Source organism: Salininema proteolyticum (assembly GCF_042685645.1).
Classification (GTDB): domain Bacteria; phylum Actinomycetota; class Actinomycetes; order Mycobacteriales; family Micromonosporaceae; genus Salininema; species Salininema proteolyticum.
Genome location: NZ_JBHUNX010000001.1, coordinates 286868 through 398693, shown reverse-complemented (window position 1 = coordinate 398693; position 111826 = coordinate 286868). Strand labels below are relative to the sequence as shown.

The 111826-nt window shown below is 68.8% G+C and carries 102 protein-coding genes, 1 tRNA gene and 1 pseudogene (2 of these 104 cut by a window edge); 37 read left to right on the top strand and 67 right to left on the bottom strand.

Annotation, left to right across the window (positions count from 1 at the left end; all coding sequences use genetic code 11):
• The 3 genes from arsB to ACFTE1_RS01795 form a co-directional block, all read right to left on the bottom strand.
• Positions 1-532, bottom strand: the 5' portion of a protein-coding gene (arsB, locus tag ACFTE1_RS01805) for an ACR3 family arsenite efflux transporter (protein ID WP_380620301.1). The gene continues 578 nt to the left of window position 1, outside the view; the window shows 532 of its 1110 coding nt (coding positions 1-532); it begins with the start codon at positions 530-532; the stop codon falls past the left edge of the window.
• Complete coding sequence (locus tag ACFTE1_RS01800; protein WP_380620299.1) at positions 529-894, bottom strand: ArsR/SmtB family transcription factor; 366 nt, start codon at positions 892-894, stop codon at positions 529-531. Before ACFTE1_RS01800 ends, arsB begins: the two co-directional genes overlap by 4 nt.
• Positions 895-967: 73 nt before the next feature.
• The gene (locus ACFTE1_RS01795) at positions 968-1303 is read right to left on the bottom strand and encodes an ArsR/SmtB family transcription factor (protein ID WP_380620297.1); all 336 of its coding nucleotides are present in this window, start codon (positions 1301-1303) and stop codon (positions 968-970) included.
• An 89-nt stretch (positions 1304-1392) separates the two neighbouring features.
• On the opposite strand from ACFTE1_RS01795, the gene ACFTE1_RS01790 reads away from it, so the two are divergent.
• Positions 1393-2850, top strand: a complete 1458-nt coding sequence (locus ACFTE1_RS01790) for an NAD(P)-binding domain-containing protein (RefSeq protein WP_380620295.1) — start codon at positions 1393-1395, stop codon at positions 2848-2850.
• A gap of 132 nt (positions 2851-2982) precedes the next feature.
• Here the strand turns inward: ACFTE1_RS01790 and ACFTE1_RS01785 are convergent, their stop codons facing one another.
• Complete coding sequence (locus ACFTE1_RS01785) at positions 2983-3450, bottom strand: hypothetical protein (protein WP_380762567.1); 468 nt, start codon at positions 3448-3450, stop codon at positions 2983-2985.
• A 61-nt stretch (positions 3451-3511) separates the two neighbouring features.
• The gene (locus tag ACFTE1_RS01780; RefSeq protein ID WP_380762564.1) at positions 3512-4156 is read right to left on the bottom strand and encodes a hypothetical protein; all 645 of its coding nucleotides are present in this window, start codon (positions 4154-4156) and stop codon (positions 3512-3514) included.
• A gap of 96 nt (positions 4157-4252) precedes the next feature.
• Here ACFTE1_RS01780 and ACFTE1_RS01775 point away from each other — a divergent pair, with 96 nt between their 5' ends.
• Both ACFTE1_RS01775 and ACFTE1_RS01770 read left to right on the top strand, forming a co-directional pair.
• Positions 4253-5053, top strand: a complete 801-nt coding sequence (locus ACFTE1_RS01775; RefSeq protein WP_380620290.1) for a hypothetical protein — start codon at positions 4253-4255, stop codon at positions 5051-5053.
• A 313-nt stretch (positions 5054-5366) separates the two neighbouring features.
• Positions 5367-6203: a hypothetical protein gene (locus ACFTE1_RS01770; RefSeq protein ID WP_380620287.1), complete on the top strand. Its 837-nt coding sequence runs from the start codon at positions 5367-5369 to the stop codon at positions 6201-6203.
• A 116-nt stretch (positions 6204-6319) separates the two neighbouring features.
• Here the strand turns inward: ACFTE1_RS01770 and ACFTE1_RS01765 are convergent, their stop codons facing one another.
• Entirely contained in the window at positions 6320-7717 is a 1398-nt protein-coding gene (locus ACFTE1_RS01765; protein WP_380620285.1) for a mycothione reductase, read from the bottom strand.
• A gap of 127 nt (positions 7718-7844) precedes the next feature.
• Positions 7845-8996, bottom strand: coding sequence for a right-handed parallel beta-helix repeat-containing protein (locus tag ACFTE1_RS01760; protein ID WP_380620284.1), 1152 nt, complete (start codon positions 8994-8996; stop codon positions 7845-7847).
• 280 nt (positions 8997-9276) lie between these two features.
• Between ACFTE1_RS01760 and ACFTE1_RS01755 the strand changes: the two genes are divergently transcribed.
• The 4 genes from ACFTE1_RS01755 (at position 9277) to ACFTE1_RS01740 (ending at position 13863) form a co-directional block, all read left to right on the top strand.
• Complete coding sequence (locus tag ACFTE1_RS01755) at positions 9277-11094, top strand: glycoside hydrolase family 15 protein (RefSeq protein WP_380620283.1); 1818 nt, start codon at positions 9277-9279, stop codon at positions 11092-11094.
• Positions 11095-11288: 194 nt separating this feature from the next.
• Complete coding sequence (locus ACFTE1_RS01750) at positions 11289-11789, top strand: DUF7144 family membrane protein (protein WP_380620281.1); 501 nt, start codon at positions 11289-11291, stop codon at positions 11787-11789.
• A gap of 198 nt (positions 11790-11987) precedes the next feature.
• Complete coding sequence (locus tag ACFTE1_RS01745; protein WP_380620278.1) at positions 11988-12485, top strand: DUF1269 domain-containing protein; 498 nt, start codon at positions 11988-11990, stop codon at positions 12483-12485.
• Between the two features lie 124 nt (positions 12486-12609).
• On the top strand, positions 12610-13863 hold the full coding sequence (locus ACFTE1_RS01740) for an ion channel protein (protein WP_380620276.1): 1254 nt from the start codon (positions 12610-12612) through the stop codon (positions 13861-13863).
• A 147-nt stretch (positions 13864-14010) separates the two neighbouring features.
• On the opposite strand, the gene ACFTE1_RS01735 is transcribed toward ACFTE1_RS01740, so the two are convergent.
• From ACFTE1_RS01735 to ACFTE1_RS01705, 7 genes are all read right to left on the bottom strand, one after another.
• On the bottom strand, positions 14011-15702 hold the full coding sequence (locus tag ACFTE1_RS01735) for a CocE/NonD family hydrolase (protein WP_380620274.1): 1692 nt from the start codon (positions 15700-15702) through the stop codon (positions 14011-14013).
• A gap of 155 nt (positions 15703-15857) precedes the next feature.
• Positions 15858-16442: a hypothetical protein gene (locus ACFTE1_RS01730; RefSeq protein WP_380620270.1), complete on the bottom strand. Its 585-nt coding sequence runs from the start codon at positions 16440-16442 to the stop codon at positions 15858-15860.
• A 44-nt stretch (positions 16443-16486) separates the two neighbouring features.
• On the bottom strand, positions 16487-18319 hold the full coding sequence (locus ACFTE1_RS01725) for a hypothetical protein (RefSeq protein WP_380620268.1): 1833 nt from the start codon (positions 18317-18319) through the stop codon (positions 16487-16489).
• Entirely contained in the window at positions 18316-19422 is a 1107-nt protein-coding gene (locus tag ACFTE1_RS01720) for a VWA domain-containing protein (RefSeq protein WP_380620265.1), read from the bottom strand. The genes ACFTE1_RS01725 and ACFTE1_RS01720 overlap by 4 nt, the downstream gene beginning before the upstream one ends.
• Positions 19419-21647, bottom strand: a complete 2229-nt coding sequence (locus ACFTE1_RS01715) for a DUF5682 family protein (protein ID WP_380620263.1) — start codon at positions 21645-21647, stop codon at positions 19419-19421. The genes ACFTE1_RS01720 and ACFTE1_RS01715 overlap by 4 nt, the downstream gene beginning before the upstream one ends.
• Positions 21648-21650: 3 nt before the next feature.
• Positions 21651-22727, bottom strand: a complete 1077-nt coding sequence (locus tag ACFTE1_RS01710; protein ID WP_380620260.1) for an ATP-binding protein — start codon at positions 22725-22727, stop codon at positions 21651-21653.
• The gene (locus tag ACFTE1_RS01705; protein WP_380620257.1) at positions 22724-26002 is read right to left on the bottom strand and encodes a DUF4132 domain-containing protein; all 3279 of its coding nucleotides are present in this window, start codon (positions 26000-26002) and stop codon (positions 22724-22726) included. Before ACFTE1_RS01705 ends, ACFTE1_RS01710 begins: the two co-directional genes overlap by 4 nt.
• Before the next feature lie 311 nt (positions 26003-26313).
• On the opposite strand from ACFTE1_RS01705, the gene ACFTE1_RS01700 reads away from it, so the two are divergent.
• From ACFTE1_RS01700 to ACFTE1_RS01685, 4 genes are all read left to right on the top strand, one after another.
• The gene (locus ACFTE1_RS01700) at positions 26314-27336 is read left to right on the top strand and encodes an SAM-dependent methyltransferase (RefSeq protein ID WP_380762560.1); all 1023 of its coding nucleotides are present in this window, start codon (positions 26314-26316) and stop codon (positions 27334-27336) included.
• A gap of 145 nt (positions 27337-27481) precedes the next feature.
• Positions 27482-27865: a hypothetical protein gene (locus ACFTE1_RS01695; RefSeq protein WP_380620253.1), complete on the top strand. Its 384-nt coding sequence runs from the start codon at positions 27482-27484 to the stop codon at positions 27863-27865.
• Between the two features lie 149 nt (positions 27866-28014).
• Positions 28015-28740 (top strand): glyoxalase, encoded by a 726-nt coding sequence (locus tag ACFTE1_RS01690; protein WP_380620251.1) that lies wholly within the window; start codon positions 28015-28017, stop codon positions 28738-28740.
• Positions 28741-29028: 288 nt separating this feature from the next.
• Entirely contained in the window at positions 29029-29832 is an 804-nt protein-coding gene (locus ACFTE1_RS01685) for a serine protease (protein WP_380620249.1), read from the top strand.
• 195 nt (positions 29833-30027) lie between these two features.
• Here the strand turns inward: ACFTE1_RS01685 and ACFTE1_RS01680 are convergent, their stop codons facing one another.
• The 11 genes from ACFTE1_RS01680 to ACFTE1_RS01630 all read right to left on the bottom strand — a co-directional run bounded on the left by ACFTE1_RS01680 (position 30028) and on the right by ACFTE1_RS01630 (position 41306).
• Positions 30028-30876 carry a polysaccharide deacetylase family protein gene (locus tag ACFTE1_RS01680; protein WP_380620247.1) on the bottom strand — a complete coding sequence of 283 codons (849 nt, stop codon included), beginning with the start codon at positions 30874-30876 and terminating at the stop codon, positions 30028-30030.
• A gap of 112 nt (positions 30877-30988) precedes the next feature.
• The gene (locus ACFTE1_RS01675; protein WP_380620244.1) at positions 30989-32053 is read right to left on the bottom strand and encodes an acyltransferase family protein; all 1065 of its coding nucleotides are present in this window, start codon (positions 32051-32053) and stop codon (positions 30989-30991) included.
• 492 nt (positions 32054-32545) lie between these two features.
• Complete coding sequence (locus ACFTE1_RS01670) at positions 32546-33712, bottom strand: hypothetical protein (protein WP_380620241.1); 1167 nt, start codon at positions 33710-33712, stop codon at positions 32546-32548.
• A 244-nt stretch (positions 33713-33956) separates the two neighbouring features.
• A complete protein-coding gene (locus tag ACFTE1_RS01665; protein WP_380620239.1) occupies positions 33957-34160 on the bottom strand; it encodes a cold-shock protein in 204 nt (67 codons plus the stop codon).
• A 423-nt stretch (positions 34161-34583) separates the two neighbouring features.
• On the bottom strand, positions 34584-35036 hold the full coding sequence (locus ACFTE1_RS01660) for a hypothetical protein (RefSeq protein WP_380620236.1): 453 nt from the start codon (positions 35034-35036) through the stop codon (positions 34584-34586).
• A gap of 208 nt (positions 35037-35244) precedes the next feature.
• A complete protein-coding gene (locus ACFTE1_RS01655; RefSeq protein ID WP_380620233.1) occupies positions 35245-36108 on the bottom strand; it encodes a peptidoglycan-binding protein in 864 nt (287 codons plus the stop codon).
• Between the two features lie 108 nt (positions 36109-36216).
• Positions 36217-37134, bottom strand: coding sequence for a peptidase inhibitor family I36 protein (locus ACFTE1_RS01650; protein WP_380620231.1), 918 nt, complete (start codon positions 37132-37134; stop codon positions 36217-36219).
• 514 nt (positions 37135-37648) lie between these two features.
• Positions 37649-38305 (bottom strand): response regulator, encoded by a 657-nt coding sequence (locus tag ACFTE1_RS01645; RefSeq protein ID WP_380620229.1) that lies wholly within the window; start codon positions 38303-38305, stop codon positions 37649-37651.
• Positions 38302-39459: a sensor histidine kinase gene (locus tag ACFTE1_RS01640; protein ID WP_380620226.1), complete on the bottom strand. Its 1158-nt coding sequence runs from the start codon at positions 39457-39459 to the stop codon at positions 38302-38304. The genes ACFTE1_RS01645 and ACFTE1_RS01640 overlap by 4 nt, the downstream gene beginning before the upstream one ends.
• Positions 39456-40289 carry a CPBP family intramembrane glutamic endopeptidase gene (locus tag ACFTE1_RS01635; RefSeq protein WP_380620224.1) on the bottom strand — a complete coding sequence of 278 codons (834 nt, stop codon included), beginning with the start codon at positions 40287-40289 and terminating at the stop codon, positions 39456-39458. The genes ACFTE1_RS01640 and ACFTE1_RS01635 overlap by 4 nt, the downstream gene beginning before the upstream one ends.
• Positions 40290-40679: 390 nt before the next feature.
• Positions 40680-41306: a TetR/AcrR family transcriptional regulator gene (locus ACFTE1_RS01630; RefSeq protein ID WP_380620222.1), complete on the bottom strand. Its 627-nt coding sequence runs from the start codon at positions 41304-41306 to the stop codon at positions 40680-40682.
• Positions 41307-41343: 37 nt separating this feature from the next.
• On the opposite strand from ACFTE1_RS01630, the gene ACFTE1_RS01625 reads away from it, so the two are divergent.
• Entirely contained in the window at positions 41344-42144 is an 801-nt protein-coding gene (locus ACFTE1_RS01625; RefSeq protein WP_380620219.1) for an alpha/beta fold hydrolase, read from the top strand.
• A 205-nt stretch (positions 42145-42349) separates the two neighbouring features.
• Here ACFTE1_RS01625 and ACFTE1_RS01620 read toward each other — a convergent pair whose 3' ends face one another.
• Positions 42350-43222 (bottom strand): oxidoreductase, encoded by an 873-nt coding sequence (locus tag ACFTE1_RS01620; protein ID WP_380620216.1) that lies wholly within the window; start codon positions 43220-43222, stop codon positions 42350-42352.
• A 132-nt stretch (positions 43223-43354) separates the two neighbouring features.
• On the opposite strand from ACFTE1_RS01620, the gene ACFTE1_RS01615 reads away from it, so the two are divergent.
• Positions 43355-43798: a winged helix-turn-helix transcriptional regulator gene (locus ACFTE1_RS01615; RefSeq protein ID WP_380620214.1), complete on the top strand. Its 444-nt coding sequence runs from the start codon at positions 43355-43357 to the stop codon at positions 43796-43798.
• A 370-nt stretch (positions 43799-44168) separates the two neighbouring features.
• On the opposite strand, the gene ACFTE1_RS01610 is transcribed toward ACFTE1_RS01615, so the two are convergent.
• The gene (locus ACFTE1_RS01610; protein WP_380620211.1) at positions 44169-45242 is read right to left on the bottom strand and encodes an alkene reductase; all 1074 of its coding nucleotides are present in this window, start codon (positions 45240-45242) and stop codon (positions 44169-44171) included.
• A gap of 120 nt (positions 45243-45362) precedes the next feature.
• On the opposite strand from ACFTE1_RS01610, the pseudogene ACFTE1_RS01605 reads away from it, so the two are divergent.
• Together ACFTE1_RS01605 and ACFTE1_RS01600 are read left to right on the top strand one after the other, a co-directional pair.
• Positions 45363-45725, top strand: a pseudogene (locus tag ACFTE1_RS01605) (MerR family transcriptional regulator); the annotation flags it as partial.
• 243 nt (positions 45726-45968) lie between these two features.
• Complete coding sequence (locus ACFTE1_RS01600; protein WP_380620209.1) at positions 45969-47144, top strand: hypothetical protein; 1176 nt, start codon at positions 45969-45971, stop codon at positions 47142-47144.
• 93 nt (positions 47145-47237) lie between these two features.
• On the opposite strand, the gene ACFTE1_RS01595 is transcribed toward ACFTE1_RS01600, so the two are convergent.
• Positions 47238-48653, bottom strand: coding sequence for an MFS transporter (locus tag ACFTE1_RS01595; RefSeq protein WP_380620207.1), 1416 nt, complete (start codon positions 48651-48653; stop codon positions 47238-47240).
• A gap of 365 nt (positions 48654-49018) precedes the next feature.
• Here ACFTE1_RS01595 and ACFTE1_RS01590 point away from each other — a divergent pair, with 365 nt between their 5' ends.
• Positions 49019-49396: a 4'-phosphopantetheinyl transferase superfamily protein gene (locus ACFTE1_RS01590; protein ID WP_380620205.1), complete on the top strand. Its 378-nt coding sequence runs from the start codon at positions 49019-49021 to the stop codon at positions 49394-49396.
• Positions 49397-49463: 67 nt separating this feature from the next.
• Here ACFTE1_RS01590 and ACFTE1_RS01585 read toward each other — a convergent pair whose 3' ends face one another.
• From ACFTE1_RS01585 to ACFTE1_RS01545, 9 genes are read right to left on the bottom strand one after another with little or no spacing between them, the layout of a single operon-like run.
• Entirely contained in the window at positions 49464-49718 is a 255-nt protein-coding gene (locus ACFTE1_RS01585; protein WP_380620195.1) for a response regulator transcription factor, read from the bottom strand.
• Positions 49715-50938 carry an MFS transporter gene (locus ACFTE1_RS01580; RefSeq protein ID WP_380620192.1) on the bottom strand — a complete coding sequence of 408 codons (1224 nt, stop codon included), beginning with the start codon at positions 50936-50938 and terminating at the stop codon, positions 49715-49717. The genes ACFTE1_RS01585 and ACFTE1_RS01580 overlap by 4 nt, the downstream gene beginning before the upstream one ends.
• Positions 50928-51278: a hypothetical protein gene (locus ACFTE1_RS01575; RefSeq protein WP_380620189.1), complete on the bottom strand. Its 351-nt coding sequence runs from the start codon at positions 51276-51278 to the stop codon at positions 50928-50930. Before ACFTE1_RS01575 ends, ACFTE1_RS01580 begins: the two co-directional genes overlap by 11 nt.
• Positions 51275-52000, bottom strand: a complete 726-nt coding sequence (locus ACFTE1_RS01570; RefSeq protein WP_380620187.1) for a cupin domain-containing protein — start codon at positions 51998-52000, stop codon at positions 51275-51277. The genes ACFTE1_RS01575 and ACFTE1_RS01570 overlap by 4 nt, the downstream gene beginning before the upstream one ends.
• Positions 51997-53136: a sedoheptulose 7-phosphate cyclase gene (locus ACFTE1_RS01565; RefSeq protein WP_380620184.1), complete on the bottom strand. Its 1140-nt coding sequence runs from the start codon at positions 53134-53136 to the stop codon at positions 51997-51999. The genes ACFTE1_RS01570 and ACFTE1_RS01565 overlap by 4 nt, the downstream gene beginning before the upstream one ends.
• The gene (locus tag ACFTE1_RS01560) at positions 53133-54302 is read right to left on the bottom strand and encodes an acyltransferase family protein (protein ID WP_380620182.1); all 1170 of its coding nucleotides are present in this window, start codon (positions 54300-54302) and stop codon (positions 53133-53135) included. Before ACFTE1_RS01560 ends, ACFTE1_RS01565 begins: the two co-directional genes overlap by 4 nt.
• Positions 54277-55872, bottom strand: coding sequence for an FAD-binding oxidoreductase (locus ACFTE1_RS01555; RefSeq protein ID WP_380620179.1), 1596 nt, complete (start codon positions 55870-55872; stop codon positions 54277-54279). Before ACFTE1_RS01555 ends, ACFTE1_RS01560 begins: the two co-directional genes overlap by 26 nt.
• Positions 55869-56720 carry a hypothetical protein gene (locus tag ACFTE1_RS01550; RefSeq protein ID WP_380620177.1) on the bottom strand — a complete coding sequence of 284 codons (852 nt, stop codon included), beginning with the start codon at positions 56718-56720 and terminating at the stop codon, positions 55869-55871. The genes ACFTE1_RS01555 and ACFTE1_RS01550 overlap by 4 nt, the downstream gene beginning before the upstream one ends.
• 51 nt (positions 56721-56771) lie before the next feature.
• Positions 56772-57554, bottom strand: a complete 783-nt coding sequence (locus ACFTE1_RS01545; RefSeq protein ID WP_380620175.1) for an SDR family oxidoreductase — start codon at positions 57552-57554, stop codon at positions 56772-56774.
• Positions 57555-57702: 148 nt separating this feature from the next.
• Here ACFTE1_RS01545 and ACFTE1_RS01540 point away from each other — a divergent pair, with 148 nt between their 5' ends.
• Entirely contained in the window at positions 57703-58278 is a 576-nt protein-coding gene (locus ACFTE1_RS01540; protein WP_380620173.1) for a TetR/AcrR family transcriptional regulator, read from the top strand.
• Positions 58279-59041: 763 nt separating this feature from the next.
• Here ACFTE1_RS01540 and ACFTE1_RS01535 read toward each other — a convergent pair.
• From ACFTE1_RS01535 to ACFTE1_RS01520, 4 genes are all read right to left on the bottom strand, one after another.
• On the bottom strand, positions 59042-59596 hold the full coding sequence (locus ACFTE1_RS01535) for a hypothetical protein (RefSeq protein ID WP_380620170.1): 555 nt from the start codon (positions 59594-59596) through the stop codon (positions 59042-59044).
• A gap of 105 nt (positions 59597-59701) precedes the next feature.
• Positions 59702-60268, bottom strand: a complete 567-nt coding sequence (locus ACFTE1_RS01530) for an SMI1/KNR4 family protein (protein WP_380620168.1) — start codon at positions 60266-60268, stop codon at positions 59702-59704.
• Between the two features lie 379 nt (positions 60269-60647).
• Positions 60648-60723: transfer RNA gene (locus ACFTE1_RS01525), tRNA-Trp, on the bottom strand.
• 182 nt (positions 60724-60905) lie between these two features.
• Positions 60906-61460 (bottom strand): hypothetical protein, encoded by a 555-nt coding sequence (locus ACFTE1_RS01520; RefSeq protein ID WP_380620165.1) that lies wholly within the window; start codon positions 61458-61460, stop codon positions 60906-60908.
• 120 nt (positions 61461-61580) lie between these two features.
• Here ACFTE1_RS01520 and ACFTE1_RS01515 point away from each other — a divergent pair, with 120 nt between their 5' ends.
• Entirely contained in the window at positions 61581-63389 is a 1809-nt protein-coding gene (locus tag ACFTE1_RS01515; protein WP_380620163.1) for a toll/interleukin-1 receptor domain-containing protein, read from the top strand.
• Between the two features lie 39 nt (positions 63390-63428).
• Here ACFTE1_RS01515 and ACFTE1_RS01510 read toward each other — a convergent pair whose 3' ends face one another.
• The 8 genes from ACFTE1_RS01510 to ACFTE1_RS01475 form a co-directional block, all read right to left on the bottom strand.
• The gene (locus tag ACFTE1_RS01510; RefSeq protein ID WP_380620161.1) at positions 63429-64277 is read right to left on the bottom strand and encodes a geranyl diphosphate 2-C-methyltransferase; all 849 of its coding nucleotides are present in this window, start codon (positions 64275-64277) and stop codon (positions 63429-63431) included.
• Between the two features lie 63 nt (positions 64278-64340).
• The gene (locus tag ACFTE1_RS01505) at positions 64341-65453 is read right to left on the bottom strand and encodes a family 2 encapsulin nanocompartment cargo protein terpene cyclase (protein ID WP_380620158.1); all 1113 of its coding nucleotides are present in this window, start codon (positions 65451-65453) and stop codon (positions 64341-64343) included.
• Positions 65454-65461: 8 nt separating this feature from the next.
• On the bottom strand, positions 65462-66802 hold the full coding sequence (locus tag ACFTE1_RS01500; protein WP_380620155.1) for a family 2B encapsulin nanocompartment shell protein: 1341 nt from the start codon (positions 66800-66802) through the stop codon (positions 65462-65464).
• Positions 66803-67012: 210 nt separating this feature from the next.
• A complete protein-coding gene (locus ACFTE1_RS01495) occupies positions 67013-67750 on the bottom strand; it encodes an amino acid ABC transporter ATP-binding protein (protein WP_380620153.1) in 738 nt (245 codons plus the stop codon).
• Positions 67750-68565, bottom strand: coding sequence for an amino acid ABC transporter permease (locus ACFTE1_RS01490; protein ID WP_380620150.1), 816 nt, complete (start codon positions 68563-68565; stop codon positions 67750-67752). Before ACFTE1_RS01490 ends, ACFTE1_RS01495 begins: the two co-directional genes overlap by 1 nt.
• Before the next feature lie 2 nt (positions 68566-68567).
• Positions 68568-69380 carry an ABC transporter substrate-binding protein gene (locus tag ACFTE1_RS01485; RefSeq protein WP_380620148.1) on the bottom strand — a complete coding sequence of 271 codons (813 nt, stop codon included), beginning with the start codon at positions 69378-69380 and terminating at the stop codon, positions 68568-68570.
• A gap of 144 nt (positions 69381-69524) precedes the next feature.
• Positions 69525-70361, bottom strand: a complete 837-nt coding sequence (locus tag ACFTE1_RS01480; protein ID WP_380620145.1) for an ABC transporter permease — start codon at positions 70359-70361, stop codon at positions 69525-69527.
• The gene (locus ACFTE1_RS01475) at positions 70358-71296 is read right to left on the bottom strand and encodes an ATP-binding cassette domain-containing protein (protein ID WP_380620143.1); all 939 of its coding nucleotides are present in this window, start codon (positions 71294-71296) and stop codon (positions 70358-70360) included. Before ACFTE1_RS01475 ends, ACFTE1_RS01480 begins: the two co-directional genes overlap by 4 nt.
• A 99-nt stretch (positions 71297-71395) precedes the next feature.
• On the opposite strand from ACFTE1_RS01475, the gene ACFTE1_RS01470 reads away from it, so the two are divergent.
• Complete coding sequence (locus ACFTE1_RS01470) at positions 71396-72160, top strand: TetR/AcrR family transcriptional regulator (protein ID WP_380620140.1); 765 nt, start codon at positions 71396-71398, stop codon at positions 72158-72160.
• Positions 72161-72355: 195 nt separating this feature from the next.
• Here the strand turns inward: ACFTE1_RS01470 and ACFTE1_RS01465 are convergent, their stop codons facing one another.
• The 3 genes from ACFTE1_RS01465 to ACFTE1_RS01455 all read right to left on the bottom strand — a co-directional run bounded on the left by ACFTE1_RS01465 (position 72356) and on the right by ACFTE1_RS01455 (position 74628).
• Positions 72356-73258, bottom strand: a complete 903-nt coding sequence (locus ACFTE1_RS01465; RefSeq protein WP_380620137.1) for a serine protein kinase RIO — start codon at positions 73256-73258, stop codon at positions 72356-72358.
• Between the two features lie 219 nt (positions 73259-73477).
• Positions 73478-73918, bottom strand: a complete 441-nt coding sequence (locus tag ACFTE1_RS01460; protein WP_380620135.1) for an RrF2 family transcriptional regulator — start codon at positions 73916-73918, stop codon at positions 73478-73480.
• A gap of 77 nt (positions 73919-73995) precedes the next feature.
• Positions 73996-74628 (bottom strand): GNAT family N-acetyltransferase, encoded by a 633-nt coding sequence (locus tag ACFTE1_RS01455; RefSeq protein ID WP_380620132.1) that lies wholly within the window; start codon positions 74626-74628, stop codon positions 73996-73998.
• Between the two features lie 163 nt (positions 74629-74791).
• On the opposite strand from ACFTE1_RS01455, the gene ACFTE1_RS01450 reads away from it, so the two are divergent.
• Positions 74792-75061: a hypothetical protein gene (locus ACFTE1_RS01450; protein ID WP_380620129.1), complete on the top strand. Its 270-nt coding sequence runs from the start codon at positions 74792-74794 to the stop codon at positions 75059-75061.
• 65 nt (positions 75062-75126) lie between these two features.
• Here ACFTE1_RS01450 and ACFTE1_RS01445 read toward each other — a convergent pair whose 3' ends face one another.
• A complete protein-coding gene (locus ACFTE1_RS01445; RefSeq protein WP_380620127.1) occupies positions 75127-76317 on the bottom strand; it encodes an aminotransferase class V-fold PLP-dependent enzyme in 1191 nt (396 codons plus the stop codon).
• Complete coding sequence (locus tag ACFTE1_RS01440) at positions 76314-77096, bottom strand: tryptophan 2,3-dioxygenase (protein WP_380620124.1); 783 nt, start codon at positions 77094-77096, stop codon at positions 76314-76316. Before ACFTE1_RS01440 ends, ACFTE1_RS01445 begins: the two co-directional genes overlap by 4 nt.
• Before the next feature lie 140 nt (positions 77097-77236).
• On the opposite strand from ACFTE1_RS01440, the gene ACFTE1_RS01435 reads away from it, so the two are divergent.
• The gene (locus tag ACFTE1_RS01435) at positions 77237-77470 is read left to right on the top strand and encodes an SCO4848 family membrane protein (protein ID WP_380620505.1); all 234 of its coding nucleotides are present in this window, start codon (positions 77237-77239) and stop codon (positions 77468-77470) included.
• Between the two features lie 229 nt (positions 77471-77699).
• Here the strand turns inward: ACFTE1_RS01435 and ACFTE1_RS01430 are convergent, their stop codons facing one another.
• Positions 77700-78986 (bottom strand): DUF4073 domain-containing protein, encoded by a 1287-nt coding sequence (locus ACFTE1_RS01430; protein ID WP_380620122.1) that lies wholly within the window; start codon positions 78984-78986, stop codon positions 77700-77702.
• A 122-nt stretch (positions 78987-79108) separates the two neighbouring features.
• Here ACFTE1_RS01430 and ACFTE1_RS01425 point away from each other — a divergent pair, with 122 nt between their 5' ends.
• On the top strand, positions 79109-79240 hold the full coding sequence (locus tag ACFTE1_RS01425; protein ID WP_380620119.1) for a hypothetical protein: 132 nt from the start codon (positions 79109-79111) through the stop codon (positions 79238-79240).
• 78 nt (positions 79241-79318) lie between these two features.
• Here ACFTE1_RS01425 and groL read toward each other — a convergent pair whose 3' ends face one another.
• Positions 79319-80932, bottom strand: a complete 1614-nt coding sequence (gene groL / locus ACFTE1_RS01420) for a chaperonin GroEL (protein ID WP_380620116.1) — start codon at positions 80930-80932, stop codon at positions 79319-79321.
• 90 nt (positions 80933-81022) lie between these two features.
• Positions 81023-81322, bottom strand: a complete 300-nt coding sequence (groES, locus tag ACFTE1_RS01415; protein ID WP_380620114.1) for a co-chaperone GroES — start codon at positions 81320-81322, stop codon at positions 81023-81025.
• Between the two features lie 230 nt (positions 81323-81552).
• Here groES and ACFTE1_RS01410 point away from each other — a divergent pair, with 230 nt between their 5' ends.
• The 6 genes from ACFTE1_RS01410 to ACFTE1_RS01385 all read left to right on the top strand — a co-directional run bounded on the left by ACFTE1_RS01410 (position 81553) and on the right by ACFTE1_RS01385 (position 88530).
• On the top strand, positions 81553-82722 hold the full coding sequence (locus ACFTE1_RS01410) for a THUMP-like domain-containing protein (protein WP_380620503.1): 1170 nt from the start codon (positions 81553-81555) through the stop codon (positions 82720-82722).
• 349 nt (positions 82723-83071) lie between these two features.
• The gene (locus ACFTE1_RS01405; RefSeq protein ID WP_380620112.1) at positions 83072-83788 is read left to right on the top strand and encodes an RNA polymerase sigma factor; all 717 of its coding nucleotides are present in this window, start codon (positions 83072-83074) and stop codon (positions 83786-83788) included.
• Complete coding sequence (locus ACFTE1_RS01400; protein ID WP_380620109.1) at positions 83785-84657, top strand: hypothetical protein; 873 nt, start codon at positions 83785-83787, stop codon at positions 84655-84657. Before ACFTE1_RS01405 ends, ACFTE1_RS01400 begins: the two co-directional genes overlap by 4 nt.
• A gap of 287 nt (positions 84658-84944) precedes the next feature.
• Positions 84945-86795 (top strand): 2-oxoacid:acceptor oxidoreductase subunit alpha, encoded by a 1851-nt coding sequence (locus tag ACFTE1_RS01395; RefSeq protein ID WP_380620106.1) that lies wholly within the window; start codon positions 84945-84947, stop codon positions 86793-86795.
• On the top strand, positions 86792-87820 hold the full coding sequence (locus ACFTE1_RS01390; protein WP_380620103.1) for a 2-oxoacid:ferredoxin oxidoreductase subunit beta: 1029 nt from the start codon (positions 86792-86794) through the stop codon (positions 87818-87820). Before ACFTE1_RS01395 ends, ACFTE1_RS01390 begins: the two co-directional genes overlap by 4 nt.
• 320 nt (positions 87821-88140) lie before the next feature.
• On the top strand, positions 88141-88530 hold the full coding sequence (locus ACFTE1_RS01385; protein WP_380620101.1) for a phage holin family protein: 390 nt from the start codon (positions 88141-88143) through the stop codon (positions 88528-88530).
• 272 nt (positions 88531-88802) lie between these two features.
• Here ACFTE1_RS01385 and ACFTE1_RS01380 read toward each other — a convergent pair whose 3' ends face one another.
• Positions 88803-89666 carry an IclR family transcriptional regulator gene (locus ACFTE1_RS01380; RefSeq protein ID WP_380620098.1) on the bottom strand — a complete coding sequence of 288 codons (864 nt, stop codon included), beginning with the start codon at positions 89664-89666 and terminating at the stop codon, positions 88803-88805.
• A gap of 563 nt (positions 89667-90229) precedes the next feature.
• Here ACFTE1_RS01380 and ACFTE1_RS01375 point away from each other — a divergent pair.
• The 5 genes from ACFTE1_RS01375 (at position 90230) to ACFTE1_RS01355 (ending at position 96458) form a co-directional block, all read left to right on the top strand.
• A complete protein-coding gene (locus ACFTE1_RS01375; RefSeq protein ID WP_380620096.1) occupies positions 90230-91192 on the top strand; it encodes a polyprenyl synthetase family protein in 963 nt (320 codons plus the stop codon).
• A 221-nt stretch (positions 91193-91413) separates the two neighbouring features.
• The gene (locus ACFTE1_RS01370; RefSeq protein WP_380620093.1) at positions 91414-92007 is read left to right on the top strand and encodes a hypothetical protein; all 594 of its coding nucleotides are present in this window, start codon (positions 91414-91416) and stop codon (positions 92005-92007) included.
• A 9-nt stretch (positions 92008-92016) separates the two neighbouring features.
• Complete coding sequence (locus ACFTE1_RS01365) at positions 92017-94944, top strand: hypothetical protein (protein ID WP_380620090.1); 2928 nt, start codon at positions 92017-92019, stop codon at positions 94942-94944.
• 522 nt (positions 94945-95466) lie between these two features.
• Positions 95467-96075, top strand: coding sequence for a ScbR family autoregulator-binding transcription factor (locus tag ACFTE1_RS01360; protein ID WP_380620088.1), 609 nt, complete (start codon positions 95467-95469; stop codon positions 96073-96075).
• Between the two features lie 8 nt (positions 96076-96083).
• Complete coding sequence (locus ACFTE1_RS01355; RefSeq protein ID WP_380620085.1) at positions 96084-96458, top strand: DoxX family protein; 375 nt, start codon at positions 96084-96086, stop codon at positions 96456-96458.
• Positions 96459-96505: 47 nt separating this feature from the next.
• On the opposite strand, the gene ACFTE1_RS01350 is transcribed toward ACFTE1_RS01355, so the two are convergent.
• Positions 96506-97888, bottom strand: a complete 1383-nt coding sequence (locus ACFTE1_RS01350; protein WP_380620083.1) for a glycoside hydrolase family 18 protein — start codon at positions 97886-97888, stop codon at positions 96506-96508.
• A gap of 195 nt (positions 97889-98083) precedes the next feature.
• Between ACFTE1_RS01350 and ACFTE1_RS01345 the strand changes: the two genes are divergently transcribed.
• On the top strand, positions 98084-98728 hold the full coding sequence (locus ACFTE1_RS01345) for an alpha-ketoglutarate-dependent dioxygenase AlkB (protein ID WP_380620080.1): 645 nt from the start codon (positions 98084-98086) through the stop codon (positions 98726-98728).
• Positions 98729-98787: 59 nt separating this feature from the next.
• Here ACFTE1_RS01345 and ACFTE1_RS01340 read toward each other — a convergent pair whose 3' ends face one another.
• A complete protein-coding gene (locus ACFTE1_RS01340) occupies positions 98788-99156 on the bottom strand; it encodes a VOC family protein (protein ID WP_380620078.1) in 369 nt (122 codons plus the stop codon).
• An 88-nt stretch (positions 99157-99244) separates the two neighbouring features.
• Between ACFTE1_RS01340 and ACFTE1_RS01335 the strand changes: the two genes are divergently transcribed.
• Positions 99245-100222, top strand: coding sequence for a helix-turn-helix transcriptional regulator (locus ACFTE1_RS01335; RefSeq protein ID WP_380620075.1), 978 nt, complete (start codon positions 99245-99247; stop codon positions 100220-100222).
• 169 nt (positions 100223-100391) lie between these two features.
• Here ACFTE1_RS01335 and ACFTE1_RS01330 read toward each other — a convergent pair whose 3' ends face one another.
• From ACFTE1_RS01330 to ACFTE1_RS01315, 4 genes are all read right to left on the bottom strand, one after another.
• The gene (locus ACFTE1_RS01330; protein WP_380620073.1) at positions 100392-100715 is read right to left on the bottom strand and encodes a nuclear transport factor 2 family protein; all 324 of its coding nucleotides are present in this window, start codon (positions 100713-100715) and stop codon (positions 100392-100394) included.
• Between the two features lie 198 nt (positions 100716-100913).
• Positions 100914-101378, bottom strand: a complete 465-nt coding sequence (locus tag ACFTE1_RS01325; RefSeq protein ID WP_380620071.1) for a hypothetical protein — start codon at positions 101376-101378, stop codon at positions 100914-100916.
• Positions 101379-101920: 542 nt separating this feature from the next.
• Complete coding sequence (locus ACFTE1_RS01320) at positions 101921-102475, bottom strand: TetR/AcrR family transcriptional regulator (protein ID WP_380620069.1); 555 nt, start codon at positions 102473-102475, stop codon at positions 101921-101923.
• 41 nt (positions 102476-102516) lie between these two features.
• Positions 102517-103728 (bottom strand): MFS transporter, encoded by a 1212-nt coding sequence (locus tag ACFTE1_RS01315; protein WP_380620067.1) that lies wholly within the window; start codon positions 103726-103728, stop codon positions 102517-102519.
• Between the two features lie 274 nt (positions 103729-104002).
• On the opposite strand from ACFTE1_RS01315, the gene ACFTE1_RS01310 reads away from it, so the two are divergent.
• Positions 104003-104272, top strand: coding sequence for a CD225/dispanin family protein (locus ACFTE1_RS01310; protein WP_380620064.1), 270 nt, complete (start codon positions 104003-104005; stop codon positions 104270-104272).
• 35 nt (positions 104273-104307) lie between these two features.
• On the opposite strand, the gene ACFTE1_RS01305 is transcribed toward ACFTE1_RS01310, so the two are convergent.
• Together ACFTE1_RS01305 and ACFTE1_RS01300 are read right to left on the bottom strand one after the other, a co-directional pair.
• Positions 104308-108219 carry an AMP-binding protein gene (locus tag ACFTE1_RS01305; protein WP_380620061.1) on the bottom strand — a complete coding sequence of 1304 codons (3912 nt, stop codon included), beginning with the start codon at positions 108217-108219 and terminating at the stop codon, positions 104308-104310.
• Positions 108220-108495: 276 nt separating this feature from the next.
• Positions 108496-109620, bottom strand: coding sequence for a sensor histidine kinase (locus ACFTE1_RS01300; protein ID WP_380620059.1), 1125 nt, complete (start codon positions 109618-109620; stop codon positions 108496-108498).
• 182 nt (positions 109621-109802) lie between these two features.
• Between ACFTE1_RS01300 and ACFTE1_RS01295 the strand changes: the two genes are divergently transcribed.
• Positions 109803-110165, top strand: a complete 363-nt coding sequence (locus ACFTE1_RS01295) for a DUF6223 family protein (RefSeq protein ID WP_380620057.1) — start codon at positions 109803-109805, stop codon at positions 110163-110165.
• 103 nt (positions 110166-110268) lie between these two features.
• Here ACFTE1_RS01295 and nuoN read toward each other — a convergent pair whose 3' ends face one another.
• On the bottom strand, positions 110269-111826 hold the 3' portion of the coding sequence (nuoN, locus tag ACFTE1_RS01290; RefSeq protein WP_380620055.1) for an NADH-quinone oxidoreductase subunit NuoN. 23 nt of this gene lie beyond the right edge of the window; the window shows 1558 of its 1581 coding nt (coding positions 24-1581); the start codon falls outside the window, past its right edge — the gene reads right to left on this strand; it ends in the stop codon at positions 110269-110271.

Below are 111826 nucleotides of genomic sequence, written 5' to 3'. Positions count from 1 at the left end.
CGGGCAGGGCCGAGAGGTAGAACCAGCCGAGGAATCCGAAGGCCACTACTTGGAAGACGGAGTTGAGGGCGATGAGGACGGTGGCGGCCTCGCGGTCGCCGCAGGCGAGGTCGTTCCAGATGATGACCATGGCGATGCAGCGGGCCAGGCCGACGATGATCAGCCCGGTGCGGAACTCGGGGAGGTCGGCCAGGAACGCCCAGGCGAGGGCGAACATGACGGCGGGGCCCACGAGCCAGTTGACGGCCAGCGAGGAGATCAGGAGCCTCTTGTCGCCGGTGACGGTGTCGAGCCGGTCGTAGCGGACCTTGGCCAGGACGGGGTACATCATGAGCAGGAGACCGGCGGCGATGGGCAGGGAGACCCCGCCGATCTCGACCGATTCGAGTGCCGCCTCGATGCCGGGGACCCAGCGTCCCAGGCCGAGCCCGGCGAGCATGGCCAGGCCGATCCAGACGGGCAGGTACTTGTCGAGGGTGGAGAGTTTTCCGCCGGTCTCGGTCGTCGGGGCGGCTTCGGCGGTCGCGCTCATGCGGCGGCCCCCTCGCGGACGGACAGGACGGTGGAGAGCAGGTCGAGGGTCTCGGCGGTGGCGGTGTAGTAGATCCAGGTGCCGCGCCGCTCGGAGGTGACCAGCCCGTGGTCCTTGAGGACTTTGAGGTGGTGGGAGATGGTCGGGGCCTTCAGGTCGAAGGAGCCGGTCAGGTCGCAGACGCAGACTCGGCCGCCTTCGTGGGAGGCGATGAGGGAGAGCAGTCGGAGCCGCACCGGATCGCCGAGGGCCTTGAAGGAGGGTGCCAGGCGTTCGGCCTGGGCGGGGTTCAGCGGTTCTCGCACCAGCGGGACCCGGCAGTCGGCCAGGTCCGCGGCGGCATCGGAGGCTTGATTAGACACCCGTCTAGTTTGGCGGGCCTCGAAGCGATCGACAAGGCAGGGTCATGCGACCTGGATCATGCGCGGAGGTGCCTCAGCACTCGCCGGGGGTGGCGATGCCGGCCAGGGTCTTGAGCGGGTCGGCGAATGGGGCGCAGCAGATGGAGTAGACGTTGGAGCGCCCTTGCGGCGTCACCTCGACCAGGCCCAGTTCGCGGAGGGGCTTGAGGTGGTGGCTGACGAGGGTCTGCGACAGGCCGGTCGCCTCGCTCAGCTCGCGGACCGTGCGGGATCTCTCGGTCAGCAGCAGGACGAGGCCGAGCCGGTTCTCGTCGGCCAGGGCCTTGAACTGCGGGGCGGTGTCCTTGGCTCGCTGGAGGATCGTCGCGTCGCTCGGAACCTCGGCCAGTGGGATCTCTCGGCGGGTCATGGCCCCATTATGACACAGGACTTGCTATCAACAGCATTTGCTGCTAATAATAGAGTTCATCAGATCAATCAGACCGCGAAGGAGCCCCCATGGGACACCTCACCACCAGCCCCGCCGCCTCGGCCGTCGTCATCGGCGCGGGCCCGGTCGGGCTTGCCGCCGCCTCCCACCTCGTCGAACGAGGCATCACCCCGATCGTGCTGGAGAAGGGCGACGGGCCCGCCGCGGCCGTCCGCGCCTGGGGCCACGTCCGCCTCTTCTCCCCCTGGAAGTTCGACATCGACACCGCCGCGCGCACCCTGCTCGACCGGCACGGCTGGAACGAGCCCGCACCCGACGCCCACCCCACCGGCGCCGAGCTCGCCGAGGAATACCTCGTGCCGCTGGCCGGACTGCCCGAAATCAAGGAACACCTCCACTACGGGGCCGAGGTCGTCGCGGTGACCCGCCAGGGCCTCGACAAGACCCGGACCCTCCGGCGCGAAAACGCCCCCTACCTGGTGCGGGCGCGCGTCGAGGGCCGCTACGAGGACTTCACCGCCGACGCAGTCATCGACGCCTCGGGAAACTGGGGGCACTCCAACCCACTGGGGACCGGAGGACTGGCCGTCCCCGGCGAAGAAACCGCCGCCGATCACCTGGTCGGCCCGCTGCCCGACGTGACGGGCGCCGACCGCGAGCGCTACGCCGGCAGGCACACCCTCGTCGTCGGCGCCGGACACTCGGCCGCCAACACGCTCCTCTCCCTGGTCGAACTCGCCCAGACCGCGCCCGGGACGGAGGTCTCCTGGGCCATCCGATCCTCCAACGCCGCGCGGGTGTACGGGGGCGGCGAGGACGACGCCCTGCCCGAGCGCGGGCGCCTCGGCACCCGCCTGAAGGAGGCCGTAGAGTCGGGGAAGGTCAAGCTGCACAAGAGGTTCCGCATCTCGACGCTCGCCGGGGACGACGGGGGCGTCCGCGTCGAAGCGACGTCCCTGGGCAAGCCTGTCGAGCTCCGCGTCGACTGGATCGCCGCGGCGACCGGGTTCCGGCCCGACCTGGACCTGCTTAGAGAGGTCCGCCTGAGCCTGGACCCGGCGGTAGAGGCGCCGGAGAAGCTGGGGCCGCTCATCGACCCGAACTTCCACTCCTGCGGAACCGTTCCGCCCCACGGCGAGCGCGAGCTGGCGCACCCCGACGAGAACCTCTACATCGCGGGGATGAAGTCCTACGGCCGGGCGCCCACGTTCCTCCTGGCCACGGGGTACGAGCAGGTCCGTTCCATCGCGGCGGCCCTGGCCGGCGACCGCGAGTCGGCCGACTCGGTGGAGTTGGAGCTGCCGGAGACCGGCGTCTGTTCTTCGGGGCTGCTGGAGGGGTCCGATGAAGGCGTGTCGGGCGACTGCGGCAGTTCCTGCGACACGAGCGGAGGCGAGTCGGCCACGCGTGAAGACGGGCCGGTCGCGCGCGGCCTCTCCACTGGTGTCCTGCACGGTCGCTCGGGCGATGATGTGCGCGAGCCGGTGGCCGTCATAGAGGAGAAGGGCGGCGGCTGCTGCGGTTGAGGCCGTAAAAAGTCAATGTCGCGGTGAATCGGGCAGAGTCCTTATGCGAGCTCCTCCCGATTCACCGTTCTGTCCCTCCTGGAGACTCGACCGGGCCGACTCACAAGCCGATCGGGGCGGTATGACGGGCCGTCACGACTCCTCGGGACGGCAGACGGTGGTTCCCGAAACGGAGCCCCGTTCGACCAAGTCGTCTTCGGACAGACGGAGGTCGTCTCCCTCCAGGGCGCTCAGCGGGATCGTGTACTTGCTGAAGTCCATGGTGCAGAGGAACTTCCAGCGCTCGCCCGACGGCGGCGAGGGCTTATGGGCCTTGTCGGTCCCGAAGCTGAATCGGACCTCTCCGGGGTCCGCGTTGGAGAGCAGGACGTTCTCCCCCACCACTTCGGTTCGCACCTCCGGGTAGCGGGCGACCTCCCATTCCGGGTCCGGCCAGCCGAAGAGGTCGTGCTCTCCGAATTCGGTGCCGCTGCCCAGTTCGATCGAGAACGGGCAAGTGGGGTCCTCCTCCGTCTTCCCGCTCATCTTCTCTTCGCAGGAATCGACCAGGTCCCGGACGACGGCGTCCACGGCGTCCAGCGCGGCCTTGCTCAAGTCCATATCGTCGGTACTCCAATCCACGTTGAAGGCACTGGTCTCCCCTGGATTCTCGGTCGCGCTGTCACGGTCTCCGATGAGCACCTCCTGCCCGTGCGGCTCTGCGGCGACGGGGAAACGGACGTCCTCCACCGTGAACTCTCCGGGAAAAAACGACCAATGTGGTGTCCGAGTCGGTGACGAACTCGCTCAACCGCACTCCATTGACCTCGACGGCTTGCGCCGCCTCGACGCTCACCGGCACCGGCTGCAGGAGTTCGGAGACCGTCCACTCTCCGCTCTCGGGATCGCTGGAGACGTCGAAGCCGATGGCGAACCCGACTCCGCTCTCGCCTTTCACTCGGGCCATGACACTGCCGGAGTAGGAGGTGCCGTCCTGAGTGTCGGTCTCGCTGGACCGGACGACGCCGACCCGCTCCACCTCCCACAGGCCGGCGGAGTGCTCGATGAAGTCGAGCGATCCCGACTCCAGATCGGTCGAGTCCCCCATGGCCTCCAGCGCCCTCTCGTGGTCGCCGTCGGCGACTGCGGCGAGGAGCTTCTCGGCGTAGGCTATGGCCTTGTCGTCGCTGTTCGGCGCGTAGAACTGCTTCCACAGATGGAATCCGGCGGCGGACACCAGGAGAAGCAGCGCCAGCGCTGCCGCGATCAAAGGCGTCGCGGACCTGGCTTCGCCGGTCAGGGGAGCCCCGCGAAACGGGTCGGGCATGTCAGTGTCCGAACGGGACAAAATCTACCTCCGGGGGATTGGGCGGCGGTGAGTATCGTGTACCCAGTTCGCATTCTAGACCGAGGTGTCCAACTCATGCTGTGGAGAAAGCTGCTCTCGATCCCCCGGGGCATCCTGATCCTGTCGACCATTCTGCTCGCGGCCGCGGCGCTGGCCGTGGCGGTGTTGCCGGTCCCCCAGACCTCTACTCTCAGCGCCGGAGGGGATTTCGTCGACTCCCCCGAGCCTTCGCCGGAGGAGTCGGAGGATCCGCCGCCCGACCCGAACGGCGAGGTCAGAATGGCCGAGTCGGGTCTGACAGAGGACGACATCGGGTACCGCACCGGAGTGATCCTGGAGAACACCGATCCCGACCAAGCGGCGATCGTCTCGGCGAGGGTCGTCTACCGGGATGCCGAGGGCGAGGAGGTCCTCTCCCACAACGGGGAGCAGTTCGCCGCCGACCATGTGACGATCGCGCCCGAGAGCAGGGCTGTCCTGCCCGGGCTCTGGAGCCGGGACACTTTTGAGGAGGGGAGGAGGGTCGCGTCGTTGGACGTCGAGTTCGAAGAGGTGACCTGGGATGCCGTTCCTTCAGCGCGCACGGTGGACGCGGCGGGCGGCGAGTATGAGGTGTCGGAGTGCATCCGTGCCGGCAAGCTGAGTGCGCAGTGCCGGATCGACGTGGACGGAACCACGATGGCGCACTCGTTCGCGGGGTCCCTGGTCTGGCGAGACGACGAGGGGACGATGCAAGGCGCCGCCGCAATCGACGTCCTGTCCCGCACCACGGTCGCCGCCGCTCCCGCCCATTTCTACACCGATGTCGAGACCAATGCCTTCGCCCCGCAGTTCCTCGATGCCGCGTCCTGGGAGTTCATTCCGTCCGTCCGTTGACGGGATCCCCGTGGACCGACCGCGAGCACAGGTCGATCGCAGCGGGCCGCCAGTTCTCTGTCCACATCGGATTCTCAGACGTATCCGTTGAGTGACACTGCGAGCGCGCTCTTCAGCAGCCTCCACCCGTTCCCCGACACCGCACACCTGACCATTCACGAGAATTCCTCCCGTTTCCCAGCCGTGGGCAAGCCTCTCTGGCGCGTCGGAATCCGGATAGTTCTTCTGCCGCAATCTTCCCTGACAGATCCCTCCACGGTGTCACGATGAAGCCGCAACACGCACGAGCCCTTCTGAGATAGAAAGATCCTTCGTGAAGCAGTCACTTCAACTCGCCTGGCGCGTCGCCGTCCCCGCCATCGCAACAATCGCCGCGGCCCTCACCCTGCCTCCGTCGGTCGCCCAGGCCGATGACGGTGAGAACTGCACGGTCAACGGCGAACCCGCCAAGGGCCCCGAGGATGTCATCGGCACCGACGGGCCGGACACCATCGTCTGTGAAAACCTGAAGTACCGGAAGATCGACGCCAAAGGCGGGAACGACTCGATCACCATCAAGGACGAACTGGTGATCATGCCGGCCGGTGAGCAGACCGGCATTCATGGAGGGAACGGGACCGACACCATCAAAGTGAAGAGCATGCTGTCGTTCTCAACGGCCGAACCCGCTGAAGATCCCTTCATCAGCGGCGGAGACGACTCTGACCGCATTCACGTCGATTCGATTCGCGAAGGAACTGTCGGCGGCGATGACGGCGACGACGAGATCACCATCGCCAGAGCATCGCGGTTCCGTGTCGTCGAGAGAGCTCCCCAGGTATACGGGCATTCCGGCTCCGACACCATTCGTGTCGACAAGTCCACGGCCGTTGGAATGCTCGTCTCCGGCGGCACGGGGTCGGACGATATCACCGTCGAAGACATGTCGTCCGGCGACAGGATTCAAGGCGATGAGGGGAACGACTCGTTCAAGGCGGATATCGTCTCATTCGGAGGACGGATCGATGGCGGAAGCGGCGACGACCATATCCACGGATTCTCCTTTGGAAAGGTGATCGTCGTGCCGCAAGGGGTCGTCGACGGCAACGAAGGCTCCGACACCTGTGAAACCCTCCACCTGGGTGGAGAGATCCACTCCTGCGAGAAGTAGTTCCACTGCTCTTGACGGGAGTCTGGACGACTCGGGAACCCGCGCCGGTCATAGGCGCCGAACGGCAAAGGCGAACCGCACCCGGACGGGAGCGGTTCGCCCGCCCAGGCAACGGCTCAGTCCTTGCAGACCTTGAGCAGGGCGTTCTCCACGACCTCCGCCAGCGCCGGGTGGATCCAGTACTGCCCCCGCGCCATGGTCGGCACATCCGTGCCCACCGCCATGGCCTGGATCAGCGGCTGAATCAGGTTCGAGGCCTGAGGCCCCATGATGTGCGCCCCGAGGATCTGGCGGGTCTGCCGGTGGGCCAGGATCTTGGCGAACCCGGTGGTGTCCTCCATCGCCCAGCCGTAGGCCACGTCCGCGTACTCGTGGACCGCGCTCACGTACTCCACTCCGTCGGCCTCGGCCCGCTGCTCGGTCATGCCGACTGAAGCGATCTGCGGATGGGAGAAGACCGCGTGGGGCACGGCCTCTCCCATGGTCTTGATGAGCGACTCGGGATTGAGCAGATTGTGCCGCACGACCCGGGCGTCGCCGTTGGCCACGTGCTTGAGCTGGTAGGGCGAGCTGACGTCGCCCAGCGCCCAGACGCCCTCGACGCTCGTGCGCTGGTACTCGTCGACCTCGATGAGCCCGTCGGCGTCGGTGGCCAGTCCTCCGGCCTCGGCGGATACGACGTCGGAGTTCGGCCGCCGCCCGGTGGCGACGAGCAGGAGGTCGGTCGCGATCTCCTCGGGCCCGTCCGGTCCTTCCGCCGACAGCGTGATCTCGCCGTTCCGCCGGGCGACCTTGCGGAGGGTCCGCTTCGGCCGGTAGTCCCAGCGCTCGGCGGCAAGCTCGGTGAAGCGGCGCGAGACGTCCCTGTCCTCGACGCGCAGCATCCGGTCCGATCGGCCGACGATGGTGACCTCGACTCCGAAGGCGGAGAAGACGTGCGCCATCTCGGCGGCGACGAATCCGGTCCCGAGGACGACCATGCGGCGGGGAAGTTCGTCGATGCGCATGACGGAGTCGGAGGTGTGGTAGGGGACGTCCTCCAGTCCGGGGACGGGCGGCAGGGTCGGACGCGATCCGGCGGCCACGACGATCTGCTCGGCGGTGATCTCCTCGCGGCCGTCCTGACCGTCCACTTCGATCACCTTGGGAGCGGTGAAGCGGCCCGTGCCGTCGTAGAGGGTGGCGTTGGAGCGCCCGTGGGCGCGGTACTCCTTGCCGCCGTCCGCGATCGGGTCGGTGCGGCCGAAGACGCGGTCGCGGACCGCCGGCCAGTCGACCCCGTTGAGGGCCAGGTCGACGCCGAGACGCTCGGCCTCGGCCGGGGTGACGGCGACGTCGGCGGCGTAGACGAGCATCTTGGTGGGGATGCACCCGACGTTGAGGCAGGTGCCCCCGTACTTGGACAGGGAGCCGACACCTCTGTCCACTATGGCTACATTCCAGTCGGCGAAGGACTTGTCCACTATGGTGTTCCCTGAACCGGAGCCTATGACGATGAGGTCGAAATGACGCATTCCCTCATCCTATCGGTGGAAACGCGACAGCGGTGTGTGAAAAACGCCCCCTCGACGAGGGCGGCCGTGGGGCCCGGAAGACGATCGCCCCCTGACTCCACGGCCGCCCCATGGTGCTCCGGCACAACTATCTGCCAGTCATGGGCGCGCCGATCTCGCTCGTCCCGGTCTTGAGGAACTCGACTTCGGGCAGGGATCCGTCCGCCCGGCGAGGCCGGTCCGCCTGGGACGCGTCCGTCGACCGGAACCCGGGCACCTCCACTCCCTCGTCCCATCCGTTGGCCGCCGACAGCGTCCGGTCGCCGAACTTGCCGACGCCGTCCGCGTTGTCCACGGCGAGGTTCCTCGCCAGCCGCGACGCCCCGTCGGCGAAGTAGAAGCCGTTCTTGTCGTTGGCGTAGGCGGTGTTGCGGAAGATCTGCATCCGCCCCTCATTGCCGTTCTCGGTGTAACCGTGCCCGGCGTTGCCCCAGGCGGCGTTGTCGACGACGGTGTGGGCCACGTTCTCGCCGTTGCCGCCCAGCTTGTATCCGTTGCCGTCGCCCTGCCAGTCCGGGTCGTCCCAGCGGTTGTGGCCGTTGCCGTGGGCCCAGGAGTTCTCGATTCGGATCGGCGACTCCCACGCCCAGAGGTCCAGGCCGTCGTCGGCGTTCTCGTAGAGCCGCGCGTTGCGGATGACGTTGCCGGTCCCCGAACCGTACTTGACGGCGATGCCGTCGGCGTTCTCCCCGTTGTTCGCCGCGTCGTAGTTGCGGAAGGAGTCGAGGTTCACCACGAGGTTGTCGTTGGTGCCCTCACCGCGCAGGGTGAAGCCCGAGTCCCCGTTGTGCGAGGTGGTGAGGTTGGAGAAGACCCCGCCGGTCGACGAGGTGACGACGAACCCGTGGGCGGGAGAGTTGGTGAAGGCCATGTCGCGGACGTGCCAGTGGCCGGCGTAGATGCCGAAGAGCCAGGATCCGTCGGGGAGGTCGGACCCGTCGACCACGACGGCCCCGTCTCCATAGGGCCGGAGCGCGATGGGGTCGGCGGCGGTTCCGCTCGTGCGAGCCTTGATCGTCTCGGTGGGGCGGTAGGTGCCGGCCTTGACGCTGATGGTCGTTCCGGCCGTGGCGTTCCGCACGGCCTCGGTGAGCTGCGCCGTGTCACCGACGACGACGGTCTCGTCGGCGGAGGCGGAGTCCATGGCCATCACGTACGCGGCGCCGACGGCCGCCGCGGCGGTGGCCGCCATGGCCATGAGGCGCAGGCTCCTGCGCCGTTGTCGAATCGGTTCGCTCATGGGTGGGAATACCCCTCTCAGAGATCTGGTCGCTCTGTTGATTCATGTTTGATACCAAGGGAATCGCGATGTCGCATTGGGGGTCAATCGCGAACATCAGGAAGTATACCCGAACATATATGTTCGATTCAGTTGGATTATGTTGTCGCGGAAGGTGATGCCGAAGCTGATCCCGCTGCGGCGAATGAGGTCGGCCCGGACCTCCGAAACGCCTACACTGAGAGGCGACTCCGACGCCCCGCGAGCGTCCGCCACCGGCCACCAGAGCGGAGGAAGGTCCTTGAGCGATCTCCCCATCGGCGACTACGCCGCCCTGTCCGACCGCCACAGCGTCGCGCTCGTCTCGCGGGACGGCTCCATCGACTGGTTCTGCCGGCCGGCCTTCGACTCGCCGTCGCTGTTCGGGCGGCTGCTCGACGCCGACGCCGGGCACTGGACCATAGCGCCGGACGGGCCCTACACCGTGGAACGCTCCTACATAGAGGACACCATGGCCCTGCGCACCGTCTTCACGTGCGAGAACGGCACGGTGGAGGTCCGCGACGCCCTTCTGCTGGGCGAGCACGGGGACCCGCGCGACATGGGCCGCGAGGCCCCGCGCGCCCTGGCCAGGATCGTGGAGTGCACCGCCGGAGAGGTCGACGTCCGGACGGTCTTCAAGGCGCGTCCCGAATACGGGATGGTCCACCCCATCCTGTCGGTCGTCCCCGGCGGAGTCACGGCGGTGGGCGGGCCCCTGCGCATGATGGTCACGTCGACGGCGGACATGGAGATCAGCCACGACGGCGCCATAGCGGCCGCGACGCTCGCCGAGGGGCAGCGCCTGCACTTCCTGTCGCAGGCGGTGACGCTGGCCGACCCCGAACCGCGCCCGTGGAGCGCCGAGCGCATCGAGTCGGCCTTCGCCGACACCATCGCCGCCTGGCGCAACTGGAGCGACCGCCACCGCCAGGACCTCGGGCGGCACACCGACATCGCGCACCGTTCCCGGCTCGTCCTGGAGTCGCTGCGCTACCAGCCCACCGGCGCGATCGTCGCCGCGCCGACGACCTCGCTGCCCGAGGAGATCGGCGGGGTGCGCAACTGGGACTACCGCTACGCGTGGGTGCGCGACGCGAGCTTCACCGTGCAGGCGCTGGCCGACAGCGGCTGCTACGCCGAGGCCGGCGAGTTCTTCCGCTACCTCTCCCAGACGGCCGCCCACTACCACGCGACCCACCCGCTCCAGATCATGTTCGGCATCCACGGCCACCACGACCTGACCGAGCGCGAACTGGACCACCTGTCGGGCTGGCGGAACTCGCGCCCGGTCCGCGTCGGCAACGCCGCCTGGCGGCAGTCCCAGTTGGACGTCTACGGCGAGCTGCTCGACGCCGCGTGGCGTGTGCGCGATGCCTTCACCGAACCCGCCCCGCCCATGCGGCGCTTCCTCATGCAGGTGGCACAGGCGGCCGCAGACCAGTGGGGCGACAAGGACAACGGGATCTGGGAGGCGCGCGGCGAACCGAGGCACTACACCTACTCGAAGGCCATGTGCTGGGTCGCGCTCGACCGGGCGGTCCGACTCGCACCGCAGCTCGGCCTCGAAGAGGAGGCGGTGGGGTGGGCCGAGCAGCGCGACCGGGTCCGCGCCGCGGTCGAGGACGAGGGGTGGAACCCGCGAGTCGGGGCCTTCACCGCGAGCTTCGGCTCCGAGGACCTGGACGCGTCGGTGCTGATGCTGCCGTTGGTCGGCTTCCTTCCCGGCACTGACGAGCGGATCCGATCGACGGTGGACCTCATAGCCGACAGGCTCGTCGACGATCGCGGGCTGGTGCGCCGCTACCTGACGTCGGGAGGGGACGGGCTGCCCGGGGGCGAGGGCTCGTTCCTGCTCTGCTCCTTCTGGCTGGTCCAGGCTCTCACCGCCGTCGAAGAGGCGGACCGGGCCGAGGACCTGTTCGACCGGGTGTGCTCGTACGCCAACGACGTCGGGCTGCTGTCCGAAGAGGTCGACGGGGCGACGGGCGAACTGCTGGGGAACTTCCCGCAGGCCTTCAGCCACATCGGCCTGATCAACGCGGCCAGCGCCCTGCACGGACACGGCCGCGCGGACTGAGCGGCGCCCCTCTGGACGCTACCTCCTCCCCGCGGCGGCCCGCGCATGTGACGATGGTCGGCTTCAGAGGCGTGCCGCGACGCGTACACGCCCTCACCGAGGGCCACGTGCGTGCGACGGTTCCGTCGTTCCGCTCCTTGCCAGGGCCGTGAGGTGCAAGAATGAGCGCACATCACTTCTACCGAGGAGGAGCCATGACGACCAGACGGGAGTCCGAGGGAGCGCGGGTCGGGGCGAACTTCGCCGGCGTGCTCATGATCGTGGCGGGGGTCTGGCAGGGGGTCATGGGCGTGTCCGCCATCGCCCGCGACGAGGTCTACCAGACCCTGCCCGAGTACCTCTTCGACTTCGACCTGGCGGTATGGGGGTGGACTCACCTGGCGATCGGAGTCGTGGCCTTCGCAACCGGTATCGGGCTCGTCCTTAAGACCGGCTGGGGCCGGGTGGCCGGCATCGTGGTCGCCTCTCTGGCCGCTGTCGCGAACTTCTTCTTCCTGCCCTACAACCCGGCGTGGTCTCTTCTGGTGATCGCGGTTTCGGTGTTCGTCATCTGGGCGCTGGTCCTCTGGCAGCCCTCCGCCTCCTACGGGCGCCACTCGGCCGACAATGCCGGAGGCGCCGAGGACGTCGCCGGAACGGAACCGCGTCCGCAACCCAGCGCCGGACGGCCTCCCTCCGAAGGCGGGAACGGGTGAACGCCGGAGCGGCTCTGTGCCTCCCCTGCGGACGGGATTCGGACCGGTGCCCGTGACCGACTAGCGACGTGCGGCGCGACCTGGGTGGAAACCCGCGCCCTTCCACCTAAGGGGGCCTATTCGCCGAATCGGGCCTGTGCCGACGCGCCCGGCCATAGGATGCGAGAAGAACACACCTATACCGGAAGGATCTCGCACATGAGCGACCTCTACGTCATCGCCTACGACGACGCCGCCACCGCGGAACAGGCCCGCGACACCCTCGTCAAGCTGCAGAAAGAGCAGCTCGTCTCCCTCGCCGACGTGGTCGTGGTGGAGAACGTCGACGGCAGGATCAAGCTCCGCCAGGCGGTCAACACGACCGGCACCGGGGCCGCCGGAGGCGCCCTGTGGGGCGGCCTGATCGGCCTCCTCTTCTTCATGCCCTTCATCGGCATGGCGGTGGGCGCGGGGACCGGGGCCCTCGCGGGGAAGATGACCGACGTGGGCATCGACGACAATATGATGAAGGAGCTGGGCGAACAGCTCCAGCCGGGCAAGGCCGCCGTCTTCGCCCTGGTCGACTCCATGACCGAGGACAAGGTCCTGCCGGAGATGACCAAGTACGACGGCAAGCTCGTCAAGTCCTCCCTCTCCGCCGAGGCCGAGCAGCACCTGCGCGAGGCGGCGCAGGCCGCCAAGGCCGCCCAGTCCTGATCGGACTCTCCAGGGCCGGGACCGCGCGGTCCCGGCCCTTCGTCCGTCCCCATTCCCCTGTTTCCCCCTCCTCGGCCCCGCCCGCGCCGCTACCGTGTAGGAGTTCCCGACGGAAAGGGAGGCCATGCGGCCCGGCAAAGACTCTCCGCACCTGGTCATCATCTCGCTCACCGCCATCGCGGTGGGCGTGTTCTGCGCCGCCGCCCTGGCCGCCTTCGACCTCGTCTCCGAGGAGATGACGGTCCTGCTGTGGGAGCGGTTGCCCGAGAGCCTCGGATTCGAGGCCTACACGTGGTGGTGGATCGCCCTCGTACTCCTCTCCGCCGGCGCCGTCGTCGGGCTCATCGTCTGGAAGTGGCCGTGGGGCGCCGGGCACGACCCGGCCGTCTCCGAGCTGATCGAACCGCCCATGCCGGTCGCACAAGTGCCCGGACTGCTGGTGTGCGGGGCGGTCACCCTGGCGGCGGGTGTCAGCCTCGGCCCGGAGAACCCCATCATGGCCGCGAACGTAGCCGTCGTAGCCGCGCTCGGAGGACGGATCTTCCCGCACGTCAAGGACGCCGGATGGGGGCTGACGGCCACCGCCGCGACGGTGTCGGCGCTGTTCGGGACGCCCGTCGCCGCAGCCCTGGCCCTCACCGAGATCCACACCTCGCGGCCCTCCGGCGAGCCGCTCTGGAACCGGCTGTTCACCCCGCTGCTCGCCGCCGGGACGGCATCGGTGGCCATGCACTATTTCGGGGCGTCCACCTGGACCCGCGACCTGCCCGCCTATGAGGAGTCCATCGGGGACATCGCGACCGCCCCGGCCGTCGCCGCCGGCGCCACGGTCGCCGCCGCGGGCACCGTCTGGCTCTTCCCCCGCGTGTACCGGTTGTTCCAGCGCCTTCCCAATCCGATGGTCCGGGCCGTGGCCGGCGCCGCGGTGCTGGCCGTGCTGGCCGTCGTCGGCGGGCCGCTGACCATGTTCAAGGGCGCGAACGAGTCGGTCGAGCTGCTGGGCGACGCCGCCTCCTACACGGCGGTCGCGATACTCGGGCTGCTGGTCGTCAAGATGCTCGCCATCGTCGTGGCGGGGACGACGGGCTTCCGCGGCGGTCGCATCTTCCCCATGATCTTCTGCGGAGTGGCCTTCGGAGTCATGGTCGCCGACCTGGTGCCCTTCGCCGATCCGGCGCTCTCCATCGCCTGCTCCGTGCTCGCCTTCTCCTTCGTCGCGACCGGTCAGGGGTGGCTGTCGCTGTTCCTGGCCGTCGGAGTGGTCGCCGACGCGACGGTGCTGCCCATCCTGTGCATCGCGGTGCTGCCGGTGTGGCTCATCGTCCACCGCGTGGGACCGATGCACGCCGAGCCCGAGAAGGCGAAGGCCCCCGCCTGAGGCGGGGGCCTGGCCGGTATGCGGTCGTAGTCGGCACCACCGTCCGAAGGCCCCCGCGTGAGGCAGGGGCCTTGAGGTGATCACCGACGCGTTCCAGAGTTCTGAGGAGACCCCGGAACGCGCGCCGGGACTTGCGCTGTTCGCGGACTAGTCGAGGCTGAGCTTGACCTTGCTGCCGTCGAGGTGGATCTTCAGGCCGTCGGACGCGGCGTCCTCGCTCACGTAGTCCGGGTAGTTGGCCACGATCGCGAGCACGAGGCGCTTGCCCTCGCCCACGACCGCGTCGCGGGGCTCCAGCTCGAACTCGGCGGAGTACTTCTCACCGGGGACCAGTTCCTCTCCCTCTCGCAGCGAGTCGTGGTTCTTCCCGTCCACGGCGCCCCGGGTGATGAACTCCGGGTTCGATCCGTCCTCGTCGGTGGAGAACAGGACGGCGCTCACCGGGGTGCTGTCGGAGCCCGACTCGAACTCCACCTCGACCTCGGCGATTCCGGAGAGGTGCCTCTCCTCCGTCAGGGGCTCGGTGGCGTAGGTGCGGCGGAAGTCCTTCTCCGACAGGGCGTCGCCCATGATGTACTCGGTGCCGTCGACGGTGCCGGGCTCGATCGGGTGGGAGGCCTCCGGGGACTTCTCCTCCCCCAGGGTGCCGCGCCCGTCGGCGTCCTCGCCGAAGTGGAACTCGGTCGCCTCGGAGGCCGGCCAGGAGTCGTACTCGTCGGTCGAGCCGTCCGTCCTGTCGACCCGCACCGGCGGGCCGTCCATGACGCCGTTGTCCTCGCCCTTGAGCCAGTGGTCGAACCAGTCCTCGAGGAACTTCCGGTTCTCCGGCGTCGCGCCGGTCGGGTCGGAGTGCGCTCCGGGGTGCAGCCACAGCTTCTGGTCGACGCCCTCCTCCGCGAGCGCCTCCCACCAGCGCCCGGCGTGGGTGGTCTTGACGTTGTAGTCGGCCTGGCCGTGGACGTGCAGCACGGAAGCCTCGACCTTGTCGGCGTCGGAGCGGTAGTCGCGCTCGTCCCAGAACTCGTTCAGGTCGGCCGTGGCGTCCTCAGCGTCGTGGGCGAGCTGTTCGAAGACGTCGCCGCAGACCTGCTTGGCCTTGCTGGAGGCCACGAACTCGGCGAGGTACTTGGGGTAGCCCCCGTCCCAGCCGGAGTAGCGGATGCCCTCAGCGCTGGTGTAGTCGTACCAGCTGGAGATGGCGGCGGTCGGGACGATCGTCTTGACCTCTTCGATCCCGGTGGCGGCCACCGCGTTGGGCAGGGTGCCGTTGTAGGAGGTGCCGATCATGCCCACCGACGGCTCGGCCCAGTCGGCCTCTACCTCGGCGCCGTCGGAGTCGTAGGCCTTGGCGCGCCCGGAGATCCAGTCGACGACCGCGGTGATGCTCGCCGTGTCCTCGGTGCCTCCGGTCGTCGGGCAGCCGTCGGAGCGGGCCGTGCCCTGCATCTCGGGCTCCAGGTAGGCGTAGCCGCGTTCCACGAAGTACTCGTCGAACCAGCCGCCGAAGTGGGCGGGGGTGCCCTGCGCCTGGATGGGGAGTTCCATTCCCCTGGCGCGCAGGGCCTGCAGGGCCGACAGCCCGTAGTACGGGCTGGGCTGGGCGATGACGGGGACCTTCTCCCCGTCCTCGGTCCCGGCCGGGCGGACCAGCTCGACCGCGATGCGGTCCGGGCTGCCGTCCGAGTCGCTGTCGATGTCCGACTCGACGTAGACCGTCTCCCTCACGGTCTCCCGGTCGGCCTCTTCCTGGGCCGTGGCTCCGGCGCCGGTCACACCGGCTCCCACGAGCGCGCCCGTGGTCAGGGCCGCTACGCTCCATCGGATGCGGCGGTTGGGCATGGGATCTCCTTCCTGCTCGGCGATCACCTCAAAGGCGTTCGTGCACAATCGATTCGGTCGTATATATGACGAATCGAACGCGATCGATCCTAACCTATTGAGTACATATGTGCCACAGGGAAATCCCTTGCCGTAACCCGAAAGCAAAGTCTTGTTCAGGTTTTCGCGGCCGAGTCCAGCGCCTTCGCGAAGTCCCCCTTGACCGACTCCCAGTCCTCGGCGTCCATGGCGGGCAGCAGCTTCAACCAGACCGCGAGGCTGACGCCCCGTCCCTGCACGAAGCCCTCCGGGCGGACGATCTGCCACATGTGGTGGTGCTCGGCGCCGTCGCCCCAGTAATGGGTGTGGACCCGGCCCGCGCCCTCCATCGCCAGCAGGGCACGCTCCATGAGAGCCAGGAGCCTCCCCTGCTCCTCGGCCATCGGGGTGGGCAGGTCGCTCATGTTCACATAGTGTTCGCGCGGAACGAGGTTGACGAAGAACACGCTGCGGGGCGAGTCGGCGGTGCTGATCCGCCAGCGGTCGTTGGCCCACACGAACTTCTCGTCGGGGTCGGAGCAGATCCCGCACTCGACTCCGCCCGCCCCGTGCCGCTCGGGCTCGGGGTACAGCAGTTCCACCGCGGGGGAGGTGACCTCCTCGGCGGTGAAGACTTCGGGGATGGCCAGGCCGGCCAGGGGGACGGTGTTCTCACCCGCGCCGACGAGGTGACGGGTGAAGCGGTTCTTCTCGGGGTTCACTCCGGATATTATGACGCATACTCATGTCATGGGCCCGTTCGGGCTCACAGCTCGTCGAGCGAGAACAGCACCCGCACCATCGCCGTGTGCCAGCCCTCGGCAGTAGCCCCCTTCCCCAGCGCCGCGATCTGCCGGGCGATCTCCGCGAACCCGTGCTCCTCCAGCAGGTCCGCCGCTTCCGCCAAGCGCCGCAGGTCGGAGGGCCGCAACCCGGACAGTCCGCGGTGAGCGCACGAGGCGAGCGCGCGGTGCGCCTCTTGGAGAACCCGCCGAAGCGGGTCGTCATCGGGCGGCGCGTCGCCCGCCGGAGCCTCACCCCCGTCCTCCACGGCCAGGTCGGGCACGGTGATGGCCCCGTCGACGACGGCCAGGGGGTCCAGGGTGAGACGTCCGCCCCGCAGAGAGACGAAACCCGAGACCTCTGCGGGAGAACCGGAGAGCGCCTCTTCCAGAATCCTCAGGCGCCCCGGGCTCGCCGCGCTGTACCCGGCGCGCAGGCGGATCGAGCCGTTGAGTGTCACGGTGAGCACCTGCGCGGCCGGATCGTAGTCGAGTCCTTCGATGGATTCGACGGGCACGACGACGAGGTCGCGGACGGCGACGCGGTCCCGGAGGAGGCCGGGGTCGCGCGACCGCACGGCGGCCAGCAGCTCGTCGGGGTCGTCGTAGCGCAGGGGCGGGCGGAACTCGCTCCAGCCGGACCCCAGCGGCAGGGTCTGGGTGCGGGCCAGCCTGCCCGTGCCCAGGGTGAGCACCCGCCCGGCGCTGCGCCCGGCGGCCTCGGTGATGACGGTGGACTGCGCAAGGTCCGCGATGCGGTGCCGCGCGTAGCGGCGGTGCAGGACGTCGCGGACGGTCAGCAGCTCTTCCCGGTGCGCGAAGGAACGCGTGATCACGTGGGTCATGCCGGTCTCCAGCTGCGCGTAGTACATCTCGACGTGGAGGTGGTCGTCGTCCGATGAGACCCGGGCGCCGAGGGGTGCGAGCCGGATGAGTTTCAGGGCGGCCGTGGAGGACTCCTCGAACCCGAGCAGGGCGGTGGTCGGTCGGCGCAGTGCCGCGTCGTGGCGGGCCCGGAACTCGGCCAGGAGGCCGGCGTAGGCGCTCTCGTCATAGGCGGTGGAGCGGGAGCGGTAGTGCTCGATCTGCCGGGCCGTGTCGGCGAGGACGTCGGCGGGCCAGTTGAGGCGCTTGCGGCGGAGCCGGTCGGCGTGCTGCCTCAGACGGGAGGTCTGGACTTCGTCGGCACCGGCGATCCCTGTGGCGAGCAGGCTTTCGACGGTGGGAAGGAGCTCCGTGCACGGGGAGGGGTCGACGCTCTCCGCCCCCAAGTGGACCGTACCGTCGGTTCCCTCCCGCAGGGCCTTCACCGCCAGCACGACGGCGACGGAGTGGTCGTCCCCCTTGACGTCGCTGTGGGCCAGTTCGAGGTTGGAGCCGCCGTGGAAGACCACGGCCGTCTCGGGCAGCTCGACGGTCATCCCGTCGACGTGGGCCCGGAGGCCGCGGTCGATCCGCGACTCGGCCCGGGCGAGGACTCCGGCCGGAAAGCGCGCGGCGAGTTCCTCGTCGGTGATCTCCGCCGGGTGGCCGGCGGCCTCCCGCCTGCCGTGCTCGGCCTGGTAGGCGAGCACGAGGACGAGCATGTGGCGGCACAGTCCCTTGGCCGCGCAGGTGCAGTCGGCCGACTCGAACCTGGCGGAGGCGGGCAGGACCGCGACCGTCCCGTCGGGGAACTCGGCGGTGACGTCCTCGCCCTCGGACAGTGTCGGCGGGCTCTTCTCCAGGTCCTTCCCGGCCCTCTTGACCAGTCCTCTGTTGGCCAGGGCCGCGAGCGCCTCGGTGTCCAGCGCCAGCAGGTCTTCTCGCATCCTCAACGCCCGATCTTCTCGGCGACGAACTCGGCGAGTCCGCCGGGGGTCATGGCGCCGATGTGGGCGCCTACTCTGGCCAGGGCTCCCGCCGTTTCGCGGTCGTAGTTCGGCGAGGCGTCCTCGTCGAGGGCCGCGAGGCCGAGGACGTGCGCGCCGTCCTGGCACATGCGGGCGACCGTGCCGGTCAGGTGCCGTACGGATCCGCCCTCGTAGAAGTCGGTGATGACGGCGACGATGGCCCGCTGCGGGTTCTCGATCAGGCTCGCCCCGTAGGAGACGGCGCCCGCGATGTCGGTGCCGCCGCCCAGCTGGACCTTCATGAGCGTCTCGACCGGGTCGTCGGTCTCGTCGGTGAGGTCGACGACCGAGCTGTCGAAGGCGATCAGGTGCGTCTTGAGGCCCGGCAGGGCGTGGAGGCAGGAGGCGGTGACGGCCGAGTGGATGACGGAGTCCAGCATGGACCCCGACTGGTCGACGAGGATGATCAGCTGCCACGGGCGCATGTGGCGCTCCTGGCGGGTGTGGAAGTAGGGCCGTTCGATGGCCACCCTCCGGTTCTCCGGCTGCCAGCGGTGGAGGTTGCGCCGCAGGGTGGTCCGCAGGTCGAAGTCGCGCGAGGCGCCGCGGCGGGAGGGCCGTTTCAGGCGGGTGCCGTGGAACGCGGTGCGCACCTCGACGCGGAGGCGCTCCACGAGCTCTTCGACGACTCGGCGCACGATGGCGCGCGCCGCCTCCAGCACCTCGGCGTTCATGAGGTGCTTGGACTTCAGGACGGCCTTGAGGAGGGCCCGGTTGGGCCGGGCTCGCTCCAGGACCTCCACATTGGTCACCATGTCGTCGATGCCGTAGTGCTCCGTGGCGTCGCTCTCGAGCCGTTCGACGGTCTCTTTCGGGAAGAGCCGGTGGATGTCGCCGAGCCAGTCGACGGTGGTCAGCCGGGACTCTTCGTTCCCCGCGCTGCGGACGCCGCGTTCGGCCCTCTCCTCGTCGCGTCCGTAGAGCCATTCGAGCGCCGCGTCGCGGGCCGCTCCGTCGGCGCTCATGGGGCCGAGGCCCTCGGCGGCCGGCCCCAGTATGAGCCGCCACCTCTCGTGGTCGGTGGTCATCGCAGCCCCGCCTCTCCCAGTTTCCGGTCCACTTCCTCTTCGATGGCGGCCGCCCGGGCCCGGACCACCGGGTCCACGGTGAGCCGCCGGGTGAGCGACCACGCGTCCCCCGGCCCGGCGAGCCGCTCGGCGATGGCGCCCCTCTCGCGCGGCGGGAAGTACTCGAACGCCTGCCGCAGAGAGGGGAGCGCGACGAGGAACTCCTCGCCGGTCAACTCGCTGACGTGGTCGTTGAGCACGTCGAGCAGGTCCGATTCGAGCAGTACCTCTCGCGCGCAGGCGAAAAGCCCGGCCAGCCAGTCGCCGGTCCGCTCCCACGGCGGGCCCGGCGCGGACGCGCGCCCGAGCGCCACGGCCAGCCCGGCGCACGATCCCCGGACGTCGGCGACGATCGCGCGGCTCGCCGCGATCCGTTCGGCCGCGGACAAGACCGTCTCCCGCCCCGCCGTCAACTCCTCGGCGTACAGGACCGCGTCGCGCAGGGCCGCGACCGCAGCGATGCGGCCGCGGTCCGCCGCCTCGTCCCCCAGCTGCCCCTCCAGGAGCCACAGGAGCCGGTCGGAGGACCGGGCGACGATGTCCGCGTGCAGGTCCGCGTCCTCGCTGCCCCACAGGTCGTCGCCGCGCCAGAGGGCGAGCGCCGTGGACAGGACGAGGCCGATCCCCGGCAGGTGCGAGCTCTGTCCCACGGCGGAGGCGATGGCGGTCGCGGCGCGTTCGCCGAGTTCGGTGCACCCGGCCGTGACGGCGTCGAAAAGCAGTCCGGCCATGGCGCCGAGGTCGTTGGGGCCCAGGGCGCTCAAGCGGTCGGCCAGGACGTCGGCCGCGGCTTCGGCCACGCTCGCTCCGTGCCCGGCGGCCTCGATGAGGTGCGGCAGGACGTCGGCCTCGGCCAGGGTCCAGGCCTCGGTCGACTCCCTGTCGCCCGCGCCCTCGGGCCCGGCGGTCTTCGTCGCTCCGGGAGCCCCGAGGAGCCGCAGGCGGTGCAGGAACCGCGAGCGTTCCCGGTCGGCCGGGTCGAACAGGTCCAGCCGTCTGCTGCCCGGCTCGGTGAGGCCCAGGTTCTCGCGTCGCGCGCGGTAGTCGGCCACGATGGGCGGCAGCGGCGTCTCCTCGGCCAGGGCGCCGACCCGGTCGCCGACGGCCGCATCGACCATCTCGACGATCACGGGGTGCGTTCCGGCGCGGAGTCCGTCGCGGCGGGTCCACGGCAGCGGCGCGTCCAGGCTGTCGGTGACGAGGGCCGAGGCGAGCGCGTCGAGGACGTCGGTCCGGGTGGGCACGGCGTTGCCGCGCATGCGGGCCATGCCCTGCATAAGGGTGCGCGCCCCTATGAGGTCGGCGGTCGTGGCCCGCTGTTTCCGCTCTCGCAGCCGGCGCACCGTCTTCGCCATGAGGCGCTCGCCCGACTCTTCCGGGCCGTGCTCCCACAGGTCCTGGTAGAAGCCCGGGGAGGGCATGCCGGACTGGTATCCGGCGAAGGAGGCCATGCGTTTGAAGGAGAACGGCACCAGGTAGGAGCCGGACTCGTCCTCTCCGCCTCCGGGCACGGGCGGGTAGGCCCCGTCCGATTTCCGTTCGGCCGCCAGCCGTCTGAGCGCGGGGGCGTGCCAGCCGCCGCAGACGGCGAGGACCGGCCGTCCCCTGTGGCGTTCGGCCGCGGCGGCGATCCACGACGCCATGTGCTCTTCGCGCTCCGCGTCGCCGGCTTCGGCCGCGAGGTCTCCCCGCAGCAGGTCGAAGTACCTGTCGAGCCGTTCGGGCAGCTCGTCCTCGGGCGAGTACTCGACCATGCGGTCCCACAGGGTGTCGGTGTTGTCGACGGCCAGCTCGCGGCAGACTCTGGCGACCACCTCGGTGTAGCGCCGTTCGGCGTCGCCGTAGCGGTTCTCGGTGCCGCCCAGGGCCTCGTGCCAGGCGGGGAGGTCCATGAAGCGGACCTCCGCGCCGGTCTCCCGCCCCGAGCGCAGGGCCGTCCACTCCGGCGAGTAGTCGCAGAAGGGGGCCCAGCTGCGCCGGACGCCCGTCGGGGTCCTGGCGTAGGAGTAGACGGCGAAGGGCATGCGGTGGCCCAGTTCGAGTTCGCCGAGTCGCTCGTTGAAGTCGCTCGGACCCTCGATGAGGACCGCCGCCGGACGCAGCTCGCGGACGGTCCTCTCCACGAGCCGCGCGCAGGCGGGAGAGTGGTGCCGCACGCCGAGGACGTGCAGGTGGTTGTCCGCCATGGCCTATCCGGGCAGTCCGTGGCGTGCGGCGTACAGGTCGGCCCAGTGCTCGCCCTTGCGTTTGGAGGCCTTCTGCTCCAGGTATCGCCGCAGCCTCGCGGTGTCGTCGGCGGAGTCCTTGGCGGCGGCTCCGGCGATGCAGTCGACGATGTCCCCGGCCGTGGCCCTCTCCTGCCGCGTGTACCAGGCCTTGACGCCCATGGAGTGGGCGACGGAGACCGCCTCGGCCGTCGAGAGGGCCGACTGGAGGCGGCCCGAGGTGCCGTCCCCTTCGCGCAGGTCGCGGAAGACCCGCACCAGGACGGCGAGCACGTCCTTCTCGGGAGCCTCGGGCACTCCGGACCGCTTCAGGATCCTGTCGGCCTCCCGCTGGACGAGGGCGAGCTCGGTGTCGAAGTCCGCGATGGGGAAGACCGTCTCGAAGTTGAAGCGCCGCTTGAGGGCCGCGCTCATGTCGTTGACGCCGCGGTCGCGCGTGTTGGCGGTCCCTATGATCGTGAAGCCCTCGCGGGCGAAGACCATCGACTGCTCGCCCTCCAGCTCCGCGATCGCGAGCGCGCGGTCGGACAGGGGCGAGAGCAGGCTGTCCTGGACTTCCAGGGGGCAGCGGGTGATCTCCTCGAAGCGGACGACCTTGCCCTCGCGCATGCCGTCCAACAGCGGGGCCGGGACGAGGGCCCTCTCGCTCGGGCCCTCGCTGACGAGCAGGGAGTAGTTCCAGGAGTAGGCGATCTGGTCCTCGGTGGTGGCCGCGCCGCCCTGGACGGTGAGGGTCGAGTCCCCGGAGACGGCCGCCGCCATCAGTTCGGAGAGCAGCGACTTGGCCGTGCCGGGGTCGCCGACGAGCATGAGGCCGCGGTTGGTCGCCAGGGTGACCAGGGAGCGTTCCACCAGCGACGGGTCGCCGACGAACTTGGGGGCCACCTCCAGGGCGGCGTTGCCCAGGATGAAGTCGCGGGCGGCCGTCAGGCTGAGCCTCCAGCCGGGCGGGCGCGGCGCGGCGTCGGCCTCGTCCAGGCGGGCCAGTTCCTTCTCGTGGAGCAGTTCGGCCGGGGGCCTCTGCAGTTTCTCTTTGCTCACTTGTCCTCCCGGTACGAGTCGACGAGGCGGGAAAGGGCGCCCAGGGCCTCGGACACCACCACGGGGTCGAGGTCGTCGGGAACCGGCCCGACGCGGTCATCGGGGTGCCACCAGCCGTAGGTGCCGGTCTGGAACTGGCAGTCGCTGATCTCGTGCTCGCGGCCGTGCCAGAAGGGGTCCCCCGCCGCGATGCCGGGGTTCAGGCCGACGCAGAGGTGGAGCCCTTCGCGGAAGGTGAAGTAGATGCCGGGTTCGACACCCCCGTCCTGGGGCGCGCCCCGGTCCCAGGCGCCGTTGGCCAGGCCGAGCACGTGGCCGATGTCGACCTTGCGCCCCTCGAAGCGGGTGAGCGCGCCGGTCTTCCGCTCCTCTTCGGTGAGCTCGTGGATCTCGCGGCCCAGCTGGTCGAACGGCTGCAGGATCTCGTAGTCGGCGAGCACTTCGGCCCACGCGGCGCGGTCCTCCCGGCCGAGGACCATCGGGTGGGCCAGGCGCACCGTCGCCTCCTCGGGCAGGTCGATCTCGTCGTCCTCCACGTCGGCCGGGGTCCGGTCCTCGGCCAGGCGGAAGGGGATCCGCTCCTCCCCCGCCTCCGCGACCCAGACCAGGCGTCGGGCCATGTGCCACATGAGGGGGTGGTCGACCAGGTGGCGCCGGAAGGAGTCCGTGTCCCAGGTCCGCTGCGTGACGAGGGCCTTCTCCAGGCGCGCGATCTGGGACGAGGCGGTCTTGCGCAGGTCCTTCTTCAGCGCGGAGAAGCGTTTGCGGTTGCGCTCGGCGACCTCGCCGTCGTCCTTCTTCCCCGGTTTGGGAAGGCTCTTGCGGACCTTGCCCTTCTCGTCGGTGATGAGCGGGACGAGGTTCTCGTCGAAGACGACGCGGAAGCTCCTGGGGCCGTAGTCGATCGTCATTCCTCCGTCCTCGTCCAGGCCGAAGGTCGACACCAGGCGGTCGGCCAGCTGGTCCCGCGTCAGGCCGAGGCCCTCGGCGATCCGTTCGATCTGGCGGGCGGCGCTCTCCTTGATGGCCTTGAACTTGGCGCTCTCGGCGATGCCCTGGATGGCCGCCAGGGCCCGTTCGGTTCCCATGGCGCCCAGGACTTCCAGTCCGGCGACGGCCCTCTGGTGGTAGGACTCGCCGGGCCAGCGGCGGATGATCGGCTCCAGCTTCGCCGCCGTGTCGTCGTCGCCGAAGTACGCCAGCTGCCGGAGCGGCCACGACTGCGGGGCCGACTGGTCCGCGGCCACCCAGGCCCGGAAGACCTCCCACGACCAGTCCCTCAGCGAGTCCTCGTCGAGGGCTTCCCGCACGGCGTCCAGGCTCGCGACCGGCAGGCCCGTTCCCGCCGAGGCGACCACCGCGACGAGGTTGTCCACCTGTTCCGGGCCGAGGCGTTCCTCGCGGCCCTCGACCAGCACGTCGGGGAGCGTGCCGGTGATGAGCCACTTGGGGCGCCGCACGATCTTCGCGGCTTCGGCCTGATCGGGGACGGTCTTCTCCAGATTCCCGACCAGCGCGCGGACCTCCTCGCCGTAGGTGTCGGCGGCGCGGAGGACCTCGTCTCTCAGCTGCGAACCGAGCAGCTTCCGCAAGGCGAGCTCGGCCGGCCGGCGGACCTTCTTCACCGTGCCCAGGCAGTCGGGGACGATGAGGGCGATGCCGTCGGCGCCGTGGCGCTCGAACCACCGCCACCCCAGTTCCACATTGGACTTGGACTGGCCGTACCAGCGGGCCGCCGCCCTGGCGGCCTCCAGGCTCCGAACCGGCACCAGAGCGGGACGGGCGTCCGGCTGGGACGCGGCGAGGCGTACGAGGGCCGGAGCGGCCCTCTCACCGAACCGCGCCAGCAGTTTCCGGGTCTCGTGCCGGTAGGTGTAGCCCCAGCTGCCGTCCCACGCCGCGAGGGCCTCCTCGGCCTCCTCCGGCTCCGCCATGAGCAGGGCGCGGACGACAGGGACCCACCTGGTGCTCCGTCCCGCCAGGATGTCGTCGATCCACGAAGGGCTGTAGTTGTAGCCGTGGGGCTCCGTGCCGAGCCACGCTTCGTACTCGCCGTCGGCCCAGCGCAGGACTGTCCCCGCGGAGGCCTTCAGGCCCTTGACGACCGGTCCGGCGGCCGTCTTCTTCCGCGGCCGCTTCCACGGCGGGTCGACCAGGAGCCCGGGCAGTCCGGACGTGTCGGCCTCCGGTCTGGCCGTCTCGTCCCTCTTCGCCCGCACCGCCTTCGCCGTCGCCTCGTCCACCGAGTCCTCCCAACCCGCGACGGCCTCCAGTAGGCCGGCGAGCTTCCGCCCGTCCCCGCGTCCGGCGAGGATCTCCTCGGCCAGGACGCCGACCGCGACGTCCTTCTCCTTCGCGGCGAGGTCGAGGGCGGCCGTCTGCGCGGTGGGCTCCTCCAGGACCGCGACGAGCTCCCGGAACGCCGCCTCGCCGCCGATCCGGGACAGCGTCCGCAGCATCTGGAGGCGCTCGGCGCGATCCCTGCTGAGCTTCATGCCCCGGCGCACCAGGACCACCGCCGCCGTTCCCCACTGCTCCGCCGTGTCCCCGAGAGAGGTGCCGTAGGAGTTGCGGCTGAGCCAGCTGCGCACGAAGGCGTCGGGCACGTGCGGCAGCATCTCGGCGGTGACCAGGTGGCGGGCGGCGAAGAAGTAGGCGTCCACGTCCGTCTCCGGCAGGTCCGCCAGCGCCTCCTCGGCCCAACGGCGGTTGTCCGGGGCGATGCAGGAAGCGACGTAGCGGCCCGCCTTGGTGTCCCTGAACCCGGAGGCCGTGTCCAGCGCCTCCGCCCGCTCCCGTTCGGAGGCCTCCTCCATCAGCTCGCGCACCGACTCGATGCCGATCCGCCGCTGCCTCACCCGGTTCAGGTCGTTGTCGCGAACGACACTCGTTATGCCCTTGCTCAGGTAGTAGGGGGCGTACCACGTGATGCCGAAAGCGCGGCACACCGCTTCGACGGCGAAGGAGACTCCGCCCTGGAGGGCCCAGAGCCTCGTCCACACCCCGAACCGGGCGAGCCCGGCGTAGGAGTCCGTCAGGGCCAGGTGCATCTGCAGCGCCGCCGCCCCCTCCGGGTCGAGCTCTCCGCTCAGGTAGCGGCGGATGGGCGCCGCCCACTCCGAATCGCCGTTCTCCGCGAAGTGCTCCTCCAGCGGTCCGGCGAAGGAGTTGAGGGCCGCGACGGCCTCGGCGAGGTCGACGGGCGGTCGGACGGCGGTCTCAACGGGTCCGGAGAAGAAGTCCTCTCGTACCCCGGCATCAGGAAAGATCTTCACGCCCCACAAGCTACCCGGCCCCTGCGACACCGCTTCTGCCCGCCACCGCACCGCACAGGACCACTGCGGACAGTGAGGATCGCGGCGGCAGCGCGGCGCGCCGGCCCGCTCCGTCCGGTTCCGCCCCTCCCGTTCCGACCGCCGCGTTCCGGGCCGGTCCGCTGGTAGAATCGCTAGCGTCCGCACGTCAGCGCCTCCTTGCCCGCTCACTCGGGACGGCCCGTGCGACCATGGCACTCGACGCGCACCGCTCCCGCCCGCGGGGCGGCGGGCGGGTGGACACTGACCCCGAACGGCACGGAAGAACGACTTTGTACTCATCACTGGTATCCATGGCGGCCGACTCCTTCTGGAGCATGAAGAAGGACCTCCACCGCTACGTGGACGACGTCGTCGACGTCCGCAGGGTCGGCGACGAGTCCGCGGTGGTCACGGCCGAGCACTCCACCGCCGCCGACCTGGCCGACATCGCCGCCTCGGAGCCCCTGCCGTTCCTCCGCCACGTCACCGAGGTGATCGCCGAGTACGACCCCGTCGAGGAGGGGTTCGACTCCGTCGCCGACCGCGTCGCCCGCTTCCTCCGCGACGAGACGGACCAGACCGCCGTCTCCCTGCAAACGTGGCTGGACGGCAAGGTCCCCTACCGCTTCAACCGGCACGAGGAGTGGGGCAGCGCCCGCGACCTGCTGAGCGACCGCGGATTCGACGTCTCCCGCGTGGGAGCCGAGTGGGTCGTCTCGATCTGCCACACGCCGGACACCGTCGTCGTCGGACTGAACCGCGCCGAGGACAGCCTGAGCACCTGGCCGGGCGGCCAAGTGCGCCTCGCCCGCACCCCGGACCAGGTCTCCCGGGCCGAGTTCAAGCTGGAGGAGCTCCTGCAGTACGTCTCGCTCCAGGCGTCGCCCGGCAGCCTCGCCCTCGACTACGGCGCCGCTCCCGGAGGCTGGTCGAGGATCCTCGCCGAGCGGGGCTTCGAGGTCACGGCCGTGGACCCCGGAGACCTGGACGAGCGCGTGCTGGACCTCCCGCTGGTCCGCCACGAGAGGACCACCGCCGGCAACTTCCTGCGCGACGCGAAGGACCGGTTCGACCTCATCGTGAACGACATGAAGATGAGCCCGGCACGGTCGAGCCGCCTCATGCTCGACAGCAGGAAGGTCCTGAAGCCCTCCGGGCGCTGCGTCGTCACCCTGAAGACCGGCAACCGGCACGTCCTGCCCCAGCTCCAGGAGTCCTTCGGGATCCTCCGCAAGGGCTTCACCGTCGAGTTCGCCCGGCAGTTGCGGCACAACCGCAACGAGATCACCGTGGTCCTGCGGAACAAGGGCTGACGCCGCTCCGCGAAGAGGGCCTCCTTTCGACGAGACCGACGGATTGCCGACAGGCCCGCGGGACTTCTCCGCGTTCGCCGGCCGGCGGGCACCGCTCGCGCCTAGCTTGTACGTGTCCCACGATCCTTCACCGAAAGGAGACACCATGTCGCACTCGCAGAAGCGCCACCGGATCGCCGCCGGAGTCGGCGGCCTCCTCATCGCCGCCTTCGGGCTCACCGCCTCGGCCACCGCCGTGCCCGCAGCCGTGCCGGCCGCGCCGCCGCCGGAGGCCTCGGCCGACCGGGTCCCGGAGGCCTCGGGACGCTGCGAACACGGCAAGGACAACTGGACCAAGTACGGCATCCGGCGCACCACGCGCCAGGGCGCGAAGCTCCGCTCCGGCTACTACGGGCGCGAGGACGTCGTCAAGGTCCTGAACCGCGACAAGGTCATCAAGTACTCCTACTACTGCACCAACAAGCACGGGAACCGGTGGTACAAGGTCTCCTGGAGGAACCAGTGGGTCGTCCAGGCCGGACTGAAGTAGGCCGCCCGCCCCGCCGGGACGCTCCGGCACGGCGTTGACCGGCGGCTCCCTCCGGGGAGCCGCCGGTGTCGGTGCCGGCGGCTAGACTGGGCACCTCCAGAACAAGGATCGCCGCACGCTGTCAATGCGCGGCCGAGAAGGAGCACCCCGTGCCGGATTCCGTTCGGGCGAACGAGACCGCCGTCCCCGTCCTCCCCTGCTCCGACCCCGAGGAGACCCTCGAGTTCTACCGGACGCTGGGGTTCACCGTCACCGCCGAGCAGACCAGACCCTACCTCTACCTGGCCCTCCGGTGGAGCGGTTTCGACGTCCACTTCCGCAATCCTCCCCAGGGCCACGACCCGGCCGCGGAGGACGGCGGCGTCTGCCTCATCATGGTGGACTCGGTGGCGCCCTACCACTCCGAGTTCACCGAGGCAATGCGCGCGGCCTACGGCAGGGTCCTCGCCAAGGGCCTCCCCCGGATCACGCGTTTCCGGCCCGGCCAGTCCCGGTTCACCCTCCTCGACCCGTCGGGCAACTCCCTCATCTTCATCCAGCGCGACGAACCGGCCGACCGCGACCACGGCGGTTCCCGGAGTCTGCGCGGACTCGCCAGGTCGCTCGAGAACGCCCGGAACTTCCGCGACTTCAAGACCGACGACGAGGCCGCCTACCGCGCGGTCAAGTCCGGATGGAAGCGGCACGGCTCGGAGGCCGATCCCATGGACCGGGCCTTGGCACTGGCCATGCTCGTCGAGCTCGGCACGGCCCTGGAAGAAGACGCCGATCGGGTCCGGGCCTGGTCGGACCAACTGAACCGGCTGGAACTCACCGACGCCCAGCGGCGGACGATCGCCGAGGAGCTGACGAGCACCGACATCCTGGACGCCTAACCGCGCCGCTCCCCTTGAGACACCGAATGCTCCGCCGCCCACCGGGCGCCGAGAGCACCGTGGACGCTCACTCCGTCAGATCGACAAGCATTGTGCCTCAATAAGTCTGCCCGACTATTCGGAAACAATACTGCACATGAGACAGATGTTCGACACATAGGGGGTGCGCAAGGGCATTCCCTATTCTCTCCTCCTGCCGCGAAATCTAGGATTGCGAATCGAAAGACCACATTTCTACATTTAGCGATATGTAGAATCCTCGTCGCATGACCAGTAGGAGATCCGTCCATGCACAAGCTGAAAAAGGTCATCGCCACCGCGGCGGCGTCGGCCGTCGGAGCACTCGCCCTCGCCTCCGGCGCGAGCGCCGGAGAAATCGGGGCCAAGGTCGTCGGCGGCGACCCCTCCCAACAGGACCAGTTCCCGTACCTGGTCTCCCTGTACCGCGTCGCGGAGGACTCGCACTGGTGCGGCGGCTCGCTCGTCGCCGACGACATCGTCCTCACCGCGTCGCACTGCACCGAGGGCGCCGACGTCGACACCTACACCGTGCGCCACGGCTCGGTGGAGCTCGACAGCCCGGACATGGCGGAGTACGAGGTCGTCGACATCTTCATGCCGGACAACTACGGCGACGAGACGCCCATCAGCAACGACTGGGCCCTGATGAAGCTCGCCGAGCCGGTACCCGACGCCCAGACCGTCGCCCTGCCGCAGGGCACCGAGGTCGACGAGGGTCCGACCTACGCCGTCGCCGGCTGGGGCCTGACCGAGGACAACGTCTACCCCAACGAGCAGCGCTGGGCCGAGGTCCCCTACGTCAACGACACCGACTGCGGCCGCTCCTATAAGCGCAGCTCGTGGTGGTACGCCGACTCGATGATCTGCGCCGGCTACCTCAAGCAGGGCGGCGTGGACGCGTGCTCCGCCGACTCCGGCGGCCCGCTCGTCGCCCGCGAGGGCGACCAGGACGTCCTCGCCGGGATCGTCAGCTGGGGCAACGGCTGCGGCAAGAAGCGCTACCCGGGCGTCTACGCCCAGGTCAGCTGGTTCCTCGACGACGTCAACGCCGCCATCGCGGCCATGTCCTGAGGGCCGGTTCCCACCGGGCCGGCCCTTGCCGAGCGGCGCCGCGGAAGCCTCGGCCCTGACACCTCACCGCAGTGTCACGCAGGCCTGAGTCCGGCCGCCGCGCCACGGTGCGGCCGTCGACCGTTCCCCGGTCGACGGCCGCATTTCCGTGTGCCGCGGACGTTCTGAACGCTCGGGCGAGGTCGGCGGCCGCGGTCAGTCCGCTAGGACTTCGGACAGTGTCCCGAAGCCCAGGCCCCGGTTCCGCAGCTCGTCGACGATCGACGGCAGGGCCAGGTGGGTCTGCGGGGCGTTGGGCCCGCCGATGTGCATGATGACCACCGAGCCGGCCTCCGCCCGGGACAGCACCGCGTCCACGATCGGCTGCGCCGCCTCGGCGAAGGGGTCCCCGCTGACGACGTCGCCGTCCACGACGGTCAGCCCCAGGGGCTGGAGGGCCTGGAGCGCGGCCTCGTCGTGGCAGAGGCCGGGGAACCGGAAGTAGCGGGTCTGGTTGCCGCCGAACTCCTCCATGACGTCGAAGGTGCTCTCCACGTCCTCGCGCATCGCCTCGGGTTCGTCCTCGTAGTCCAGGCCGTAGCAGTCGGAGGTGAACGCCTCGTGCTCGAAGGTGTGGTTGGCCAGTTCGAACCGGGGGTTGGCGGCGATGCGGGAGGTCTCGTCGGGGTACTGACGCATCCACATGCCGGTCATGAAGAAGGTCGCGGCCAGGTCCTCGGATTCCAGATAGGACAGCAGTTCCTCGTTGTGGTAGGTGTCGACCTCGCCGGACTCCAGTTGCGCGCGCATGTACTCGGTCAGGTCGGCGTCGAATGTCAGCGCCACCCTGCCGCTGCCGCCCGGGCCCCTGTCGACGACCGGCGTCGGGCGGGACGGATCGCTGGCGCCGGGTACGGCCTCCGGTTCGGGGGAAGGGCTCTGGCCTTCATCGGGCGGCGCGGAGGAGGCCTCCTCGCTGCCGCCGGGAGCGGACGGCTCCGAGCAGGCGGCCAGCATCGCGGCGGGCAGGGCCGCGGCCATTCCAAGGGTTCGACGTCTTCGCATTGCAGGGACTTTCTGTCGGGCCTCTGAATTCACCAAGGACCCCTATTGTCTTGCCCCCGCCGTCGCGGGAACGGGCGGGGGCTCCCCTCGGTCCGCGGACGCGCCGGGCCGGTCACCGTCCCGCGCGGGACGGTTCCCTGGCCGGCGCTTTGGGCAGGACGAGGAGCGGGTCGAAGAGGACCTTGAGTCCGCACCGCACCATCAGGCCGTGCACGGCCAGGCAGACCAGGATGACCAGTGCCGTCAGCAGGATCGGTTCGCTGACGGCCATCACCGGGTTGGCCAGGGCGCCGGCCGCGCCGTCCGATCGCAGGGCCCTGTCGATCAGGGCGAGGGGGATCATGTGGAGGACGTAGATCGGAAGAGTCTTCTGCCCGATCCAGCGGAGCGGCCTCGTCGCGCGGGGAAGGTACCGGTCCAGCATCGCGCAGCCGAGCAGCCCGAAGACGACCGACACCGCGCAGAGCAGGGGCCAGACCCCGAACCACTGGCGCGCGCCGAGCACTGACACGGCGACCAGCCCGACGCCGAACGCCGCTGCCGCCGACACCGTCGCCGTCAAGGTCGCCGCCCCTGCCATGCGCTTCGCCCGATCGCCGAGGCGCAGTCCCGCGAGGAAGAAGAACAGGTTCTGAACGACCTGCCAGAAGTTCCCCCAGTCGGGCAGCACCCCTGCCGCGGCGACGGCGGAGACGGCGAACGCCGCCGCCAGGACGACGGCGGTCGGCGCCTTCCTCGTGGCCCGGGCGATCAGGAGGTACACGCCGAGGGCGAGGAAGTACCAGAGGTTGGTGGGGCTGAACGTGAGCTGGGCCAGGAACTCCGCGAAGTCGCGGGCCCGGGCCGTCTCGAAGTCGGGGGCCGCGGCCAGAGCGAAGGTCTGGATCGTCAGCCAGAGCGCGTAGAGGCCGAACAGGCGCCCGACCCGTCGGGCCGCCGAGGAGCCGTCGGGGGCGAACACGGCACGGGCGGCGAACAGTCCGGATATGAAGAAGAACAGGGGCATCCGCAACGGCAGGAACTGCGCGCTCAACAGCGCCCACCACGCGGCGATCCCCTCGGAGTCGCCCCAGTCGACGTTCGCGGCGTGCTTCGCGACCACGTGCCAGAGGACGACGAGGACGATGCAGAGGCCTTTCGCGGTGTCGGCCCAGCCGTCTCGGGTGGAGGTGCTCACCGCTCGGCCTCCCGGCGGTCCGGAGAGGCCGGGAAGGACGTCCCGACGGCGTTCGCGCGAGCGGGAAGCGACTTCGTCCACCCGGTTGTTCGTCCAGTCATGGCGACAATGGTCGGGGCGGACGGTCACGAACGACCGAAGAGAACGTCACAGAAGCATATCGGTTATGCAGACATGTTCTCACTGTTCTATGTCACATGCAAAAGCCTTGTTACGCAACGGCTATCCCGTGCCGCGCATCACGATTCGACGGGGCGGATCCGCGGGACGCGTAATTCGCGGGCGCCCTAGAGGGAGATCGCCGGCCCCGAATCCGTGACGCGAGCCGAAGCACACCATATGGAACCTCATTCCAGAAAGGGCGGCCGATTATGGAGAGCCAAGCGCGGGAACGGATCAGAGCCCTCGACGACGGCACCCCGGAGAACCTCTGGATCACGCTGCCGGTCGCCATGGCGACCGGCTCCAGGTCCGGCAGATTCCACCGGGCCCCTACCCGTCCGGCCTCTCGTCCTCGAGGAATCGGCCGACGGAACGCCAGACGCCTTGGAGCACTTCGTCGGTCTCCGCGTCGACGGCCTCCTGGACTCGGTCCGCGTCGAGGTCGCCGACGACGGTGCCCACCATGTACTCGGTCGGCGAGTCGGACTTCCGGTGGATCCGCGCGGCGAATGACTGCAGCGGCGTCCGCAGGATGTCCACTGCCGCGCTACCGTCCGGCGGGAGACCCGGCCCGGGCGCGAACACCAGGAGACGGTTCAAGCTGTGGGCCAGGATGATCGAACGGACAGCGCCGGTGCGCCCTTCAAACAGGCGGTCCTCCAGCCCGACCTGGAGGTCGCCGACCGGTCCGGTGGCCATCGTGTCCCGCCGAAGGGCGGGCAGCAGGTCCCACTGGCCGCTGCGCGCCGCGTAGGCCCGCAGCGTGAGCCGGTCGGTCCCGTTCGCCGAGCGGTAGCGCTCGAGGAGGAGTTCCCGGGCGTTCGGAAGCGACCGGAAATCGCCGCCCTCGCCGATGCCCCAGGCGTCGAGGCAGAGCCTCGTCTCCGGCTCGAGGCCCCAGGGGGCTCGCCTGGAGAGCAGGACGCCCGTCTCCTCAAGCTCGTCCCACATCCCGTTCGAGTAGCTCACCCTGCGGTGGAACCAGAGCTCCAGATCCCCCTCCGATTCCGGGTAGAAGACGGCGGCGACGTCCTCCGCGGCTTCGCGGTAGCCGTCGTCCGGGGAGAACAGGCCCTCGTAGACGTCCTCGCCGGGGAACCGGAACCCCTTCCGTCCGGTCAGGTACCGGCGTTCCCGCTGAGACTCGAGCGTGCCGACGATGTCGGAGTACTCGAGGTATACGGGGTCGCCGAACCGGAACCGTTCCCACAGTGCCTGCCCGAAACCGGGTGGAGCGGGATCCGGGGACAGCCAGAGGTCGAAGGCCAAGAGCCACAGAGTGTCCACGGGCGCTCGCAATGCCGCCACGTGGAGGCCGGCGGGCAGGCCCCCGTCACGGACTCGGTTTCGCAGCTTCCACAGGTCGCCTCCGGTGTACGTTCGGTACCGGCGGACTACCTCGTCCGGATCGTCGGGGAGCGGGTGCTCTCGGCGCGGCTCGTGCGGCCGGAAGCGGCAGATGTCAATGGTCCGGTAGGCGTAGGGGCCCTCGATCACGGTGTGGTCCCTTCCGGCTCGGCGTCGCGGGGAGAGAAGGACTTCTAGAATATCCTTCTATGTCTCCGCCGGCCCCACCACGCCTGACCGCCGCCCCGATCCCAACGGCCGACCGGGACCCTCGGGCCCGACCGCGCCCCCTAGCTCGACGACCGCCACGGCCCTCTCGCCGGGAACGCCGCCCGGATACGAGAAAAGCCTGCCCGGGGCGTCAACCGCCGCGGACAGGCTCGAAGCCTGAAGCTTAGATAACAACGATGTTCTCAGCCTGGGCGCCCTTGGGGCCCCGGGTGACATCGAACTCGACCGCCTGGCCCTCTTCCAGCTCCCGAACCGACTGGTCGGCGACGTTGGAGACGTGAGCGAACACGTCGTCGCCTCCTCCGTCCTGAGCGATGAAGCCGAAGCCCTTGTTGCCGTTGAACCATTTAACGGTGCCAGTGGCCATACTTTTCTCCTTGTTGGGCGGTAAAAAAATCGAGGTCTTCGAATACAGACCCCATCGATACGCCGCTCCGACCGCCACGGAGCCGACTACTCATCCTACCCCGAGAATCGGGAAACGCCACACCGCCACCACCCCGTCGGGCGTTTTCGTCCTTCTCCCCCGGTCCCCGTACCGCTGCTCCCCTGATGATCCGGTCGAAAAGGAGACCCCGGTCTCCCCCTCTCGACCAGTGCCGGGGCGACGGCCCGATCCGCGGATCCCCGGCCGATCGGGGAGGCGATTCGGCGTGTCCGGCCTGGACTCGGCCGAACGCCGGGACGAGGCCTTTCGTCGAGGGCCGCCGCCGGACCAGGCGCCATGACCTCCTGATCCGACGGCGGTTCACGATCGACGCGATGGGCCTATGGGCCACCGGGGCGAGCGCTAGCCGCAGGCGACCTTCGGCATGTAGATCTCGAGCATGGGCTCGTCGTGGCCGAAGATCGACCCGTGGGCGTCGACGCACTTGCCGTCCATGTTGATGTTCTTGTCCGTGTAGGCGGGCCCGGCGTAGCTGTAGAACCAGCCGCTGTCCTTGCCTCCCGGATCGGCGACCGTTCCGCCGGTGGGGCGGATCAGGGTCCCCATGGGGCTCATGGAGTCGTTGTCGTTGGTCTTGTAGAAGACGGAGCAGTTCTGGTTGTAGGCGTCGGACCAGTAGACCTTCAGCGTCGCGGTGAGGCCGTTGGCGCTCTTGGACTCCGAGGCGACCTCCACGAACGAGCTGCCGCACGGGTTCGCGTTCGCGGCGGCGGCCTGCGAGGAGGCCGGTACTGCCGCCAGAGCGAGCCCCGCGACGCCGGCCAGAGAGATCAGTGTTTTGCGAAATTTGTTCATGTCGACATCATGGACCGGCGGAGTTGTGTATCCACTGCGGATATGTTGAATCCCCCCGACTTCCAGGAGGGGAACGGCAACGGCGCCCGACGGCGGCACCTCCCGTCCAGCGGGCGAACGACCCCCCTCCTTCTGGAGAAAGGACCGCGGTCCCGACCGCGCACAAGCGCCGCCGGGACCGCGGACATCGCCGGGACAGGTGCGGCCCTCAGCCGCGGCTGTACCTCTCCCACCAGGTGAAGGGCACCCGGTAGGCAGAGGGAGTGTTGTCGGCCGCGTGGCTCGCCAGGCCGTTCTTACCGAAGAAGTAGTCGTGCACCTGCGGCTGGGCCACACGCGACAGATCGGTGTCCGCCACCGCCACCGCGTGGACGTGGTACGGCCAGTTCCCCTGGGACGGAGTGCGCAGCCAGGCCGCGAAACCGACCTCGCGCAGCGCCTTCACCGTCCGCCACCGCTGAGACTCGGTCAGTCCGGTGACGCTGAGGTCGACCGCGCCGCCACCGTCGTGCGTTCCCGCCGAAGTCGGGTCCTCCGAGGTGTAGGAGCCCTGCGTCAACCGGAGGCCCCACGACAGCTTGGCATCGGCCGCGGCCAGCATGTCCTTGGTCCGCGTGTTCACCCGTTCGCCGCTGTAGGAGTCCCAGCGGGAACCGATGGAGACTATGCGGCCGACGGAGAAACCCGTGTCCTGGCCGAGCCTGGCCAGCGACGTGGGCCCCGGCAGTCCGTTGGCGTCGATCCCGCTGTAACCCAGGGCCCTCTGCCACGCGGAATAGGCCGAGACGGTCGACGAACCATAGTGTCCGTCCACATAGGCGTTATTGAGGTGGCCCTTGGAGGCCAGGCCGGCCTCCACCGACTCGACATGCGGTCCGGCGTCCAGGGTCGTTCCCTGCCCGGACTTGGGCGGATCGACCTGGGCCGCCACTATGACCAACTCCATGTCGACCGTCGGCCGCGCGCTCGCCGCCGCCGAGAACAGTGGGGACGCTGCCGCCGCTCCGGCGACGGTCAGGCCCGCGGTGAGCAGTCGGCGGCGGGAGATCGCCGGCCTCTTCTGATCGTTCATGATCTGCCTCCTCGTGAATCGTGCGAATCGTCTTCCGCTCCCAGCACAGGAGCGGCCCGCACCGCTCGCGGTTCAAGCGGTGCGGACCGTCCGGGTACTGGTCGGGAACTAGCTGTATCGGCAGCAGGCGTTGTAACCGCGGGCCGCCCAGAAGCCGGTCGGAATCGGGTTGGACAGGGTGTAGTCGTTGACGCTCTTGGCCGCGCCGGTCTGGTAGCCGGGACGCATCTCGAAGTGCGTGTGAGCGGCGCCGGACTTGCTCACACCGCGCCAGTCCTCGTACCCGATCTTGGAGCCCTTGGAGACGGTGGAGCCGACACTGAGCCCGTTGTACGGGTCCAGGTGCAGGTAGACGACGGTCTTGTTGAGGCTCGAGTTGTAAATCGCCAGGGTGGACAGGCCGCCGGAGCCCCTCGAGCCCTCGGTCTTGCGGATCACCTTTCCGGAGGTCAGCGAGTACACCGGGCTGCCGATGCTCTTGGCGATGTCGATGCCCTCGTGACGTCCCGGGGTGTTGACGTAGCCGTCGTAGTAGGCGTTGACGCGTGCCGACGACGAGTGGTACAGACCGTATTCCAGGTTGGCGCTCGCGCTGCCGCTCACGCCTACGCGGTGGCCGGCGTTGTCGTTCTTCAGGTAAGCGCGGAGGTTCGCCGCCGAGCCCGGGCTGAAGTTGTCGATCGTGCCCGCGTAGTTGCTCTTGTAGAAGACCGTGACGTACTTGCCCGTCAGGTTCTTGGCCGAGGCGGCGTTGTTCTTGACGCACTGGCCCTTGCCGGCTCCGGATCCCTTGTACTCGTAGCAGGTACTACCGGTGCCGTAGGTGGGAATCGACCCTTTGAAGTCGCTCACCGACCCCTGTTGGTCGCTGTTGTAGTAGAGACAGAACTCGCCCGTCTCGCAGATTCCGTTGCGCGCCGTCGCGGCCTGTGCCGGCGTGATCGCGGACAGACCGACCATGGTGCCCACCAAGGCCGCCACGATCACCGCGAGCACTCGCGGTCGCTTCGTTTTGATCCAACTCATGACTTCTCCTAGTAGAAAATTCGGAACGCGGGGACCTACAGCACCGATCCGGGCCGACGGCCCGTCGGTTCGATCGTCGACTCTGCTGCGCCTCCTCCCCGTCGCGGGCGACGGGTTCCGTGATCGTTGTGGAGGTGAGCTACGGCCTTTGCCCGAAAGAGCAGGGCCGGCATTCCGGCGGACCGTCTCCGGACCGCAGGGCGGACATTGGGCCGCCGCCCGAGCCGGAGAGATGAGGGTCCTCCGAAATTCGCTCACCGGGACATGGTGAGCCGCGACCGTTGTGGAAAGTATGTGGATATGTTGAATCCAGAAGCGGGCCTGTGGGAACGAGAAGGACGCCGGACCGGCTCGGCAGACGATCCCTTGCCGGGCCGGGAATACCGCCCCTGCCGAAGAACGCTCGACGCAGAAAGACGAGTCGGCCGACCACGCCCCGCCTCCCCAACGGTCGCGCCCCCGCCGCGAAACGACACTCCGGCCGAACCTCGGGCACGTTCGCGAGACTGAACCCTCAGGCCACGATCCCGTTGCGGTAGGCGTAGACGACCGCCTGGACTCGATCGCGGAGCGAGAGCTTGGCGAGGATGCGGGACACGAACGTCTTGACCGTCTCGGGGCTGATGACGAGAGCCCCGGCGATCTCGGAATTGGACAGCCCCTCGGCGATGAGCCGGAGGACTTCCAGTTCCCTGGGCGTCAACGGGACGTCCCGTTCGGCCTCGGCGGGGCGGATGCGAGAGGCGTACTTGCCGACCAGTTGCCGGGTCACCTCCGGGGCGAGCAGCGCGGTGCCGGAGGCGACGGTGCGAACGCCCTGCAAGAGCCGGTTCGGCGGGGCGTCCTTGAGCAGGAACCCGCTGGCCCCGGCGCGAAGGGCCTCGTAGACGTACTCGTCCAGATTGAACGTGGTCACCACCAGGACCTTGACCGGGTCGGGCACGCCCGCCCCGGCGAGCTCCCGAGTGGCGTCGATCCCGTCGAGGACCGGCATGCGCACGTCCATGACGACCACGTCGGGCCGCAGCCGGTGCGCCAGATCCACCGCGGCCCGGCCGTCACCGCATTCGCCCACGACGGCCATGTCGGACTGGGCGTCGATGATCGTGGTCAGTCCGGTGCGGACGAGGATCTGGTCATCGCACACCAGGACTCGGGTCGGTCCGGTCATGTCCGGCTCCCGGTGGGGATTCGCGCTCGCACGCCGAAACCGCCGTCGGGGCGGGGTCCGGCGCCGAACTCGCCGCCGAGGACGTCGACCCGTTCGCGTAGCCCGGCGAGCCCGCGTCCGCTTCCGTTTCCGGCCTCGGTCGGCGACTCGGGCCGTCCGGTGCCGACTTCCACCGTGATCGCGTTCGCGCCGTGGTGGACGCGAACCGACGTGGGACTGCCGTGAGCGTATTTGAGCGCGTTGGTCAGAGCCTCTTGGACGGTCCGGTAGGCCACGAAATCGGCGCTGCCGGCGGCGGCCGCCGAAGTGCCTTCCTCGGTGAACTCGATCGGCTGCCCGGCTCGGCGGGCCTGTTCGACGAGGGTGGAGAGGCGGCCGAGAGCGGAGGTCCGGTCCGGGCCTTGATCGTGGTCGGGGTCCAGCAGGTCGAGCAGGTGCCGCAAGTCCCCGATCGCACGCCTCCCGGTATCGGTCACGTCGGAGAGAGTTCGATCGAGCCTGTCCGGTGCGCCGGTGAGATATCGGGCGGCTTCCGTCTGGACGACCATGGCGGTCACATGGTGGGTGACGACGTCGTGGAGCTCGCGGGCGATGCGTGCGCGTTCGGCGGCGCGAGTGGTCTCGGCGACGCGCCGGCGCTGGGCGGCCTCAGCGGCGCGGGAGGAGCGCACCCACGATCCGATCGCCCAAACGGCCGCCAACATCAGGTAGAAGGCGATGTAGGCCGATATCGTCTCCGGGGAGTCCAATCGGTTCAGCGCCACGGCCAGCGCGATGTAGGCGGTGGTGAGGACGGCCGCGGCGGCACGCCGGTGCCGATCGAGGTGGATGCCGGCGCTCAGCAGGGCGAACGGTAGCGCGCTGCCGGCGACGAAGTGGTATCCGGTCAGGACGGAGACGGAGAAGGCGGCGGCGATGACGGCCAGACTCGTGGCCGGCAGGCGGCGGCGCGCGGCCAGCGGGAGGCACAGCGACGCGAGCAGGATGGCGGCGTAGGCGTCGAACGGACGCTGCGGGAGATCGCCGAGCTGTGTTTCCCTCCCCTCGAAGACCGGCCAGAAAGAGACGGCGATGAGGACGACGGCGAGGGGAAGGTCCCGGACGACGACGTCGAGGCGGCGCCATCGCTCCGAGATCCGCCGGAGGACGTTCACTGCGCCAGTGTAGCAACGGCTTCGGCTCGGTTCTTGCGGCGCATGGGAACCAGATTGCCGCGCCGCTTCGCGATCCAGAGGAGCACTGCGGTGATGATCAGCCCGGCCAGGGGCGTGTAGAGACTGGCCTCGGGGCCGAAGGCTCCTCCGGAGACCAGGGCGGGGCCGGACGTGGAGGCGTCGAGAAGCCCCTGCGGTGTGCCGTTGCCGGACACCTCGGTGCTGAACACGCCCCCGGCGGCGAAATTCCAGCCGAAGTGGATGCCGATGGGCACCCACAGGTTGCGGGTGGCAACGTAGGCGGCGCCCAGCATGAGGCCGGCGGACACGGCGATCGAGAGCGCGCCGACCACGGAGGCGCCGGGGTTGACGAGGTGCACGGCTCCGAACACGATGCCGGTGAGCGCCAGCGCGATCCCGGTGCCCGCCCAGCCTTCTACGAAGCGGAACAGGACGCCCCGGTACAGCAGTTCCTCGGTCACCGCAGCTGCGGCCATGAATCCCAGGAGTCCGGCCGCGCCGCCGGGATCGCCCATGCCGTCGACGCGGTAGAAACCGAGGAAAGCGATGTTGACTATGACGAACCCGAACATCGCCGTGCCGGTCAGGGTGCCCAGCCCCGTCTTGTAGGCCGCTCCCTCCCAGGCGAGTTCGGTGACGGCACGCCTCTCAGTCCGGCGCACCACCCACCGGTAGACGAAGAGGGCCAGGACGGCGGCTACCAGGCCGACGGGAAGCATCAACCAGGGTTCGTCCTCGACCGCGTACAGGGCTTGGCCGCCGACGAAGCTGACCACCGCGATGGCCAGCAGCTGCCAGAACAGTCTCATGCGAGTACTCCTTGAAGTGGATCGCGGCCGAGTGCCGCGGTTTCCCCTGAACGCTACTGATTCGGCGGCTCCGCGCCATCCCCGTTGAGAGCTCACCTCCGTGTAGCTCTCTTGGGGGACAGGCGAAGGAAGAAGTAGCCCTCGCACCGCTCAGTAGGACGACGGGGTTACGACGACCGCTCTCGCCCTCGGCACCAGACCACACGGAACGTCGCCTCCGACTCGCACCCTGTTGAGCCGGCGACCGCAACCGGCGGTCTGCCCCAGCGTCCCTCCACTACCAAGCTGGACCGACCGTTCGCTTCTCCAAAGAGGTTCACGACCCCCACTATGCGCTGCGGATCTCCGCCCAAAGGGCAGCTCCTCAAGATCCGCTACACATCCGAGAAGCTAGCTTTCCCGCTCCCGCGCATGAATCGTCCGTTCAATGAGTGCCAGTGCGAAGATGGCGACTTCGCGGAGATCGTCACGGGTGGCCCCGAATTCGGAACGGGACGACAGGCCCTCCCAGACCGTCTGCACGAGGTCGGTGAGCTTCGTCGGATCCACCGACGCCGAAAGCTCGCCCTCCCCCGCCGCACGGTCGATACGGGCGCGCAGCCGCTCCTCGTCCGATCGCTGCAGATCGGCGACGAAGCCGCGAACGTCCAGTGTCTCAGGAGTGTCCGCCATGGCCGCGCTGCTCCTCAAACACCCCGGGTGCCCCTCCTCGGATCTGCTGAACTCGTCCACCGAGTCGAGGAGGATCCGCTCGATTACGCGAACGATCGCGGGTTCCTCCACCGCACGCTCGTAAACGGCGCTGTATCGCAACGCATAGGTGCGAACCGCTTCCTCGAAGATGTCGGCCTTCGATCCGAACGCGGCGTACAGGCTGGAACTCGAGATGCCGAGGGAGGCGGTCAACATCCGCGTCGAAGTCCCCGAGAACCCGTGCTGCCAGAAAAGGTGAGCGGCTTTGCGCAGAGCGAGGTCGCGGTCGAAGGACCTCGGCCGTCCCGCGGAATGAGTCGCCATTCGGTCGATTCTAACACCACCGCAGTACAATCGAATTATGGAGCAAATGATTCAGAAACAAGTGACGGTGAACGGATCCTGGATCACCGTCGACGTCTACGGCGACGCGGACAAAGACGCGATCGTGCTTATCCCCGGCGCCATGTCGGACGCCACAGCATGGCGGCACGTGGCTCGCCACCTCGACGGACGGCAGACGGTCGCCGTCGTCAACCGTCGCGGCCGGCATCCCTCCGGACCGCTGACAGACGCCTACTCGCTCGCCACCGAGGTTAAGGACGCCGCGGCGGCCCTGAAGGAGTTCGCCGGCGTCCGCGCCCTGTTCGGATGGAGCTACGGCGGACTGATCGCACTGCACCTGGCGAACGAGGTCGCCGTGCCGCACCTGATCGCCTATGAACCGATCATGGCGCCGTTCGGAGCTCAGGCGCTGCCGGATCTGCGTCACGCCCATGAGGAAGCGGACCTTGACGGAACCGTCGAAGTCGCCCTCCGACGAGTCACCGGCATGAGCGAAGAGTCGGTCGAGGCGCTGCGTTCCGACGAGGCGGTCTGGAACGGGCTGTTGCGCCTCGCTTCGCCCGTCTATGCGGAAACGCTCGCCATCAACGAAGCGGGTCACCAGAACACGCTCGCCACGATGGCCGAGCGTATCGACTTGGTCGTAGGCGAGCTGAACCGAGGACGGGCGCCGTACGGGACCTCGTTCGATGACGTCGCCAGTCGGACGCCGACGGCGGTCGTGCACGAGCTGAGCGGTCAGGGCCACCTCGCCCATCTGGAAGCCCCCGAGCACCTCGCGGCTCTGGTGAACCGACTTCTGGACTCCACCGCTTGACCCGACCGCCATGACAGTGTGAAGCGGCTGCTTCGCCCTTCAGCGCGAGCCACTCGGGCTTTCGCCTTCTCCTCGGCGTACGGCCCCCAATGAATCGCGAACCTTCCCCGGGTGAGGACGGTGAACCGGTTCCGGCCCGGTCGCGCGACGGCGACCGGGCCGGAACGTCTGTCGTTGCCGGTGGACCGAGCGGGCCCCGGAGCGGTCAGCGGCCTATTTCTTCCAGGTCAGACAGGTCCTCATGGGAGAGGGAGAGGTTCGCGCCGGCGATGTTCTCGCGCAGGTGCGCCCTGGACGACGTGCCGGGAATGAGCAAGATGTTCGAGGACCGCCGCAGCAGCCAGGCCAGTGCGACCGACTTCGGCGTCGACTCCGATCGTGCGGCGACAGCCGAGAGCGCCGAGGACTCCAGCGGAGTGTAGCCCCCGAGCGGGAAGAAGGGGACGTAGGCGACGCCGTCGGCCGCGAGCCGGTCGATGAGCTCGTCATCGTGCCGGTGGGCGAGGTTGTACATGTTCTGCACGCTGACGATCGGCGCGATGCCCTGTGCCTCGGCGACCTGTTCTCCCGTGGCGTTGCTGACCCCCAGACGGCGGATCAGGCCCTGCTTCTGCAGCTCGACGAGTGTCCCGAACGCCTCGGCCAGTGAACCGGGCCGGGGGCCTTCGGCGTCGCCGAGTCGCAGGTAGACCAAGTCGAGTTCGTCGCGTCGGAGAGACTTGAGGTTGTCGTGAACCTGGCTGCGCAGGTCTTCCGGTCGCCGTGCGACAGGCCAACCGCCCTGCTCGTCACGGTTCGCGCCCACCTTGGTCGCGACGCACAGCGACTCGGGGTAGGGGTGGAGCGCCTCTCGGATCAGCTCGTTGACGACACGGGGCCCATAGGCCCCGCTCGTGTCGATGTGGGTGACGCCGAGATCGACCGCGTCGCGCAGAACCGCCAGGGCCTCATCGCGATCGGCCGGCGGCCCCAGCGCCCACGGGCCGGCCAGCTGCATGGCACCGTAGCCGAACCGCTCAAGGGTCAGGTCGCCCAGCGTCCAGGTTCCGCCGGGGAGTGAGGGAGTGGGTGTGTTCATCTCGCTGCCTTTCATCGTGCGTTGCGTCGATGGCGTTCATCGCCGTCCCGCATTACGTTAGGAGAGAGGCTCCTTATCCGGAAGTAGGCACTTTGAAGTGCGTAACCCACCCCTATGTGCGAGGTGATCTTCATGGCGACCATGAACGCGGCCGAGAGGCGAGCGCAGGCCAAGGCGGAGTACAACGCGTTTCTCGCGGAATGCCCCAGTCGGCAGCTGCTGGACCGCATCTCCGACAAGTGGGTCGTCCTGATCCTGTGCGCCCTGGGCGGCGACGGTCCCGCGCGGCCCGGTGAATCAGAAGCGGACGCGCCGAAGGCGATGCGGTACTCCGAGATCTCCCGTGTTCTGGCCGGGGCCAGCCAGAAGATGCTGACCCAGACGCTTCGGTCGCTGGAGCGCGACGGCCTCCTCACCCGGACCGTGACGCCGACAGTGCCCGTCACCGTCGCCTACGAACTGACCGACCTCGGCCTCTCGCTCCACCACATGACGCGCGGGATCAGGAGTTGGGCGCAGACCCACATGGACCGGGTCCTCACCCACCGCGAGGAATACGACTCCCGCGCCTCGTAACGCGTTCAGGCGCCGACGGCCGACGGACACCCCCTCCGCGGGACGCGTCGCGGCCACCGTTCGGCCGGAGGGACGGACCGGATCGTTCCGTCGGAACGACGGCACCGAGCGCTCTTTCACACGCCAGGAGTTCCCATGGCGTGACTGCGAGCGCATGTCCGAACGTGCAGAAGCGTTCATACCGGTCGTCTGCCTCCTCCTGGAGGACAACGCTCTCGGCGAATGTGCCGACGACGCCTTGGGCACGGATAGTCGGGCCTGTGGCGTTGCCGCCCTCTGCCGGACCTCTGCGTTCGAAGCCGGACCGCCGTGGGACCGCCCCGCCGACGTGCTCGTCAGCGAGGCGCCCCCGCACCGGCTCCGTGCGGTTTCACGCCGTGTACTGGTATGACGGGTAGGTCAGGTAACCCGCGTCCCCGCCCTGGTAGTACGTGGCTTCGTCGACCGGTGCGATCGGCATCCCGGTGCGCAGGCGTTCCACGAGGTCGGGGTTGGCGATGAACCCGCGGCCGAAGCTGATGAGGTCGGCCCCCAGCCTCAGCCATCGGTCGGCCTCCGCACGATCGGTCTGCTTGGGCCCCATGGGAACGGCCGGATTCATGATCAGGGTGCCGGGCCAGGCGCGGCGCAGTCCCGTCAGGACCTCGTCGTCAGTGGTGGCCTCCAGGTGAACGTACGCGAGGCCGAAGCGGGCGAGTTCGGTGAGCAGCGTGGTGTTGAGCTCAGCGGCGTCGGCCTCCTCGACGCCCCAGAATCCGCCGCCCGGGGACAGCCGGATGCCCGTCCTCGCCGCGCCGATGGCGTCCACAGTCGCCTCGACAACTTCGACGGCGAACCGGATCCGGTTCGCGATCGAGCCGCCGTACACGTCCGCGCGGAGGTTGGCGTTGGACGACAGGAACTGGGAGATCAGGTAACCGTTGGCGCCGTGCAGTTCGACCCCGTCGAACCCGGCGTCGATGGCGCGTCGGGCCGCGTCGGCGTAAGACCGGACGTGCTCCGGCACTTCAGCGGTCTCCATTGCGCGCGGTACCGGCGCCGGCTTCTGGCCGCCCGGGGTGAAGACGTTGCCGACGGCTGCGATCGCCGAGGGCCCGACGGGTTGGAGACCGTTGGTGTCCGGGTGCGAGACGCGTCCGCCATGCATGATCTGCGCGAAAATGCGACCGCCATTGGCGTGCACGGCGTCGGTCACGGGGCGCCAGGACTCCGCCTGCTCGTCGGTGTGCAGCCCGGGGGTTCCGGGGTTGGACTGGCCGATCAGGCTGGGCTGCACGCCTTCGGACACGATGAGGCCGGCGGTCGCGCGCTGCGCGTAGTACGTCGCCATCGAAGGTGTGGCCAGACCCCCGGCGGCGGCCCTGACCCTGGTCATGGGCGCCATCACGACGCGGTTGGGGAGATCCAGGTCGCCGGTCCGGTAGCCGGAGAAGAGTGTCGTCACGTTGCGCTCCTTGATGTTCGGTGATGGGTGGCGGTGCCTCGTTCTGAGGTGCAGGGCTATGCTAAGACCTGACATCAATGTCAGGGGCAAATGCTGTGACCGACACGACAGGAGGCAATGGTGCGGATCGGTGATCTCGCCGCGCGAGCGGGCGTCAGCGTGCGCTCGCTGCGGTACTACGAGGAGCAGGGCCTGCTCTCCAGCGCCCGCAGCCCGAGCGGACAGCGGCACTACACGGACGACAAAGTGGACCGGGTTCGGTTCATCCAGTGCCTGTACGCGGCAGGACTGTCAAGCCGAACGATCGCCGAGCTGCTACCGTGCGCGGACGCCCCCAGCGAAGAGAACTCGGACGCCGCTCTAGAGCGGATGACACAGCAGCGGGACCAGATCTCTGCGCGCATCGACGATCTCGTACAGACGCGTGCAACGTTGGACGGGCTGATAGCCAAGGCGCGCGCATACCGCGAGACGCAGCGTTCGGCCGTTCGGACCTTAGCTAGGACGCGCCGGGAGCAGGGGGGGCGATACCAGAGTCGTCATCTGCTCGCGGCAGGCCGGGGATCACGCCACTCCCTCTCTCCATCAACGCCATCGCCACGCGCCCCGACCGTGTTTCCCAATCCGTAACCTGCGTCACTTTCCCTTACATTCCGCCTCCCCGGTGCGACGCCCGCACCACCTCACGCGTCCTTTCTGTGAGCGTCGAACGAAAGGACTGACCGAATGGCATCGAAAAGTCGCATGAGGAAACTGCACCGGCTCGCCGCCACAGGAGCCACCGTCGGCCTCCTTGGACTGACCGGGTGCAGCGATACCGGTCCCGAGGAGGCACAGGCCGCCGATATCACCGGCGGCGAGGCCGACGCGGATCCCATCGCCATGCTCAATGAGACGGTGCGGCTTGAAACGGAGCTCGGCGCGCTCGAACGCCAGGCCGCCCGGAAGTGCATGGAGGACAAGGGGCACACCGTCCACGATGAGTCGCTGGTGGCGCCGTGGACGTTCGAGGAGCTCGACTCGATTCCCGACGACTACGGGCTGAAGTTCTTCCCGTCGACGGAGAGGGCCGGGAAGTTCGGCTTCGGCGGCTGGGCGTACACCGACATCGCCGCCTCCGGGCAGTGGGCGGGACTCGCCGAGGAGTACCAGAGCGCCAAGGGCGACGAGGACAACGAGGACGAGACCGGCGACCCGCTGGACAACTCGGCGTTCCACGAGCTGTCCCACGCCGACCAGTTCGCCTGGTACGCCGATTTCGTCGGCGGGGAGGCCGCCGAGTCCCGGTGGGGGCACCTGCTCGACGAGACCGGTCCCAGGCCCGAGACGTCGGAGGACCTGGTCCCGTACGGCTGCGCCGGCGAGGTGATAGAGGACGTCTACGGCGACGACGCCGACACCTCCGAGTTCTGGCGGGGGCACGAGATCGTATACGGGTTCGCCTTCCCCAAGCACGTGAGCGCCGATGCGCGGGCGGACCGGGGCAAGGCCGTGGTGAAAGCGGTCGAGAAGGCCGAGGGAGCGGAGTTCTTCCAGTGCCTTGGGGAGGCGGGCTATCCGGGATGGGAGTTCGACGACGAGGTCGCTCGCCTGTCGCCGGACGCCTACTGGGCTGAGGGGATCTACCCCGACTACACCGACGTCTTCGCCGGATTCGACGAGGAGACCGTCTACCCCGAAGCCCCGGACGACCTCCCGTCCGATGTCGACGAGCTGGTCCGCGCCGAGATCGCGATGGGGGCCGCCTGGGCCCGGTGCAATGACGAGACCGGCCTGGAGGACGCCATGCTCAAGGCCTTCCGGCAGTTCGACACCGAGTACTACCAGGGCCGGGCGGAGGAGTTCGGCGAATACCAGGAGCAGCTCGGCCGGGCCATGGCCGCTGCCGAGAAGCTCGACTGACCCGTAGTCGCCGCTCGAGCGGTTCCAGGTGTGCGCCATGAGTGAAAGGGCGCCCGGGCACGCGACCGAACGCCCTTTCGCGGTCCGAGCCGATCAGGACATGGAAGGCACCGCTTCGGAATCCTTCGCCTCCGCTTCGGAGACCTCGGCCCCGCGAAGCCGTGTCGTGGCGGCCAAGGCGATTCCCGCCACGGCGACGAGGGCGTTGAACCCGAACCCCCAGGCGAACCCGGCGGAACCCTGCACGGCGACGATGATGATCGTCAGCACCGCCGTGCCGAACGCGGCCGAGGAGTACTGCGACGCGGTGATGAGGGAGCCGGCGCTGCCGCTCAGCTCGGGCTTGACGTCGGTGTTGCCCAGCACGAACATCGATGTGTAAACCATGCCGTGGCCGAGTCCGCTGATGACGAAACCGGGCAGAAGCGCGATCCAGTAGCTCTCGATCGACAGGCTGAACGCCAAGAGCAGCAGGCCGGCGGCGGAGATCGCGAAGCCCAGTCCGAGGGTCCTCGCCACGGTGAGCCGCTTCAGGAGCCTGCCCGCGAAGATATTTCCGAGCGTCACGAACGCGGCGAGGGGCAGGAATGCGATCCCCGCGGCAACGGGCGAATAGTCGCGCTGGTCCTGCAGGTAGAGGGTGATGATGAAGAACTCGGTTCCCACGCTGGACATGTAGAGGGCGGCTCCCAGCGCGCCTCGCCGCAGCGTCGAGATCTTGCGTAGCGCGCGGTCGACGAGCGGGGTGCGGGACCGTCGTTCGTTGACGAGGAACGCAATGGTGACGATGATGGCGGCGGCGCCGGTGACGGCGATGGGAGCCGCGTCGGACGTCCCTTCTCCCACAAAGGTGAGCGCGAGGACGAGCAGAAGCACGGATGCGGTGCCGAGAGTGGTGCTGAGAATCGGCACACGGCTGTTCTCGTCACCGTGCTTCTCGGCGTCCGAGATCTTCAGGACGCCCGCGATGCAGACCAGCACCAGCGGAATGTTGATGATGAAGATCCACCGCCAGCTGATCTCGGTCAGCCCGCCGCCCAGGAGCACTCCGAACGCGAGCCCGGAGGCGCCGACGGCGCCCCAGATGGAGTAGGCCCGGGACCGGTTGGGGCCGTCCGGAAAGTTCACCGACAAAAGGGCCAGGATCGCGGGGGACAGCACCGCGGCGGCCAGTCCCTGGACAACGCGGGATCCGAGGAGCAGCCCGCCGTCCGTGGCGAGAGCGGCCATCACGCTGGCCGCGCCGAAGGCGACGTTGCCGAAGACAAAGGTCCGGACGGCGCCGTACCGGTCGACCAGGCGGCCGCCCAGCAGCATGAAACCGGCGAACGGCAGGCCGTAAGCCGTGATGATCCACTGCAGGCTGACTTCGCTCATCCCGAGGTCCGCCCCCATGCTCGGCATGGCGACATAGACGGACGAGTAGTCCACGGCGATGAACAACTGCGCGATGCCGATGGTGATGAGAGCCAGGCGCTGGACCGGACTCATCTTCCCGACGTCTTTCATTGGAGGTCTCCTTCTGCTACTGCCGGGAGGCAGGGTCGGTGGCCGGATCGAGTGCGCCGAGGAGCGCATCGGACAACTCATCGCGCGTAGCGACGATCTCGTGGGCTCCGGCTTCTTGAAGTTCTCGGGGCACGCCCACGCCCCAGGTGACGGGAACTCCGGAAAGACCAGATCTTCCGCTCCCTTGTCGGTGGCCTCGCGGGGGCCTCCCGGTGCCCCGCCTCTCCGTGTACATGGCGGGAATCGAGCCCGGTTCCTCCGACGCGCGCCCCTTGGTCCGGTACGCCCTCGGAGTTCCGGGCCTGGCCTACTACTCCAACTCGGCCTGACGGTACCCCCTGTCGTTCCGCGCCGACCACTTCTCGGTGGCGCACGCGGACCGGCTCGCGGTGGTCACCGTCTGCGAGGTCCGGGTGGGAGTCGACTGCGAACGCCGGATTCCCGCCACCGCTTTCGGCGACTTGAATTGGGCGTTGACGGAGGTCGAGGCCGAAGAGGTGCGTACCGGTTCCGAGGAGATCCTCACGGAGATCTGGACGGCCAAAGAGTCGGCTGGGAAGGCGGCCGGCGTCGGCCTCGCGACCGCGCCCCGCCGAATCCGGACTCGGGCGCTGCACCCGCGTCCGGCTCCCGAGATCTCCTTCCGCAAGAGCGAGATCGACCGCATGGAGTTCGCGACCAGAGGGTGGTGGCTGGACGACCACCACATAAGCGTTTCCTGGAGCGTCCGCGACCTCGGCTGAGGGGTCGCCTCGACCGCCCCGGTCCCTCCTTCGCAGCGGAAGGACCGGGGTGCGATCCGTGGAGCCTCTATGACCGGGCACGCCGGTCCCACAGCAGTCCGTGCCGTTCGGCCGCCATTCCCAGCTGGACCAGGTTCGAGGCGTTCAGCTTCGCCTTTATCGAGGCCACATTGCGTTCGAGCGTGCGGATGCTGATGAAGCACTCGCGCGCGATGGCCTGGTGCGACCGCCCGGCGGCCAGGAGCCGGACGATATCGGTTTGGGTCGGTGACAGGCCGGCCGAGGGTTCGGAGACGGTCGGTACGGTCGTCAGGGGTGTCATGCCTTTCTTCCTTTCGATGCCGGGACGCGCTCTGCCCAGGTCGGGGTGGAGGCCCCGCGGGTGAGACGTCCGGTTCCAACTGACTGATTCGACGGAGAAACGCCTCTGTCTGCTCGGGTGCGGGAGAATCCCGTGAACGCGAAGGCGAGCGCGGCGAGGCCCAGTAGGATTCCTCCCACCAGAGCAGGCGCCGTGCTCCCCGCCGGGTAGGCCAGACCGCCCCCGAAGGCGCCGCCGGCGATGCCCACGTTGAAGGCGACGACGGCCAGCGCCGATGCCACGGTCTCGGCGCCGCGAGCTCTCGTGAGCATTTCGGTCTGGACGATCGTGGGCAGGAGTCCGAAGCAAACGCCTGCCACGACGGCGCCGACCGCGACGGCGGGGACACCCTGGACCAAGGCGACGGCGGCGAGGACCAGTCCTTGGGTTCCCGCGATGAGAGCGGCGCGGGACGTTCGCCTCCCGTTCGCCAAGGCGCCCGAGGCCATCGTTCCGCCGATGACCGCGACGCCGTAGGCCCCCAGGATGATCGAGGGTACGGCGCCCTGCTGGGTCGCGAGTGGCGAAAGGTAGGTGTAGAAGGAGAAGTGCCCTGCCAAAGCCATCGTGAACACCAGCGCGGGAACCGCGACGGCGATCCATGGCAGCGCCCGGAGGGCCGGAGGTTCGGCAGTCGACACGTCGGCGCCTTTAGGCGCGGCGAGCGCCGCTACAGCGACCGCGGCGGCGGCCAGCCCGATCGGCACCTGCCATCCCCAACCGCTGAGAGCTTCGGACAACGGGACCCCGACGGCGAGCGCGCAAGCGTTCCCGAGCAGTACCCGTGCCACGGCGCGCCCGGGACGGTCCGGATCAGTGGCTGCCGCGAGAGCCAGGACGACGGGGAAGAAGGCGCCGTGCACCGCCCCGTTGACGGCCCGCAGAGCCAGGTAGGTCTCCAGGTTCGGAGCCGTGGCGGTGGCCAGTGCCGCGAGTGCGAACAGGACTCCCGTGGCGATCACTGTGCGCCGCAGATTCATTCGTCTGGTGAGGAGGGCGCAGGGAACGGCGACGACGGCGGTCGCGATGGCGTAGGCGGCCGAGCCGCCGGCGGCGGCCGGGACATCGGCGTGGAGGTCACGCGCGATGTGCCCGACCGCCCCGGCGGGGGCCATCTCCACTGTCACGGCGAAGAAGATCGCCATGGCCAGTGCCGTGCTGCCCTTGCGGTCAGAGCGCACGCTCGTTCTCCGGCAGTTCGGGGACTCGCGGGGGCAGGGCTTTGCTCGCCCTGGCCGCGTAGGTGCGCACGCTCAGGACCGTGCTCGGTTCCTCCGCGGTGAGGAGCCCGCCGGTCCGCTCTGCAGCGAAGGCGGCCGAGCCCGGCCCCATGGAACGTCCGTCCAGTGTGCATGCTCCGGTGAGCACTATCAATGTCTCGTCCACACCGAGTCCGGCGAGGTCGAGCGTTCGTCCGGCGGCGAGGTTCCAGTGTTCGACGGACTCGGTGTCGCTGTGCAGCATGCCCCGTCGGATCAGGCAGGTCCAGTCGTCGCCGCTGTCGGCTCGGGTGATGATCATCGTTGTGGCACTTCCAGTTCGACGGTGTACAGTTCGCTCTCCCCGGAGGCGGCGATTTCGGCCGTGCTCCCGGCGGGGATGAGGAAGGCGGTGGGCGCCTCGATCGTCCCGCTGTAGCCGGGGAAGGAGAGTTCGGCGGCGCCCTTGTTGAGGAAGCCGGCGGTTTCGCGCCCGCCGGAGTCCAGCACGGCCGTGTCTCCGTCGGCGAGGACGTGCCGTTGGACGGCGGCCAGCGGCCCGTCGAAGGTTCCGGCCGTGTCGACGCGCGGTGTGGCGGTCAGGTCTTCTATCCGTGCCGGCATGGGTTTCCTCCTGGGTGGTGCGGTGTCGGCGAGGATCGCCTGGGTGTCGGGGGAGAGAGTCTCGATGACCCACCAGTTGAGGGTCGAGCTGCCCGTGTTTCGCAGACCGTGGGTGTTGCCCACGGTGGTCATGGCGAGCGTCCCGGGGCGGACGGGGTGCGGTTCTCCGTTGAGGAAGAACTCGCCTTCGCCGTCGAGGATCAGGTAGATCTCCTCGGTGCGGGTGTGCCGGTGCTCGCCGCTGACGGCGCCGGGCGGCAGGGTGGCCCACTCGACGGCTTCCGTCGGCGATTCCAGGTGGCGGCGGGTGTAGAACGCCTTCCACCCGGTGCGTCCTTCGGCTCCGTGGACTCCGACGATGAGCGCGTGGTCGCGCGGGCTCCGCGGCCGGGGCGTGGGGCGGGTTGCGGTGGCGCTCATGCGGCCACCTTGGCGTTCTCGGGGGAGAGCGCCTTGATCGTCTCCAGCGCCTCGGCGATCTCGCTGGTGGTGACGTCGTTGGCGAACGTCGCGGAGCCGATGCCGTAGGGCAGGGGCAGCCTCTGGAGGCCGCCGCGGTGCCTTGTGGTGTCCTCCAAGGCGTTGGCCAGGGCACCGAGTTCCATGGCGGGGTGCTCGGTGGGCAGGCCGAGGGACTTCATGACGGCGAAGATTCGGCGGGCCTGCGAGGTCATCATGTGGCCGCGGTTGAGGCTGATGGCGGTGGTGAGGGCCATGTCCAGGCAGACCGCCTCACCGTGCAGGAGCTCGGGGAGCGCCCGCATCTCGATCGTCGGGCTGAAGGTGTGGCCGTAGTCGACGAGCCGCTCCAGTTTGTGCTCCCAGAGGTTCGGCTCCAGCTCCTCCAGCATGCCGGCGATGGCGTGGCCGATGATGGCCCGTTCCTGTGAGGTCTGCGCCTGGAACCGCGAGGCGAGTGCGGCCGCGCCGTGCCCGGCGAGCAGTTCGAACAGGACTGAGTCCTTGATCAGCGCGATCTTGAGGATCTCGGCGAGTCCGTTGGAGACGTGCCGGTCGTTGAGGCTGGCGAGGAAGGAGGTGTCCAGGAGGCTGCGGGAGGCGGCGAAGTAGGTTCCGATCTTGTTCTTCCCGGCGCGGAAGTTCACTCCGGTCTTGACTCCGACGCTCGCGTCGACTAGGCCGATGAGCGTGGTGGGGACGCGGATGAAGGGCGTGTTCCGGCGGTAGATGCTGCAGGCGAAGCCCACGATGTCGGTGAGCACGCCTCCGCCGACGGCGATGACCGGTTCGCGGCGGCGGTCGAGTTTGAAGGAGTCGATCGTTTCGAGGACGGTGTCGACGGAGTCCCAGCTCTTGTTGGTCTCCCCGTGGGGAAGGACCAGGAGGCGGTGTTCGGAGAGGTTGGCTTCGGCCCAGGCGCGGATGCGGTCGCCGTAGAGGTCGTCGATGACGGCGTCGGTGACGATGAGCCGGCGGGCGCCGGCCTCGCCGTCGACCAGGGCGAGGTTGTCGCGGTCGAAGACGCCGTCGACGATTTCGACGCGGTACTCGACGTGCTGTTGGGCGGAGACGGTCCAGTTGGAGAGGGAGTTCATTCGGTGTCCTTTCGGGGTTCGGTTTCCTTTGAGCGGGACGGCAGTGCTCGGAGTGCGCGGTTGGCGGGGACTTCGACCAGGTTCCACAGGAGCCAGGCGGCGCCCAGGCCGGCGGCGAGGACGCCGGCGCCGAGCAGGACCGCTCCGGGCCGGTCGACGGTCGAGTCCCCCAGCAGTGTCCGCGTCGCGGTGAGCACCACATCGTGCACCATGTAGAGGGCGAAGGACAGCTCGCCCAGGCGGACGGCTGCGGGGCCGGCGAGGGCGGCCGGCGGGTGAGGAGCCTGTGCTGCGGCGATGACCAGCAGTGCGACCGGGAGGACGAACACCGCGTCGAGTTGCCACAGCAGTGGGACGTACAGGCTCAGGCCATAGCCCGCGACGGTGAGGGCGATGGCGGCGCCGAGCGGGATGCGGGGCAGGACGCCTTCTTTGACGGCCCGCGCGGCGATCATCCCGACGGCGAACTCCAGGAAGCGGACCGGCGGCAGGGCGTAGACCGACCACACCTGGAAGATCGAGGATTCGAACAGTGGGGACTGAGCGTGCCGGCCCCCGAAGGCCTCCCCTCCGGGAAGGAGCGAGGCGGCCAGCGGGAGTGCGATGACGACCGCGACCAGTGCGAGACCCAGCGGAATCAGGCGGTTGGGCTTCACCTTCGCGATGACAGGCAGGGCGAAGGGGAACATCGCGTAGAAGAAGAGTTCGGCCGAGAGCGACCAGGACGGGTTGTTGACGCTGAAGAACGCGGTGTCGCTGGGGATCCAGGCGTGCAGCAGGAGCAGGTTCGCCCCCGCCTCCCACATCGCCGTGGCACCGAGGCCGGCGACGGCCAGTGCCACCGCGAACATGACCAGGTGGTTGGGGACGATCTTCGCCGTGCGACGCCACAGGAAGCGACCGGGCGTGTCGCCGGGGCGGGCCGACCAGGTGAGGACGAATCCGGAGAGGACGAAGAAGAACGTCACCCCGAACCATCCGCCGTTCTTCAATGCGAACTGGAGCGGTTCGACGGCCGGGTCGTCTCCCAGGAAGAACCGGTTGAGGCTCAGATGGAAGAGGACGACCACGAGTGCGGCGTAGAAGCGCAGGCCGGTCAGGGTGTCGAGGCGCCCGGCGGCCGGCGCCGAGGTCTCGGCTCTAGCCGAGGGGGAGGCTTTGAGCATGGCGGAAGATCTCCTTGGGGTCGTAAGCTGCTCGCGCTCGTTGGAGTCGGGGGAGGTTGCCCTTGTAGTAGAGGTCCAGAGAGGACAGTCCGGAGGTGTTCCAATCAGGGTCGTCGAGGTCGGTGTCGCAGTAGTTGACGAAGCAGCCGTCGGTGTCCTCGGACGGGGCGGGGACCCCTCCCGAGGAGGCGAACATCGCCGAGTACGTCGCGCGGGTCCACGCGGTGTTGGCCGCGTCGTCCCCGGGGTCATCCCAAATGGACACGACCTGGAACTTGATGATCGAGTCCCTTTGCGCCACCGCGGTCGCGTCGGAGTCCACGGTGTTGACGGCGCCTCCGTAGGAGGCGATCATCAGCAGCGCGCCGGGGTTGGACAGGGAGGTGTCGTTCAGGCCTTCCCAGGCTCCTCGAACCGCCTCTCGCGTCCAGGCGCGGCGGAGGTAGGCGGATTTGCCGTCGAAGCGGCGCGTGGAGTCCGGACCGGTGAACCCGTTCCAGCTCGTGGCCTGCATCCACGGCACCAGGCGGTTCTCCCTCTCGATCGGAGCTCCGACCCCTTCGGAGAGCGCTTCGACGTACCTCCGCAGGACGCCTTCGGCGTCGGGGACGCCGGCGTCGACGATGGTGTCCACCGTGATCGAGCCGTTCGAGCGGTGCCAGAGCTTCAACTGCGAGAACAGGCCCGCCTCCGGTGTCCCGGCCTCGCTGTTCTCCTCGTGCCACCGGCCGTGGTTGGCCAGCAGCCGTTCGAATGAGCTTTCGTCGATGCCGTCCCAGTCCCAAGCGACGCTGTTGACCAGCACCTTTTTCGGAGGGGCGGGAAGCGCCTCGCGCGGGGAGGCCCCGTCGGCGCCCGGAGAGCGCATCCAGTAGCGGGTGGCGACGCCGAAGTTCCCGCCGCCTCCGCCGGTGTAGGCCCACCACAGGTCGTGGTTCGGGTCGTCCGGGTCGCTGGTCCCGACCGAGACGGCCACGGTGCCGTCCTCTTTGACATGCACCGCCTCTACGGCGGCGAGGTGATCGACGACGAGTCCGTCGCGGCGGTTCATGCTGCCGTAGCCTCCGCCGGCGATGTGTCCTCCGGCCGCCACCGTCGGGCAGTTGCCCGCCGGCAGGTACACGCCCCACTGTTTGTACAGCAGTTGGTAGACCACGCCGAGCTGGGCGCCGGCGCCGACCTCGAAGGCCTTCATCTCCGGGTCCCAGCGGACCTGGTTCATGGCGGAGGTGTCGATGACGGCGGTGATCCCGCCGTGGGTCGTGAAATCCTCGTAGCAATGGCCCCCGGATCGCACGGCGGGGCGCAGTCCCCGGTCCAGGACGGTGCGGATCTCCGCGGCGACCTCGTCGGCGCCACGGGGGAAGGCCAGTCGCTCGGGGTTTCCCCTCCAGCGCAGGTTGGTGCCCTGCCGGAGGTCCTCGAACTGCTCCGAGGACCGGGTGACGACGCGGTAGTCACCGACTCCCGGTGCGGCCGAGGCCGACTGCGGAACTATCGAGGTCGCGGCGAAGGCGCCGAGGACGGCGCCTCCCATGCCGAGGAGGGAACGTCGGGTTGGGGTGGTCATTGCCTTTCTCCTATCGGGGTTCTGGTACGGAGGGCGTTCGTTTCATAGGGCATGTCGCCGTCGGGCATGTTGATGAGCTCCAGCTGCAGCCCGGTCGGGGAGGCGACGTAGATCCAGCGGTCGCCGACGATGGGGCCGTCGGTGATCGTCTCGGGCCTGCCGAGGGCGCGGTAGCCGTCGAGCGCGTCGAGGAGGTCGCACGAGGCGTCGACGTCGTCGGCGTGGAAGGCCACGTGGTGGCCTCCGAGATCGCTGTTGGCCGGACGGGCGGAGTCTCCTTCGGCGGTGAGGACGGCGAGCTCGGCGCCTTCGCGGGCGGCGAACACCGTGCCCTCAGCTCCGAACGCGGCGGCCGGTCGGAGCGGTTCCAGCCCGAAGAGCCGCTCAAAGTCCTCTTCCACTGCCGGGATTTCGGCTCGGCTGAGGAAGACTCCGCCGCACAGGCGGTTCCCCTCTCCGGGGCGCACCGCGAGGTGCACCCCGGAGGGCAGAGTCGTGTCGAAGCCTTCCGGACCGCCCGTGACTCCGAGCCGTCCGGCCACCACCGTGGGGTCGCCCGTGAGCAGCAGGAGAAAGAAGGACCCCGGGGTGCCCGGTTTCGGGGCGGGCTCACCCTCGGCCTTCTCGTACTCGAACAGCTCCAGGTTCGCGCCGAAGGCGTTCACCGCGGCGACCCGCAGCGGCGCTGGCTCGCGGGCGCCGAGTTTCGCCTTCATCCAACCGGGGAATGGTTCGATGATCGGACCTTCGATGTAGCAGAGTTCCCCTCCGACACGGCGAAGATCCGCTATGGCGTCCTCCAGGTCGGAGACGGTGACGCCGACGTGGTCGACACCGCGAGTTCGCATGGTGGACATGATGTTCGTACAACTCCTGAATGAAAGGGGTAAGGGGTTCGTCTATAGCTGGGTGCCACCGGTGGCATCGACGACCTGGCCGGTGATCCACCGGGCGTCGTCCGAGGCGAGGAACGCGACGATTCCGGCGACGTCGTCGGCCTGTCCGACTCGCCCCAGCGCGGTGCCGGCGGCGACGCCCTCCTGTGCCTCTTGGTTGTCGCGCAGCCAGGAGGCGTTGATGTCGGTGTCGATCACGCCGGGGGCCACGGCGTTGACCGTGATGCCCCTGGGGCCGACGTGCTTGGCGAGGGTGAGGGTGAACGCGTCGATCGCCCCCTTGGTCAGCGCGTATCCGATGATCTCGGGGAACGCGATGCGGGTGACTCCCGAGGAGATGTTGACGATTCGCCCGCCTTCGCCCATGCGCGGCAGGGCCCGCTTGACGATGAAGTACGGGGCGTTGGTGTTCACCGCCTGCTGCGTCAGGAAGTCCTCCCTTCCCATCTCCTCGATGGCGCCGCGAAGGGTCACGCCGGCGTTGTTGACGAGGATGTCGACTCGTTCGGCGTCGAGGCCCTTCTCGGCCGCCGCTATGTCGAAGGACCGCCAGAACCCGGTCTCGACCTCCGGGTCGGCCAGGTCCGCGCCGAAGGCGAACGCCCGGCCGCCGTCCGCTTCGATCTCGGCGACGACGTCCTCGGCGGCGTCCTTGTTCTGACCGAAGTGGACGGCCACGGTGCAGCCGTTATGCCCCAGCCGCAGTGCGATCGAGCGTCCAATACCCCTGCTTCCGCCTGTGACGACGGCAATCTTCGTTGTGTCCGAGTGTTGTTTTTCGTTCATGTCTGCCATACTGGCATACGTGTAGCGATCGTTACAAGAATTGTGATGGATACCACAAACTAACTTTTCAAGGCGCGCAAGCTAAAACGACGACACAGTCGTCCATAAGAGATGAGCGGGCAAAGAGGCCTGCGGAAACGGAGTTTCTATGATGGCAGGACACGCCGGGCAGGGGCGTAAATTCAACACCACCGCGGCGCTCGAGGCGGCGATGACCGTCTTCTGGGAGCACGGTTACGAAGGGTCGTCCATGTCCGCCCTGACAAGGGCCATGGGCATCAATCCGCCCAGCCTCTACAAGGCCTTCGGGTCCAAAGAGGATCTCTTTTTTGCCGTGGTGGACCACTACAACGCGACTCGCGGCAGCTTCATGGCCCGCGTCTTCGAGGAGGAGACCGACGGGATGGCCATGCTCCGGCGACTCCTGCTCGAGGCCGCCGACCACTACCCGTCGAGCCAGTTCCCCGGCGGCTGCCTCGTCATCAGCGCCGCCGTGACCGTCACCGAGTCCAACCAGCACGTGGCCGACCGACTGGCCGGCATGCGCAGCGACAATGTCGAGGTCATGGCCGAATACCCGGGAATCACGCCCGAAATGGCACGCTTCGCGGGAGCCACCCTCCAGGGAATGAGCCAGCAGGCCCGCGACGGGGCCACCGCCGACGACCTGCGCACCATCGCAGAGTTCGCCATCACGGCTCTCGAAATGAAGCAAGCACGATAACGACCGGCAGGAATCACATACCGATCGCCTCCCGGTCGCAGTGCGTCGTCGCCCAGACGATCTGCGCCTGACCGGCCGGCTGAAACCTACGTACCTTCGCGACCTCTTACGTGGACAACATCCACGGATTCCCGCTCTCGGCGCGATAGACCGGCCCCACTGCGGCTCATCGCAGTTGCCCACGCCATCCATGTCGCGTTCCGGCGAGTCTGGAACCACGCCCGCGAGTATGGAATGCCCCCAGCGAACGCGTTGCGCCGCGTTTGCGGCGTCCCTATGATCTGCGTTCGTCAGGCGTCTCGCTGCGCCGCACCGACGGAGTTCCCTCGAAACAGGTCGCCGAGTGGGCCGGCCACTCCGTCGAAGTTCTCGAGAGGGTCTACTCCCGCGTCCTTAAAGAATACGACCAACGGCGGAAGGACCAAATGGACGGCTTCTTCTGACCCACACACGGAATCAATGAAGGGGTGCCATCGGCTGAGAGCCGATGGCACCCCTTCATTCATTACCAGAGCAGTATCAGTCGTCTCGAGCATGGCGCAACGGTCTTGGCGACCGTAGGGAGGACGAGTCGATCAGGCCGAGCCGAATACGTTCGCACTGGTCGCCACCGGTCTTATTATATCGATGATCATGGCAGTCCATAATCGACGGGAGTCTGCGTCCAGCTGCCGTACAGCCTCGTACCCAATCACTACATTTCGACAGCCCGAATTTGCGGAGGCTCGAACCGCGGAGAGGTCCTTCCGCGCGCCTCGGCGGTTCATAGCGCTACCACATCGGGATAGTCACTTGGGAAGTTCTCGGGCATACCGGGAGGTAGGACATCTTTCCGGTAAATCGCGGCAAGAAAATCCACGACACCGATCACGTGCTCCGACCAGTCACCGTTCTCCCCCATGACTACGATCGGCCAGTCCGCAGGGGACTCCGACCACGTTCGCCAGTAGAAACAGTCTCCCGAAGTCGATGACCCCCATAGCAGAAGCCCACCAGGCTCTGGATACGGGACGTAGTCTACGGCATCACCCATGTCGCACAGATCCTGGAGAATCTCGGACGCTTCTCGAACCCTCGCAACATACGACGACTCCTCCCCAACCCGGGGCAACTCAATACGCAGAAAGTCTTCGAATTCCAACGGCGGATAGGCCTCAGCCAAGGCCCGGAAATCAGGCGGAAGCTCCACTCCCAGAGCCGCGTGCAGCACCTCCCAACGCACCGCACGCGGCGCGGCTGAGCGAAACTGCGCCCTTGCAGAAACCGCAGACTCCAGAAGCTGAAGGCTCCTCTTCGTCTTCCATGAGTAATCATTCATAACCGTCTCCTGGAACAATAAACCATTCGCCGCATTGGTGGTTTGAGGTCGTCGAGGCAGATCTGCACCAGGCGATGACACCGATACCACTAGGACGACACCACACTAACGGCGTCTCATATAGGCTTGACAGGTACCGGTTAAGAGAGCCACCACGTCGGGATTGTCGCTCGGGAAGTTCTCAGGCATCCCCCCAACCTTGAAATCCTTCCGGTAAATCCCGGCAAGGAAATCCACAGCACCCATCGCGTACTCCGACCAGTCGTCGTTCTCTCCGCTCACCACGACCGACCAGTCCGCAGGGGACTCCGACCACGTCCGCCAATAGAAACCGTCACCGCAGTTCGACCTCGCCCACCCCAGAAGCCCACCGGGCTCCGGATACGGCACGTATCCCTTGGCGAGGCCCGCTTCGCTTAGGTCCTTGACGATCACGGTAAGATCCCGAACATCCGCCACGAACGACGACTCCAGCCCTGGCTCGGGCGTCTCAAGCTCAAGAAAGTCTTGGACGAGCAGCGACGGATAGGCCTCTGCCAAGGCACGGAAATCAGGCGGAAGCTCCACCCCCAGGTCCGCATGCAGCACCTCCCAACGCACCGCACGCGGAGCAGCCGCACGGTACGGCACCACCGCTGGGACCGCAGCCTCGAATCGCTGCAGGCTCAACATGTCGTCTGCCAGGTTGTTTTATTTTGGACTTCCACTATTTGGACCAACACTCCGTTCTCCGTTGGAGCTGTCATGGTGATGCGTTCGGATATCCCTGCACCGCTGCTGAAGTCGAGTTCTACAGTGTGATGGCCCAGGCCCGCGCTTTCACCACAGCATTCATCAGGACTTCGCAGCGAATCATACCGCTTTAGTACATGATTATATCGAAGTCTACGAAGGTCCAAAATCGAGGGGTCACCGCCCATCCGCCGCCCAGCCTCGAACCGGTCTTACGGAACCACAGGCCAGGTAGCTCGTCGAACGCTTTAACAAAAATGAAGACCTGTGAAAAATAGAAAAGCCGTTCGAAAGAACGGCTGTTTTCCCTGATAGATGGTGGCAGGGGTGACAGGACTCGAACCTGCAACCTACGGTTTTGGAGACCGTTGCGCTGCCAATTGCGCCACACCCCTATGTCGATCCACCGGCCGAGGCCTCGTAAACCAACAGCAACCATGATACTGGGTCGCTCTACGGCCCCGCAACCGGGTCGCCTCTATAAAACTGCAGGTCAATGGCACCCTGTTCCTGGAGTCGGTCGGAGCGCCTGCGGGCGGGAGTTGCCAACGCCATAGTGAGGGCCGCGTTCCGGCGGTCAGCCGGAGATCTGCGGCGGCTCGGCCTGCCGGGCGGGAAAGCGCGAGACGTGGTGTTCGGTGATGACAGGATCGACGCCGGCGACATTGCCGAGGAGGGTGGCGATGACAGAGAGCTGCTGACGGGTGCGCTCGAACTCGCGACGCAGATCGCCATGCTCCTCCCACATGCGCTCATGGGCGATGCTGTCCACCGTCTCGGGCCGGGTCTCCTCATACGCCCGAAGACGGGGATGCCACTGGGACAGCAGCGGGCGAATGGAGCCGTTCAGCATGGCGATGGCGATGCGCCCGAACGAGATGTCGCCGCTCGTGGGCTTGGCGACAGCCGGCCCGTACTTGATGAGGATCTGACGGGTGATGCCGAACAGCTCGTACAGGGAGGTCAGGGCCTCGCGGAGGGAGCCCTCCTGGTCGTGCAGAGGCTGCACGGCCACCCGCGTGACCATCTCGACGTAGAGCTCCCAGGCGGCGTGCCGCTCGTCGCTGCCGGGCGACCAGGTTCCCTCGATACCAGCCACCAAGGGCACTTTGAGGTTGACCTTGAACTGCATGGATCCCGTCCCTTCACCGATCCGAACGATCGGCCGAATTCGCACCTTCTGTCCCGGAAGCTGGCTTTCCGCTAGGATAACTTGTTGAAGCTCGCAGGAGAATCCGACCGAAGGAGGACCGTGGAGAACTCCGCCGAAGCGGCCTGGGACGTATTCATCAGCTACGCACGCCGCGACCGGGAGGACGTGCGCCCCATCGCGGCGCTGTTGGAGGACCACGGATTCCGCGTGTTCATGGACGAGTCGGGCCTGTCCGGCTTCACCAGCATCTCGGAGGGCATCAAGGAAGCAATCGCATCTTCGCGCCTGGTCCTGGCCTATTTCTCGAGAACGTTCCCCACCCGCACACCATGCCAGTGGGAACTCGACTACGCTTACAGGACGGGGCTGAAAGAGGGGAACAGCCTGCGTCGGCTGCTGATCGTGAACCCGGAACCGACGAGGAACCACATCGGCCTGTCGCAACTTTCGGACGTCATTCACTGGGAGACGCACGAGACCTCAGTGCCCGGCCGCACACTTCTGGCCGACCTGAGGAGCCACGTCTCCGAATTGACCGGCGCCATGGGCGAAATTCTCCCTCCCACGCCCACGGCGACACCGGGATTCGTGGGGCGCATAGAAGAACTGTGGCGCCTACACTCCCACGTGGGCGAACACGCGGAGGTGTTGGGGAGGGGCCCGAGCCCGCGGATCGCCGCCGTCGTGGGCATGCCGGGCGTGGGAAAGACGGAGCTGGTGAGAGAGTACGCGCATCGCTATGGAAGCGCCTTCCCCGCGGGTGTCCGCTGGGCGGACGACGATCTTCCAGACCATGTGGCGGGAACCCTCACTGTGCTAGACGAACCCCGTCAGCGGAAGTGGCGAGAGTGGGTAGAGGCGCTTCCGATCGAAGCGGCGGCCATCGTGGTATCGCGGACGCCCGTGCGACTGCCCGTTCCAACCGTAGACGTGAGGGGGCTGCGGTTCGAGGACGCCAAGTCGGTCCTGGCGCCGTACGGTGGCACTGAGCGGGCGGATCAGCTGCTCCACTATGTCGACGGCCACCCGCAGACACTGCACGTGTTGGGCATGAGGGCGTCGGAGGGATTCCCGGCAGTGTTGAGGGAGTGGCTCCGCCCCGACTCGGCCCTGGCGAGGTCGGGAGAAGTGGAGGGTTCGATCCCGGGAGGCTACTCCGGAGACATAGCCGGAAAGATCGGCGAAGTCCTCCCGCCGGAGACGACGGTGGAGTTCGACGTCCTACGGGTGATGGCCCGGCAGCACCGGGTCGACCCGGTGCACCTGGACGAGGTGCTGAGGGCGTTCGACCACGTGGAAGTGTCGGCGGCCGTGGTCAAACGGCTGTCGGACCGCGGACTGGTCGAGAAGGGGAGGCTCAACCAGGTGGCCGCCCGGGTCGTGGAACGGAACGACCCCGCCCCGGACCGTAGTATGGACCTGAACCGCCAGTACGAGGAGTTCGTCTGGCGAGCCAAGGAGCAGCAGGAGGGGATCCGAGTGATCGATCTGGAGCCGACCGAGCGCGAGAAGGAGATCGCCTTTCGTTTGCAGACAGAGCTCTCCACCCGGATATCGACCGTGGGGTTGGAGAGGGACTCGGGAATCCTGTCGGAGGCCCTGCAGTCCCTGTACACCCTGTTGCGCCTGTCCAGATCCTCGATCACCGAGCTGGGACTCTCCGGGCACAGCGGCCGGGCGAGGGACGTGATCGCCCAGGTGGTCGACATCCTCCACCCGTTCCTCCGCGAATGGCACCCGCGATTGACCGACCACGATTCGGTGCGACCCGAGGGAGTCGGCGTGGTCTCCCACGAACGAGCGTGGGACTTGGAGCCGACCCTCAGGACGGCGCTGGACGAGGTGCAGGGATCGCTGGTCGAGGTGCGCGACCGGTTGAGGGAGATCTCGGGCGCGAGCGACGTCTGACCCGGCCGCCGAACGGGTCGACGGCCGGTGTCGAAGGCGTCAGACCCGGTCGGCGACGATCATCAGGTACTGGAAGCTGCCTTCCTTGTACGAGGTGAGGAACGGGTCCTCGATGCCGGTGGCGACGCTGCACTTCTGGCGCAGCTCCCAGTAGGGAATGGTCGCGGCGGTCAGGTCGATGACGTTGATCGGGACCAGGTTGTTCTCGGCCAGGGCCTTGAAGTACTGCGAGCGCGGGTGGATGTTGCAGTTGTAGTGCTCGTCGATCTTGCTGACGGACTTGGAGCGCCCGCCGGTCAGGTCGTTGGAGCAGCCGGTGATGCAGACGTAGCGCCCGCCGACGGGCAGGAGGCGGGAGAACTCCCGGTAGAGGTCGAACAGGTCGACGTACATGGTCGTCTCGTTGGTCCAGATGGCCTGGCGGGAGCCCGTGGCGAACCCGGTGTCGAGCATGTTCTTGAAGTGGAACTTGACCTCGTCGGCGATGCCGCGCTTCTCGGCCTGCTCGTTGGCGAATCCGACCTGGTACTCGGAGATGGTAGCGCCGTCGACGGTGCACCCGAACCGGTTGTGGGCCATGATGCTGGTGCCGCCACGGCCGGATCCGGCGTCGAGGAGGCTGTCGGAGGGCTTGATGTCGCCGAGGTTGTCGAGGAGGCAGTTGGCCTGGGCGGTCTCGAGGCGGTGCAGTTCCTCGATGACGGCCTGGTCGCGCTGGTCCTCGGGCTTCTCGAGGACGGAGAGGTCGGGCTCGCCGATGCCGTAGTGGTGGTGGTAGATGTCGTCGACCTCGCCGAGGCGCAGGTTGACTGGGTCGTCCTGGTTGGTGTTCCAGTAGTCGGCGACGGCCTGCTGGAAGGCGGTGCGCAGCACGGGCGTGTCGGTCATGTGTTCCTCCTTGATACGGGGTCGGTCCGGGAGACCGCGGTGATCTGACGTGGTGGTGGTCTGCTAGTTGTACCGCTCGGACGTGGCGTGCCATTGGCGGTTGCCGCCCATCCAGGCCCACATTCCGGCGAAGAAGCGGCGCAGGGTCGGGTCGCCCTGGGAGAGCGCGTAGGCGTCCTTCTCGAACCGGTGGACGAGTTCGTTGTGGACGGCGACGGTCTTCTCGAGCGCTTCCACGGGGCCGAGGCCCTCGTTGGCCTGGAGCACTCCGGGGAGGTTGGTGTCGTCGGGCCCTTCGCGGGAGGCGGAGTAGACGTCGTTGACGATGGTGGCGGCGGTGGCGGCGTAGTTGACGGTGCGCCGCACGTCGGCCTGGTAGTAGACGTGGGTGGGCAGTTCGTACCCGCCGATGGAGTCGGTGAGCGTCATGCACGGGAGGAAGCTGTTGAGGTGGCGTTCGTTGAGGTACTCGGGGACGTTGGGCTGGCGGTTCTGGGTGCGCCAGCCGCCTTCGGCGTTGGAGGCGCAGGCGAAGATGGTGAACTCGTGTCGGAGCCGCCCGACTTGGGAGGGGGAGGCGTAGTCGGCGAAGTTGCGGAAGGAGTCGGAGAGGCCGCGGAGGACGGGGTCGGAGTCCATGTGCTCGCGGTAGGCCGGCTCGTACTCGTCGACGAGGTGGACGGGGTCGACGGCGCCGACGGCGAAGGTCAGGCGGGGGCCGAGGTTCTCGGTGTCGGAGCCGAGCTCGTCGTTGTCGGAGTAGTAGTCGTCGACGGTCCACTCCGCGCAGGCGCACTTGGCGGCGGCGAGGAGGCGGTCGGGGTCGTCGCAGTCCGGGTGGGAGAGCGTGACGAGGTTGCCGAAGTTCGCGGCGCGGAGGACGTCGAGGCGGCCCTCGTACATGCCGAGGGACTCGGCCCAGGCGACGACGGCCTCGTTGACGGTCTCGGCGAGTGCCGGGTCGTCCCGGAGGGCGGGCGGGCAGTAGAGCCCGTTGTCGTAGGTCGGCGTCTCCGGGACGGACAGGACGGAGGGCGGCCGGAGCGCGCGGGTGCCGGGCCCCGAGAGTCCGCCGGTCCAGGCTGGCGGGGCGAACTCGCCGGCCTTCGGCGAGGAGAGGATCGAGGCCACGTGGCCCGCCAGTTCGCCGGCGGGTGCGGTGATGGTGCTGAGCATGGTGTCTCCTATCGGGTGGCGACTCGGTCGAGGACGCCGAGGGCGTCGGGTACGAGGACGGCGGCGGACAGGTAGGCGGTGACGAGGTAGGACGTGATCGCTTTGGTGTCGGTCGCGAGGGGTCGGACGGAGACGCCGGGCGAGTGCTCGTGGTCGAGGGACTTGGGCCGCAGGCCGACGACTCCCTGGGACTTCTCTCCGGTGCGCATGGCGAGGATCTGGCTCGTGCCGGAGTCGTCGACGGGCACGTGCGGGCACGGGTAGAGGGGGATGCCCCGCCAGGTGGAGAGGACTTCGCCGTCGACGGTGGCGGTGGGCGGGGTGAGGCCGGAGGCGTTGAGTTCGCGCCGGAAGGCGGCGATCGCCCGGGGGTGGGCGACGATCATGCGGGTGCCGCGGCGCCGGGTGATGAGGTCGTCGAGGTCGTCGGGGGTGGGCGGTCCGGTGCGGGTCGGGAGGCGCTGGGAGGGGTCGACGTTGTGCAGGAGGCCGTAGGAGCGGTCGGTGAGCAGGGCCTTCTCGGAGCGTTCGAGGACGGCCTCGGTGGCCAGGCGGAGCTGTTCCTCGAGCTGGGAGTAGGGGTCGTTGTAGACGTCGGAGACGCGGGTGTGCACGCGGACGACGGTCTGGACGGGCGAGAGCTCGTACTCGCGGGGACTGGGGTCGTAGTCGACGTAGGTCCGCGGGAGGACGGGCTCGCCGGTGTGGCCGCGGAGGACGTCGATCTCCTTCTCGCCCTTCTTGGTCTGCGGTGAGGAGAGGACGGCGAGGTAGGCCTGGACGGCTCGCCGGACGGCGGGGTGGCGCTCCTGGAGGTCATCGAAGTCGGCGCGGGTGAGGGAGAGGGCGGTGCCGGAGGTGGTGGCGGTGACGGTGGAGGGGCTGTCTCCGTGGAGGAGGAAGGGCTTGAGCCCGAGGGGGGTTCCCTCGTGGACGCGGTCGGTCTCGAGGTCCCGGTAGGGGCCGGGGCGGGTGAGGGCGGCCTTGCCGTGGGCGAGGACGGTGAGGCTGTCGAGGGGTTCGGAGTGGGTCAGGAGGGTGTCGCCGGCGTCGAAGGGGCGGGGGGCGAAGGCCGCGGCGATCTCGGCGAGAAGGTCGACGGGCAGTCCGCGGAAGGCCGGGATGGTGGCGAGGGACTGCGGGAGGAGGGTGGTCGAGCCGTTGGTGATGAAGTCGAGGCGGCCGGTGGGGGCGGGGTAGGCGAGTCGGCGGTTGACGCGGTAGACGGCTCCGTCGGTCGCGACCCACGGCAGTCCGCGCATGAGCCACAGCGAGGTGCGCTCGCGATTCTGGGGGACGGTCTTGGTGGTCGTGGCGAGGAGTCGGGCGGCGGCTGTGCTGAGTGCCATGGCCTGTCCTTCGGGTCGGCGAGACGGGTCAGGGGAAAGCTAACACCGAATCGGCCCGTGTCCCGGCGTTGCGGGAATGGCGGCACGCCGTGTCGCGCAAAGCGTCTATTACGTTGACGTAAAAAGGGCGCCGGACCAGCTGGTGGTCCGGCGCCCCGCGGTGGTGTCCGGCCGGTTGTAGCCGCCGCGCGTGTCGCGCGGGGCCTCCGCTCAGACCTCCAGCACCCGCTGGAGGAACGACTTGGCGCGGTCGGTCCGCGGGTCCTCGAGGACCTCGCGCGGCGGCCCCTGTTCGACGATGACGCCGCCGTCCATGAAGATCACCCGGTCGGCGACCTCCTTGGCGAAGGCCATCTCGTGGGTCACGACGATCATCGTCATCCCCTCGTCGGCGAGCCGGCGCATGACGCGAAGGACCTCGCCGACCAGCTCGGGGTCGAGCGCCGAGGTGGGCTCGTCGAAGAGCATGAGGTCCGGCTCCATGGCGAGCGCCCTGGCTATGGCGACGCGCTGCTGCTGCCCGCCGGAGAGCTTGGAGGGATACTGGGCGGCCTTCTCCGCCACGCCGACCTTCTCGAGCTGATCGAGGGCGGTCCGCTCGGCCTCGGCGGCGCCGCGCTTCAGGACCTTGCGCTGCGCCACGGTGACGTTCTCCAACACGGTCATGTGCGGGAACAGGTTGAACTGCTGGAACACCATGCCGATGGAGCGCCTGGCGAGGTCGAGGTTCGCGTCGCGGTGGGTGAGGTCGAAGTCGTCGACGACGATCTTGCCCCTCGTCGGCTTCTCCAACAGGTTGACGCAGCGCAGCAGCGTCGACTTGCCGGATCCGGAGGGTCCGATGACGCAGACGACCTCGCCGCGCTCGACGGTGAGGTCGATGCCTTGGAGCACTTCCAGCTTGCCGAAGTGCTTGTGCAGGTCGTGGAGCTCTACTTGCTTGGGCATCAGCGCGCCTTCAGCTGTCGGGCCTCGAGTCGGCGGACGATGAGGCTGAGCGGGATGGTGATGAGTAGGTAGGCCGCGCCGGCGACGATCAGCGGCGTGGAGTTGGACAGCCGCGTGGCCATGTCGGAGCCGAACTTGGTGAGCTCGGCGGTCGCCAGGGTCACGCCCATGACGTACACGAGGGAGGAGTCCTTGGCCAGCAGGATGAACTCGTTGGTCAGCGGCGGGATGACGATCCGGATCGCCTGCGGGATCACGACGGTGACCATGGCGCGGGTGTACCCCATGCCGAGCGACCGGGCGGCCTCCATCTGCCCCTTGGGGACGGCCTGGATGCCGGCGCGGAACGTCTCGGCGAGGTAGGCCGCCGCGACGAGCCCGAGGCCGATCGCCACGGTCCCGTACGTGCCCATGGGGTACTGGAACCCGGGGAACGCGGTCGGTATGCCGAAGGCGAGGACGAGGAAGACCAGGATGGCGGGCAGGCCGCGGAAGACCTCCACGTACACCTTGGACAGCCACCGGTTCGCCGCCACGGAGGAGAGCTGCATGACGGCGAGGACCAGTCCGAGGACGAAGCCCACGACGTAGCCGGAGGCGGTGTAGATGACGGTGTTGACCAGGGCGACGGTGATCAGTTCGGGAAAGAGCTGCTCGGCAATCTCCAGGTTGAGGAACTGCTCCCGCAGCGAGGCCCAGTCGGCGGCCAGGAAGAGCGCCAGGGCGATCCCCACGAGGACCGTGTACTGGACGCCCTGGCCGATGCTTTGCTTGTGCCGGGGACTGAGTCCCGGGTGGACGCGATGTTCGCTCATGGCTACTTCGGAGCGCTCCCGAACCACCGCTCGTAGATCTCGTCGTACTCACCGGACTCGCGGGCGTCGGCGATGGCCTTGTCGACGGCGTCGACCAGTTCCTGCTCGGCGTCCTTCTTGAACGCGAAGCCGTACTGGAACCCGGTCTCCACGACGCCGCCCTGCTCGAAGTCGGCGGCGAGCGTCTCGTCGGTCTCCATCCACTCGGAGATGACCGGGAGGTCCTGGAGGATCACGTCGACGGTGCCGGACTTGATCGCCTGCTGCTGCTTGCCGGAGTCCTCGAACTGGACGGGGTCGAGGCCGGCGTCGAGGGCGAGGTCGAGGCTCGTGGTGCCGGCCTGGACACCGAGGGTGAGGCCCTCGTCCTTGACCTGCTCGATGGTCTCGACGGGCTCCCCGGCGGGGCTCATGAATCCGAGGACCTCGTCGAAGTAAGGGGAGGAGAAGGTGATGTTCTCCTCGCGCTCCTCGGTGATGGTGATGCCGGCGGCGGCGACGTCGCAGGATCCGCCGGCCATGGCGGCGCCGGACTTGATGGAGTCGAACTTGATGTCGACGATCTCCTGGTCGACGCCGATCTCGTCGGCGGCGAGGTCCATGAGGTCGACGTCGAACCCGACCTCGTCGCCGTTGTCGTCGCGGTACTGGAAGGGAACGTAGGGCAGGTTCGTGCAGACCGTCAGCTTGTTCTGGTTGACAAGGTCCAGGGTGTAGCCGTTGTCGGTGGTGGTGGGTCCATCGTCTTGGCCGCACCCGGCCAGCGCCAGGGTTCCGGCGGCGGCCAGGCTCACGAGTCGGACAGCTCTTGCCATTGGATTCTCCTCCGATTGAATACGAGTGTGATCCATCTTTCCCAGGGGCGGGTCACAATACAATGGTCGGAGCGATCTCAAAACGGTAACGAAGATCGGCGTTTCTCGAAGTAGACGGGCCTTCTGTCCCGAAGGCCCGCTTTCCTACCTGCTGAGATCGATGAATCGACGCACGGCCAAGGGCGCGAAGATGGCTGTGACCAAGATCGGGAAGAGGACGGCGGCGACGATCGCGTTGGCCTCCGGCCAGGCCGTCCCGACCGGCGCCGGGTTGCCGAACAGCTCCCGGATGGCCGTCGCGGTGGCCGAGACCGGGTTCCACTCGGCGATCGCCCCCAGCCAGCCGGGCATGAGCTCGGTGGGAGTGAAGACGCTGGAGACCATGGCGACCGGGAAGGCCACCGCGAAGAGGCTCCCGGCCGACTCGGTGTTCTTCACCAGCAGCCCGAGCCAGACGCCCACCCAGATCAGCGAGAAGCGGAGCAGGAGCAGCAGGCCGAACGCGGCGATCGTCGCCATGGGAGTGCCGTCCGAACGCCAGCCGATGGCCAGGGCGATGCCGGCCAGGACCACAAGGTCGATGACCGACGTGATCGTGTCCCCCAGGGCCCGCCCGACCACGACCGCACTGGAGGCCATGGGCATGGCGCGCACGCGGTCGATGAAGCCCTTCTCCTTGAGCATCGCCACCGCGTAGGCGGTGTTGGTGAACCCGAAGGCGATCGAGAGGGTGAACATGCCCGGCATGGCGTAGGCGACGTAGTCCACCCCGGCGCCGGCGCCGGTGACGTCCATGGCCGAGCCGAAGACGTAGACGAACATGAGGACCATGACGATCGGCGTGCCCAGCTGCCAGGCGATATTGCCGGGCCGGCGGATGAAGTGCGTGAACTCCAGGCTCACCAGCGACCAGTAGTCGCGCAGGGTCCAGCGCAGGCGTCGGGCGATCCCCTCGGGAGGGGCGGAGTCGAGAGTGGTCATGAGAGTCCTTTCGTGAGAGACAGGAAGGCCTCGTCGAGGGTCGGGCGGCGCAGCCCCATGTCCGCGACCGCGATGTCCTTGTCGCGCAGGTCCCCCGCCACGGCGGTGAGCGCGCCGACCGGATCGGGCGCGGGGACCGACAGCCGCAGCGCCTCGGCCTCGACCGTGACTTCCGTCCCCGTGCGCGAGCGCATGATCGCGGCCAGCACGTCGAGGTCGGCCGGCTCGTCGGCGACCAGTTCGAGGCGCTCGCCGCCGATCTCGCGCTTGAGCCCGGCGGGGCTGTCCTCGGCGATCTTGCGGCCATGGTCGACGACGGTGATCCGGTCGCAGAGGCGGTCGGCCTCGTCGAGGTAGTGGGTGGTGAGCAGGACGGTGGTGCCCCCGTCGGCGAGACGCTCGACGGCAGACCAGACTTCGCGCCTGCCCGCGGGGTCGAGCCCGGTGGTGGGCTCGTCGAGGAAGAGGACCTTGGGCGCGCGGATCATCGACGCGGCCAGGTCGAGCCGGCGCCGCATGCCCCCGGAGTACGTCTTCGGGGGCCGGTCGGCCGCGTCGTCCAGGCCGAAGTAGTCCAGCAGCTCGGCGGCCCGGACGCGGGCGTCGGCCTTGGAGAGGTGGAAGAGTTTGCCGAAGAAGACGAGGTTCTCGCGTGCGGTGAGGATCTCGTCGAGGGTCGTGACCTGGCCGGTTAGCCCGAAGTTGAAGCGGACGCGGCGCGGGTCCTTCGCGACGTCGCACCCCGCCACGAGGGCGGTGCCGGAGTCGAAGCGCAGGAGGGTGGAGAGGATGCGGACGGTGGTGGTCTTCCCCGCCCCGTTGGGCCCCAGGAGGCCGTGGACGGTGCCGGACTCGACGCTGAGGTCGAGCCCCTCCAGGGCGGTGTTCTTCTTATAGGCCTTCCGCAGACCGGAGGCCTCGATGGTGGTCGGCATGGCCGGACCTCCCTGAGATAATCGAGTACATCGTACGCAGAATAATAGCGTACGATGAACGCAGATTGCAAACCGAGGGGGCCGGTAGTCTTGACGGCGATGAGAAGGACAGGTGCGGGAGATCCGAAGAAGACCCTCGAGCTGCTGTGGAGGGACTGGTACGAGAAGCCGTCCAGGCCGGGCCCGAAGCCCAAGTTCACCGTGGACGACATCCTCGACACGGCGGTGCGGCAGGCGGACGAGCACGGCATCGAGGCGCTCTCCATGCGCGCCATCGCCGCTGAGCTCGGGGTGGGTCCGATGAGCCTCTACCGGCACGTGCCGAGCAAGGCCGAGCTCATCGACCTCATGGTGGAGCACGTCGCCACGCCCCTGGACGAGTACCCGGACACGAACACCCTGGGGTGGAGGGAGACCCTCGAGACCCTGGGACGGGGCATGCTCGAACAGGCGCAGCGCCACCCCTGGCTCCTCGACCTCGTGCAGCGCCGCCCGGTCTTCGGCCCCCGCAGCCTGGCCGGATTCGACTTCGCCCTGTCGGCCTTCGCCGACTGCGACCTGCCGGAGGCGGAGATCAACATGATCATCGTGGCGGTCATCGACCTCGCCACGGGCACGGCCGGCAGCTACCGCTGGGCGGACCCCGTCGGCGACCGGGAGGCGCAGACGACCGAGGAGGAGTGGTGGGAGGTCAACGAGCCCTACCTCACCATGGCCTGGGAGTCGGGCCGGTTCGAGCACGTCGGCCGCTTGGAGGACGACAGCGCCTGGTCCACGACCGCCGAGCCCGCCCTGGAGTACGCCCTGAAGGCGCTCCTGGACGGGCTCGCCCCCCGGATCGAGGGGGCCCGGAGGCCTGGATGAACGTTTCCCGTCGGCGCCGCGCGGAGCGTCGGCGGCGACCCGGCGTTCTACGCAAGGAGCGGAATCGTGTCCCAGTGCGTCAGATCTGTTCTTTCGCGTGGTCGAGGCGTCCCGGCGGACGTCCGACCGCGCGAGAGGGCGGAGACGGCGCGCTGGGACACGATTCCGCGGTCACCACCGACAGGAGGCGACCACCTAGCGCAGGGCGATCTTCATGACCAGCCTGTGCAGGTCCTCCACGTACTCCTCGTCGAGCCCCTTGGAGACGAACCACGCGCCGATATTGGCCACGTCGCGCTCCAGGAACTCGAACCCCTTGGGGTTCATGTAGATGTCGACCACCTGAGGGAGGTCGAGCAGGACGATGTCGTCGTTCTCGTCGACGACGATGTTGTAGGCCGACAGGTCGCCGTGCGCCAGCCCGCCGGAGGTCAGCAGGTCGAGGTTGTGGACGACCTGGTCCCACAGGTGCAGCAGGAGTTCGCGGTCGGCGCGGACCTCGGCCAGGCGCGGGGCGGCCGCGCGTCCGTTGCCGATGAACTCCATGAGCAGCTCGGTGCCGTGCACCTGGACGGGATAGGGCACGGCCAGGCCGGCCTCGTAGCACTTCGTGAGCGCCCCGAACTCGGCCATGGCCCACTGCGTGGCCGCCACCTGGCGGCCGAAGGCGGAGCGCTTGTTCAGGGCGCGCTGGTCGCGCGACTTCTTCATCTGCCGGGTGGCGGTGTAGTCGGCCGAGCGGTGGAACAGCTTGTGCTCCGCGGTGCGGTAGCGCTTCGAGGCCATCAGGACGCTCCGGCCGGTGTCGAAGTCCGTCCTCTCCAGGAGGACGACGTCGGCCTCTTTGCCGGTCTTGAGGACGCCCAGCTCGAAGTCGACCGCGCCGTGCGTGGTGACCAGCCATTCCGGGTGCGGTTCCGGGCCGCGCTGGAGTGGCTCGGAGTCGTACCAGATCGACCAGCGGTCGGCGCCGCCGAACGGCGAGTCGTCCTGGACCGGTTCGGGTTCGGACGTCCGCAGCGACTCGTAGTAGGCGTGCTCGTCGGCGGAGAAGGGGTCGGTAGGGGTCTTCTTAGCGGTCTTCGGGTTCTTGCCCACGGGAGGTGCTCCTCGGGATAGCCCGGCGGAGTTCCTCTGCGGATCCGCCGGAATGGTCGTAAGCCTGTCGATTACGTGTCGTGGCAGTGACAGTCATCGTTATGACCTCCTTCGGCGGATGGTTGCCTTGTCAAGGGGGAGTCTAGAACAAGGCATGGAAGTGCGCAAGTGGATTTCCGTGGAATTCCCGCAGAGCGGAGCGGAGGCGGGGCCGGGGCCTCAGCGCCTGGTCAGTTGCAGCGGAACGCGTCCCGCCGAGGCCTTTCGGGGGGCGGCCAGGCCCTCGATGGTGACCGGGTCGAGGGAGCTCATGAACGCCTCCTTGGCCCGGGCCAGGGCTCCCCTCAGGACGCAGTCGCCGTTGAGCGGGCAGGGCGGGTCGCCTTCACAGCCGACGACGTCGCCCGGTCCCTCCAGTTCGCGGACGATCCAGCCGACCGACGCCTCCCGTCCCTCGGCGGTGAGCCGGAGCCCTCCCCCGCGGCCGCGCCTGGCGTGCACCAGCCCCAGCTCGCCGAGTCTCGCCACCGCTTTGGCCGCGTGGGTGTAGGGGACGGCCACCGCTTCGGCCACTTCGCGGGTGGTGGGGGTGTCGCGCTCGATGGTCGCGAGGGTGAGGAGGATGCGCAGGGAAACGTCGGTGAAGGCAGTCAGCCGCATACGAGAATACTAGACCCCGACCGGGGCGTCCGGCCTCCTCCGACCGCCGGGTTGACGGGCGTGTCGCACAACGCCGACTAACCCAGGGTAGTCACGGGTGGCTTGCCCTCCAACCACATCGGGTGGAGAAGCGGGCCGCCGGGCAGTTCCACCGGGTCGCCGTCGGCCAGGAATCCAAGGCGCTCATAGAGTCTCACCGCCGCGTCGGAACTGGCCTCCAGATAGGCCGGCAGGTGCGGGTCGGCCGCCAGCCGCCGCTCGACGAGATCGGTGCCCAGGCCCCTGCCGCGCACGGCGGGGTCGACGGCGATGAGGTCGAGGAAGAGGTAGGGCTCGCGCTCGGGCATGGCGGCGGAGGTCAGCAACATCATCTCGGCCAGGCGCGAGAGGACGGGGGACCCCAGGGCCTCGGCCGTCTCGCACATGTCGTCGGCCTCGTCGCGGACCTCGCCGACGGAGTCCACTGTGAACCACAGTGCCGCGCCTCCGAGCCCCTCGGGCGTCTCGGCGACCCAGATCTCCTCGCGCTCCAGGGAGTCCTCCATGATCTCGCGGGGGAATATCTCGTCGAACTGCTCCGGGGTCGGATCGGGGGTCCCCAGCACCCAGGCCGTCGAAGGCTCGTCGGCCGCGGCCCGGCGGAACAGGGAGGCGACGGCGTCGATCTCGCCCGCGGAGGCGGGCCGGACCCTGATCGGAGAATCGGTCATGGGAGCTCCCTGCTGTCGAGCGCGGCCCAGAATTTGCATCTGAGAGTAACCAAAACATTACTATAACGGTTTATACCGTTTCCATAACACGCCAGGGGAAACATTCCGTTCACACCTACCATTAGGGAAGTCCCGCCACGAATTCTCCCTAGTCGAGGAAACCATGAGACCGACCACCTCTCGACGTCTGCGGCGGATCGCCCCGATCCCCTCCGCAGTGGTCGCAGCGGTCCTCCTGCCCGGTGCGGCGTTCGCCGCCGACGCCGGCCCTTCGGACTACCCGACGTCCCGTCTGGAGCCGAACACCACTCCCCACTCCGAGACGCTCACCGGCACCGGGTCCCCCTACACCCTGGCGATCATAATCTCGGCGATCTCGCTGATAGCCGGAATCGCGCTCCTCGTGGCGATGAAGCGCAACAACCGCTCCTGACCCGGGCCCGGCCGGACGTTCCGGCCGCGCGAAAGGACGGAGACGGCGTGCCGGGACACAAGCCGTCACCGATGGGAGGCGATCGCCTGGGCGGCCACCTCCCCCAGCGCCGCCACGGCCCTCTCCAACTGGTCGTCGGTCAGGTAGGGCGCCGGCCCGAACCGCAGCCACCGGCCCCGCGAGTCGGTGAGGACGCCCCTGTCGGCGAGCCCGTTCCGGAGCCTCTCCGCGACGGGCGACTCCAGGGCCAGAAAGCCCCCGACCAGGTCCGGGGTCAGGCTCCGGTCGCGCGTCACGACGTCGTCGGGCAGCCCGAGGGCGTCGAAGGAGTCCATCAGCAGCCCGGTCTGGCGCCGGTAGTTCTCCGCCAGCGCCTCGGGCGTCAGCCCCTGCTCCGCGAAGAAGTCCCCCACGGCGGCCGCCCGGTAGTGGGAGGTGGGGTCGTAGGTCGACCCGGCCCAGCGCGCCGCGCCGTCGGCGTAGGGCACGCGCTCGGAGTCCTGCTCCCCCGCGAGGTCACCGAAGGTCGCGTACCAGCCCGTGTCCACCGGCCGGAACTCGTCGGAGTGCGCGGGGAGTCGCAGGTAGCAAACGCCCTCTCCCCATTGGAGGTACTTATAGCCGCCGCCGGTGATCCAGGCTTCCTCCACGCCGAGCCCGCCGACGGAGAAGCGGACCGGTCCGATGTGGTGGTAGGCGTCGAGGAGGACCTCCGCGCCCTTCTCGCGGGCGCCGGCCAGGAGGCGGTCGAGGTGCGGAACGCGCTGCGAGGTCTTGAAGAGCACCGTCGAGGCGTAGACCAGCGCCGTGTCCGGGCGGCAGGCCTCGGCCAGGCGCTCGGCCAGCGTCCCCACCGGCTGGGCGGGAACGACGGAGACCTCGGTGCGGGTCTCGGCCAGGCGGTCGAACTGGCGGGCCGCCGAGTGGAACTCGGTGTCGGTCGTGACCACGTGCGGACGGGCCTCCAGGTCCACAGCGGACAGAAGGCGGGCCAGTAGCTCGCGGGTGTTGGCGCCGAAGGCGAACTCGCCGCCCGGATCGTCCAGCCACACGCGCAGGTGCCCGCGCGCCCGCTCGGCGCGGGCGAAGGCGGCGTCCCACTTCTCGTCGACGTGCCGGGCGGCGTCGTCCCAGGCGGCCAGGACGGCCTCGCGGGAGACGTCCGGCCAGGCCTGGTGCGAGTGGCCGGTGAGCAGGAGACGGTCGGCCACCCCGAACCGCGTGTAGTGGCGGGCCAGGGCGGCGGCGTCGATCACAGCCGGCTCCTGGCGGCCCAGAGGTCCGGGAACGACGGGCGGAACGTCGTCGAGCGCAGGTAGTCGACCCCCGAGGAACCGCCGGTCCCGGTCTTGTCGCCGATGGTGCGCATGACCATCATGACGTGGCGGTAGCGCCACTCCTGGAAGCCCTCGTCCAGGTCGACCAGCTGCTCGGTGACCAGGCTCGGCCCGCCGTCGTCCTGGTAGACGGCGTAGAGCGCGTCCTGGACCTTGGCGTCGGGCTCGACGGGCACGGTGACGTCGCGGTCGGTCGGCACGTCGTAGCCGGAGACGGAGAGGTAGGTGAGGAAGTGGTCCCACAGGCCCGGGGAGGTCAGCGCCGCGTCGAGGCGCTCGTACTCGCCCCCGCCCTTCGGGTAGAAGTCGAGGACCTTGCGGTCGCGGCGGCCCAGCATGGCCTCGAGCTCGCGGAACTGCGCCGACTGGAAGCCCGAGGAGGAGTCCAGGCGGGAGCGGAAGCTGTTGAACTGCGTGGGCGTCATCGTCTCGAGGACGTCGATCTGAGTGACGGCGACCTTGAGGATCTCCAGGCTGCGGCGCAGGATGCGCAGGACGTGGTGGGTGTCGCCGGCGTCCATGCGGCGCCCGGCCTCGGCCAGCTCGTGGAGCAGCTGCTGGAACCACAGTTCGTACACCTGGTGGATGGTGATGAACAGCAGCTCGTCGTGCTCGTCGCTGCGGGGCCGCTGTGCCGAGAGGATCTCGTCCAGCGCCAGGTAGGAGCCGTAGGTGAGCGGCTTTTCAAGGTCGGTCATAGTCTTAGTTATACACGTTATCGAACCGTTACCGTCGTCCCATCTGACGGGAACGCGAGTGCACAATGACCGCGGGGCGGGTCCCGCGCCCGCGGACCGGTTGCGAGTATGGGGCCATGAGCGAACGCAAGGGCCTCGTCATGGGGCGCGGCATCTCCTGGTTCCTGCTGCTTTTCGGCGCCTTCAGCTGGTACCTGTGGATCACCTTCACGGTGAACCTGACCGAGGACGCCTCCGGACTGGCGTTCGACTCGGCGGGCGACCCGACGCCGTACTTCTGGGTGCACCTGGTCTTGGCGGTCACGTCGTTCCTCCTCGGCACCGCCATCGGGGTCATCGGGTTCCGGGGCCTGCGGGCCCTGCGGAAGGGCTGACCTCCCGGCGGGGAAGGTCCGCCGGAATCCCCGCTCCGACGGCCCGCGGGAATGAAGAGTACGGTGCGCGCGGCTCAGACCGAGCCGGCCGCCTAGCCGCGCTTCCTAAAGAGCCCACGGTGGCCCGAGAGCTCGAAGAATGCGGTGCGCGCTGCCCGAACCGAGTCGGCCGCCCGATCCCGTGCGGTGCCGGGGCACCGCTCGGACGGCCCGATGAAGAGAACCATCCTCAAACCGAGATCGCGGCCCACGCCCGTGTTGCACCGGGGGCCTCGCCCTCGTTCCAGTGCCGGGCGATCCAGCGGACGTTGTCCGCGACGACCACGTCGCCGCCCTGGTAGACCCGGTCGGGGTCCCAGGCCGGCGCGGCGCCCTCGCCGAGCAGCACCCAGGCGTTCCCGGACTTGTCGCGGGGCTTCTCATTGCGGTTCCACCAGCGCGCCGTCCACAGCGCGCCCTCGTAGCGGACCACGTCGCCCGCCTCGTAGCCCACACGGTGCTCCCACTGCGGAGCCTCCACCCCGGTGCCGGGCGCGGGAATGGCGAGGGTCTTGATGAGTCCGTCCTCCTTGAGGTCGCGGGCCTGGACCAGGACGGAGCCGTCGGCGTCGACCTCCACCCTCAGCCCCTGGGCCGCACCACCGTCCAGGCCGACCTCGCCGCCGTTGCCGTCGGGGCCGTAGAGGGTCTGCACGAAGCCGGTGTTGACGACGGTGAAGCCGCGGGGGTCCCCTCCGTCGACGATCTTCTTGGCCGCCCAGTCGTCGCGGTTGAGGTCCCAGTGCGTGTGCCCGGAGAAGAACACGACGTTGGGGTGCGCGCCGAGTACGGTCAGCAGCTCGGTCTCGTCGATGAAGTCCTGGTCGTAGAACGAGGCCCGGTCCTCTCCCACCGAGCCGGAGACGGTGCCGGGCAGGACGTGGTGGGAGCAGATGAAGACGGGCTTGCCGGTGCCGGAGTAGTGGTTCAGGCGGGACTCGAGCCAGCCGAGCTGGGCCTCCCCCATGGTGACGAACCGGCCGCCGTTGGACTCGCGCGGCCGCGTGGTGCCGATGGGCAGCACGGGGATGCCGCCCACGACTTGTTCGCTGTAGACGTCGGGCATCCCGGTCCAGTCGAGGAACCGCCGCACCTGGGTGTCGAAGGGGTCGTCGTTGTACTGCTCGTGGTTGCCGAACACGGAGATGACGCGGTCGGGGTGCGGGCGGGAGTCCAGAGCCGCGAAGTAGGCCTCGTACTGGGACTCGTAGCCGTTGGGGACGAGGTCGCCGTTGACGACCAGCGCGTCGGCGGTGCCGAGACCGCTCAGGTGGTCGAGGGTGGTGCGGAAGTCGGCCAGGTCGCCCTGCACGTCGGAGATGACGTCGAGGCGGGCGGCGGGCTCGGCGGAGGGGGCGGCGTGGGCTTTCCGGCCGGTCAGGGTCATGACGCCGGTCGTCGCGAGGGCGGCGCCGGTGACGGTGGTCAGGAAGCCGCGCCGGCTCACGGCCGAGCCGCCGGGGGACTTGTCGCGCATGGGATTCTCTCCTGTCTCGTGGGTCAAGACGGAGATTAGGCCGCGCTCCTTGCCGCGGGCTGTCCCGCAGGCGAACGGCGCACGAAATTCTCTGCGTCACATGAAGAACGCATGATGAATCCATGAGATGCGTACAAATGATCGCCTCGTCACCGACGGAGGACGCCGCCTACAAGTTCGTCGTCCGCCTCGACGAGGGCGAGACCGGCAGCGATGACGACTGCTTCTGCGGCCGGGAAATCTACCGCGCCTGACGCGGAACGGAAAGGGCCGGGGCCGCGAGGAGGATCCTCCTCGCGGCCCCGGCCCTCGCTCTGCGAGAGGGAAAGGCGCTAGTGCGCGTGGCCGTGGCCGTGCGCGTCCTCTTCCTCTTCCTCGGGCTTGTCGACGACCGTGACCTCGGTGGTCAGCAGCATGCCGACGATCGAGGCGGCGTTCAGCAGCGCGTTGCGCGTGACCTTCACCGGGTCGATGACGCCCTGGGCGACCAGGTCGCCGTACTCGCCGGTGGCGGCGTTGAAGCCCTCGCGGTCGCCGAGCTCGGCGACCTTGGCGGCCACGACGTCGCCCTTCTCGCCCGCGTTGAGGGCGATGCGGCGGACCGGCTCGAACAGGGCGTCGCGGACGATGTCCACGCCGAGCTTCTCGTCGGAGTCCTCGGCCTTGACGTCCTCGAGCGCCGGAAGGGCGTGCAGCAGGGCGGCTCCGCCGCCGGCGATGATGCCCTCCTCGGCCGCGGCCTTGGTCGCGTTGACCGCGTCCTCGATGCGGTGCTTGCGCTCCTTCTGCTCGACCTCGGTGGCGCCGCCGACCTTGATGACGGCCACGCCGCCGGCCAGCTTCGCCAGACGCTCCTCGAGCTTCTCGCGGTCCCACGAGGAGTCGGTCTGCTGGATCTGCACCTTGATCTGCTCGACGCGCGCGTCCACGGCGGCCTTCTCGCCGGCTCCGTCGACGATCGTCGTCTCGTCCTTGGTGATGGTGACGCGGCGGGCGGAGCCCAGCTGCGACAGCTCGACCTGCTTGAGGTCGAGGCCGACCTCGGAGGAGACGACCTCGGCGCCGGTGAGCGCGGCGATGTCGCCGAGCATGGCCTTGCGGCGGTCGCCGAAGGCCGGGGCCTTGACGGCGGCGACCTTGACGGTGCCGCGCAGGGCGTTCACCGAGAGGGTCGCCAGGGCCTGGCCCTCGACGTCCTCGGCGATGATGACCAGCGGCTTGGACTCGTTGACGACCTTCTCCAGGATCGGGAGGAGGTCCTCGATGACGGAGACCTTCGCGTTGGTGACGAGGATGTAGGGGTCCTCGTACTCGACCTTGCGGGACTCCTGGTCGGTGATGAAGTTCGGGGAGATGTACCCCTTGTCGAACTGCATGCCCTCGGTGACCTCGAGCTCGGTCTCCAGCGAGGAGCCGTCCTCGATCGAGATGACGCCCTCGGTGCCGACGGTGTCCATCGCGTTGGCGATCAGCTCGCCGATGGTGTCGTCCTGGGCGCTGATCGCGGCGGCCTGCTGGATGTGCTCGTGGCCGTTGATCTCGATGGCCTTGGACAGCAGCGCGTCGGAGACGGCGGTCGCGGCCTTGTCGATCCCGCGGCGGATGGCGATCGGGTTGCCCCCGGCGGTGACGGCCTTGACGCCGACGTGGGCCATGCTCTGAGCGAGGACGGTGGCGGTCGTGGTTCCGTCGCCGGCGACGTCGTTGGTCTTGGTGGCGACTTCCTTGACCAGCTGGGAGCCCAGGTTGGTCTCGGGGTTCTCCAGCTCGATCTCCTTGGCGATGGTCACGCCGTCGTTGGTGATCACCGGGGAACCGAAGCTCTTCTCGATGACGACGTTGCGGCCCTTGGGTCCAAGGGTGACCTTGACGGTGTCGGCGAGCTCGTCGACGCCCTGGAGAAGGTGCTTCCGCGCGTGGTCGGAGAATGAGAGTTCTTTGGCCATGTCTCTTTCCTTAGAAAAGCACTGACTTTAAAAAAGCACTGACGGGAAGAATGCACTGAGGGCCCTGCGGCGAGGCAAGGCCCTGGGTGCTTACTTCTCGACGATCGCGAGGACGTCGCGCGAGGAGAGGACGAGGTACTCCTCGTCGGCGTGCTTGATCTCGGTGCCGCCGTACTTGGAGTAGATGACCACGTCGCCGACGTTCACGTCGACGGGGATGCGGTTGCCCTTGTCGTCCACGTTGCCCGGGCCGACCGCCAGGACGGTGCCCTCCTGGGGCTTCTCCTTGGCGGAGTCGGGGATGACGATGCCCGAGGCGGTGGTGGTCTCGGCCTCGCTCGGCTGGACGACGATGCGGTCACCCAGCGGCTTGATGGCAGCCTTGCTCATGCGTTTCTCCAAACTTGAACTGGATTGCTAGCCGCCACGTTCACCGGCCTTGTCGTCGCGGTGCCAAGGCCGTAGTGGCTGGTGCGGAGGCGGCGTCACCGCCTCCATTAGCACTCTACCACCGAGAGTGCCAAGACCGTCCAGTCGGCTGGCAATCTCACGTCACGAGTGCTAATTATTGTATTGTTTCCACTGGTAGAGACGTTTTGCAAACGGGTGTGAGAAGGGGAATGCGGGTGTCGGACGAGACGTGGGAGAGGCTCGCGGACGACGCGGAGCTGCGAACGGCGGCGGCCTCCGCCTGGGCCGCCGAGGGGCACCGCGCCTCGACCGTCCTGCGGCGGCGCTGGGACGATCCGGCCCTGGTCGCGGCGGCCGTGGGGCTGGCGGAGCTGAGGGAAAGGGCCCGTTCGAAGTTCGGCGCCCGGGCCGAGGCGATGTACTTCACCCGAGCGGGCCTGGAGCAGGCGACGAGGTGGCCCGTCGCGCTGCGGCACGGCGAGCGCCTGGCCCGTTTCGCCGACGAGGCGACCGACCTGTGCGCGGGGCTGGGGACCGAGTCCCTGGCGCTGGCGAGCGCCGGGTTGCGGGTCCGCGCGGTGGAGCGGGACCCGCTGACGGCGTGGATGGCGCGGCGCAACGCCGAGGCCTGGGGCCTGGGCGACCGGATCGAGGTCGTGGAGGGCGACGCGCTAGAGGCCGAGGTGCGGGGGGCGGGGTTCGCCGATCCGGCCCGCCGCGACGGGGCCGGGCGGAAGTTCGATCCGGAGGCCTACCTTCCCCCGCTGTCGGCGGTGGCGGAGCGGTTCCGGGGCCGGCCGGCGGCCTTGAAGCTGGGTCCGGGCATCGACCGCGAGTGGGCCGACGCCCTGGGCGGCGAGGCGGAGTGGGTGTCGGTCGGCGGGGCGGTCGTGGAGGCTTGCCTGTGGTCGGGCGGGGCGGCCGAGTTCCGGCGCCGCGCCTCGCTCTGGGACGGTGAGTCCTGGCAGGAGATGGCGTCCGATGAGGTCCCGCCGGCGCCGTTCTCCGGGGAGGGCGGTGAGTTCCTGCTGGAGCCGGACGGCGCGGTGATCCGCTCCGAGCTGGTGGGGAGGCTGGCCGGCGAGCTCGGCGCCCATGTGGGGCACGAGTCGATCGCGTACCTCTACGCTCCGCGGCGGGTGGAGAGCCCCTGGGTGCAGCAGTGGCGGATCGTGGGCGAGCTGCCGTTCAAGGCCAAGGCCCTGGCCAAGGAGCTGCGGCGGAGGGACGTCGGCCGTTTGACGATCAAGCAGCGCGGGACCGGCGTCGATCCGCAGGCGCTGCGCCGGCAGTTGAAGTTGAAGGGCGGCGGGGAGGCCGTCGTCGTGCTCACGCGGGTGGGCGAGCGCCACGTGGCCTGGGAGGTCGAGGAGGTGTGAGCCTCGTCGACGGCCCGGGAGCATGGGTGTGCGGCACCGGAGTCCGCCGTGTTCGCCGCCCGGGCGGCGCGGCCGGGCGGTTCGCCGCGGAGGCGGATACCGAGTTCACCCGTGCAACCAAAACGAGTCGCCGATTGTTCAGTAGATAAGACGCGACCCGTCGGGCGGGGGGCAGTGCCCAGAGTCCCCCCGGATTACCACCGGGGGTCGCGGTCCGCTCAACCCCGAAAAGTGGAGAACACTGAAAATGGCCACCCCAATTGCCGCCGCGCTTTCGCCGCGCGCCACAATAGTGGGACCGACGCAACAGACGTTGGCAGTCGCGTCCCCTATCGACCGTGGAGTGTCCGTGCGCACCGAATCCGACTTCATTGACCTTTATGAGGCTCACTATTCGGATCTCGCCGCCCAGGTCGCCGCTTATCTCGGGGACGCCGTGGAAGCCCAGGACATGGTCCAGGAGGCCTTCCTCCGCGCGTGGCAGCGCTGGGAGAAGATCGGCGGTTACGAGCAGCCGCTGGCCTGGGTCCGCCGGGTGGCGTGGAATCTGGCCACGAACCGGCACCGGCGCCTCCAGGTGGCCCGCAAGTTCCTTCTCAAGCAGCGCGAGCCCGAGGGCGTTCCCGCCGCGAACCCCGACCACATCGCATTGCGCGACGCGCTCCAGAAGGTCGGCGCCCGCCAGCGCAAGGCGCTCGTCATGCACTATATGGCCGACATGCGGGTCGCGCAGATCGCCGAGGCGTGCGGGGTGCGGGTCGGGACGGTCAAGTCCTGGCTGCACCGCGGGCGGAAGGAGCTGGCCGAGATCCTCGGCGACGACAGGGAGTCACTGCGCCGCACCGGGGCTCCTCCGGACGACACGCACGTGCTGGCCAAGCCGGTGGACGTCGGCGACGAGCGGGGCTCCTCGCCGGACGCCGGGGCCTCGGCACGGGGGGCCGCCTCCGGGGCGCCCGACCGGGGCGAGTATTCCGCCGGGGGGCCGTCGGCCCGGGCGGGCGAATCAAAGGACCAGGGTGCGGCCGATGCCGCCAGGACACAGAGGGGAGGTAGCCGACGATGACGCAGAACGGTGACGACATCGAGAACGACGAGTTCGGCGACGAGCTGCGCCGCGCGTTCCACGCCATGCAGGCGTCCGTTTCCTCGGAGGTCGACCGTCCCGCGGTGGGCGACATCCTCTACGCCCCGCAGCGGCGCTTGCGGCGCAAGGCGGTCTCGGCCGGCGCCGTGCTGGGTGCCGGGGCGCTGCTGACCGTCGGCGGTTTCGCCGTGGCGCAGAGCCTGGGCGACCCCGACGAGATCGCCGACGACCCGCCCGTCGTGGAGAACACCGAGACCGAGAGCATCATCGGGGAGCCGGTCGTGCCGGCCGACGAGACCGCTCCGCCGGAGCAGAGCCCGAGCCCCTCCCCGAGCCTGGAGGCCGATCCCGAGAAGGAGCAGGTGGTGGAGACCATCACCTTCCGCGACTGGGAGCAGGCCGAGTGCACGGGCGGCGCCTTCCCCTACGACCCCGGGGAACGGTCCCTGGCGGTCGCCGAGGACGAGGAGGCCCCCTGGAGCGTCAGGGGCGCCGAGGTCCTCGACGCGACCGGGGACGGCGAGGACGACCTGCTGGTCACCGTCACTTGCTCGGGCCGGACCGCGCTGGGCCTGTTCACGGACTCCGACTCGCCCGTGCAGCGGGCCTGGATCTGGCGGGGCGGGACGTCCGCCGCGCTGGAGGAGGTCGGACAGACCGAGGACGGCCACCTGACCGTGGCGGTCACCGACGAGGGGGAAGAGGCCACCCACGTCCTCGCCTGGGACGGGGAGCGCTTCGAGAAGGTCGAGGACGAGCAGCCGCCGAGCCCCGACCCGTCCGACTCCGTGGAGCCGAGTGAGTCTCAGAAGGAGACCGGGGACACGGAGGGCGACCAAGAGGACTGACAGGCCCGGAGAGACGCCGAGGCGCAGGAAAGGGTAGCCTTACCTGCGCCTTTTCTCATGCCGTCATCCACCTCCCACGGAATGGAATATACTGTCTCAATATGCGGACTCAGGGCTCGCGTCGAGCAGGTCACACCGTGCGTGCGGTTATCCTGGTGAGGCCGCGTAGGAGCCGCGCCGCCGCTGGGCAGACCGCCCGCCACGGCGTAGCATCGCAGTAGCACAGCAAAAGGACATGTTGTCAAAACCGGCGTCGCAGACGCACAACACCCGCTAAGGAGCCTTTGGTGAATACCGTCCGGCAGCTCGACCGGGTAGTCATCCGTTTCGCGGGGGACTCCGGCGACGGGATGCAGTTGACAGGCGACCGCTTCACCGCCGAAACCGCCAGACTGGGCAACGACCTGTCCACTCTGCCCAACTTCCCCGCCGAGATCCGCGCCCCCGCAGGAACCCTCCCAGGCGTCTCCAGCTTCCAGATCCACTTCGCGGACTCCGACATCATGACCCCCGGCGACACGCCCGAGGTCCTCATCGCCATGAACCCCGCCGCGCTCAAGGCCAACCTTCGCGACCTCAAGCCCGGCGGCACGATCATCGTCAACACCGACGAGTTCAGCAAGCGCAACCTCTCCAAGGTCGGCTACGAGGCCAGTCCTCTGGAGGACGGCTCCCTCGAGAGCTACTACGTCCACGAGGTCCCGCTGACGTCTCTGACGATCAAGGCGCTCGAAGAGTTCGACATCGGCAAACGCGACGCCGCCCGGAGCAAGAACATGTTCGCGCTCGGCCTGCTGTCCTGGATGTACTCGCGCTCCCTGGAGACGACCGAGGAGTTCCTCCGCAAGAAGTTCTCCTCCAAGCCCGACATCGCCGAGGCCAACATCTCCGCCGTCAAGGCCGGATGGAACTACGGCGAGACCGCCGAGGCCTTCGCCGTCCGCTTCGAGGTGCCCCCGGCCGAGCTGCCGGCCGGCACCTACCGCAACATCACCGGCAACCTGGCCCTCGCGTGGGGCATCGTCGCCGCCGGAATCGCCACCGACCTCCCGGTCTTCCTGGGGGCCTACCCGATCACCCCGGCCAGCGACGTCCTCCACGAGCTGTCCAAGCACAAGCGCTTCGGCGTGACGACCGCCCAGATGGAGGACGAGATCGCCGCCGTCGGCGCCGCTCTCGGCGCCTCGTGGGGCGGCGCGCTCGGCGTGACGACGTCCTCGGGCCCGGGCATCGCGCTCAAGTCCGAGACCATCTCGCTGGGCGTGATGCTGGAGCTGCCGCTGATCGTCATCGACGTGCAGCGAGCCGGCCCCTCGACGGGCATGCCGACCAAGACCGAGCAGGCCGACCTGCTGATGGCCCACTACGGCCGCCACGGCGAGGCCCCCATCGCGATCATCGCTCCGCAGTCGCCCGCCGACTGCTACGACGCCGCCCTCGACGCGGCGCGCATAGCGACGCAGTACCGCACGCCGGTCATGCTCCTGTCGGACGGCTACCTGGCCAACGGCTCCGAGCCGTGGAACCTGCCGTCCGTCGACGACCTGCCCGACCTGAGCGTCGAGTTCGCCGGCGAGCCCAACGCCACCGACAAGGACGGCAACCCCGTCTTCCTGCCCTACCAGCGCGACCCGGAGACCCTGGCCCGTCCGTGGGCCGTGCCGGGCACGCCGGGGCTGGAGCACCGCGTCGGCGGCATCGAGAAGGCCGACGGCACGGGCAACATCTCCTACGACCCGGAGAACCACGACCACATGGTGCGCACGCGCCAGGCCAAGATCGACGGCATCGCGGTGCCGGACCTGGTCGTGGACGACCCGGACGGCGCCGACATCCTCATCGCCGGCTGGGGCTCCACGTGGGGCCCGATCGGCCAGGCGGTCAAGTCGCTGCGCGAGGAGGGCGTCAAGGTCGCGCGGACCCACTTCCGCCACCTCAGCCCGTTCCCCGCCAACACGCAGAAGGTGCTCGGCTCCTATGAGAAGGTCATCGTGCCGGAGATGAACCTCGGCCAGCTGTCGCTCCTGCTGCGCGGGAAGTTCGACGCCGGACACGTCGAGGGCTTCAACAGGGTGAGGGGACTCCCCTTCACCTCTACCGAACTGGTCACCGCAGTCAAAGAGGCGATCGAGAAATGACTGACTCCATCGAACTGACGAAGAAGCCGGCCCTCAAGGCGAAGGACTTCAAGTCCGACCAGGAGGTCCGCTGGTGCCCCGGCTGCGGCGACTACGCGATCCTCGCCGCCATGCAGTCCTTCCTGCCCGAACTGGGCCTGGAGAAGGAGAACATCGCCTTCGTCTCGGGCATCGGCTGCTCCAGCCGCTTCCCGTACTACCTGGACACCTACGGGATGCACTCCATCCACGGGCGCGCCCCGTCCATCGCCACCGGTCTCGCGACCAGCCGTCCGGACCTCTCGGTCTGGGTGGTCACCGGCGACGGCGACGCGCTGTCCATCGGAGGCAACCACCTCATCCACGCCCTGCGGCGCAACGTGAACTTCAAGATCCTGCTGTTCAACAACCGGATCTACGGACTCACCAAGGGCCAGTACTCGCCGACCTCCGAGCCGGGCAAGCTGACCAAGTCCTCCCCCGTGGGAAGCGTGGACGAGCCGTTCAACCCGCTGTCGCTGGCGCTGGGCGCCGAGGCCTCGTTCGTGGCCCGGACCCTCGACTCCGACCGCGCGCACCTGAAGGCCACCCTCAAGGCGGCCGCCGAGCACGAGGGCAGCGCCTTCGTCGAGATCTACCAGAACTGCCCGATCTTCAACGACGGCGCGTTCGAGACGCTCAAGAGCCCGCAGACGCGCGACGAGGCGCTCATCCGCCTCGACGACGGCAAGCCGATCGTCTTCGGAGACAAGGCCGTCGTCCGCTCCGGATACGGGCTCGAGGTCGTGGAGACCGACAGCGTCGCCGACAGCGACGACATCGTGGTGCACAAAGAGGACGTGGCCGACCCCGGTTACGCCTTCTCCCTGTCGCGCCTCTCGGGCACGGCCCTCGACCACACGCCGATCGGGGTGTTCCGCAACATCAAGCGGACCACCTACGACCAGGGCACGCAGGAACAGGTCGCGGAGGCCAGCGCCGGCGTCAACCGCCGCGAGGCGCTCGAGGGCCTGCTGCACTCCGGCGACACCTGGACCGTGTTGTAGGAGAAGCGGACACGGAAGACGACCTCCACGGCGGGGGCGGCGGTTCGACCGCCGCCCCCGCCGTTCTGCGTGCTCCCCGCCGTCCACAGGGCCCCGTCCCCGCCCGAGTGGACCGCCGACACCGACGACGCAGTGAGGGGTGGGGGCTAGGGGCCCCGTCCTCGCCCGAAGGGGCCGCGCCCATGGTTCGGGTTTGCAGACTGATAGGAGGGTGCCCCGTCCCCGCCCGAGGACACCACGCTCCGACGCCAGGGCCTCCCGATTCGCCGAAACGCGAGCCTCCCGCGCCGGGCGTGGCGGCGGTTTGGCACTATGGATCTATGAAACTACTCGTCAAAATCCTGGTCACGGGGTTGGCCGTCGCGATCGTCTCGTGGCTGCTCCCGGGCATCGACATGAATCTCAGCGGAGCCGGGCTGGGAGAGAAGATCCTGACCATCATCGTGATCGGCGGGATCTTCGGACTGGTCAACGCCGTCCTGAAGCCCATCATCAAGGTGGTCGGCTGCGGGTTCTACGTCCTCACCCTCGGACTGTTCGCCCTGGTGGTCAACGGGGGCCTGTTCTACCTGACCGCCTGGGTGGCCAAGAAGTTCGACCTGCCCTTCAGCATCGACAACTTCGGCTGGGCCATCCTCGGCGCCCTGCTCGTGTCGATCGTGGTGGCCATCATCAACGCCATCCTGCCCGACAAGGTCGCCTCCGAGTAGACCGCTCGGACCGGAACCGACGCTTCCAGGCCCGTCCCCGTTGCGGGGGCGGGCCTTTCGCTGTGCGGCGCACCGGCGCCCCGGACTCCGACGACGACGGAGTCGGAACAGGCCCTTCGCCGTACTCTCACCGCCGAACTCCGCATGGAGTAGCACCGGACCGGGTTCGGCTCCACGAACTTCGGCCTGCCGGCCTTCACCCTCGCCGTCATACCGGGCGCCCGTCCGACGCCGCCGTGCGGGCGTTCCCGGTTCCGCGCCTTGCAGAACCCTTAGAAACTCCGGATCGTGGAGATCTCCCGCGCCGCCCGGCGCAGCCGGTTGGTGATGAGATTGCCCCACTGGCCCATGTGCTCGGTCGGCACGGCCGTGGCCAACGACAGCGGGATCTGGCCCTGCCCCGCGTCGGGCACCAGCACCGCCGCGCAGGCGATGTCCGGCCGGTACTGCTCCATCTCCAGGTAGACGCCCTTGCGTGCGGCCTGGTCGAGATCGTAGTCGAAGTGGTTGAAGTCGGTCAGCGTGTTGCGGGTGAACGGACGCATTCCGTACTCCCCCAGGTAATTCGCCCTCTTCTGCGTGGGCAGGGTGGAGAGCAGGGCCTTGCCGAAGGCGGTGGCGTGCGCGCCCTCGTCGAAACCCACCACGAGGTCCTCCACGTGCGGACTGCGGCGCCCCTCGATCACGTCCAGGAGCGTCACGCGGCTGTCGATCATGGAGGCCACGAAGATCGAGTAACCCGTTTCAGCGACGATGCGGGTGATGTACGACTCCACGGAGACGGCGTCGGCCCGCTGCCGCATGACCTCCTTGCCCGAGCGCGGCGACTGCTTCGGCAGCCCCGCGGCCTCGGAGTGGGACACCAGCGCGTTCTGCATGACGCGCACGAGGTCCGAGTAGCGCTGCGAGACCTGCGTCCCCAGGATGAACCGGCCGTTGTCCGCGTGCACGGCGTAGCGCTCCTGGACGAGGGTCCGCAGCAGGTTGTAGGCGGTGGCTCGGTTGAGCTGGAACTGGTGGGCGATGCGCGGGGCGGTAACGCCCTCGGGGTGGCGGCCGATGTACTCCAGGATCCTCAGCGCTCGCTGCACGCTCTGTATCGTCCCGCCGCTTCCCTGCTTCTTGCTGTCCCCCATAGGTAGTAACCGTCCTAATCGATAAGGCCGCGTCGGGGCGGTCCCCGGCCTGGCGTCTTCCGAGGCGGCTTCGGCGTCTAACTATATAAACAATTGCGGTTTGTGTCATCCCTCGCGAGAGTGCAGAATTGTCAGCAAGTGGACGACGGTGAGGATCGTCGGCCACGGATCAACTCAACTCACTCGGGTGCGGCCACCCATCTGGTCGTTCCTCCAAGGGGGGTTGGTTCCCGATTCCGCAAGTGTCGGTTCAGCGGGTCGGAAACCAACCTTCCCCGTATTGAGCTGCGGCGGCGGACTCCGAGTCCCCACCCATATCGCAGTGGCCCTCTCGAGGGCCTTGCCGCCGCCGCAGCTCCTCTCCCCCTTTGGAGGGGAAAGCCTTCGGTGCTCCTGTGGTTAAGCAAACACTATACATGAGCAACCCTGTTCGAAGAACCCCCCGGACGGCGTACTCTCCGCTGAGAGTCCCAGGACATCCGTTCCCGACGCAGTGCGACGAAACCCCGATCACCGGATAAGGTAGAGGGGTGGCAACCACGGATCAAGCCCAGAGTGCACTGATGTTCACCGACCCCGAGTTCGCACAGGTCATGACGGACACGCTCGCCGAGATCGAGGCGCAGCTCCTCGCGACGGTGGACATCGAGCACCCACTCCTGCGCGAGTCGGGAGCGCACCTCATCCACGCCGGCGGCAAGCGGTTCCGACCCCTGCTGACCATGACCGCCGCGCAGCTGGGCGACCCCGGCGCCGACGGAGTGCGGGAGGCGGCCATCGCCCTGGAGCTGACCCACCTCGCCACCCTGTACCACGACGACGTCATGGACGAGGCGACCAAGCGCCGCAACGCCCCCAGCGCCAACAGCCGCTGGTCGAACTCCGTCGCCATCCTCACCGGCGACTACCTCTTCACCGAGGCCGCCCAGATCATGGCCGACCTCGGCCCCGACGCCGTCCGCTTCCAGGCCGAGACCTTCGGCCGCCTGGTGCGCGGGCAGATCAACGAGACCATCCCCAAGCCCGAGGGCATGGACCCCGTCGACTGGCACCTGGACGTGCTGGCCGAGAAGACCGGCTCGCTCATCGCCTGCTGCTCCCACTTCGGCGCGTGGCTGTCCGGCGCCCCGGCCGACCAGGTGGAGAAGGCCGCCCTCTTCGGCGAGAAGATCGGCGTCGCCTTCCAGATCTCCGACGACATCATCGACATCGCCTCGGAGCGCTCCGGCAAGACCCCGGGCACCGACCTCATGGAGGGCATCCCCACCCTCGCCGTCCTCTATGCGCTGCAAGGGGACGACCCCTCCGAGGCCCGCCTGCGCGAGCTCGTGTCCGGACCGGTGGCCCCCGAGGACCTGGAGGAGTCCCTGAAACTGCTCCGCCGGTCCGAGGCCCTGCGGCAGGCCAAGGACGTCCTGTCCCGCTACATCGCCGAGGCTCGCGCCCTGGCGGAGTCGCTTCCCGAAGGGGCGACCCGCAACGCGTTCCTCGACATCTGCGGATACATGGCCGCGCGCGACATCTAGGGAATGGAACTCGCACGCGCTCAGGCACTGTGGCGGAAACCCGGCATCTAGACGTTTTCGCGTCCGGACCTCCACCACGCGGACGACACGGGCCGGGCGGGCTCGCGGCTTTGGCGCTCAGTCCTTAAACTGGAAGCGATCACCGCTCACGCGCCGAGGGACCCCGCAGGCGCCGGGCGGTCCCCATATTTCCCGGCTCGGTATGACAGAAGGGAGGCGACGTGCGGATCCGCTTCCGGAGATCCTGGGCCTGGCTGTTCCTCGGCCTCGGTCTGTTCTCGCTGGTCTGGGTGGCCTGGCTGATGGTCACCACCCTCGAGAACGTGCTCGTCGTCCAGCTTTTCGCCTCGCTGGCCCCCATCGCGCTCGGCTGGCTCATGCTGAACCGGCCGTACTTCTACTTCCACCCCCACCCCGAACGGCACCCCGGCGGCCCCCACTCGGCCGCGGCCGACCGGTACGACCCGTACGGCGCGCCCTACGAGCCCGTCACCGCGGTCCCGGGGCGGTACGATCCCCGCGCCCCCGCCCCGTCGGGGCAGATCACCATGGCCGGACTGGGCCTCTGGCCGAACCGCTACCCCCAGCAGACCTGCGAGTGCCAGCGGCTCGAGCTGAGGGACGGCCGGGTCGTCCTCGTCTACCGCGACGGCACCGTGGAGAAGACGCCCGTGTCGGCCACCCTGGCCGACCCGGAGGACTTCCGGAGATTCACCGAAAGGATGGACAGGACCGCGGCCGACGCGACCCGTATTCCCGACCACCGGGCGCACGAGCCGTGGATAGAGCACGCCGAGACGCCGCCGACCCAGTAGGGGAACACCATGGCATACGCGAACGCAGACGAGATCTGGAGCATGATCCTGTCCGTCGACGACCGCCCCGACGGAGTCGAGAAGGTCGCCCTGCTCGAGGAGGCCGCCCAGGCCGCCGAGAGCCTCGGCGACGAGCGGCTCGTCAACTACTGCCTCGTCGACCTCGTCTCCGCCCACCGCAACTGGACCGGCACGACCGAGATGGTGCCCCACTTCGCGCGCCTCTGCGAGCGCTTCGAGGAGAGGCGCGAGACCTTCGACGACTACTCCTCGCACCGCTTCCTGTGGTCCTACCGCTGGATCGTCCAGGCCATGACCGACGACCCGGACTACTCGCTGGACCTGGTCGAGGCCGTGCTGATGGAGATGCGGACGGCCTACCTCCAGGAGGGGTACTCCGACCACGCGGGATGGTTCGAGGACATGCGCCTGGCCTACGCGATCGGCGACTGGGACAGGATGTGGAAGTCCTTCCGGGCCTCCGAGGACTGCGACCCCGACTCCATGAGCGACTGCAACGCCTGCCGGGCCTCGTTCCTGGCCGACGTCCTGTGGGACACCGACGCCTCGATGGAGGACGTGCTCGGTTTCCTGAACGCCGCCCTGGAGGTGGAGGACCAGTGCCGCCGCCAGCCGCACGAGACGTGGACGACGGCGATGTTCGCGCACGCCAGACTGGGGGACCCGGCGATGGCGCGCGAGTCGCACCTGCGGGGCTTCACCATGGCGCGCGGGCGCGTGGACCTGCTCGACCTGATCGTGGAGCACCTCCAGTTCTGCGCCGTGTCGGGCAACGAGGCCCGCGCGGTGGCGATCCTGGAGGAGCACGCCGAGGAGCTCTACGGGGACTTCAATCCCGCCATGCGCCTGGGCTTCGCCGAGGTCCTGGTGATCCTCTGCCGGCGTTTCCTCGACCTGGGCCAGCCGGAGCTGCCGCTGCCGGGGCCGGACGGGAACGAGTTCAGCGCCGCCGAGCTGGCCGAGTGGGCCGAGTCGGAGCGCGTGGCGCTGGCGGCGGAGTTCGACGCGCGCAACGGCAACGGCCATGTGGGCGAGTCGTCGGCCGGGGTGATCGAGTTCGGCACGTTCCCGGTGCCGGTTCCCATGGGCTTCAAGAACTACGCCTTCGCGCAGCAGGTCGAGGACGACGGCCTGGACGAGGCGGTCACGGAGTCGGACCTGGACATGGCCATCCTGGAGGCGCAGCGGCGCAGCGAGGACTTCCTTCCGGCGCAGACGCAGGCGTGGCAGCGGGTCGGCGCGATCGCCGACCGGCTCGGGATGGACCTGCCGGGTTCGCTCGGGGCGCAGGTGGCCTACGCGCGCACCGCGACGTCCCGGGAGTCGTACGACACCGCGCAGGAATTGGAGGCGGTGGCCGACCGGTTCGACGAGGCCGGGATGCACGGGCGCGCTCTGACGATCCGCGTGGACGCCCTGGGCGAGTCGCCGCACCTGTCCACGTACCAGGTCATGGAGACCCTCGACCTGTACCGGCGGCAGGCCGACGAGCTGCTCAACTCCGAGCGCGTCGACGACCGCGACTACTACTCGATCCGGGCGGCCACCTTGAGGATCGAGGCGCAGCGGGCGCACTACCAGGTGATCGTCGAGGACGGCGACCCCGACGCGCTGGACGAGTTGAGGCGCCGGGCGCTGGAGCTGGACGCGCTGCTGCAGTCGATCGAGCACCGCTGGGCGCACTTCCGCCGCTGCGACGTGCTGGACCTGGCCGGCGGCCTGATCGAGGACCCCGAAGAGCGCCTGAACCTCTACGAGGAGTCCTTCCAGCAGGCTCTGCTTTCGGAGAACCCCGGCGTGATCAACCGGGCGGCCATGTCGCTGTCCACCACGCACATGGCGCTGGACCAGCCGGAGTCGGCGATCCCGGTGGCGGAGAAGGGGCTCGAGGACGTCTCCCCGTTCATCCACCCGGGCTTCGTGATCACCCTGCACCACGTGCTGGCCGACGCGCACTCGTGGATGGGCGGCGAGGACGAGTCGCAGCGGGCGTGCCTGCAGATGGCCGTCCTGGGCGACCGGCACGGCATCTCCACCGGCGGGATCATCGGGCGCCACATGATGGCGCTGTCGCTGCGCCGCCAGGGCCGTCCGCTCTGCTCGGCGGAGTACCTGCAGGCCATCCTGCCGGACCTGGACGACGACGACGTCGACCGGCGCATCAACGTGCACGTCCAGTTGGCCGAGATCTACGAGGAGTGCTTCCAGCCCGAGCGGGGCATCGATCACGCCGAGGCGGCGATCCGGCTGATGGAGGAGGACGAGGAGTACCACGACCACCACGTCTACACGAACACGCTGTGGACGGCGGCGCACCTGCTGCAGGGCATGCACCGTTTCGACGAGGCGCTGGCGATGTTCCCGCGCGCCGCCGTCGGTTTCGAGGAGCACGGTTTCCTCCAGCTGTGGGCGAGGGCCTCGCGCTCGATCTCGTGGCTGTTGGTGGAGCCGCCCGGGGCGGACCCCTCGGAGCTGCCGCCGCGATCGGAGGACGACTTCACGAAGGCGCTGTCCACCATGGCCTATGTGGCCGGGCGTCTGAAGGGCGAGGTGGCGGAGGAGGACTCCGACCCCAAGTACGTCATGCAGTGCCGCATCGAGCTGGGGCACACCTTCCGGCAGCATTCGCAGCTGCTGTACCGGGCCTTCACCGACCGCCACGACCGCCTGCCGGAGACGAGGGACGAGGTGGCGCCGCTGCTGGAGCTGGAGGTCCGCGCCCGCGACGCCTACCTGGCGGCCGATCCGCCGTTCACGTCGCTGGCGGTGGAGGCGGTGGAGAGCGCCATGAACCTGCTCTACAGCGTCAACGCGGTCAACGAGGCCACCGTGCTGGGCAACGACATGCTCGGCCGGCTGAGCGCCGACGACTGGGACCTGGGCGAGAACATCCGCATCTGGTGCATGGAGGGCTGACCGGGCGGGGCAGCGCTGATCCTGTCGGGCGGTCCCGGTTCCGCGACCGCGCGCCCGCCGTCGCTCACAGCGTGGAAGCTCCGTCCCGGCGCCGGGAGGGGCCGAGGACCGCGCGCAAGGCGGAAGTGGCGCGCCCGACCTTCTCGCCGTCGAAGCAGTGGGCCGAGGGCCGCGCATGAGGCGGAAGTCCTCGGCGTTTCCGCTGGTGGAAAAAGAATGGACCTTTGCTTGAGGTATTGCTATCTTTTACTTGTCTCTGTTGGAGCCCCACTCGGTGGGGCGTGGTCAGAAAGGAGGTGCCGTTCCGATGATCTTCGTTGAGCGGACGCTTCCTCTTAAGGAAGTCAAGTAACAGATCACCGCTGCACGCGACGGGGCGACGGCCTCGGCGGCGGTGCGTCTTCAGACCTCTGCGGAAGCGTCCGCATGCGAAGGGGGCCGGCAAGCTAGCTGCCGGCCCTTTCCCGTGCCCGGCGAAAGCCGTCGCCGGGCCGCCCGGTCCACCCGGTAAGGTTCTCACGTGTGAACCGAGCCCGACCCAAGCAGGAACGCTCCCGACAGACCCGGAAGCAGGTCCTGGACGCCGCCGCGAAGGCCTTCGCCGACACGGGGTACAAATCCACCACGGTGGCCCGCATCGCGGCCGACGCCGACGTCACCAAAGGCGCGCTGACCTTCCACTTCGCCTCCAAGGGGGACATCGCCTCGGCGATCGTGGCCCTCTTCTACGAGCGGTGGCCTCCCCGCATCCCCGAGTTCCGGTCGGCGCACCCCCGGGCCCTGGACACCGTGTGGGCCATCCTCCGCGAACTGGCCGTGGAGTTCCGCGACCAGACGATCGTCCGCGCCGCCACCCGTCTCCAGGCCGAGCGCGACTTCATCGACGTGGAGCTGCCGACGCCATTCGTGGACTGGACGTCCCAGCTGACCGCCCTCTACACTGAAGCGGCGGAAGCCGGAGAGCTCCGGACGGGCGTCGTTCCCGAAGAGATCGCGCGGGTGACCGTCTCGGCCTTCTACGGGGCCCAAGAGGTGTCGCGGACCCTCCACGGCCGCTCGGACATCGTGGAGCGGATCGACGAGCTGATCCTCATGCTCCGGCTGGCCGCCGACCCCGACGAACCCGCTTAGGAGACCTCATGGACCTCGCCCTCTGGATCGCCGCCTTCGTCCTCGCGGCCGGATTCCTGCCCGCCGGACTGATGAAGGCGTCCCTCTCGCGAGAGACGCTGGTGGAGAAGGGAATGGCCTCGCTCGGTTCCCTCCCCCGCGGGGCGGTGAAGCTGCTGGGCCTGGTCGAGGTGCTGGGCGCCCTCGGCGTCCTCCTGCCCGGGCTGACCGGGATCGCGACGGTCCTGACGCCCTTGGCGGCCGCCGGGCTCGCCGTGATCATGGTCGTCGCCGTGGCCGTCCACCTGCGGCGCCGCGAGTTCGACCGCTTGGCGGTCCCCGCGGTGCTGCTCGTCCTGGCGGTGTTCACCGTCTGGGGCCGGTTCGGACCCTACGCCTTCTAAAGGGGGCCGGCGCGCGGACGCCGGCCCGTCCTCATGTCCGTTCGACGTCAGTCGTACAGGGACTCGCGGATCTGGCCGAAGAACTCGCCCTCATCGTTGTCGTTGGACAGCTCCCATGCCCAGACGCCTCCGAGTCCCTTCTCCATGGCCCAGTCGACCTTGAGGGCCACGGTCTCGACCGAGTCGTAGCTCCACCAGTCCTCGCCGTTCCAGCAGTGCGCGGTGCCTCCGTCGACGCCGTTGGCCGGGCACCGCTCGCTGATCCAGTTCCAGTCGGCGTAGCCGGGATCGGTCTCGTACTGGCCCTCGGCCAGTCCCGTGGCGCTGGAGCCGACGGCCGGGTCGTCCACGCCGGTCCAGCCCTGTGCGGCCAGGCTGAAGCCCAGGTTGAGCTTTTCCGGGTCCATGCCGTGGTCGAGGTACCAGTCCACGGTCTCCTCGATGGAGAGCGGCTCGGCGGGCTGCCCCTCCGTCCAGTACAGCGGAGCGTGGTTGCCGATCCGCTCCGGCTCCCACGAACCGTGGTAGTAGTAGCTCAGCATGTTGTAGTGGTCGGCGTACTCGGAGGCCCCCACCCAGTCGGTGCTGTCGAGGTGGTTGCCCTCCCACGTGTTCACCGGGGTGGCGACCGAGATCACCGCGTCCTCGCCGAGAGCCCGGCGCAGTTCGCGGAGCATGTCCACCATGACGCCGGGACCCGACTCATCGCAGTACGTTCCCCAGCCGGGGCAGAAGTTCGGGGTCTTCCAGTCGATGTCGACGCCGTCGAACAGGCCCTCCCAGCGGGGGTCCTCGATCAGGGCGGCGCAGGAGTCGGCGAAGGCGGCCCATTCGCCGTCCACGTCGGAGAAGCCCTGGCTCCACGTCCCTCCGCCGACCGAGAGCGTCACGGACAGGTGCGGGTAGAGCTCTTTGAGCTTGAGCAGCTGGTTGAAGTGCCCCTTCAGCTCCTGGTCAGGGTCGTCGGCGACGCCGTCGACGGAGTGCTCGGCGTCTATGGGCATCTCCCAGTCGGCGTCGGTGTTCGGGTCGAGCACGCACTCGCCGTCCTGGACGCCCGCGAAGGCGTACATGATCGTAGTGAGGTTCTCGGCGTTGCCGGACTCGGCGATGTCCGCGACCCAGTAGTCGCGGTCGCCGTAACCCCAGTAGGAGAAGTACGCGAAGGAGGCCTTCGGGCGGCAGTCGCCGACTCTCCGCCACGACTTGTCCGTGCCGGGCTCGACGTCGCGACTGGACCGCTTGGCGCGGTACTCCACGCCGTGGAGGCTGGCGCGGTCGTGCTTGTCGTAGTCCTCGGCGCGGAGCCAGGGCTCGGAGCAGTCGGGGAGGTCCTTGTCGGGCTTGGCGATCGCCGGCGGCGCGGCCGACAGCGCCAGCGACCCGAGCACCACCGCCAGGGACACTGTGAGCAGCTTGCGGAGTCTCATGGGAGCCTTTCCTGAGAAAACACCATTAAATAAAGAAACTTATCTACTAAAATGGTGGGAAACACCCTCGGGGTCAAGGCCTTCCGGAAATCGTTACCCTTCTGCAACGCCCGTTGGGCGTCTACGGCACTCGCAGCGGCGCCCTCCTCCCCTGACAGCGCGGCCGCCGTGCCGACGCGAGGTATCGTGGCCGGCATGGAACGGTTCGAAGTGGCGCCGGGAGCGGTGTTCGTCCCCGACTACCTCGACATGGACCTCCAGCGGGAACTGCTGGCCGCCTGCCGCGCCTGGGCCTCGGGCCCGGCCGGGATGCGGACCGTCCGCACTCCAGGCGGCGGCGCGATGTCCGCCAAGCAGGTGTGCCTCGGGTGGCACTGGTACCCCTACAAGTACGCGCCCACCGTCGAGGACGGCGACGGCCGGCCCGTGAAACCCTTCCCCGAATGGCTGGGGCGCTTGGCGAACGAGGCCGTCGCGGCGGCCTACGGGCCGGGGGCTCCCGCGGACCGCTACGACATCGCCGTGGTCAACTTCTACGACGGCGACGCGCGCATGGGCATGCACCGCGACCAGGAAGAGAAATCCCTGGCGCCGGTCGTGTCCTTCAGCCTGGGCGACTCGTGCACGTTCCGCTTCGGGAACACCGAGACTCGGACGCGACCCTACCGGGACGTCGAACTGCACAGCGGCGACCTGTTCGTCTTCGGCGGCGCCTCCCGCCTGGCCTTCCACGGCGTCCCCAGGGTCCGGCCCGGAACCTCGCCGCAAGAGCTGGATTTGAAGGGCCGCTTGAACATCACCCTCCGCGTCAGCGGATTCGACCGCCCCGCCGGAACATAGCGGCGGGGCCGTCGACGAATCGACGGCCCCGCGCGTTCCACTCAGTGCGCCGAGGCGGTTCAGTCCACGGGCGCGACGCGGATGAGGTTGCCGTCGGGGTCGGCGGCCAGGAACGTCCTCCCGAACGGAGCGTCCTCGGGCTCCGACACGATCGTCACGCCCTTCGCCTTCCACTCCTCGTACGTCGCGTCGACCGATGCCGGAGCGCCTTCGACCGCCAGGCACACCTCGCTGGTGCGGCCGACCGCCTCGGCGAGGACCTTCTCGTCATAAGGCCTCCACAGCGCGAGATGCATCCCGGAGACGAGCTCGAAGGAGATGAAGCCCGGCGTCTCGATGCTCGGCTTCATGTCGAAGAGGTCGCCGTAGAAGCGGGCGGCCTCGGGAGCGTCGCTGACATAGACGATGAACATGTTCGGTGCGGTCATCGGAATCTTCCTCTCAATTTTCGCTGTCGGGGCCACCCTAGGACGAGAACATGACAGATCCCGTCATGTTCTCTGAGAAAATGGGCGCATGACTCCGGATCGTTTCTTCACCCTGCTGCTGGCGCTCCGAACCCGGCCGACGACCACCGTCGCCGTCCTGGCCGAAGAGGCCGGGGCGTCGGAGCGGACGGTGATCCGGGACCTGCACTGGCTGCAGGACGCCGGATTCCCCGTCCTGCTGCGGCGCGGCCGGTACGGCGGAGTGTCCATGCTGCCCGGCGGCGCGCTCGACACCTCCCGCCTGACCCCCGGCGAGCGCGAGCATCTGGCGCTGGCGGGGCTCGACAGGGCCCAGCGCGAGCGTCTGGGGGTCGAGGGCGTCAGCGACCGGGCCCTGCGCAAGGTCGCCGGCACGCGCTCGGCGGACGGACTGGTGCCCATAGGCGAAGTGGTCGTGAGCGACAACCGTCCGTGGTTCGGGCCCGAGGCCGAGGGGGTGTCCCCGGCGGAGATCGTCGGCGACCTGCGGCGGGGAGTGCGCCTGAAGGTCGAGTACCGGCGCTCGGACGGGACGGTGCGGGAGAGGACCGTCGATCCCTATGGGCTGCTGGTGAAGGGCGGTCGCTGGTATCTGGTGGCGGACATGGCCGGGGAGCCCCGGCTGCTCGGCATGCAGCGGATCATCCGGTGGGAGCCGCTGGCCTCGCGGCGGCGCCTGCGCCGGGGAGCGGGTCTGGCGGAGGTCGCCGCCGAGCTGACGTCGGGCTGGGAGGCCCAGGGTGACAAGGTGATGCGGCTGAGGATCAAAGAGGACCGGGTGGAGTTGGCCAAGAGGATGATCGGCATGCGGCTCTCGCTGTGCGGGGATGGCGGGAGTACCGGGGGTGTTGCCGGAGACGGGCGCCCGGTGGAACCCGGCTGGGTCGAGGCGGAGCTGCGCTACCGCGTGGCCGACGACGTGCGACAGGTCCTGGCCTTCGCCGACAGCATCGAGGTCGTCGGGCCGCCGGAGGCCAGGGAGAAGGCTAAGGAGCTGGCCGAGCGCATTCTCGGGCAGTACGTTTGAGGCCCCTCTCCCGCACTGCGCCGGCTTCGAGAACGGGGAGGCGTCGCGCCTCGTCGCGGCGCGTCGCGGCCGAGTACTGTCGTTGGGGACGAGGTCATCGGCGGTGACTCGGGCGCGGCGGTGTCGCGGCGCCGACCCGCTTCGACGCCGCGAGGTGCTTCCCGGCTTTTCAGTCGGACAGGGCGCTCGCCTGTCCGGTCTCGAACCTCTCGACCTTCCCGTCGTTGACGGTGAAGTCCCAGTAGGTGTCCATGTGCCCCCAGGTCTCGTCGTCGATGGAGATCATGAGGCGCGATCCGCCGTTGCGCTCGTCCTCCACCGCCAGGCGGGCCTTCGAGGCGATGAGGTTCCGGTCCACCCAGGTGCGGGCGTCCCGTTCACTGCCGTCGTCGCTGACGGTGAACTGGTCGGTCAGTGTCTCGTAGACGGCGGCTCGATCGCCGGAGTTGACGGCGTCGATGAAGGCCTTGACGGCCGGCTCTGTCGGTTCCATGGCAGACATCGTAATGGCCCGGTCCGGGCCGAGGCGGGCTTTTCGCCGGACCGTCTCATTGCTTCACCCGTAATTACCTGCGCGTATATATCCGCTGCGGAGACGTGGGATTGTCTCGGAGGACCGCTCGTCGTATCGGCCCGGCGGAAATCGCGGGGCTTCCGTTCACGGCATCGGAATCGAATGCGGCATTCGTGATCAGATCTGGCGGGCCCACCCGATGACGAGCAGTACGGTCAGAGTTCCGATGAGAACGGTGAGCGGCCATGCCCACCATGAAGTCTCGCCTAGGCGAAGGGGCGCAGAGATGTTCCTGCCCAGTCCTCCGATGCCGGCGAGCGCGAGCAGTATGGCCGCCTGGAAAACGAGGGACAAGAGGAAATGGGTCAACCAGGCGCCCGCGAGTGTCGGGCCGCCCCAGGAATCGTCGTACGGACCGGAGTCGAAAAAGCCGTACAGTGCGCCCCTCGCGAATGTCAGCAGCAGGAATCCTGCCAGGACGATGCTCACGGTACCGAGCAGCAGCCGGCCGAGGGCGATGATCGAGCGGCGGACGGGAGACGCGTCGCCATTCGTCCTTCGCCGCAAGGCGGTCGGAACCAGAAGTACGGCTTCTAGGCCGAGGGCCCCACACTGGCGGAGGAGCCGGGAGATACGCAGCATGCTCCGATACTATGCCGCCTCCCCCACTCATCGTGACAGATGATCCGGCTCTTGCGCGACGGTCATCTTGCTCTTTGACATCCTCCCGAGAATGAACGCCCGGGGATTCCCGGCTTGGTTAGCGTGGGACGCCAACGCTACGGGAGGGTTCCTGCTACTTTCCCTGTCGGGCGTTGTGACCTGTGCCGGGCGTCCCCGGTCTTACCTGGTCTCCACAGGCGTTTCGGGTGTCCGCATGTCCTGTGGCCACCAGTCGTTTGCCTTCACGGCGAATGTTGAGTTCAGCGTTGGCGTCCCGGTCATGGACCGCCCCGCATCCGCACGCCCGACGCCGGACCTACAAGCCTTCCAGGCCGGTCGGTCCGGTCAGTGTCTCGTAGACGGCGGCTCGGTCGCCGGAGTTGACGGCGTCGATGAAGGCCTTGACGGCCGGCTCTGTCGGTTCCATGGCAGACATCGTAATGGCCCGGTCCGGGCCGAGGCGGGTTTTTCGCGGGACCGTCTCACAGCTTCATCCGTAATTACCTGCGCGTATGAACGGTTCACGGCTTCTCGAGGATGTCCCGGAGGACCTCCTCGTAATCGTCGACCGTCGGAGGATCGTCGGTCACGAGGGCCTGGATCAGCATCCCGTCCACCGCGGCGGCCAGGGCGCGGACGCGGGCCGGGGAGTCGGTGTGGCTTCGGGCGAATGCCGCCAAGGCGTCCGTCCAATTCGCTGTGGCCTTGCGCAGTTCGGGGCGCCGCGAGGCCAAAAGGAATAGTTCGAACTCGGCCACCAGGTGGACCGGGGCCGCCACCGCGCGCGCCATCTGCTCCGCGAACCCGCGGAGCCCGGCCTCGCCGGACTCCGCCAGGTCGCGGACGTAGGCGGCGTCCTCCTCCATGCACTGGGTCAGGGCGGCCGTCAGCAGGTCGTCGATGGCCTTGTAGTAGTAGGCCGCGGCGGTCGGCTGGAGGCCCGCCTCCCTGGCCACGGCGCGATGGCTCACGCCGGCCACGCCTTCGCGGGCCACGATCGAGATGGTGGCCGCGATCAGCTCTCGTCGGCGCTGCTCGCCTTTGGCCAGGCGGCCGTCGGTGGTCTTCTCGCTCACTGCCTGAGGTTCCGTTCGGTGCGGGGAGGGACGGCCGTATTCTATCCGGCGACGGGTTCCGGCTCCGCCGCGGTGGCGGCGGAGAGCGGGCGGTATGCGGCCAAGGCGAACGCGAAGGTCGCCGCTCCGGCCGTCACGGCCACCGTGAATCCGCCGACCGGGCCGAAGGCGTCGACGACCGCTCCCGAAAGTCCGGCGCCCAGCGCCGCACCGGCGGACAGACCGGTGATGACCCACGTCATTCCCTCCGTCAATTGCGCGGCGGGCACGGTGTTCTCGACCAGTCCCATCACGGTGATCATGGTGGGCGAGAAGAAGACGCCGGCGATGAAGACGATGGTGGACAAGGCGATCAGGCCGTCGGCCAGGAAGAGCGGGACCGTGGTCAGGGCCGTGCCCGCCGTTCCCGCGATCAGCAGGCGCGGCAGCGGTACGGACGGGTTCCATGCGCCGAACACGAGCCCCGAGAGCGCGGAACCCGCCGCGTAGACTCCCAGCACTATGCCCGCTCCGGCGGGAAAGCCCTGTTCCTCGGCGAACGCCACGCTGACCACGTCGACCGTGCCCACTATGGTGCCGCCCGCGAACAGGGTCAAGGCCAGCATGACCAGGGTGCGACTGCGGATGGCGGCCCCGTTGCGCTCCGACGACTGCCTCGGTTCGAGGGGCGGTTCGGTGCGTTTCTGGGGAACGAAGAGCGCGACTCCGATCGCCAGCAGCACAGCGGCCAGGACGGGCGCCGCCTCGGGGAAGAGGGCCGTGGACAGGGTCACCGCCACGGCGGGTCCGACCATATAGGTCAGTTCGTCGACGACGGACTCGAGGGAGAACGCGGTGTGGAGGCGGTCCTGCCCCCGGTAGAGGTGGGTCCAGCGAGAACGGACCATGGCGGACATGTTGGGAAGCGCTCCGGCGATCGCGGCGCACGCGAACAGCGTCCAGGCCGGCGCGTCGTAACGGGCGCACAGGACCAGGACGCCGAAGGCCGCGACGCTGGCTCCCGCGAAGGGAGGGAGGACCTTCGACTGGCCGTAGCGGTCGACCAGGCGGGATATCTGCGGAGCACAGACCGCCATGGAAAGCGTGAACGTCGCGGACACGGCTCCGGCTAGCCCGTAGCCGCCGCGCAGCTGCGACACCATGGCGATGATGGCGATGGCGCCCATGGCCATCGGCAGGCGCGCGAGGAATCCGGCAGCGCTGAAGGCCACCGTTCCAGGGGCTTTGAAGAGAGTGCTGTACGGGTTGGCCATGAGGGTTCCCCTTCAGAAAAAATGTAACGACTGTTAGATTTTCTCTTCGGGATCGGCCCCTGTCAATCGCGGGTGAGCGACGTCTCCCAAGGCGAAGCCTCCGTCTCGCAAGGGCTATCGGCCAGATCCAGCACCGCCCGTCATGGGAATCGCGTTGGGCAACGCACTTGAATGGACTGCCGAAACGCCCTCATTCGATATCCTGAGAGCACTACGGGGAGCCCGGCGGCCACACCGCCCATCCTCCCCGAGCGACACTTCGAGAGGCAGCACTGTGGACCACCGGACTGAGGCTCCGCGCCGGACACCGCCACCCGATCACAAGGCGGTCGCGGTACTGAGCCTGGTGTTCTTCCTCCCCTTCGGAATAGCCTCCATAATCCACTCCTCCCGCGTCAGCCCCCAATGGCTCGCCGGGCTCCACGACGAGGCCCTCCACAGCTCGCGAATGGCCAAGACCTGGGGGCTCTGGGGCATCGCGGCCCCCTTCGTTCTCGGGCTGGGAACAGCGGCAATCGCGGCCCTGGTGACCGATATCGGCTGAAGGCGGTCGCGGCGCCGCGACGGCGAGGCCCCTCTTCACGCTTCCCGTCCCGATTCCTCCCACCTGATCGAGTTCCCGCGATGGCCCGAGTTCTGTATGGACGGATAGAGGTCCCCGGCGAACTCCACCGTGGCGAAGTACCCCGCCAGTTCGGCCGCTCCCCTGACCGGGGAACCGCGCAGCAGGGAGGTCCACTCCTTCATCGGAACGAACGCCACGTCCCACTCGATACTTTTCTCACGCAAGAACTTCGACAGGTCCACCCTGTCGTCGTCCACCACGTTCCACACTCCGGCGATCCCTTCCACGGCCGCACGGGAGATCGCCTCGGCGGCGGCGTCCACCGCGATCCACGGCTCGTCGATCCGCAGGTCCGGCAGCGCCGCCATCGCCCGCCCCACGGTGAGGACCTGGGTCAGCAGGTCGCCTGGATTGTGGAACTCCGTCCCGTCCGGCGCCACCACGCGCCCGAGCCGGTGGACCCCCGTGGGCAGTCCCCGCTCGCCGGCCTTCCTCACCAGCTCCTCGGCGGCCCATTTCGACAGCTGGTAACCTCCCGCCGCCCCCTGCGGCCTGCTCATGTAGTCCTCCGGGATGGTCCTCCCCGTCCCGACCGCGATCGTCGAGACCTGGTGGAACGGGGTCCCGCTCCGCATCGCCACATTCAGGAGTCCCTCAACGGCCACGGTGTTGACCACTCTCAGCGATCCGTAGCCCCGGCCCAGGCTCACCTCGGCGGCGGAGTTGACGACGGCGGCGCTGTCGACGACGCACCGCTCGACGCCGGGTGAGGCCACACTGGAGGGGTCCGTCAAGTCGCACCGTTCGAAGTGCAGTCGGTCGAGCGAGCTCCGCTTCGCCCCGGCCTTGAGGACCGCGTCGTGCAGCCGCTCCTCGCTCCCCCGCCCTAGGCAGTGGATCCTCCGGTCGGTCGCGGCGAGGAGGCGGGCCAGGATCCAGGAGCCCACGTACCCGGTCCCGCCGGTCACTGTGATCGCCTCTCCCGCAGAGCGCTCGGCGACGGGCGGCGGATTCCACGCCACGTCGTCGTCGACGGCGCTCTCCGGCTCGGGGCCCCGGCCGTCGAGGTGCGCGGCGAGCCCGGCGATGGTGGGGTGGTGCAGCACGTCGGAGGCGGTGACGTCGCGCTCGAGCCTCTCGCTCAAACGGACCTCCACCGCGACCGCCAGGAGCGACGTCCCTCCGCAGTGGAAGAAGTCGGCGTGCAAGTCCGGCAGGGGGCGTTCGAGGACCTCCTCGAACACGGCCGCCACGGCCTCCTCCATCGCATTGCGGGGTACCGCTGCGGCCTCGTCGGCAGGCGAACGCAGGGCCTTGTGGTCGATCTTCCCGTTGGGCGTCCTGGGCAGGGCTCCCTCGACAGCCAACAGGCGCGGACGCGCGGGCGCGGGGAGGCGGTCCTCCACATGCGAGCGCAGATCCTCCGGGTCCGCCGTCCCGCTCACGTAGGCGGTCAGGGATTTTCGAGCGCCCGTCCGCGAGACGACCACGGCCGCCTCGACCACGTCCCGGTGGCTCAGCAGGACGGCCTCCACCTCCCGGGGCTGGATGCGGTGGCCGGAGATCTTCACCTCGTCGTCCTTCCTGCCCGCGTAGGAGACTCGGCCGTCGGCGCCGATCCGCACGAGGTCGCCGGTCGGGTACCAGGCCTCACCGCGCACGTCGGTGGTGAACCGTTCGGTCGGGGATACGTATCCCGAGGCCAGCCCCGGCCCGGCAAGGTACAGCTCGCCGCCGGGGCCGACCGCCGCGCGCACGCCGCGGAGGGGTTCGCCGAGTGTCACCTCGTCTCCGGGCGTCAGGTCGGCAGCGAGGCAGACGACGGTGGCCTCGGTGGGGCCGTAGGTGTTGATGAGGCGGACGTCGGTTCCCACGGCGTCGTGCCACTGCCGGACTCGGGCCTCCGAGACGGCCTCGCCCCCGATGACCACCGTGCGCAGGGCGGGCGGGCAGGTCAGCCTACCGGCGGCGACGGCGTGGGCGAACTCGTGCCAGTAGGCGGTGGGGAGGTCCAGGATGGTGATGCCCTGTTCGTTGAGGGACTCGGCGAAGCGGCCGAGGGACTCCGTCGCCGACTCGTCCCGGATGACGAGGCACGCTCCGGCGGCGAGGGTGCCGAAGACCTCTTCGACGTGCGTGTCGAACTGGAGGGGCGCGAACTGGAGGACCCGGTCCTCGGCGGTGAGGCCGTAACGGTCGACCGCCGCTCGGAGGAAGTAGTCGCGGGCGTTCTGGGGGACGCGGACGCCTTTGGGGCGGCCGGTGGAGCCGGAGGTGTAGACGACGTAGGCGGTCGGCCCGGGGTCGCGCCGCCTTCGGGAGGAGGGTGCCGGTTTCTCGGTGAGGACGAGGGCCGGTTTCGCCTCCTCCAGAATGGTCTCGGTCCGGTCGGGGGCCGCGCAGGGGTCGAGTGGGAGGTAGGCCGCTCCGGCGTAGTGGACGGCCAGCATGGTCAGGACGGCGTCGATGCCGCGTGGCATGCGGAGGGCGACGATGTCACCGGTGCCGACGCCCCGGTCGATGAGCGTTCCCGCCAGGCCTTCGGCTTCGTCGCGGAGCGCCGTGTAGGTCAGGGTGTGGTCGCCCTCCTGGACGGCGACGCGGTCGGGCCGGGTGTCCGCCAGCTCGTCGAGGCGCCGCGACAGGGGCGGCGCCGGGGCGGGTTCGCTGTGCGGCAGGGCGGTCCACCGGCCGACGGTTCGTGGCGTCTCCGCCAGGGCCTTGGTGATCGCTTCGCCCATGGCGGCGAGGTCGTCATCGGTGTGGTTGCGCGGGTTGGCCTCCAGAATGACTTCCCTCGGGGAGCGCGCCGTGACGCTCACGTCGTCGACGGGACCGGTGGTGATGTGGCGCGAGCGCGTCTCGCAGCCGTGGAAGGCCGGGGGGACGGCGAACGGCATGACGTTGACGAGCGGGCTGAAAAGCCGGTCGTTCACGGGTGAGAGCCCCAGGTCGCGGCGCATCCACTCGTAGCGGTAGCGGCGGTGCGGCCGGGTCCGCGCCAGGGTCGCCGCGATGTCGTTCGCGAGGTCGTCGACGGTGGCCCCGGCGGTGACGGCGACGGGCACCGGGATCATGTTCATGGTCATGGAGGGCGTGTTCTTCAGGGCCGGTCCGCGCCTGTTGGACACGGGGACGCCGAGGACGGGACGGGTGACGCCGCGTTCCCGGTGGAGGACGGCCGCGGTTCCCGCCATGAGCCGGTGGGGCCACCGGGCCCTGCCGGCCTTTTCGAGCGCGGTCCCAGGAAGGGGGACTGTGAGCCGGAGCTGCCCGTTGTGCGGCGGTGCGGTGCGGTCGGAGAGACCGCGCGCGTCGTGGCCGCGGAGGAGCTCGCTCCAGAACTCCCGGTCGGCGTCCCGCTGCGGTCCTCGCGCGTAGGCCCGGTCCTCGGCCAGGACGGCGTGGAGGGACCCGAACGCCGTGTCCGGACCGTACTCCCCGTTGTAGCGGGCGGCGGCCTGCCGGTACAGGAGCGTGTAGGAGTATCCGTCGGCGGTGAGGTGGTGGCTCTGGACGTACCACCAGGCCCGCCCGGGGGCGGTGTAGACGGCGGAGGTGAACAGGGGCCCGGTGTGCAGGTCGGCGGGCTCGTCGCGGAGTTGGGCCATGGCGGTGAAGGCCGCGGCGGCGGGGTCCTCGTGGTCGGAGAGGTCGACGACGTCGGGAGTGAAGTCCCGCCGGTGTTCGAGGCTCATCGCGGGTTCTCCGTCGCGGTCGACGCAGACGGTGTGGAGGGTTTCGGCCGCGGTGAGGGTGTCGGCCACGGCGCGGACGAGCCTGGGGACGTCCACCTCGCCGGTCAGCTCGATGGCCTCGCCGGTCCAGTATCCGTTGTAGCCGGGGTTCAGCTGTTGTCCCGTGTAGATGCCCTCCGCGGCGGTGGCCAGGGGCGGCATGGGGTTCGGGTCGGTGTCTGCAGACATCACGGTCCTTTGTGTCTGTGAACGTCGACGCAGGTGGCGCGACGTATTGACATGCTTTCGAGATGCCCATAATCATGAATGAGTTTCGCCCTCATTGCAGTGACGGGTGACACTATGGAATGTCCTGGGCGCGTGGCCAATCGACGGCCCGAAGCTCCGACCTCGCAACGTGAAGCGCCCGTGCCGGCAGCCCCTTTCCGTCCCGCCGATGATTCGCCGTCCGTTCACGCACGGGTCACCGCGGTCCCCGAGCCGGCGTTCGCCCCGGTCCCCGTGTCAGGACCTGCCCGCCGGCAACTCCGCCTCCACCCGGAACCCGCCCCCTCTCCGAGGCGCGGCGACCACGGTCCCTCCGAGCGCCGACACCCGCTCGTTCATCCCGGTCAGGCCGAAACCGGGCTCGACCACGGCCTCCGGCTCGGCACCGCCGTCGTCGTCGACCCTGACGACCAGGGACTCCGGCCGGTAGTCCAGCACGACCGACGCCGTGTCGGCCCGGGCGTGCCTGGCGGTGTTGGTGAGCGCCTCCTGGACGATCCGGTAGGCCGTCCTGCCCACGGCGGCAGAGACGTCGCGCTCCCGGCCCTCCACGGTCAGGGCGGCGTCCAGGCCCATCGACCGGGTCTGCTCCACCAGGTTCGCTATGTCGTCCACTCCCCTGGGGCCTGCGGCGTCCTCGTCGCGCAGGGCCTCCAGAGTCGCCCGGAGTTCGCGGTTGGCCTCGCTGCCGGCGGTCCGAATGGCCGACAGCGCGTCGGGAATCTCCTCGCCCCTCTTGCGCGCCAAGTGGACGGCCACCTCGGTCTGCACCTTGATGACCGAGATCTGGTGCGTCAGGGAGTCGTGCAGTTCCCGGGCGATGTGCAGGCGTTCCTGGTCGGCCCGGTGGCGCATCGCCTCTTCCCTGGTCCGCTCGGCCTCGTCCGCGCGCTTCTCGGCCTGGCGCAGCGCCTCGCCCGCGGCGCCGGCGGCGAGCAGCCACGCGATCTCCAGGGAGCTGCGGGCCTGGTCGAACGCCGCGCCGACCTCGTGCCGCCCGGCGGCGTAGGCGGCCAGAGGCAGCGCCGCCAGGACTGCCACCGAGACGACGATGGTCACGAACCTGTTGCCAGACCGCACCGCCGCGTAGACGGCGAAGAGGTAGGCGAGCAGGGGGACGTCCAGCCCGGCCGCGTGGTATCCGAGGGCGAAGAGCCCGATGAGGATCAGCACGAGAACCGGAGCCCGGCGAGCCGCGACCAGGGCGAAACCGCTGGCGATCAGCAGGACGTACGCGAGCACTCCGAGGTCCGGCGCCGCTTCTCCCCCGGACACCGCGGCGACGACCAGCACCGCCGCCACGGCGGTCCCGATCAGCCAGTCCCGGACGTCGGGGCGGGGGCCGGACAGTTCAATCCTCATGCGACCAGCCTAGTCCGGCTCGGCCCCCGCCGAATCGGACGCTGGGTGGAGTGCCGTCCTACTGCCCCGGCGGTAGCGTACCTCCTCGGGTGCAGTCGAAATCGACCACGCGGGATGGACGACGGGGACGCCGGGAGGGGACATGATCGGGGAAAGGGACGCACGCAGAGAAGGAGAGCGCCATGGACACGACCGACATCGCGGCGGTATTGCAGGCCGCCACCGATTACGGTACCGGCTACGGCCGAGCCGGATCGCTCGTCGCCGGGCTGATCGCGCTGTTCGGCTTCGCCATGGGCGGGACGGCCCTCTACCGGCTCAAGAAGGGCCGAGGCTTCGCCGGGCAGGCGGCCGTGGTCGCCGTGGCAGCCGGTCTGGCCGCCCTGGCCTTCGGCGCCTGGAACCTGGCGGCCGCCGAAGGAGGCCTCGGTACGGGCAACGGCCGGGCCGGTGCCGTCGTGGCCATGGTGATCGGCCTGGGCGCCGCCGTTCTCGGGTGGTGGGCCCTGCGCCGATCCAGGTCCGCGACGCGGGCACCGGAGTAGACCGCACAGAGACCTTCACCGGAGTCCACACAGGCCCGGACATGAGTGGGGCCCGGCGGGACTCGCCCGCCGGGCCTCCTTTCGCTTCGCTAAGGCGCGGCCGTCATGAGGCCACCGTCAGGAACGTCGACGCGCTGTTCGCCAAGTCCAGCAGGGTGCTCGGCAGCAGGCCGAGGACCAGGGTGGCCACGACCCCCAGCGTCACGACGGCGCCGGCCATGGGGCTCGGCAGCGCGACGTGCGGGGCGTCGGGGGCGGGCTCGTTGAGCCAGATCAGCACCACGATCCGCAGGTACGGGAACGCCAGGATCGCGCTGGACACCACGGCCACCATCACCAGCCAGATCTCCCCCGCTCCTATGCCGGCGGCGAAGAGCCCGAACTTCGCGGTGAAGCCCGAGGTGAACGGGATTCCCGCGAGCGCGAGCATGAGCACGGTGACCACGATGGCCAGCAGCGGGTTGTGCTTGCCCAGCCCCGCCCACCGCGACAGGTCGGTCGCCTCGTTGTCGCCGTCGCGCACGAGCGAGACGACCGCGAAGGCGGCGATCACAGTGAAGCCGTAAGCGACCAGGTAGAACAGGGTCGCTCCGACGGCCTCGCCGAGGGCGATCACTCCGATGAGGAGGTAGCCCGCGTTGGCGATGGAGCTGTAGGCCAGCAGGCGCTTGATGTTGCGCTGGGTGACCGCCCAGATCGCCCCGCCGAGCATGGTCACGACGGCGACGATGGTGAGGATGGTGTGCCAGTTCTGCGACTCCGGCGCGAAGGCCGTGTTGAAGACGCGCAGCATTCCGCCGATGGCGGCGACCTTGACCGTCGAGGCCATGAGCGCCGTGATCGCGCTGGGCGCCCCGGTGTAGACGTCGGGCGTCCACATGTGGAACGGGACGGCGGCCGCCTTGAAGAGGAGGCCGACGGCGAGCATGGCGATGCCGATGTACAGCAGCACGACGGGCTGTTCGGGGTTCATCGTCATGTAGGCGATGCCCTCCAGCGCCACGGTTCCGGAGAAACCGTAGAGCATGGCCATGCCGTAGACGAAGAACGCCGAGGAGAACGCGCCCAGCAGGAAGTACTTGAAGGCGGCCTCCTGGCTGACGAGCCGGCGGCGCTTGGCCATGCCGCAGAGCAGGTACAGCGGAATGGACATGAGTTCGAGGGCCACGAACATGGTCAGCAGGTCGCCGGCGACGACGAAGACGAGCATCCCGGTGAGCGCGAACATGGTCAGCGGGTAGATCTCGGTGGCTCCGATGAGCTTGCGCTGCTGGAGGTCCGCCTCGGAGTCGGCCACCACGGCCGCCTGGGCGACGAAGTCGCCGCCCTTGACGGTGCGCTGCTCGGCGATGAACAGGAGCGCCACGGCGGTCAGCACCAGGAGGGTCCCCTGCAGGAAGAGGCCGGGTCCGTCGATGTAGGCGGAGAAGATCGGCCGGGCGAGCACGCCGTCCTGGGCCATGTTGAACGCGGTGGTCTCACGCCCCCACTGCCCGGCGATGAAGCCGATGGACAGGGCGATGGCCGCCAGGCCGAGGGACAGTTGGATGCGGGAGCGCCACAGGGCCGTCCCCTCGGGGTCCTTCTTGGAGCGGACGAAGGTCTCGACCAGCAGCCCGACGAACCCCGCCGTGAAGATGGCGATGACGGGAGCTATCGCG

Bases quoted from the DNA above. Each gene is read 5' to 3' on its own strand.
- ACFTE1_RS01795 (WP_380620297.1), bottom strand. From the start codon at position 1,303: ATGACCCGCCGAGAGATCCCACTGGCCGAGGTTCCGAGCGACGCGACG.
- ACFTE1_RS01790 (WP_380620295.1), top strand. From the start codon at position 1,393: ATGGGACACCTCACCACCAGCCCCGCCGCCTCGGCCGTCGTCATCGGC.
- ACFTE1_RS01785 (WP_380762567.1), bottom strand. From the start codon at position 3,450: ATGGACTTGAGCAAGGCCGCGCTGGACGCCGTGGACGCCGTCGTCCGG.
- ACFTE1_RS01780 (WP_380762564.1), bottom strand. From the start codon at position 4,156: ATGCCCGACCCGTTTCGCGGGGCTCCCCTGACCGGCGAAGCCAGGTCC.
- ACFTE1_RS01775 (WP_380620290.1), top strand. From the start codon at position 4,253: ATGCTGTGGAGAAAGCTGCTCTCGATCCCCCGGGGCATCCTGATCCTG.
- ACFTE1_RS01765 (WP_380620285.1), bottom strand. From the start codon at position 7,717: ATGCGTCATTTCGACCTCATCGTCATAGGCTCCGGTTCAGGGAACACC.
- ACFTE1_RS01760 (WP_380620284.1), bottom strand. From the start codon at position 8,996: ATGAGCGAACCGATTCGACAACGGCGCAGGAGCCTGCGCCTCATGGCC.
- ACFTE1_RS01750 (WP_380620281.1), top strand. From the start codon at position 11,289: ATGACGACCAGACGGGAGTCCGAGGGAGCGCGGGTCGGGGCGAACTTC.
- ACFTE1_RS01745 (WP_380620278.1), top strand. From the start codon at position 11,988: ATGAGCGACCTCTACGTCATCGCCTACGACGACGCCGCCACCGCGGAA.
- ACFTE1_RS01740 (WP_380620276.1), top strand. From the start codon at position 12,610: ATGCGGCCCGGCAAAGACTCTCCGCACCTGGTCATCATCTCGCTCACC.
- ACFTE1_RS01735 (WP_380620274.1), bottom strand. From the start codon at position 15,702: ATGCCCAACCGCCGCATCCGATGGAGCGTAGCGGCCCTGACCACGGGC.
- ACFTE1_RS01720 (WP_380620265.1), bottom strand. From the start codon at position 19,422: ATGACCACCGACCACGAGAGGTGGCGGCTCATACTGGGGCCGGCCGCC.
- ACFTE1_RS01715 (WP_380620263.1), bottom strand. From the start codon at position 21,647: ATGGCGGACAACCACCTGCACGTCCTCGGCGTGCGGCACCACTCTCCC.
- ACFTE1_RS01695 (WP_380620253.1), top strand. From the start codon at position 27,482: ATGTCGCACTCGCAGAAGCGCCACCGGATCGCCGCCGGAGTCGGCGGC.
- ACFTE1_RS01685 (WP_380620249.1), top strand. From the start codon at position 29,029: ATGCACAAGCTGAAAAAGGTCATCGCCACCGCGGCGGCGTCGGCCGTC.
- ACFTE1_RS01680 (WP_380620247.1), bottom strand. From the start codon at position 30,876: ATGCGAAGACGTCGAACCCTTGGAATGGCCGCGGCCCTGCCCGCCGCG.
- ACFTE1_RS01665 (WP_380620239.1), bottom strand. From the start codon at position 34,160: ATGGCCACTGGCACCGTTAAATGGTTCAACGGCAACAAGGGCTTCGGC.
- ACFTE1_RS01660 (WP_380620236.1), bottom strand. From the start codon at position 35,036: ATGAACAAATTTCGCAAAACACTGATCTCTCTGGCCGGCGTCGCGGGG.
- ACFTE1_RS01655 (WP_380620233.1), bottom strand. From the start codon at position 36,108: ATGAACGATCAGAAGAGGCCGGCGATCTCCCGCCGCCGACTGCTCACC.
- ACFTE1_RS01650 (WP_380620231.1), bottom strand. From the start codon at position 37,134: ATGAGTTGGATCAAAACGAAGCGACCGCGAGTGCTCGCGGTGATCGTG.
- ACFTE1_RS01645 (WP_380620229.1), bottom strand. From the start codon at position 38,305: ATGACCGGACCGACCCGAGTCCTGGTGTGCGATGACCAGATCCTCGTC.
- ACFTE1_RS01635 (WP_380620224.1), bottom strand. From the start codon at position 40,289: ATGAGACTGTTCTGGCAGCTGCTGGCCATCGCGGTGGTCAGCTTCGTC.
- ACFTE1_RS01630 (WP_380620222.1), bottom strand. From the start codon at position 41,306: ATGGCGACTCATTCCGCGGGACGGCCGAGGTCCTTCGACCGCGACCTC.
- ACFTE1_RS01625 (WP_380620219.1), top strand. From the start codon at position 41,344: ATGGAGCAAATGATTCAGAAACAAGTGACGGTGAACGGATCCTGGATC.
- ACFTE1_RS01620 (WP_380620216.1), bottom strand. From the start codon at position 43,222: ATGAACACACCCACTCCCTCACTCCCCGGCGGAACCTGGACGCTGGGC.
- ACFTE1_RS01615 (WP_380620214.1), top strand. From the start codon at position 43,355: ATGGCGACCATGAACGCGGCCGAGAGGCGAGCGCAGGCCAAGGCGGAG.
- ACFTE1_RS01600 (WP_380620209.1), top strand. From the start codon at position 45,969: ATGGCATCGAAAAGTCGCATGAGGAAACTGCACCGGCTCGCCGCCACA.
- ACFTE1_RS01595 (WP_380620207.1), bottom strand. From the start codon at position 48,653: ATGAAAGACGTCGGGAAGATGAGTCCGGTCCAGCGCCTGGCTCTCATC.
- ACFTE1_RS01585 (WP_380620195.1), bottom strand. From the start codon at position 49,718: ATGACACCCCTGACGACCGTACCGACCGTCTCCGAACCCTCGGCCGGC.
- ACFTE1_RS01575 (WP_380620189.1), bottom strand. From the start codon at position 51,278: ATGATCATCACCCGAGCCGACAGCGGCGACGACTGGACCTGCCTGATC.
- ACFTE1_RS01570 (WP_380620187.1), bottom strand. From the start codon at position 52,000: ATGAGCGCCACCGCAACCCGCCCCACGCCCCGGCCGCGGAGCCCGCGC.
- ACFTE1_RS01565 (WP_380620184.1), bottom strand. From the start codon at position 53,136: ATGAACTCCCTCTCCAACTGGACCGTCTCCGCCCAACAGCACGTCGAG.
- ACFTE1_RS01560 (WP_380620182.1), bottom strand. From the start codon at position 54,302: ATGCTCAAAGCCTCCCCCTCGGCTAGAGCCGAGACCTCGGCGCCGGCC.
- ACFTE1_RS01555 (WP_380620179.1), bottom strand. From the start codon at position 55,872: ATGACCACCCCAACCCGACGTTCCCTCCTCGGCATGGGAGGCGCCGTC.
- ACFTE1_RS01550 (WP_380620177.1), bottom strand. From the start codon at position 56,720: ATGCGAACTCGCGGTGTCGACCACGTCGGCGTCACCGTCTCCGACCTG.
- ACFTE1_RS01545 (WP_380620175.1), bottom strand. From the start codon at position 57,554: ATGAACGAAAAACAACACTCGGACACAACGAAGATTGCCGTCGTCACA.
- ACFTE1_RS01540 (WP_380620173.1), top strand. From the start codon at position 57,703: ATGATGGCAGGACACGCCGGGCAGGGGCGTAAATTCAACACCACCGCG.
- ACFTE1_RS01535 (WP_380620170.1), bottom strand. From the start codon at position 59,596: ATGAATGATTACTCATGGAAGACGAAGAGGAGCCTTCAGCTTCTGGAG.
- ACFTE1_RS01530 (WP_380620168.1), bottom strand. From the start codon at position 60,268: ATGTTGAGCCTGCAGCGATTCGAGGCTGCGGTCCCAGCGGTGGTGCCG.
- ACFTE1_RS01520 (WP_380620165.1), bottom strand. From the start codon at position 61,460: ATGCAGTTCAAGGTCAACCTCAAAGTGCCCTTGGTGGCTGGTATCGAG.
- ACFTE1_RS01510 (WP_380620161.1), bottom strand. From the start codon at position 64,277: ATGACCGACACGCCCGTGCTGCGCACCGCCTTCCAGCAGGCCGTCGCC.
- ACFTE1_RS01505 (WP_380620158.1), bottom strand. From the start codon at position 65,453: ATGCTCAGCACCATCACCGCACCCGCCGGCGAACTGGCGGGCCACGTG.
- ACFTE1_RS01500 (WP_380620155.1), bottom strand. From the start codon at position 66,802: ATGGCACTCAGCACAGCCGCCGCCCGACTCCTCGCCACGACCACCAAG.
- ACFTE1_RS01495 (WP_380620153.1), bottom strand. From the start codon at position 67,750: ATGCCCAAGCAAGTAGAGCTCCACGACCTGCACAAGCACTTCGGCAAG.
- ACFTE1_RS01490 (WP_380620150.1), bottom strand. From the start codon at position 68,565: ATGAGCGAACATCGCGTCCACCCGGGACTCAGTCCCCGGCACAAGCAA.
- ACFTE1_RS01485 (WP_380620148.1), bottom strand. From the start codon at position 69,380: ATGGCAAGAGCTGTCCGACTCGTGAGCCTGGCCGCCGCCGGAACCCTG.
- ACFTE1_RS01480 (WP_380620145.1), bottom strand. From the start codon at position 70,361: ATGACCACTCTCGACTCCGCCCCTCCCGAGGGGATCGCCCGACGCCTG.
- ACFTE1_RS01475 (WP_380620143.1), bottom strand. From the start codon at position 71,296: ATGCCGACCACCATCGAGGCCTCCGGTCTGCGGAAGGCCTATAAGAAG.
- ACFTE1_RS01470 (WP_380620140.1), top strand. From the start codon at position 71,396: ATGAGAAGGACAGGTGCGGGAGATCCGAAGAAGACCCTCGAGCTGCTG.
- ACFTE1_RS01460 (WP_380620135.1), bottom strand. From the start codon at position 73,918: ATGCGGCTGACTGCCTTCACCGACGTTTCCCTGCGCATCCTCCTCACC.
- ACFTE1_RS01455 (WP_380620132.1), bottom strand. From the start codon at position 74,628: ATGACCGATTCTCCGATCAGGGTCCGGCCCGCCTCCGCGGGCGAGATC.
- ACFTE1_RS01450 (WP_380620129.1), top strand. From the start codon at position 74,792: ATGAGACCGACCACCTCTCGACGTCTGCGGCGGATCGCCCCGATCCCC.
- ACFTE1_RS01440 (WP_380620124.1), bottom strand. From the start codon at position 77,096: ATGACCGACCTTGAAAAGCCGCTCACCTACGGCTCCTACCTGGCGCTG.
- ACFTE1_RS01435 (WP_380620505.1), top strand. From the start codon at position 77,237: ATGGGGCGCGGCATCTCCTGGTTCCTGCTGCTTTTCGGCGCCTTCAGC.
- ACFTE1_RS01430 (WP_380620122.1), bottom strand. From the start codon at position 78,986: ATGCGCGACAAGTCCCCCGGCGGCTCGGCCGTGAGCCGGCGCGGCTTC.
- ACFTE1_RS01425 (WP_380620119.1), top strand. From the start codon at position 79,109: ATGAGATGCGTACAAATGATCGCCTCGTCACCGACGGAGGACGCCGCC.
- groL (WP_380620116.1), bottom strand. From the start codon at position 80,932: ATGGCCAAAGAACTCTCATTCTCCGACCACGCGCGGAAGCACCTTCTC.
- groES (WP_380620114.1), bottom strand. From the start codon at position 81,322: ATGAGCAAGGCTGCCATCAAGCCGCTGGGTGACCGCATCGTCGTCCAG.
- ACFTE1_RS01410 (WP_380620503.1), top strand. From the start codon at position 81,553: ATGCGGGTGTCGGACGAGACGTGGGAGAGGCTCGCGGACGACGCGGAG.
- ACFTE1_RS01400 (WP_380620109.1), top strand. From the start codon at position 83,785: ATGACGCAGAACGGTGACGACATCGAGAACGACGAGTTCGGCGACGAG.
- ACFTE1_RS01390 (WP_380620103.1), top strand. From the start codon at position 86,792: ATGACTGACTCCATCGAACTGACGAAGAAGCCGGCCCTCAAGGCGAAG.
- ACFTE1_RS01385 (WP_380620101.1), top strand. From the start codon at position 88,141: ATGAAACTACTCGTCAAAATCCTGGTCACGGGGTTGGCCGTCGCGATC.
- ACFTE1_RS01380 (WP_380620098.1), bottom strand. From the start codon at position 89,666: ATGGGGGACAGCAAGAAGCAGGGAAGCGGCGGGACGATACAGAGCGTG.
- ACFTE1_RS01375 (WP_380620096.1), top strand. From the start codon at position 90,230: ATGTTCACCGACCCCGAGTTCGCACAGGTCATGACGGACACGCTCGCC.
- ACFTE1_RS01365 (WP_380620090.1), top strand. From the start codon at position 92,017: ATGGCATACGCGAACGCAGACGAGATCTGGAGCATGATCCTGTCCGTC.
- ACFTE1_RS01355 (WP_380620085.1), top strand. From the start codon at position 96,084: ATGGACCTCGCCCTCTGGATCGCCGCCTTCGTCCTCGCGGCCGGATTC.
- ACFTE1_RS01350 (WP_380620083.1), bottom strand. From the start codon at position 97,888: ATGAGACTCCGCAAGCTGCTCACAGTGTCCCTGGCGGTGGTGCTCGGG.
- ACFTE1_RS01345 (WP_380620080.1), top strand. From the start codon at position 98,084: ATGGAACGGTTCGAAGTGGCGCCGGGAGCGGTGTTCGTCCCCGACTAC.
- ACFTE1_RS01340 (WP_380620078.1), bottom strand. From the start codon at position 99,156: ATGACCGCACCGAACATGTTCATCGTCTATGTCAGCGACGCTCCCGAG.
- ACFTE1_RS01335 (WP_380620075.1), top strand. From the start codon at position 99,245: ATGACTCCGGATCGTTTCTTCACCCTGCTGCTGGCGCTCCGAACCCGG.
- ACFTE1_RS01330 (WP_380620073.1), bottom strand. From the start codon at position 100,715: ATGGAACCGACAGAGCCGGCCGTCAAGGCCTTCATCGACGCCGTCAAC.
- ACFTE1_RS01325 (WP_380620071.1), bottom strand. From the start codon at position 101,378: ATGCTGCGTATCTCCCGGCTCCTCCGCCAGTGTGGGGCCCTCGGCCTA.
- ACFTE1_RS01315 (WP_380620067.1), bottom strand. From the start codon at position 103,728: ATGGCCAACCCGTACAGCACTCTCTTCAAAGCCCCTGGAACGGTGGCC.
- ACFTE1_RS01305 (WP_380620061.1), bottom strand. From the start codon at position 108,219: ATGTCTGCAGACACCGACCCGAACCCCATGCCGCCCCTGGCCACCGCC.
- ACFTE1_RS01300 (WP_380620059.1), bottom strand. From the start codon at position 109,620: ATGAGGATTGAACTGTCCGGCCCCCGCCCCGACGTCCGGGACTGGCTG.
- ACFTE1_RS01295 (WP_380620057.1), top strand. From the start codon at position 109,803: ATGGACACGACCGACATCGCGGCGGTATTGCAGGCCGCCACCGATTAC.